Annotated in this window: 117 protein-coding genes, 3 pseudogenes and 1 other annotated feature (2 of these 121 running past the window's edge); of the genes and pseudogenes, 25 read left to right on the forward strand and 95 right to left on the reverse strand. The window is 49.5% G+C overall.

What is annotated here, in order from left to right; genetic code table 11:
- The 9 genes from ABEW73_RS26130 to ABEW73_RS26170 form a co-directional block, all read right to left on the reverse strand.
- On the reverse strand, positions 1-694 hold the 5' portion of the coding sequence (locus ABEW73_RS26130) for an ABC transporter permease (protein ID WP_098748753.1). Its footprint begins 269 nt before the window's first position; 694 of the gene's 963 nt are visible here — the first part of the coding sequence; the start codon lies at positions 692-694; its stop codon lies off the left edge, out of view.
- Between the two features lie 709 nt (positions 695-1,403).
- Positions 1,404-3,032, reverse strand: a complete 1,629-nt coding sequence (gene groL / locus ABEW73_RS26135) for a chaperonin GroEL (protein WP_430163257.1) — start codon at positions 3,030-3,032, stop codon at positions 1,404-1,406.
- 62 nt (positions 3,033-3,094) lie between these two features.
- Positions 3,095-3,376, reverse strand: coding sequence for a co-chaperone GroES (groES, locus tag ABEW73_RS26140; RefSeq protein WP_430163259.1), 282 nt, complete (start codon positions 3,374-3,376; stop codon positions 3,095-3,097).
- 277 nt (positions 3,377-3,653) lie between these two features.
- On the reverse strand, positions 3,654-4,472 hold the full coding sequence (locus ABEW73_RS26145) for a nucleotidyltransferase domain-containing protein (RefSeq protein WP_430163730.1): 819 nt from the start codon (positions 4,470-4,472) through the stop codon (positions 3,654-3,656).
- A 236-nt stretch (positions 4,473-4,708) separates the two neighbouring features.
- On the reverse strand, positions 4,709-5,482 hold the full coding sequence (tatC, locus tag ABEW73_RS26150; protein WP_430163262.1) for a twin-arginine translocase subunit TatC: 774 nt from the start codon (positions 5,480-5,482) through the stop codon (positions 4,709-4,711).
- A 72-nt stretch (positions 5,483-5,554) separates the two neighbouring features.
- On the reverse strand, positions 5,555-5,791 hold the full coding sequence (locus ABEW73_RS26155) for a twin-arginine translocase TatA/TatE family subunit (protein ID WP_076324711.1): 237 nt from the start codon (positions 5,789-5,791) through the stop codon (positions 5,555-5,557).
- Between the two features lie 217 nt (positions 5,792-6,008).
- The gene (locus tag ABEW73_RS26160; protein WP_076324712.1) at positions 6,009-6,500 is read right to left on the reverse strand and encodes a MogA/MoaB family molybdenum cofactor biosynthesis protein; all 492 of its coding nucleotides are present in this window, start codon (positions 6,498-6,500) and stop codon (positions 6,009-6,011) included.
- Between the two features lie 49 nt (positions 6,501-6,549).
- A complete protein-coding gene (gene moaC, locus ABEW73_RS26165) occupies positions 6,550-7,026 on the reverse strand; it encodes a cyclic pyranopterin monophosphate synthase MoaC (protein ID WP_071222520.1) in 477 nt (158 codons plus the stop codon).
- Between the two features lie 3 nt (positions 7,027-7,029).
- On the reverse strand, positions 7,030-7,680 hold the full coding sequence (locus ABEW73_RS26170; protein ID WP_430163265.1) for a 5-formyltetrahydrofolate cyclo-ligase: 651 nt from the start codon (positions 7,678-7,680) through the stop codon (positions 7,030-7,032).
- A gap of 284 nt (positions 7,681-7,964) precedes the next feature.
- Between ABEW73_RS26170 and ABEW73_RS26175 the strand changes: the two genes are divergently transcribed.
- Complete coding sequence (locus ABEW73_RS26175) at positions 7,965-9,917, forward strand: ABC-F family ATP-binding cassette domain-containing protein (RefSeq protein WP_430163267.1); 1,953 nt, start codon at positions 7,965-7,967, stop codon at positions 9,915-9,917.
- Positions 9,918-10,394: 477 nt separating this feature from the next.
- On the opposite strand, the gene ABEW73_RS26180 is transcribed toward ABEW73_RS26175, so the two are convergent.
- The 7 genes from ABEW73_RS26180 to ABEW73_RS26210 form a co-directional block, all read right to left on the reverse strand.
- A complete protein-coding gene (locus tag ABEW73_RS26180; RefSeq protein WP_430163269.1) occupies positions 10,395-11,918 on the reverse strand; it encodes a 2-isopropylmalate synthase in 1,524 nt (507 codons plus the stop codon).
- Positions 11,919-12,072: 154 nt separating this feature from the next.
- Positions 12,073-12,409 (reverse strand) — a binding site (T-box leader).
- 519 nt (positions 12,410-12,928) lie between these two features.
- Positions 12,929-13,978, reverse strand: coding sequence for a tRNA (adenosine(37)-N6)-threonylcarbamoyltransferase complex transferase subunit TsaD (tsaD, locus tag ABEW73_RS26185; RefSeq protein ID WP_430163272.1), 1,050 nt, complete (start codon positions 13,976-13,978; stop codon positions 12,929-12,931).
- Positions 13,975-14,499 (reverse strand): ribosomal protein S18-alanine N-acetyltransferase, encoded by a 525-nt coding sequence (gene rimI / locus ABEW73_RS26190; RefSeq protein WP_430163275.1) that lies wholly within the window; start codon positions 14,497-14,499, stop codon positions 13,975-13,977. Before rimI ends, tsaD begins: the two co-directional genes overlap by 4 nt.
- A 19-nt stretch (positions 14,500-14,518) precedes the next feature.
- Positions 14,519-15,310: a tRNA (adenosine(37)-N6)-threonylcarbamoyltransferase complex dimerization subunit type 1 TsaB gene (gene tsaB, locus ABEW73_RS26195; RefSeq protein WP_430163277.1), complete on the reverse strand. Its 792-nt coding sequence runs from the start codon at positions 15,308-15,310 to the stop codon at positions 14,519-14,521.
- On the reverse strand, positions 15,297-15,767 hold the full coding sequence (gene tsaE / locus ABEW73_RS26200) for a tRNA (adenosine(37)-N6)-threonylcarbamoyltransferase complex ATPase subunit type 1 TsaE (protein WP_430163280.1): 471 nt from the start codon (positions 15,765-15,767) through the stop codon (positions 15,297-15,299). Before tsaE ends, tsaB begins: the two co-directional genes overlap by 14 nt.
- Before the next feature lie 640 nt (positions 15,768-16,407).
- Positions 16,408-16,590, reverse strand: a complete 183-nt coding sequence (locus ABEW73_RS26205; RefSeq protein WP_430163283.1) for an H-type small acid-soluble spore protein — start codon at positions 16,588-16,590, stop codon at positions 16,408-16,410.
- A 4-nt stretch (positions 16,591-16,594) separates the two neighbouring features.
- On the reverse strand, positions 16,595-16,882 hold the full coding sequence (locus ABEW73_RS26210; RefSeq protein WP_430163285.1) for a hypothetical protein: 288 nt from the start codon (positions 16,880-16,882) through the stop codon (positions 16,595-16,597).
- Positions 16,883-17,088: 206 nt separating this feature from the next.
- Between ABEW73_RS26210 and ABEW73_RS26215 the strand changes: the two genes are divergently transcribed.
- The 3 genes from ABEW73_RS26215 to ligD are packed head-to-tail and all read left to right on the forward strand — an operon-like array spanning position 17,089 to position 19,852.
- On the forward strand, positions 17,089-18,018 hold the full coding sequence (locus tag ABEW73_RS26215) for a Ku protein (RefSeq protein WP_215157767.1): 930 nt from the start codon (positions 17,089-17,091) through the stop codon (positions 18,016-18,018).
- 5 nt (positions 18,019-18,023) lie between these two features.
- Complete coding sequence (locus ABEW73_RS26220) at positions 18,024-18,929, forward strand: DNA ligase (protein ID WP_430163287.1); 906 nt, start codon at positions 18,024-18,026, stop codon at positions 18,927-18,929.
- Between the two features lie 5 nt (positions 18,930-18,934).
- Positions 18,935-19,852 carry a non-homologous end-joining DNA ligase gene (ligD, locus tag ABEW73_RS26225; RefSeq protein ID WP_076324724.1) on the forward strand — a complete coding sequence of 306 codons (918 nt, stop codon included), beginning with the start codon at positions 18,935-18,937 and terminating at the stop codon, positions 19,850-19,852.
- Here the strand turns inward: ligD and ABEW73_RS26230 are convergent.
- On the reverse strand, positions 19,835-20,926 hold the full coding sequence (locus ABEW73_RS26230) for an SPL family radical SAM protein (RefSeq protein WP_430163289.1): 1,092 nt from the start codon (positions 20,924-20,926) through the stop codon (positions 19,835-19,837). The genes ligD and ABEW73_RS26230 overlap by 18 nt on opposite strands.
- Before the next feature lie 229 nt (positions 20,927-21,155).
- On the opposite strand from ABEW73_RS26230, the gene ABEW73_RS26235 reads away from it, so the two are divergent.
- Together ABEW73_RS26235 and ABEW73_RS26240 are read left to right on the forward strand one after the other, a co-directional pair.
- Positions 21,156-21,731: a TetR/AcrR family transcriptional regulator gene (locus tag ABEW73_RS26235; protein WP_430163292.1), complete on the forward strand. Its 576-nt coding sequence runs from the start codon at positions 21,156-21,158 to the stop codon at positions 21,729-21,731.
- A 49-nt stretch (positions 21,732-21,780) separates the two neighbouring features.
- Positions 21,781-22,851, forward strand: coding sequence for a serine hydrolase domain-containing protein (locus ABEW73_RS26240; RefSeq protein ID WP_430163294.1), 1,071 nt, complete (start codon positions 21,781-21,783; stop codon positions 22,849-22,851).
- Positions 22,852-22,912: 61 nt separating this feature from the next.
- Here ABEW73_RS26240 and ABEW73_RS26245 read toward each other — a convergent pair whose 3' ends face one another.
- Both ABEW73_RS26245 and cls read right to left on the reverse strand, forming a co-directional pair.
- On the reverse strand, positions 22,913-23,830 hold the full coding sequence (locus ABEW73_RS26245) for a YitT family protein (RefSeq protein ID WP_430163297.1): 918 nt from the start codon (positions 23,828-23,830) through the stop codon (positions 22,913-22,915).
- A 166-nt stretch (positions 23,831-23,996) separates the two neighbouring features.
- The gene (cls, locus tag ABEW73_RS26250; RefSeq protein WP_430163299.1) at positions 23,997-25,427 is read right to left on the reverse strand and encodes a cardiolipin synthase; all 1,431 of its coding nucleotides are present in this window, start codon (positions 25,425-25,427) and stop codon (positions 23,997-23,999) included.
- A 238-nt stretch (positions 25,428-25,665) separates the two neighbouring features.
- Here cls and ABEW73_RS26255 point away from each other — a divergent pair, with 238 nt between their 5' ends.
- Positions 25,666-26,637, forward strand: coding sequence for a M23 family metallopeptidase (locus ABEW73_RS26255; RefSeq protein WP_430163302.1), 972 nt, complete (start codon positions 25,666-25,668; stop codon positions 26,635-26,637).
- 33 nt (positions 26,638-26,670) lie between these two features.
- A complete protein-coding gene (locus ABEW73_RS26260; protein WP_430163304.1) occupies positions 26,671-27,090 on the forward strand; it encodes a bactofilin family protein in 420 nt (139 codons plus the stop codon).
- Positions 27,091-27,225: 135 nt separating this feature from the next.
- Here the strand turns inward: ABEW73_RS26260 and ABEW73_RS26265 are convergent, their stop codons facing one another.
- Both ABEW73_RS26265 and ABEW73_RS26270 read right to left on the reverse strand, forming a co-directional pair.
- On the reverse strand, positions 27,226-28,002 hold the full coding sequence (locus ABEW73_RS26265) for an ABC transporter permease (RefSeq protein WP_430163307.1): 777 nt from the start codon (positions 28,000-28,002) through the stop codon (positions 27,226-27,228).
- Positions 27,992-28,909, reverse strand: coding sequence for an ABC transporter ATP-binding protein (locus ABEW73_RS26270; protein ID WP_430163310.1), 918 nt, complete (start codon positions 28,907-28,909; stop codon positions 27,992-27,994). Before ABEW73_RS26270 ends, ABEW73_RS26265 begins: the two co-directional genes overlap by 11 nt.
- A 589-nt stretch (positions 28,910-29,498) precedes the next feature.
- Between ABEW73_RS26270 and ABEW73_RS26275 the strand changes: the two are divergent.
- A pseudogene (locus ABEW73_RS26275) lies at positions 29,499-29,690 on the forward strand (helix-turn-helix domain-containing protein); the annotation flags it as partial.
- A gap of 112 nt (positions 29,691-29,802) precedes the next feature.
- Here the strand turns inward: ABEW73_RS26275 and ABEW73_RS26280 are convergent.
- On the reverse strand, positions 29,803-30,540 hold the full coding sequence (locus ABEW73_RS26280; protein WP_430163313.1) for an LCP family protein: 738 nt from the start codon (positions 30,538-30,540) through the stop codon (positions 29,803-29,805).
- Between the two features lie 584 nt (positions 30,541-31,124).
- On the reverse strand, positions 31,125-31,442 hold the full coding sequence (locus tag ABEW73_RS26285; RefSeq protein ID WP_215157799.1) for a hypothetical protein: 318 nt from the start codon (positions 31,440-31,442) through the stop codon (positions 31,125-31,127).
- Between the two features lie 303 nt (positions 31,443-31,745).
- Here ABEW73_RS26285 and ABEW73_RS26290 point away from each other — a divergent pair, with 303 nt between their 5' ends.
- Entirely contained in the window at positions 31,746-32,114 is a 369-nt protein-coding gene (locus ABEW73_RS26290) for a helix-turn-helix domain-containing protein (RefSeq protein WP_076324736.1), read from the forward strand.
- A 91-nt stretch (positions 32,115-32,205) separates the two neighbouring features.
- Here the strand turns inward: ABEW73_RS26290 and ABEW73_RS26295 are convergent, their stop codons facing one another.
- From ABEW73_RS26295 to ABEW73_RS26310, 4 genes are all read right to left on the reverse strand, one after another.
- Entirely contained in the window at positions 32,206-32,352 is a 147-nt protein-coding gene (locus ABEW73_RS26295) for a hypothetical protein (protein WP_179090689.1), read from the reverse strand.
- Positions 32,353-32,672: 320 nt separating this feature from the next.
- Positions 32,673-37,268, reverse strand: a complete 4,596-nt coding sequence (gene gltB, locus ABEW73_RS26300) for a glutamate synthase large subunit (RefSeq protein WP_430163315.1) — start codon at positions 37,266-37,268, stop codon at positions 32,673-32,675.
- A gap of 805 nt (positions 37,269-38,073) precedes the next feature.
- Positions 38,074-40,341, reverse strand: a complete 2,268-nt coding sequence (locus tag ABEW73_RS26305; protein WP_430163317.1) for a YhgE/Pip family protein — start codon at positions 40,339-40,341, stop codon at positions 38,074-38,076.
- Positions 40,342-40,539: 198 nt separating this feature from the next.
- Positions 40,540-41,121 carry a TetR/AcrR family transcriptional regulator gene (locus ABEW73_RS26310; RefSeq protein WP_430163320.1) on the reverse strand — a complete coding sequence of 194 codons (582 nt, stop codon included), beginning with the start codon at positions 41,119-41,121 and terminating at the stop codon, positions 40,540-40,542.
- 330 nt (positions 41,122-41,451) lie between these two features.
- Between ABEW73_RS26310 and ABEW73_RS26315 the strand changes: the two genes are divergently transcribed.
- Positions 41,452-42,627, forward strand: coding sequence for an MGDG synthase family glycosyltransferase (locus ABEW73_RS26315; RefSeq protein WP_430163323.1), 1,176 nt, complete (start codon positions 41,452-41,454; stop codon positions 42,625-42,627).
- 101 nt (positions 42,628-42,728) lie between these two features.
- Here ABEW73_RS26315 and ABEW73_RS26320 read toward each other — a convergent pair whose 3' ends face one another.
- The 3 genes from ABEW73_RS26320 to thpR form a co-directional block, all read right to left on the reverse strand.
- Positions 42,729-43,412: a metal-dependent hydrolase gene (locus ABEW73_RS26320; RefSeq protein ID WP_430163326.1), complete on the reverse strand. Its 684-nt coding sequence runs from the start codon at positions 43,410-43,412 to the stop codon at positions 42,729-42,731.
- A 42-nt stretch (positions 43,413-43,454) separates the two neighbouring features.
- Complete coding sequence (locus tag ABEW73_RS26325) at positions 43,455-44,354, reverse strand: cell wall hydrolase (protein WP_430163329.1); 900 nt, start codon at positions 44,352-44,354, stop codon at positions 43,455-43,457.
- Positions 44,355-44,451: 97 nt separating this feature from the next.
- Positions 44,452-45,033, reverse strand: a complete 582-nt coding sequence (gene thpR / locus ABEW73_RS26330; RefSeq protein ID WP_430163332.1) for an RNA 2',3'-cyclic phosphodiesterase — start codon at positions 45,031-45,033, stop codon at positions 44,452-44,454.
- A 301-nt stretch (positions 45,034-45,334) separates the two neighbouring features.
- Here thpR and ABEW73_RS26335 point away from each other — a divergent pair, with 301 nt between their 5' ends.
- Positions 45,335-46,288, forward strand: coding sequence for a D-2-hydroxyacid dehydrogenase (locus tag ABEW73_RS26335; protein ID WP_430163335.1), 954 nt, complete (start codon positions 45,335-45,337; stop codon positions 46,286-46,288).
- 172 nt (positions 46,289-46,460) lie between these two features.
- A complete protein-coding gene (locus tag ABEW73_RS26340) occupies positions 46,461-46,772 on the forward strand; it encodes an MGMT family protein (RefSeq protein WP_430163338.1) in 312 nt (103 codons plus the stop codon).
- Positions 46,773-46,785: 13 nt separating this feature from the next.
- Here the strand turns inward: ABEW73_RS26340 and ABEW73_RS26345 are convergent, their stop codons facing one another.
- The 35 genes from ABEW73_RS26345 to ABEW73_RS26515 all read right to left on the reverse strand — a co-directional run bounded on the left by ABEW73_RS26345 (position 46,786) and on the right by ABEW73_RS26515 (position 76,745).
- Positions 46,786-47,766: a TRM11 family SAM-dependent methyltransferase gene (locus tag ABEW73_RS26345; protein ID WP_430163341.1), complete on the reverse strand. Its 981-nt coding sequence runs from the start codon at positions 47,764-47,766 to the stop codon at positions 46,786-46,788.
- 40 nt (positions 47,767-47,806) lie between these two features.
- On the reverse strand, positions 47,807-48,748 hold the full coding sequence (locus tag ABEW73_RS26350; RefSeq protein WP_430163344.1) for an LLM class flavin-dependent oxidoreductase: 942 nt from the start codon (positions 48,746-48,748) through the stop codon (positions 47,807-47,809).
- Between the two features lie 106 nt (positions 48,749-48,854).
- On the reverse strand, positions 48,855-50,270 hold the full coding sequence (locus ABEW73_RS26355; protein ID WP_430163347.1) for a deoxyguanosinetriphosphate triphosphohydrolase family protein: 1,416 nt from the start codon (positions 50,268-50,270) through the stop codon (positions 48,855-48,857).
- 599 nt (positions 50,271-50,869) lie between these two features.
- Positions 50,870-51,655 carry a glucosaminidase domain-containing protein gene (locus tag ABEW73_RS26360; protein ID WP_430163350.1) on the reverse strand — a complete coding sequence of 262 codons (786 nt, stop codon included), beginning with the start codon at positions 51,653-51,655 and terminating at the stop codon, positions 50,870-50,872.
- Positions 51,642-52,094 carry a phage holin family protein gene (locus ABEW73_RS26365; RefSeq protein WP_430163353.1) on the reverse strand — a complete coding sequence of 151 codons (453 nt, stop codon included), beginning with the start codon at positions 52,092-52,094 and terminating at the stop codon, positions 51,642-51,644. Before ABEW73_RS26365 ends, ABEW73_RS26360 begins: the two co-directional genes overlap by 14 nt.
- Before the next feature lie 284 nt (positions 52,095-52,378).
- Complete coding sequence (locus ABEW73_RS26370; RefSeq protein ID WP_430163356.1) at positions 52,379-52,516, reverse strand: XkdX family protein; 138 nt, start codon at positions 52,514-52,516, stop codon at positions 52,379-52,381.
- 19 nt (positions 52,517-52,535) lie between these two features.
- Positions 52,536-53,117 carry a hypothetical protein gene (locus ABEW73_RS26375; RefSeq protein ID WP_430163359.1) on the reverse strand — a complete coding sequence of 194 codons (582 nt, stop codon included), beginning with the start codon at positions 53,115-53,117 and terminating at the stop codon, positions 52,536-52,538.
- A gap of 11 nt (positions 53,118-53,128) precedes the next feature.
- Positions 53,129-55,714: a hypothetical protein gene (locus ABEW73_RS26380; protein ID WP_430163361.1), complete on the reverse strand. Its 2,586-nt coding sequence runs from the start codon at positions 55,712-55,714 to the stop codon at positions 53,129-53,131.
- Entirely contained in the window at positions 55,715-56,260 is a 546-nt protein-coding gene (locus ABEW73_RS26385; RefSeq protein WP_430163364.1) for a YmfQ family protein, read from the reverse strand.
- Positions 56,257-57,315, reverse strand: coding sequence for a baseplate J/gp47 family protein (locus ABEW73_RS26390; RefSeq protein ID WP_430163367.1), 1,059 nt, complete (start codon positions 57,313-57,315; stop codon positions 56,257-56,259). The genes ABEW73_RS26385 and ABEW73_RS26390 overlap by 4 nt, the downstream gene beginning before the upstream one ends.
- Positions 57,308-57,721, reverse strand: coding sequence for a DUF2634 domain-containing protein (locus tag ABEW73_RS26395; RefSeq protein ID WP_098748795.1), 414 nt, complete (start codon positions 57,719-57,721; stop codon positions 57,308-57,310). The genes ABEW73_RS26390 and ABEW73_RS26395 overlap by 8 nt, the downstream gene beginning before the upstream one ends.
- Positions 57,718-58,014 (reverse strand): DUF2577 domain-containing protein, encoded by a 297-nt coding sequence (locus tag ABEW73_RS26400; protein ID WP_430163733.1) that lies wholly within the window; start codon positions 58,012-58,014, stop codon positions 57,718-57,720. The genes ABEW73_RS26395 and ABEW73_RS26400 overlap by 4 nt, the downstream gene beginning before the upstream one ends.
- Before the next feature lie 6 nt (positions 58,015-58,020).
- Positions 58,021-58,986, reverse strand: a complete 966-nt coding sequence (locus tag ABEW73_RS26405; RefSeq protein WP_430163370.1) for an XkdQ/YqbQ family protein — start codon at positions 58,984-58,986, stop codon at positions 58,021-58,023.
- A gap of 12 nt (positions 58,987-58,998) precedes the next feature.
- Entirely contained in the window at positions 58,999-59,718 is a 720-nt protein-coding gene (locus ABEW73_RS26410) for a LysM peptidoglycan-binding domain-containing protein (protein ID WP_430163373.1), read from the reverse strand.
- A gap of 1 nt (position 59,719) precedes the next feature.
- Positions 59,720-61,603 (reverse strand): hypothetical protein, encoded by a 1,884-nt coding sequence (locus ABEW73_RS26415; RefSeq protein WP_430163376.1) that lies wholly within the window; start codon positions 61,601-61,603, stop codon positions 59,720-59,722.
- A 193-nt stretch (positions 61,604-61,796) separates the two neighbouring features.
- Positions 61,797-62,219 carry a phage tail assembly chaperone gene (locus tag ABEW73_RS26420; protein WP_430163380.1) on the reverse strand — a complete coding sequence of 141 codons (423 nt, stop codon included), beginning with the start codon at positions 62,217-62,219 and terminating at the stop codon, positions 61,797-61,799.
- Between the two features lie 28 nt (positions 62,220-62,247).
- Positions 62,248-62,706 (reverse strand): phage tail tube protein, encoded by a 459-nt coding sequence (locus ABEW73_RS26425; RefSeq protein WP_006212529.1) that lies wholly within the window; start codon positions 62,704-62,706, stop codon positions 62,248-62,250.
- Position 62,707: 1 nt separating this feature from the next.
- Positions 62,708-64,027, reverse strand: coding sequence for a phage tail sheath family protein (locus ABEW73_RS26430; RefSeq protein ID WP_430163383.1), 1,320 nt, complete (start codon positions 64,025-64,027; stop codon positions 62,708-62,710).
- A complete protein-coding gene (locus ABEW73_RS26435) occupies positions 64,028-64,201 on the reverse strand; it encodes a hypothetical protein (RefSeq protein WP_339267872.1) in 174 nt (57 codons plus the stop codon).
- A complete protein-coding gene (locus ABEW73_RS26440) occupies positions 64,198-64,635 on the reverse strand; it encodes a phage tail terminator family protein (RefSeq protein WP_430163386.1) in 438 nt (145 codons plus the stop codon). Before ABEW73_RS26440 ends, ABEW73_RS26435 begins: the two co-directional genes overlap by 4 nt.
- Positions 64,636-64,970: 335 nt before the next feature.
- Positions 64,971-66,014 (reverse strand): phage tail protein, encoded by a 1,044-nt coding sequence (locus tag ABEW73_RS26445; RefSeq protein WP_430163389.1) that lies wholly within the window; start codon positions 66,012-66,014, stop codon positions 64,971-64,973.
- A 1-nt stretch (position 66,015) separates the two neighbouring features.
- Positions 66,016-66,567, reverse strand: coding sequence for a YmfQ family protein (locus ABEW73_RS26450; protein WP_430163736.1), 552 nt, complete (start codon positions 66,565-66,567; stop codon positions 66,016-66,018).
- Positions 66,568-66,574: 7 nt separating this feature from the next.
- A complete protein-coding gene (locus ABEW73_RS26455) occupies positions 66,575-67,729 on the reverse strand; it encodes a baseplate J/gp47 family protein (RefSeq protein ID WP_430163392.1) in 1,155 nt (384 codons plus the stop codon).
- Positions 67,729-68,187, reverse strand: coding sequence for a DUF2634 domain-containing protein (locus tag ABEW73_RS26460; protein WP_430163395.1), 459 nt, complete (start codon positions 68,185-68,187; stop codon positions 67,729-67,731). The genes ABEW73_RS26455 and ABEW73_RS26460 overlap by 1 nt, the downstream gene beginning before the upstream one ends.
- Positions 68,180-68,569 carry a hypothetical protein gene (locus tag ABEW73_RS26465; RefSeq protein ID WP_430163398.1) on the reverse strand — a complete coding sequence of 130 codons (390 nt, stop codon included), beginning with the start codon at positions 68,567-68,569 and terminating at the stop codon, positions 68,180-68,182. Before ABEW73_RS26465 ends, ABEW73_RS26460 begins: the two co-directional genes overlap by 8 nt.
- The gene (locus ABEW73_RS26470) at positions 68,562-69,539 is read right to left on the reverse strand and encodes an XkdQ/YqbQ family protein (protein ID WP_430163401.1); all 978 of its coding nucleotides are present in this window, start codon (positions 69,537-69,539) and stop codon (positions 68,562-68,564) included. Before ABEW73_RS26470 ends, ABEW73_RS26465 begins: the two co-directional genes overlap by 8 nt.
- Complete coding sequence (locus ABEW73_RS26475; RefSeq protein ID WP_430163404.1) at positions 69,536-70,180, reverse strand: LysM peptidoglycan-binding domain-containing protein; 645 nt, start codon at positions 70,178-70,180, stop codon at positions 69,536-69,538. The genes ABEW73_RS26470 and ABEW73_RS26475 overlap by 4 nt, the downstream gene beginning before the upstream one ends.
- Before the next feature lie 66 nt (positions 70,181-70,246).
- Positions 70,247-72,019 carry a hypothetical protein gene (locus tag ABEW73_RS26480; RefSeq protein WP_430163407.1) on the reverse strand — a complete coding sequence of 591 codons (1,773 nt, stop codon included), beginning with the start codon at positions 72,017-72,019 and terminating at the stop codon, positions 70,247-70,249.
- Between the two features lie 17 nt (positions 72,020-72,036).
- A complete protein-coding gene (locus tag ABEW73_RS26485) occupies positions 72,037-72,171 on the reverse strand; it encodes a hypothetical protein (protein WP_015737373.1) in 135 nt (44 codons plus the stop codon).
- 23 nt (positions 72,172-72,194) lie between these two features.
- Positions 72,195-72,629, reverse strand: coding sequence for a phage tail assembly chaperone (locus tag ABEW73_RS26490; RefSeq protein WP_430163410.1), 435 nt, complete (start codon positions 72,627-72,629; stop codon positions 72,195-72,197).
- Positions 72,630-72,774: 145 nt separating this feature from the next.
- Positions 72,775-73,182: a phage tail tube protein gene (locus ABEW73_RS26495; protein WP_215157868.1), complete on the reverse strand. Its 408-nt coding sequence runs from the start codon at positions 73,180-73,182 to the stop codon at positions 72,775-72,777.
- A gap of 92 nt (positions 73,183-73,274) precedes the next feature.
- Positions 73,275-74,741: a phage tail sheath family protein gene (locus ABEW73_RS26500; protein WP_430163413.1), complete on the reverse strand. Its 1,467-nt coding sequence runs from the start codon at positions 74,739-74,741 to the stop codon at positions 73,275-73,277.
- Between the two features lie 2 nt (positions 74,742-74,743).
- On the reverse strand, positions 74,744-74,953 hold the full coding sequence (locus ABEW73_RS26505) for a hypothetical protein (protein ID WP_430163416.1): 210 nt from the start codon (positions 74,951-74,953) through the stop codon (positions 74,744-74,746).
- A 10-nt stretch (positions 74,954-74,963) separates the two neighbouring features.
- On the reverse strand, positions 74,964-75,803 hold the full coding sequence (locus ABEW73_RS26510; protein ID WP_430163418.1) for a hypothetical protein: 840 nt from the start codon (positions 75,801-75,803) through the stop codon (positions 74,964-74,966).
- Positions 75,804-76,268: 465 nt separating this feature from the next.
- Positions 76,269-76,745, reverse strand: a complete 477-nt coding sequence (locus ABEW73_RS26515) for an ArpU family phage packaging/lysis transcriptional regulator (protein WP_430163421.1) — start codon at positions 76,743-76,745, stop codon at positions 76,269-76,271.
- A 298-nt stretch (positions 76,746-77,043) separates the two neighbouring features.
- Between ABEW73_RS26515 and ABEW73_RS26520 the strand changes: the two genes are divergently transcribed.
- Positions 77,044-77,463, forward strand: a complete 420-nt coding sequence (locus tag ABEW73_RS26520) for a helix-turn-helix domain-containing protein (RefSeq protein ID WP_430163424.1) — start codon at positions 77,044-77,046, stop codon at positions 77,461-77,463.
- 70 nt (positions 77,464-77,533) lie between these two features.
- Entirely contained in the window at positions 77,534-77,959 is a 426-nt protein-coding gene (locus tag ABEW73_RS26525) for an ImmA/IrrE family metallo-endopeptidase (RefSeq protein WP_430163427.1), read from the forward strand.
- 141 nt (positions 77,960-78,100) lie between these two features.
- Here ABEW73_RS26525 and ABEW73_RS26530 read toward each other — a convergent pair whose 3' ends face one another.
- The 3 genes from ABEW73_RS26530 to ABEW73_RS26540 all read right to left on the reverse strand — a co-directional run bounded on the left by ABEW73_RS26530 (position 78,101) and on the right by ABEW73_RS26540 (position 80,380).
- Positions 78,101-78,883, reverse strand: a complete 783-nt coding sequence (locus tag ABEW73_RS26530; protein WP_430163429.1) for a hypothetical protein — start codon at positions 78,881-78,883, stop codon at positions 78,101-78,103.
- Between the two features lie 160 nt (positions 78,884-79,043).
- Positions 79,044-79,793 carry a polysaccharide deacetylase family protein gene (locus ABEW73_RS26535; protein WP_430163432.1) on the reverse strand — a complete coding sequence of 250 codons (750 nt, stop codon included), beginning with the start codon at positions 79,791-79,793 and terminating at the stop codon, positions 79,044-79,046.
- Positions 79,790-80,380, reverse strand: coding sequence for a YkoP family protein (locus ABEW73_RS26540; protein ID WP_430163435.1), 591 nt, complete (start codon positions 80,378-80,380; stop codon positions 79,790-79,792). The genes ABEW73_RS26535 and ABEW73_RS26540 overlap by 4 nt, the downstream gene beginning before the upstream one ends.
- Before the next feature lie 358 nt (positions 80,381-80,738).
- Between ABEW73_RS26540 and ABEW73_RS26545 the strand changes: the two genes are divergently transcribed.
- Positions 80,739-81,023, forward strand: coding sequence for a hypothetical protein (locus tag ABEW73_RS26545; RefSeq protein ID WP_430163438.1), 285 nt, complete (start codon positions 80,739-80,741; stop codon positions 81,021-81,023).
- Between the two features lie 17 nt (positions 81,024-81,040).
- Here the strand turns inward: ABEW73_RS26545 and ABEW73_RS26550 are convergent, their stop codons facing one another.
- The 5 genes from ABEW73_RS26550 to ABEW73_RS26570 all read right to left on the reverse strand — a co-directional run bounded on the left by ABEW73_RS26550 (position 81,041) and on the right by ABEW73_RS26570 (position 86,391).
- A complete protein-coding gene (locus tag ABEW73_RS26550; RefSeq protein WP_430163441.1) occupies positions 81,041-81,781 on the reverse strand; it encodes an ABC transporter permease in 741 nt (246 codons plus the stop codon).
- Positions 81,774-82,697, reverse strand: a complete 924-nt coding sequence (locus ABEW73_RS26555) for an ABC transporter ATP-binding protein (RefSeq protein ID WP_430163444.1) — start codon at positions 82,695-82,697, stop codon at positions 81,774-81,776. The genes ABEW73_RS26550 and ABEW73_RS26555 overlap by 8 nt, the downstream gene beginning before the upstream one ends.
- Positions 82,698-82,905: 208 nt before the next feature.
- Positions 82,906-83,724, reverse strand: coding sequence for a DUF4097 family beta strand repeat-containing protein (locus tag ABEW73_RS26560; protein WP_430163447.1), 819 nt, complete (start codon positions 83,722-83,724; stop codon positions 82,906-82,908).
- Positions 83,725-83,783: 59 nt separating this feature from the next.
- Positions 83,784-86,132 carry a prolyl oligopeptidase family serine peptidase gene (locus tag ABEW73_RS26565; RefSeq protein WP_430163450.1) on the reverse strand — a complete coding sequence of 783 codons (2,349 nt, stop codon included), beginning with the start codon at positions 86,130-86,132 and terminating at the stop codon, positions 83,784-83,786.
- Between the two features lie 103 nt (positions 86,133-86,235).
- Positions 86,236-86,391: a hypothetical protein gene (locus tag ABEW73_RS26570; protein ID WP_430163453.1), complete on the reverse strand. Its 156-nt coding sequence runs from the start codon at positions 86,389-86,391 to the stop codon at positions 86,236-86,238.
- Between the two features lie 221 nt (positions 86,392-86,612).
- On the opposite strand from ABEW73_RS26570, the pseudogene ABEW73_RS26575 reads away from it, so the two are divergent.
- Positions 86,613-86,699: pseudogene (locus tag ABEW73_RS26575) on the forward strand (AraC family transcriptional regulator); the annotation flags it as partial.
- Between the two features lie 192 nt (positions 86,700-86,891).
- Here the strand turns inward: ABEW73_RS26575 and ABEW73_RS26580 are convergent.
- Together ABEW73_RS26580 and ABEW73_RS26585 are read right to left on the reverse strand one after the other, a co-directional pair.
- Positions 86,892-87,824 (reverse strand): sensor histidine kinase, encoded by a 933-nt coding sequence (locus tag ABEW73_RS26580; protein ID WP_430163456.1) that lies wholly within the window; start codon positions 87,822-87,824, stop codon positions 86,892-86,894.
- Positions 87,824-88,522 (reverse strand): response regulator transcription factor, encoded by a 699-nt coding sequence (locus ABEW73_RS26585; RefSeq protein ID WP_430163459.1) that lies wholly within the window; start codon positions 88,520-88,522, stop codon positions 87,824-87,826. Before ABEW73_RS26585 ends, ABEW73_RS26580 begins: the two co-directional genes overlap by 1 nt.
- Positions 88,523-88,593: 71 nt before the next feature.
- On the opposite strand from ABEW73_RS26585, the gene ABEW73_RS26590 reads away from it, so the two are divergent.
- On the forward strand, positions 88,594-88,917 hold the full coding sequence (locus ABEW73_RS26590; protein WP_430163463.1) for a transposase: 324 nt from the start codon (positions 88,594-88,596) through the stop codon (positions 88,915-88,917).
- 157 nt (positions 88,918-89,074) lie between these two features.
- The gene (locus ABEW73_RS26595) at positions 89,075-89,143 is read left to right on the forward strand and encodes a putative holin-like toxin (protein WP_430163738.1); all 69 of its coding nucleotides are present in this window, start codon (positions 89,075-89,077) and stop codon (positions 89,141-89,143) included.
- Between the two features lie 206 nt (positions 89,144-89,349).
- Here ABEW73_RS26595 and ABEW73_RS26600 read toward each other — a convergent pair whose 3' ends face one another.
- From ABEW73_RS26600 to ABEW73_RS26650, 11 genes are all read right to left on the reverse strand, one after another.
- The gene (locus tag ABEW73_RS26600; RefSeq protein ID WP_430163466.1) at positions 89,350-90,129 is read right to left on the reverse strand and encodes a helix-turn-helix domain-containing protein; all 780 of its coding nucleotides are present in this window, start codon (positions 90,127-90,129) and stop codon (positions 89,350-89,352) included.
- Positions 90,130-90,135: 6 nt separating this feature from the next.
- Positions 90,136-90,732 carry a LysE family translocator gene (locus ABEW73_RS26605; RefSeq protein ID WP_430163469.1) on the reverse strand — a complete coding sequence of 199 codons (597 nt, stop codon included), beginning with the start codon at positions 90,730-90,732 and terminating at the stop codon, positions 90,136-90,138.
- A gap of 134 nt (positions 90,733-90,866) precedes the next feature.
- The gene (locus ABEW73_RS26610; protein ID WP_430163472.1) at positions 90,867-91,226 is read right to left on the reverse strand and encodes a DMT family transporter; all 360 of its coding nucleotides are present in this window, start codon (positions 91,224-91,226) and stop codon (positions 90,867-90,869) included.
- A gap of 4 nt (positions 91,227-91,230) precedes the next feature.
- Positions 91,231-91,800 (reverse strand): TetR/AcrR family transcriptional regulator, encoded by a 570-nt coding sequence (locus ABEW73_RS26615; RefSeq protein ID WP_430163475.1) that lies wholly within the window; start codon positions 91,798-91,800, stop codon positions 91,231-91,233.
- A 166-nt stretch (positions 91,801-91,966) separates the two neighbouring features.
- Positions 91,967-92,473: a PadR family transcriptional regulator gene (locus ABEW73_RS26620; protein WP_430163478.1), complete on the reverse strand. Its 507-nt coding sequence runs from the start codon at positions 92,471-92,473 to the stop codon at positions 91,967-91,969.
- Positions 92,474-92,478: 5 nt separating this feature from the next.
- Positions 92,479-94,944, reverse strand: a complete 2,466-nt coding sequence (locus ABEW73_RS26625; protein ID WP_430163481.1) for an FtsX-like permease family protein — start codon at positions 94,942-94,944, stop codon at positions 92,479-92,481.
- Complete coding sequence (locus ABEW73_RS26630) at positions 94,913-95,632, reverse strand: ABC transporter ATP-binding protein (RefSeq protein ID WP_430163484.1); 720 nt, start codon at positions 95,630-95,632, stop codon at positions 94,913-94,915. Before ABEW73_RS26630 ends, ABEW73_RS26625 begins: the two co-directional genes overlap by 32 nt.
- Before the next feature lie 229 nt (positions 95,633-95,861).
- Complete coding sequence (locus ABEW73_RS26635) at positions 95,862-96,296, reverse strand: transposase (protein ID WP_430163487.1); 435 nt, start codon at positions 96,294-96,296, stop codon at positions 95,862-95,864.
- Positions 96,297-96,518: 222 nt separating this feature from the next.
- On the reverse strand, positions 96,519-97,325 hold the full coding sequence (locus tag ABEW73_RS26640; protein WP_430163490.1) for an energy-coupling factor transporter transmembrane component T family protein: 807 nt from the start codon (positions 97,323-97,325) through the stop codon (positions 96,519-96,521).
- Positions 97,322-98,998: an ABC transporter ATP-binding protein gene (locus tag ABEW73_RS26645; protein ID WP_430163493.1), complete on the reverse strand. Its 1,677-nt coding sequence runs from the start codon at positions 98,996-98,998 to the stop codon at positions 97,322-97,324. The genes ABEW73_RS26640 and ABEW73_RS26645 overlap by 4 nt, the downstream gene beginning before the upstream one ends.
- Positions 98,991-99,620 (reverse strand): ECF transporter S component, encoded by a 630-nt coding sequence (locus tag ABEW73_RS26650; protein ID WP_430163497.1) that lies wholly within the window; start codon positions 99,618-99,620, stop codon positions 98,991-98,993. Before ABEW73_RS26650 ends, ABEW73_RS26645 begins: the two co-directional genes overlap by 8 nt.
- Positions 99,621-99,987: 367 nt before the next feature.
- On the opposite strand from ABEW73_RS26650, the gene asd reads away from it, so the two are divergent.
- Positions 99,988-100,791 carry an archaetidylserine decarboxylase gene (gene asd / locus ABEW73_RS26655; RefSeq protein WP_430163500.1) on the forward strand — a complete coding sequence of 268 codons (804 nt, stop codon included), beginning with the start codon at positions 99,988-99,990 and terminating at the stop codon, positions 100,789-100,791.
- A 65-nt stretch (positions 100,792-100,856) separates the two neighbouring features.
- Here the strand turns inward: asd and ABEW73_RS26660 are convergent, their stop codons facing one another.
- The 3 genes from ABEW73_RS26660 to ABEW73_RS26670 form a co-directional block, all read right to left on the reverse strand.
- Complete coding sequence (locus ABEW73_RS26660; protein ID WP_430163503.1) at positions 100,857-101,711, reverse strand: SDR family oxidoreductase; 855 nt, start codon at positions 101,709-101,711, stop codon at positions 100,857-100,859.
- Positions 101,712-102,336: 625 nt separating this feature from the next.
- Positions 102,337-103,122: a helix-turn-helix domain-containing protein gene (locus ABEW73_RS26665; RefSeq protein ID WP_430163506.1), complete on the reverse strand. Its 786-nt coding sequence runs from the start codon at positions 103,120-103,122 to the stop codon at positions 102,337-102,339.
- 59 nt (positions 103,123-103,181) lie between these two features.
- On the reverse strand, positions 103,182-104,645 hold the full coding sequence (locus ABEW73_RS26670) for a PLP-dependent aminotransferase family protein (protein WP_430163509.1): 1,464 nt from the start codon (positions 104,643-104,645) through the stop codon (positions 103,182-103,184).
- 123 nt (positions 104,646-104,768) lie between these two features.
- On the opposite strand from ABEW73_RS26670, the gene ABEW73_RS26675 reads away from it, so the two are divergent.
- Both ABEW73_RS26675 and ABEW73_RS26680 read left to right on the forward strand, forming a co-directional pair.
- Positions 104,769-105,383 (forward strand): pyridoxamine 5'-phosphate oxidase family protein, encoded by a 615-nt coding sequence (locus ABEW73_RS26675; RefSeq protein ID WP_430163512.1) that lies wholly within the window; start codon positions 104,769-104,771, stop codon positions 105,381-105,383.
- Positions 105,384-105,507: 124 nt separating this feature from the next.
- On the forward strand, positions 105,508-106,806 hold the full coding sequence (locus ABEW73_RS26680; protein WP_430163515.1) for an aminotransferase class I/II-fold pyridoxal phosphate-dependent enzyme: 1,299 nt from the start codon (positions 105,508-105,510) through the stop codon (positions 106,804-106,806).
- A gap of 116 nt (positions 106,807-106,922) precedes the next feature.
- On the opposite strand, the gene ABEW73_RS26685 is transcribed toward ABEW73_RS26680, so the two are convergent.
- Complete coding sequence (locus tag ABEW73_RS26685; RefSeq protein WP_430163518.1) at positions 106,923-107,678, reverse strand: hypothetical protein; 756 nt, start codon at positions 107,676-107,678, stop codon at positions 106,923-106,925.
- A gap of 143 nt (positions 107,679-107,821) precedes the next feature.
- Between ABEW73_RS26685 and ABEW73_RS26690 the strand changes: the two are divergent.
- Positions 107,822-108,191 (forward strand): annotated as a pseudogene (locus ABEW73_RS26690) (transposase); the annotation flags it as partial.
- An 87-nt stretch (positions 108,192-108,278) separates the two neighbouring features.
- Positions 108,279-108,401 carry a hypothetical protein gene (locus ABEW73_RS26695; protein ID WP_009592125.1) on the forward strand — a complete coding sequence of 41 codons (123 nt, stop codon included), beginning with the start codon at positions 108,279-108,281 and terminating at the stop codon, positions 108,399-108,401.
- 131 nt (positions 108,402-108,532) lie between these two features.
- On the opposite strand, the gene ABEW73_RS26700 is transcribed toward ABEW73_RS26695, so the two are convergent.
- The 4 genes from ABEW73_RS26700 to ABEW73_RS26715 form a co-directional block, all read right to left on the reverse strand.
- Positions 108,533-109,753, reverse strand: coding sequence for an ABC transporter permease (locus ABEW73_RS26700; protein ID WP_430163521.1), 1,221 nt, complete (start codon positions 109,751-109,753; stop codon positions 108,533-108,535).
- Positions 109,750-110,502 (reverse strand): ABC transporter ATP-binding protein, encoded by a 753-nt coding sequence (locus tag ABEW73_RS26705; RefSeq protein WP_213643262.1) that lies wholly within the window; start codon positions 110,500-110,502, stop codon positions 109,750-109,752. Before ABEW73_RS26705 ends, ABEW73_RS26700 begins: the two co-directional genes overlap by 4 nt.
- Positions 110,503-110,612: 110 nt before the next feature.
- Complete coding sequence (locus ABEW73_RS26710; RefSeq protein WP_430163524.1) at positions 110,613-111,959, reverse strand: DEAD/DEAH box helicase; 1,347 nt, start codon at positions 111,957-111,959, stop codon at positions 110,613-110,615.
- 258 nt (positions 111,960-112,217) lie between these two features.
- Positions 112,218-113,102 carry a LysR family transcriptional regulator gene (locus ABEW73_RS26715; protein ID WP_430163740.1) on the reverse strand — a complete coding sequence of 295 codons (885 nt, stop codon included), beginning with the start codon at positions 113,100-113,102 and terminating at the stop codon, positions 112,218-112,220.
- Between the two features lie 211 nt (positions 113,103-113,313).
- Between ABEW73_RS26715 and ABEW73_RS26720 the strand changes: the two genes are divergently transcribed.
- The gene (locus ABEW73_RS26720) at positions 113,314-114,594 is read left to right on the forward strand and encodes an adenylosuccinate synthase (protein WP_430163527.1); all 1,281 of its coding nucleotides are present in this window, start codon (positions 113,314-113,316) and stop codon (positions 114,592-114,594) included.
- Here ABEW73_RS26720 and ABEW73_RS26725 read toward each other — a convergent pair.
- On the reverse strand, positions 114,581-114,794 hold the final stretch of the coding sequence (locus tag ABEW73_RS26725; protein ID WP_430163530.1) for an alpha/beta fold hydrolase. The gene runs 539 nt beyond the window's last position; the window shows 214 of its 753 coding nt (coding positions 540-753); its start codon lies beyond the right edge, outside the window — the gene reads right to left on this strand; its stop codon occupies positions 114,581-114,583. The genes ABEW73_RS26720 and ABEW73_RS26725 overlap by 14 nt on opposite strands.

Raw genomic sequence — 114,794 nt, forward strand, 5'->3', positions numbered from 1 at the left:
GGAATGTAATGTAACGGAGCTGGCTCCACCGGCCCGCCCCATCGATCTTGGCTGCTTCATAGAGATCGGGACTAATGCCCGAAAGAGCGGCGATATAAATAATGGCGGAAAATCCAGCTCCCTGCCAAATTCCCAACAGCACATAAATCGTTCTGAAGTAATCCGGATCTTGAAAGAAGAAAATACTCTCAATTCCAAATTTATTTAAAAGAATATTGACGATACCCGTACTCGGCGAAAGGAAGGTAAGAGCCATCCCGCATACAACAACCGTAGAAATAAAATACGGTAAATAGCTTATCGTCTGTGCAATTTTTTTGAACAGGAGATTCCTTATTTCATTGAAGCAAAGAGCTAAAATAATCGGCACAGGGAACCCGAAAATCAAGCTGTAAATATTAAGGAGCAGCGTGTTTTTGATCAATCTAAAAAAATGGGGGTCATCCAAAAATTGTTGAAAATATTTAAATCCGACCCAGCTGCTTCCGGATATCCCTTTGACCACGTTGTACTTCTGAAATGCCATCAACAAGCCATGCATCGGCCAATAGGCAAATATGAAATACCATATAAAAACAGGTAGAAACATAATGTAAAGCCATTTGTTGTATACAAGCTCCTTGGCCATTAACTGAAGTTTGGAGCCCTTCTTCTTTTTCATATCGATCTGAATTATCGGTTCTAAACCAGCCATGTATAAACTCCTTTCAACGCACTCATTCTTTGCTGCCAAACGCCCCTTTGTTGGATCCATCCATGTACTCCAAGTCCATGAATCGCCTATTAAACAACCCCTTCCACGAGTTTCATATCACTTCTTGATTTGGAAACGCATCCATTAAGCGCTTTCAATTTCATTGTTTACATGATATTTCAACTCCATTTTCCAGCCGTTTTTAGCAAGCTTTTTATCACATTATAACTGATTCAATTAATTTGTACAGTGTCTTTATTAATTATTTATATTAAAAAATAATTCGTGGGAAAGCTACTCCTTAATAGCTTTGGGCTGCTCCGCTACCTTTCTATGAGAATGCCGCCTTACTCATATCATACCGAACCATATTTGACTATAAAAGCAAGTTCCTTATACCAGCTGCCCGGTCAGCACCTCAATCTTACGCTGTGTAATCTTTCCTTTACGATCTACGTAATGATTTCGATAACATTTCCCATGCAGCTCCTCATCACTACTCGCCCTCATTCGAAGGCCACTTTGCAAGTGTATACCCATGTCACTGAAAGATACGAGAAAAACCGATGAGCAAGATGAACATTCAATTTTCAGACATCCTGGCTAGCCTCTCCTTGCAATGAATGTGACCTTTTTGTGACCTTATACAAGAAAAGAGACCCCGAGAGGTCTCTTTTTCATTGATATGACAGGCTTTTGGGGCCTATTATTACATCATGCCGCCCATTCCACCCATGCCGCCCATGTCAGGCATAGCTGGTTTTTCTGGTTCTGGCTTGTCAGCGATAACCGCTTCAGTTGTCAGGAACATAGCCGCAACGGAAGCTGCGTTTTGAAGAGCGGAACGCGTTACTTTCGCAGGGTCAACGATACCTGCTTCGAACATGTTCACCCAAGTATCTGTAGCGGCGTTGTAGCCGATACCGATATCTTCTTTTTTCAGACGCTCAACGATAACGGAACCTTCTTTGCCAGCGTTTGCTGCAATCGTGCGGATTGGCTCTTCCAGAGCGCGCAGAACGATGTTCACGCCTGTTTTCTCGTCGCCTTCTACTTGAACAGCAGCAACAGCGTTGTATACGTTAACGAGCGCTGTACCACCACCGGATACCATACCTTCTTCAACCGCAGCGCGGGTTGCGTTCAGGGCATCTTCGATGCGCAGTTTGCGTTCTTTCAGTTCCGTTTCAGTAGCCGCGCCGACTTTGACTACAGCTACGCCACCAGCCAATTTAGCCAGACGCTCTTGCAGTTTTTCTTTGTCGAAATCGGAAGTGGTTTCTTCCAATTGGTTGCGGATTTGCTTCACGCGAGCCTCGATGTCTTCTTTGTTGCCAGCGCCATCCACGATAATGGTGTTCTCTTTGGTTACGCGCACTTGACGAGCGGTACCCAATTGATCGATGGAAGCTGTTTTCAGGTCGAGACCGAGCTCTTCCGTAATCACTTGGCCGCCAGTCAATGCAGCGATATCTTGCAGCATGGCTTTACGACGGTCACCGAAGCCAGGAGCTTTAACAGCAACAGCATTAAACGTTCCACGCAGTTTGTTCAAGATCAGCATCGCTTGCGCTTCGCCTTCGATATCTTCAGCGATCAGAACGAGTGGTTTGCCTTGCTGTACGATTTTTTCAAGGATCGGCAGGATCTCTTGCGTGTTGGTAACTTTTTTATCCGTGATCAGGATGTATGGATTCTCAAGAACAGCTTCCATTTTATCCGTATCGGTAATCATGTATGGAGAGATGTAGCCGCGGTCAAATTGCATACCTTCTACAACTTCCAGCTCTGTCAAGAAGCCGCGGGATTCTTCAACGGTGATGACGCCGTCTTTGCCCACTTTATCCATAGCTTCTGCAATCAGTTGACCTACTTCTTCGTCAGCTGCGGATACGGAAGCGACTTGAGCGATTTCCTGGTGGTTCTTAACTTCTTTCGCGATGACTTGAAGCTCAGCCACAGCTGCTCTAACCGCTTTGTCGATACCCTTACGGATGATCATTGGGTTTGCGCCAGCTGTTACGTTCTTCAGACCTTCACGGATCATAGCTTGTGCCAGAACCGTTGCCGTTGTTGTACCGTCACCGGCAACATCGTTGGTTTTGGTAGCTACTTCTTTAACAAGCTGAGCACCCATGTTCTCGAATGCATCTTCCAGCTCGATTTCTTTAGCGATGGTTACACCGTCATTCGTGATGAGCGGGCTTCCGAATTTCTTCTCAAGAACCACGTTACGGCCTTTCGGTCCGAGTGTTACTTTAACTGCATTTGCCAAAGCGTCTACACCGCGAAGCATTGCGCGACGGGCGTCTTCACTGAACTTAATGTCTTTTGCCATGGTATTACATACCTCCCTAGTGGATTATGAAATAGTAAATCAAGGATATATTCAGGCGTTCATTAGCCTAAGATCGCGTGGATGTCGCTTTCTTTCATAATCAAATATTCTTTACCTTCGTATTTGATTTCTGTTCCAGCGTATTTGGAGAAAATGACGCGGTCGCCTTCTTTAACTTCCAAAGGTACACGTGCGCCGTCTTTCAGTGAGCCGCTGCCTACAGCAATAATTTTACCTTCTTGCGGCTTTTCTTTAGCAGAGTCAGGAAGTACAATCCCGAATGTCGTAGTTTCTTCTTGTTCGATCGGTTCTACCAATACGCGTTCACCTAAAGGTCTGATCATGAAAAAATAGCCTCCTTTAAATATGTTGTGATGCTTTTTTCAAAGCTTTATGTATTAGCACTCGACAACCCTCAGTGCTAACAACCAATTTTATGATACTCAAGTTGTGTTAAAATTTCAAGTCCTTTGCATGATTTTTTGATCATTTTTTTGCAATTGAGACTCTATTCGGGGTTGTCCCTAAACTCCCTTCTCCATTGTATCCATGACCAGCCAAAATATGCCTGAGTCTTAAGGAACACTGTACGGCTAAATACCAAATGACGCTCCCCGTTCGTCAAACCGTGAATGACTGCGGTCTGCCGGTTCCCCATCCTTCAACCAGCGCGCTCCGAAACAAAGCATCCAGTCTTTGATCCAGATCCGCGTCTTGGTGCTTCTTATCCTTGACCAGCTGATCATATTCGTTCAATTTCTCTTCGATGAATACGTTAATGATGGGAAGTTTAGGTTCATAATCCATCTCTTCACCCGAACGTTTACGAAGAAGCAATTGATCGATCTCCTGTTTCAGTGCACTTCCCTGATCTAATAGGCCATCCGTAAGCAGCTCGAATTCCATGGGAGGCATCTCGTTGTAGGATTGAATCCAGTCGCATGCCAGGATCGGACGCAGTACATAGAAATACTTTTTGATCTTAACGTCCCCTCCTTGCAAATACATCCGATAATTTCCTTTGGCCATGTTCAGGTAGTGATGCATGCAAGATTTAGGCGAGAACGCGAGCGGAGATATGCTGCGGATTTGCTGGGCGATGCCAAGCGTCTCCTTATACTTGATGGGGGACTCCAACCACTCGAGCAGGGGCGGATTCGACTTGCGAAAAAGCCCCAGCGCTTTTTTCAAATCCCAACCGCTCATATCCAGCCTGTCGCTGATCGGCCGCTCAATCACATCTCGCTTGTCGAATATGGATAAATACCATTCTACAGGTCTGATATAGATAAACCTTACGTCATAATCGCTGTCTGTCGACGGGAAGCCCCAGGCCCTGCTGCCTGATTCGCATGCATACAGGATAAGAACCCCTTCCTCCCGCTCAATCCGCTCCAGTTCTTGCTGAATCGTCGATTTCATTTCCTGCGTTATCTTCATATCCGGAATCTCTCCTTCTGTAGTGGCCGTTTGATTTCCGATATGCTTATTGTCTTCCAAGCGTTCATATTTCAACAGGGTGAAAGTATGGGGATAACCAATAGATGTTACAGTATCCTTCATTTAATTCGATCCTTTAACAAAAACAACCCGCAAACCATACTCCCGTGGAGTGAGTTTAGCGGGTTGTTCTCATTCTCATTCGATCCTATGTTGCAAAACAATTGTCATCACGATTAATCCTCTTCATCTACCTGTAAGTACCGCTTGTCCCGTTCCATGTCTGCCTCTAATTGCTTGCGATAGACCACGGAGGACAGAAACATGCTGAACTCGTACAGAAGCAGAAGTGGAATCATGACCAGGATATCCGATATGAAGTCCGGCGGCGTAATGACAGCTGCAATGAATGCAAGCACGAAATAAGCCACTTTGCGCATTTTTCTGAGCCGAAGCGGATTCAGAATGCGGATTTTCGTTAAGAACATCACCACAAGCGGCAGCTCAAACAGCAAGGCCAGTGGCAATACGAGATTGAACATGAAATTTAAGTAATTGGTAATGCCGTAGGTTTCCTCGAGCCCCATGCTCTGTGTAATCGTTGTCGTGAACGACAGCGTCATCGGAAACACGATGTAATATCCGAACGTTATCCCTACAATGAACAGAAGAAACGCATACGGTACGTAACGAATGGCCGCTTTCTGCTCTTCTTTGCGAAGTCCCGGTTTGACGAACGCCCACAGCTGATAGAAGATCAGCGGAACGGAAATGACGAGCGAGAATACGGCAGCGATTTTCATGTAGATCCCGATACCATCCCAGAAGGAGAAGGCGTGCAGTTCAAAGTTCTTGGCTTCTTCGGCTGCCGTCAAATAATGATAGATCGGCTCCGCAACAAAAAGCCCTCCGATCAGCCCCGCTACGAATACCACGAGCACGACTATAATTCGTTTGCGAAGCTCGCCCAAATGCTCTACAAGCGCCATATCTTTCACTTGCTCCGACATGTTAACCACCACCCTATATGTGACCCTGACAAAACAAAATCCCTCCCGAAGGAAGGGACTTCAAACCTTACATTATTCCGGAAGACGCTTATCCTCAACCTTGGTTGGCTCAGCGGCAACGGCTTGCTGGGGAGCCTCTTCTTTCTTCTTCGCCGGTGCGTCGTCAGCAATAATCTCGCGCGCACCATCCTTAAACTCACGGAATGTTCTTCCGACCGCACGTCCCAGTTCAGGAAGCTTGTTCGGTCCGAACAAGAGTAGCGCCAAAATGACGAGCAAAATAATACCCGGCACTCCAATTGTACTCATATCTTTTCTCCTCCTTGTCCTGCTTAATGCCTTTAAAGGACCTCAGGATGGTCTATATCCGTCACGCCTTGCACTACAACAGGTGTTAACTAAAGACCATAATCCGACTACAGCAGTTGAAACAAGCTCATATACCGCCATCATACCATAATGTAAATCACATATACAGTATAGAATCGTGACAGATTGTTTACATAATTATCTAATGGAGTGCCCTTTAGAGCTGCTCCCGATACTGGCCCGTTACCATCAGCAGTGCCTCCGGAAGCTGATCCATGACCGCCGCCAGATTCTCGTGTACGCCTTTAGGCGAGCCCGGCAGATTGACAATCAAGGTACGGCCGCGGACGCCGCATACACCCCGAAACAGCATCGCGCTCCGATTCTTCTGCATGACGGTAGCACGCATCGCTTCTACGATGCCGGGCACTTCGCGTTCGATGACCCGCTTGGTTGCCTCCGGGGTAACATCTCGGACCGCCAGCTCCGTTCCGCCTGTCGTGAGTACGAGATCCACTTGATAATAATCCGTCAGTTCGATCAATGCCGCGATAATTTCATCCGGCTCGTCCGGTACGATCCGGTATTCAATAATTTCTCCGCTCAGCTCTTCCTCCACCAATTCCCGGATCACTTGAGCGCTCGTATCCTCGCGTTCCCCCCGCGAACCTTTATCGCTCGCCGTTAGGATCGCCGTTTTCCACACCATCTGCCCTCTCTCCTTCCCACTCGTTCGAATCTCCTGTCTCTATGCAATGCTATGTTGTTTCTTGTATGTAATCCCCGCTCTTCCCACCGGTTTTGCTTACCAGGTAGGTCGGGCCGATGACCATGTCCTTTTGCAAGGCTTTGCACATGTCATAGACCGTTAGCGCAGCTGCTGAAGCTGCTGTCAAAGCTTCCATTTCAACGCCGGTTTTGCCTGTGGTCTTCACAGTCGTTTCTATATATAACTCATCTCTAGCATTATCGCTGAACTCCACATTCACGCCGGTCAACGGCAGCGGATGACACATCGGAATCCAGTTTGACGTGTTCTTGGCCGCCATGATAGCCGCAACCTGTGCTACGGCAAGCACATCCCCTTTGCCGATCTTCCCCTCCTGGATGCGAATCAGCGTATCCGGGTGCATACGAACCGTAGTCTTTGCTACCGCAGTCCGGGCCGTTACATCCTTATCACTGACATCCACCATGCGTGCTCTGCCTTGGCCATTAAAATGACTCAATTCCATCTCTTATCCCTCCGCTGCAGGTCTGGCCTTCACAGTATGTCCCCGTTCCGTAACCAAACCGTCCAATACCCTATCATGCTCTTCCATGGGAACATGCTCCAAGACCTGAACCTCGTAACCGATTCCCACCCACAAAGGCTCACCGATCTGACAAGAATTGTCTTTTGCTTCCAGACTAAGCCTGTCCGACAGCCGGTCATAATAACCGCCTCCGTATCCAAGTCTTCCGCCCTTCCTGTCAAACGCAAGCCCAGGTACCCAGATGATATCAGGCCCATGATTCATCCATTTCTGCGATCGCTGCGGATCAGGTTCCAGAATACCGTAAGCTCCGGGAATCAGCTCACTCCATGCGTGAAGCTTATACAATTCCAGCGAACGGTCTTGGGGCAAACTCCGGGGAACGATAACCTGAATCCCCTGCTTCCACGCCCATTCAACAAGCGGCCGGGAATCCAGTTCGGAGCGAAAGGGGACATAAATCATCATGCTCTGAAGTTGAAGCCGATTCATGACCTCCGAAGCATACTCGCAGGCTTGCTGCGATCGCTTCGCCCGCTCTTCCTCGGATAACTCATCCCTGCGTGATAGCATCATTTTGCGCAGGGCATCTTTTGCGGATACCCGCTTCAATTCTTCCTCAGGGTTCAACACGTGATCTTTCCTCTCACGCTTATAATTAAGTTTAGTTTACCATTGTTCTTTCCTTTAGCCAAGAATGCAGGAAGTCGCCAATCATAGTCGATTGTTCGGTCATTTTCATGTACACTTACTTTAAGATATCAGAACGCATAAACTTCAATGCATGAACATCCTGATATCAAAAGAAAAACAACTTCTAAACGGTCTCTCTTCTGAGAGTGTACGTCGGTAGAGGTTTTTCTTATAATGAAGAATTAATCGAACAAACATATAGAATGATGGAGGTTTCACATAATATGCTGCTGCAAGCCAATGGCATTACGAAATTATACGGAGTTACGCCCGTGCTGGACGGGATCAGTCTACAGGTACTTGAACGCGAAAGAATCGGCCTTGTCGGAGTCAATGGGGCCGGGAAATCGACCCTGCTCAAAATTTTGGCAGGCGAGATGTCTTATGATGGCGGACAAATCTTCAAGGCTAAGGAAACCACCGTCGGTTATCTTGCCCAGAACAGCGGGCTTCAGTCGGATTCGTCGATATGGAACGAGATGCTGGATGTCTTCACTCCCCTTCTGGAGATGGAGCGCGAGCTGCGTCAGATGGAGGAACAAATTGCCGACCCGAAGTCGAGTGAGGATCCGAAGAAATACCAGGAGCTTCTGGATCGTTATGCGATCCGTTCGGACTGGTTCAAGGATCAGGGCGGTTATGAGATCGAAACACGTATCCGAAGCGTCCTTCACGGCATGGGATTTGGCAGTTTTTCGCCGGATACCTCCATTGCCACTTTAAGCGGCGGGCAGAAGACAAGGCTGGCCCTTGCAAAAATATTGCTGCAGGCACCCGACCTGCTCATGCTGGATGAACCGACGAACCATCTGGATATCGCGACCCTCACCTGGCTGGAGGATTATCTGCGCGGCTATTCCGGTTCATTGCTTGTCGTTTCCCACGACCGCTATTTCCTGGATCGTCTCGTGACGACCATCGTTGAAATCGAACGCCGTCACTCCAAAAAATACACGGGCAACTACAGCCGGTATATTGAACTGAAGGCAGCGGAATACGAATCCCAGCTGAAGCAATACGAGAAGCAGCAGGATGAGATCTCCCGCATGGAGACCTTCATTCAGCGAAATCTAGTCCGGGCCTCTACGACCAAGCGCGCGCAGAGCCGTCGTAAAGCGCTGGATAAAATGGAACGGATGGATAAACCGCTGGGGGATCTGAAGAAAGCACACTTTTCTTTTGAAGCCGAGTATATGTCAGGCAAGGATGTGCTTCATGTGCGGGATCTGGCACTTGCGTTCGAGCAGGACAAGCCATTGTTTAGGCAGGTTTCCTTTGATCTCAGCCGCGGGGAAACCGTAGCATTGATCGGTCCCAACGGCGTTGGCAAATCGACGCTCCTTAAATGCCTGATCGGTACATTGAAGCCAACGGCCGGATCGCTTCAATGGGGGACAAAAGTGAAGATCGGCTACTACGATCAAGAGCAGTCCGAGCTGAATCCAAGCAATACCGTTCTGGAAGAGCTATGGGGCACCTATCCGCATATGGAGGAAGCCCGCATCCGCACCGTTCTGGGCAACTTCCTCTTCAGCGGCGAAGATGTGCTCAAGAAGATCAGTTCCTTAAGCGGCGGGGAAAAGGCACGCGTCTCGCTTGCCAAGCTGATGCTCCTGGAAGCCAACATGCTCATCTTGGACGAACCGACGAACCATCTCGACTTATTTGCAAAAGAAGTTCTGGAATCGGCACTAATGGATTACGAAGGCACTTTATTGTTCATATCCCATGACCGTTACTTCCTCAACAAAATGGCCGAACGCATCATCGAGCTTCATCCGGACGGCATTCAACATTTCCTGGGTAATTATGACGACTATACGGAGAAAAAGCAGGAAATTCTCGATATGAATGACGAACCTTCCGAGCCGTTTGCTCGTCACACGCTGAAGCAGGAAGGGAAAGTCGAAGCTACCGTCGAGAAACAGGGAGCCGTTTCTTTTGAAGCCGAGAAGCAAGCAAAGCGGGAGGAACGAAACCGTCAGCGCAAACTCACAAGTCTGGAAGAACAAATCCATGCTTTGGAATCGGACATCTCCGAGCTTGAGACCGAGATGACGCTGCCGGAGATCTACCAGGATTATATGGCACTCCAAGAACGCCAGCAGTCGTTAGAAGATAAAAAGAGTCAGCTTGAGCAAATTTTTGCCGAATGGGAGTCATTACTGGAAACTTAAAAAAATTCACAAAAGTGTTTCAAATGGAGTTTTGCATTTATACACAAACTTATCCCCAATAACGGTGCATAAGTTTACCATGGAAATGGCCGAAATGGCCATTTTTTTGTTGTTATTCGCGCATCTTCGGTCCTATATCCAACTTTATCCACTAAGTTATTCACATTATCCACAGTTTCCACCGAAGAAATTGAAAATCCTGTCCCCTCTTTTCATCGTCTTGCAAAAGACCGATTTATCGACATTTTTCTCGCTTATGCACATTTTCCGGCGAATATGTGGATAACGTTGTTCACAACTTGACAGAATTATATGTCTTATATAATAGGCTTCTATATAGGCTTACCTCTTGTTATTTGCCAGTTATATTGAACTAGATTTTGAAAAAAGCGACCTTCCTCAGCGCAGTTCGGAAGGTCGCTTGTGCCAACAATTATCGAAGTGGAGACGCTAAGGTTCCCTGTTCAGCTTCCTCGCCTAGACCGACATCAACGCCGAGTTGCATGCAGCAACGTATGCCAGGCCTGCGGCCATCACGATATCCTGGTGCACGGCCGTGCCGCGGAAGTTCTTGCCGGCCTTCTCAACCGTGACCGCTGCTTCGGCATGCGCATCTTCGCCGCTGCTTAAGGAATGAAGTTCCAGATCGCCAAAGCGGATGTCGCTGCTAATTCCTTGGCTGATCGCCGAAATAACGGCTTGCACCGGACCGTCCGCCACGCTGGAGTAGGTGGCTTCCGTTTGCTCGCTCAGATGTCGCAGCGTGACGGCCGCAACCCGACTGCTGCCCGTTCCCGAAATGACCTGCGCCTCGGTAAGCTCATATACTTGGGCCGGTTTGCCTAGTGTGCTGCTCACCATCTGCAGCAACTGATCATCGCTGACCACCTTCTGACGGTCAGCCGTCTCCTTGAAGGTATCGTACAGGGACTCCATCTCGGCTCCATCGAGCTGGACACCGTACCTGGCAAGGCGATCCTTCAGCGCATGACGACCGGAATGCTTGCCCAGCACGATCATGCTCCGCGGAATCCCCAGCTTTTCCGGGTCCATAATTTCGTAGGTGCTTCGATCCTTCAGCAGACCGTCCTGGTGGATGCCCGATTCATGCTGGAAGGCGTTCCGTCCGACCACAGGCTTATTGAAGGCCATTGGAAAATGCATCGCACCGCTAACGAGACGGGATACTTCATACAGCTTCTCGGCCGTAATGCCCGTCTCCGCCCGCAGCATGTCACCCCGGGTAGATAGAGCCATGACCAGCTCCTCCAGTGCGCAGTTGCCTGTACGTTCGCCCACCCCATTCACGGTAACCTCGATCTGGTTGACGCCGTTCTCGATCGCGGCCAGGCTGTTGGCTACAGCCAGACCGAGATCATTGTGGCAGTGGGCGCTGTAGGCGACCGTCTTTCCGCCACGGGCGCCTTCCCGCACGCGTCGGAACATCCGACCATATTCATTCGGAAGCGCATATCCAACCGTATCGGGCAGATTGATAACCGTTGCGCCCTCTTCGATGACGGCCTCCACCATCTCAATCAGGTCGTCAATGCTGGTACGCGAGGCATCCATCGCCGTAAATTCCACCACGTCGCTGAACTGCTTCGCATATGCTGTCATCTCACGTGCCCTTGCGACCACATCCGGACGGCTCATGCGCAACTGGTGGCGAAGATGGATATCGGAAGACGAAATAAACAGATGAATTCGCCTTCTGGCCGCGTCGTGGGTGGCCTTGACGGCAGCATCAATATCCCCTTTCACAGCACGCGCGAATCCGCATATCTCCACCTGCTGCAGCTGTCTCGAGATGGCCTGCACGGCGGCAAACTCCCCGGGGCTGGACACCGGAAACCCAGGCTCCATGACGTCAACGCCCAGCTCCGCCAGCTTCCCGGCCAGCACAATCTTCTGCTCAGGCTGCAGGCTTGCTCCCGGTGCCTGTTCCCCGTCCCGCAATGTGGTATCGAATATTTGGATGGTTCTCATGGATTCATTCATTTTTGTATACTCCTCCTTGGTTATGGTATGATCCGATTTCCTACGGGCTTGTTATCCCATCTGCTCGATATGTTCGCTTTACGTCCGCACGTCGACCTGCGTCCGCATCCCACCCTGCTGCTGCCGACAGCAAAAAAGCCCGCCATCTCTTCCTATAAGAGACGACGGGCTAACACCCTCCGTGGTACCACTCTAATTGACGCGCCTCGTTCGCAGCTGTTCTGCCGCGACATATACACGTCCACTCACGTCCATGATCTCCTCATACCGGCCGGACATGAAGAGAATGGACATCCCGATCACGGAGGAAACTCCGTAAGAGAGTACGGCTGCATTCATCGTCATTGGTCTGTCTTGCTCCATCAACCGATGCGTGCTGTTCCCCTCTTCCGCTCCCGGGTGAGATTCAAAGCTTGCTGCCGCTGCGTTACACCAAATCCGCAGCTCTCTGTAGACAGCCCTCTTTTACTGCTCCCGTTCATCGCGTTTATACGATATGCTGTTATGCCGAATCTCATGATATCCGGCACTTCACCGAGTATCTCGCCTCTTTTGTACTGTTTCGTTGTCATATGCCTACTTCTGCTTGATCAAAGCATTAGCTGCCTAATAAGAATGCAAAAAAGCCTGCCATCTCTTATTCAAGAGACGACAGGCTATCCTATCGCGGTACCACTCTTGTTGACTCTAAGCTCCCGGGTACATGCTGTTCCCGGACCTTAAAGCCCCCTTCATCGCCAAATCACAAATGATTTGTGCGCAGCCGCTCTCACGGAGGCCATCCCGTAGCAAGGTCAAACTCCGCAATCCAATCCATGCCTGATCGGCATTTCATTGCGCAAGGTTCCCCCGCTCCGCTCCCAGGTGAGTTCAGGTTCCTCTCGTCTGCGTTGCACCGTCCCGCAGCTCTCTTCATCCAAGGTTCACCTTACTGGTCCTGTTCTTCGCGTTTCAACATTCTGAAATTTGATCAAGATTATACGTCCTATATAAAGACGTGTCAAGACGTTTTAGCTTAATGGCTCCGCCCAAAGTTCCAGCGACATTTGCGGGTCGGCCTTCATATCGAGCGCCGTAAAACTCCCCTGCTTCCATTTCAAATGTGCCGCGGCAGCAATCATCGCTCCGTTATCGGTACAATACTGAAATGGCGGGATCGTCAGCAAAATCCCTTCCTGCTTGCAACGTTCAGCCAAAACTTTACGGAGCCCGCGATTAGCGGCAACGCCTCCACACAGCAGCAGCTGTTTGGCATCATATGCTCTGACTGCCCGAACCGCCTTTTCCACGAGCACTTCGACCACCGATTCCTGGAAACCCCGGGCTATCGCTTCCGTCCGGACTTCCTCTCCACGCATTTTGCTCTGATTGACGACATTTAATACAGCCGATTTCAGACCGCTGAAGCTAAAGTCGTAGGAATCCGGCTCCAGCCATACACGGGGAAGCTCCACAACCTCTTCGGCCTCCAATGCCATACGGTCGACATGCGGGCCCCCGGGATACGGGAAGCCAAGCGCCCTGGCCACTTTGTCGTACGCTTCGCCAACCGCATCATCCCGCGTCCTGCCGATCAACTCAAAGCTGCCTTCATCTTTCATGTAGACCAGCTCGGTGTGGCCGCCGGAAACAACCAGCGCCATACAAGGGTAAGCGATATCGCCCACAAAGCGATTAGCGTAAATATGACCCGCAATATGATGCGTGCCGATTAGCGGCTTGCCAAGCGCAAACGCCAGGCTTTTAGCAGCCATGACGCCAACGAGAAGCGCTCCAACCAGACCAGGACCCTGCGTTACGGCGATCGCCGACAAATCCTTCATTTCAATGCCGGCCTCAGCTACGGCTTGTTCAATAATTAGCGTGATGCTCTCCACATGCTTGCGGGAAGCCACCTCGGGGACCACCCCGCCAAAAGCTTTATGCGTTTCAATCTGGCTGGCAATGACGCTGGACAAAACCTCGTAGCCATCCTTTACAACGGCAACCGAGGTTTCATCGCAGCTCGTTTCTATCGCCAATATGCAGCTGTGCTGTCGGTCTACTCTTTCTTCATTCATGATAGCCTTTGACTTCCTTCCTCGCCATCGTCCTCCCGATAAAGGGGCAGATCTGCCCACATGATGAGTGCGTCTTCCTGGTTATCGGAATAATACCCCTTCCGGACACCGGCTGGTTTAAACCCTTTTTTGGCATATAAGTGCTGGGCAACGTGATTGGATACCCGAACTTCCAGCGTCATTTTCTCCATTCCCATATAGGCAGCGGTCTTCATCAGTTCTGTAAGCAGTCGATCGCCCCACTTGCGTCCCCGGTACTGCTCCAGCAGCGCAATATTCGTAACGTGTGCTTCATCAACGATCGTCCACATGCCCGCATATCCAACCGTCTTGCCTTCGTACTCCATAATCATATAACGTGCAAAATGATTCAGTTTCAGCTCATTGTGAAAAGCTTCCTCGGTCCAAGGCACGGTGAACGCTTCGCGCTCCACCACGAGGACCTCCGGAATATCCTCCAAGGTCATCAACCGAAAGGACAAACCGTCTTCACCATCTACCGGCTTCTTCTGCTGATCCATGACGAATCCTACGCTCCCTTCACCGCTTACGCAGCAGGTTCGCTTCCGCTTCGGAAAGCTGTGTATAATTGGGTACCAGTGTATGCACATCATCCGCTTCCCCGGCGAGCAACCTGGCTGCTCCCAAGTACCCCATCCAGCGGCCTTCAAGCGAATACGGATGAATATGCAGCCCGTCTCCAAACCCAGGCTCAAGCCCGCGGGCGGTTTCGGCATGAAGCTCCACTTCCCCAGTAAACCAAAGGCAAACCGGGCGCTCCTCTTCAGGCAGCTTACTGATGCGTTCCTGTATGGCTTCCACCCAGGATTGCATCAGGCGAATACCGTCTTCTTCCATACGTATCGGCGCATCCTCTTGACTCTCTGAATCGGCAGCGAATAATGCCGTGTACACTTGTCCCCGTCTTGCATCCAGCAGCGGAATGACCCAGTGGACGCCCTTCTTCGGCTCGGCTTGATGCCATCCGGACTTCAAGCTCCCCCATGCCAAGGCATGCAGGCTGGATACTCCTACAACCGGGATGTGATTAGCCCATGCCAATGTTTTGGCAGCCGTTACCGCAATCCGGATCCCCGTATAAGAACCCGGCCCTACTCCTACGGCAATGCCGTCCATCTGGTCCATGCCGAGGCCTGCTTCCGCAAGCGCCTGTGCCATCACCGGGTGCAGATGCACCGAGTGGTTGCGGTCCGCATTCGTGTTAACTTCCGCCAGCAGCTTGTCCTGCTCCATCACGGATACCGCCAGCGATGCCGTAGACGTATCCAGCGCCAAAAACCGCTGCTGCGGCTTCGTGTCATTGTTGTTCATTCCAGCTACCCCATTTTTCATTCAAATCCCGGCACCACTCGCCATAGGGCTCGCCCTGGCTTGAAAGTGTGATGATCCGGTGAGTTTCGCCTGTCGTTTCAAGCTGGATATGCAGATAACGCTCCGGTAAAAGCTCGGTGATCAGGCTGCTCCACTCCACGAGACAAACCCCTTCGCCAAAAAAATACTCATCCAGCCCGAGCTCATCCGCTTCATCGATCGACAAACGGTACACATCCATATGGTAGAGCGGCAGACGCCCCTCATATTCTTTAATAATCGTAAATGTCGGGCTATTCACAACCCCGTTCACACCAAGGTGCTGTGCAAATTGTTGGGAAAATGCCGTTTTTCCTGCTCCAAGATCTCCGTCCAGGCCGATGACAGTCCCTGGCTCCGCCCTAGCGGCCAGCCATGCAGCAAGCTGCTCCGTCTCCTCCAGACTGCTTGAATTCATTCGAAACCGGCCCTCCGTACGGCCATTGTTCACTGATAATCCACCCTTTACTAGTTTGCCCATATCTTAAAATACTTGATCTTCATTATATCGGTCCTCCCAAGCCGCTGCAAGAACATGAGTTTCGCTTTTAAGACTGGGATGAGAAAAGAAACTCAACCCAGGTTTCAAACACTGACACGATGCAGTCAAAGATCAAGCCTTAGCCGGCAGATCTCCCTGAGGATGCGGTTGATCTCGATCTCCTTCTTACAAATGTCTCGATCTATTGGCTCACGGCTACAGCAGGCTCCTCTGCAAGAATCTGTAAAGAAAGCTCCAGTAATTGGAGCGCCAGCACCATATTCCTCGGTGCCCACGGGCGTGGCGGTCTTCCCCTAGGACCTTTCCATTCGGAGCATGGCTCAGCGCCAGTACAACATACTGCATTGGTCAGAATTCGACCGAGGCGGCCATTTCGCCGCATTGGAAGCTCCTGGTTTTGCTGGCTGATGATATCCGATTGTTTTTCAGAAGGTCGTTAACGACGTAGTCAACACAAACACACCTTATCCGGTTTCCGACGACATGGGACCCGTACAAGGTGTGTTTTTCGTGTTTATTAATGGATTAGACGGAGCTAAAGAGCCCCAACAGTAAGCTATTCGCCTTCTTTCAGCCGGTCTACGTTCACAGTCAACGTATTAGTCGGGCGGGAGCCAACCTGAACGGTGGCCATCCCGTTCTGCTGATCCACATGCTCGATCCACACGGACTCCCCTCCCAGGTTGACCTTGAAAGTATCCTTAGAGTTAAAAATCTCCACGGCTCTCTGTATCTCCATACGTTTAGTCCTCCTTCTCCATATTTCTTGGCGATTCGTCCACGACGTCCATCGTATCGGTTGTGGAAGGGCCGATCAGCCCGTTATCTAGGGTGACATTGCCTCCGCCAAGGCCTTCGTTGATCATCCGGTCAATATCGAACATCGTAGATTCCCGAGAGATCTCGCTCTCCTTCGAGGTTAGGCTGTTCCAATCCACCATCTCCCCGTTCACCGATTCTGCAGCGGAATGATCCGAGGCTCTGTCCTTCTGTATCTCTTCCGACGTTTCGATTTCTCTAGGCTCATTCATGACGAAAATTACCTCCTTATACAGGCAGAGTTCATCGTCAATATGCCACAAACAGGTTCTAATTATGCAATCCCGAGCTATAACTCATACTAGAGTCTTTTTTTGGGCACACTGATAGAGGTAGTTCAAAAATTTATATCGTCGTTTATAGCGTTTACTACACGGTCATACCCAACATATTAGAATTTGATAGGAGGTTTCATAGAATGCATACGGTATGGAAGGGCGCGATCAGCTTTGGTCTGGTGCACGTGCCCGTCAAGATGTTCTCGGCTACGGAAGATAAGGATATTTCGATGCGCTACATTCACAAGGAGTGCGGCAGCCCGCTCTCATACATCCGCAAATGTCCGGTATGTGAAGAGGAAGTGGCCTGGGAGGAAATTACGAAGGGGTACGAATATGAGAAGGGGAAATTCGTGCTGTTCGAAAAAGAGGAGCTGGAGCAGCTCGCGGAACAGAACAGCAAAAACATTACCATTCTGGACTTTGTGGATCTGACCGAAATTGACCCGATTTATTTTCAAAAGACGTACTATCTCTCGCCGGATCAAGCAGGTGCAAACGCATATCGGCTCCTGCTGGAAGCGATGAAGCAGTCCGGCAAAATCGGCATCGCCAAAATCGCCATTCGCTCGAAGAGCAGTCTGGCCGCGATCCGGGTGCTCGATGAATGCTTGTCGATCGAGACGATTTTCTACCCGGATGAAATCCGGCCGATCTCCCAGGTCCCGAATTTGCCTGAAAGAACCGAGGTCAACTCCAAGGAGCTCGATATGGCCAAACTGCTGATTGACCAGCTATCGACTCCCTTTGACCCTGAGAAATATACGGATGATTATCGCGAACGTCTGTTGGATCTGATCAACAGCAAAGTGTCCGGCGAAGAGATCAAGATTGCCCCTGCACGTCAGGAGACCAACGTTGTCGATCTGATGGCTGCCCTCCAGGCAAGCATCGAAGCGGTAAAGCCAATCGGAACGGATCCTGGCACCAAACCAAAGCCGCGTAAACCGACCCGGAAGACGGCTGCCAAAGAACCGGCTGCCAAGGTGAGCGGCGGGGAAGGCGAGCTTGACACACCGAAGCCGAAGCGCCGGACAACCAAATCCAAGAAATCCGACTCGACATCCTGAACCGTATGGGACAATTGCAGAATCTGCTGCCCAAAGAGCCGATGGCACCGATCTCGACGGATCAGATCACGACGGGTGAGGATTGGGGATATCAGCTAAAATGGGACGGCGTGCGCATTCTGGCCGGACTTGACCAGAACCGTGTATCGCTATACTCCCGCAAGCTGCTCGATAAAACATCTCTATATCCCGAAGTCGTTCAGGCATTATCCGGCCTTCAGGATCGGCGTCTTCTTTTGGATGGCGAGGTTGTCTATTTTCATCCGGAGCTTGGTCGCCCCGTATTTCAGAAGGTTCTTCAGCGGGAGCGTTCACGTGCGGTCAGCACGAACGCTCCTCTGTTTACTTATGTTCTCTTCGACATTCTGGTGGACGGCGACCAAGACATGCGTAAGCTGCCCTATCTTGAACGTCACCACCGCCTGAAGGAGATCGTTTCCGACACTCCGGGCTTGCTGACCGCGGATCTGTTTCTGGAGGGCGAGCATTTATGGAATTGGGCCGAAGAACGGGGATGGGAGGGCATTGTGATGAAGCGACTCTCCTCTCCTTATCGTGAAGGCAAGAAACATCGGGATTGGTACAAGAAAAAGATTGCCGTGAACATGACAGCCACCGCCGTCGCCATGATCATCAGGGAAGGCCGAGTGGCCAGCCTCGTCATTGCTGATGATGACAGCAACTACATTGGCCGGGCTTCCCTAGGGCTAAATGAGCAGACGAAAAAGAAGCTGCTGCAATATGCCGAAAGCCATCGTGCTGATGCGAGATGGGGTACGCTCCATACCGACTTGAAGAAAGAACAGCTGGCCTGGCTAAGCCAGCCGCTTTCCGTTCAGGTCACATTTCTCGAGTGGAGTCAGGATGGCATGATGCGCCATCCCAAACTCGTATCGATTGAGGGGGTGTAAACCATATGGCTCGTACCGTCAAAGGGACCCTGATGATCGAGGGACAGGAGATTCAAATTACGAATCCCGACAAACCGCTATGGCCGGAAGTCGGCATTACTAAAGCGATGTATCTGCAAAAGCTTGCGGCCATCTCCCCGTTCCTGCTCCGGTATTGCCGGGGCAGGCTGCTCACGACCATCCGGTACCCACACGGGGCCGAAGGCGAATCCTTCTATCAGAAAAATGCGCCGGAGCCGCTGCCGCCTTTTGTGCAGACCTATGTGCACGAAAATATTAACTACGTGCTGTTGAACGGACTGCCGGAGCTGCTCTGGCTGGGAAACCTGGCTGCGCTTGAGTTTCATCCTTCACTGCACCTCGCAGGCAGCAATCTGCCCTGCGAATGGATGATTGATCTGGATCCAACGCTGCCGGAAGAGCCGAGGATCATGGAAGCGACGGCCATTGTAGGGGACGTGCTGAGCTCCTTGGGCCTGTCTTCTGTCCCGAAAACCTCAGGCGCTACCGGGGTTCAGATCATCGTTCCGATTCCGGAAGGCATTACGTTCGATGAACTTCGCACGGTTGGCCAATTCGTGGGGCAATATGTGACGGAGAAGTTCCCTAAGCTGTTCACCATCGAACGGCTTAAAAAGAATCGCGGCGATAAAATCTACTTCGATTATCTTCAGCACTACAGCGGAAGGACGCTCGCCGCTCCTTATACCCCGCGGGCCCGGCGGCTGGGGACCGTCTCCACGCCGCTCACTTGGGACGAGGTCCGTCAGGATGTTTCTCCCACGGATTTTCATCTGCTGAACATTGAAGAACGGCTAAGAGAGAAGGGCGACCTGCTTCAGACCTTGCCTCCGCAACCGATAGAGAACGTCATCCGACATCTGAAGCCCCAAGGAAAGGGAGCCTCAAAAAGGAAAGGATAGCTGTTCAATATCCGGCATAAGCTCCTCCCCCGAGACCGGCGCTGCCGGTTGCGGCAGCTTCCTTGGCTGTGCAGGAGCAACCAAGTCCCGCGCTGAAAGAAGATGATCGCAAGCGCCTTCAACCTGCGTCCCGTTCTGTTGAGAAGTCCCGCTTGCGATCGTCCCGGACTTGCTCACGGCAGCAGCAGATGCTCCCGTGGTCAGTCCGTTCAGATTATATTCGTTCAGCAGCCTGGCTGCCATCGACTTGAAGGAACGCACGTAATGCTCTTCGGCATATGCGCCCTGTCCATATAATTCGCGGTACGGTTGAACCACTTCAGGAAACTGGTGTTTAAGTGTTTCGATATACCATTTCTTCACGTCGCGCGAGAGTCTCAATAACGAGATCATGGCAAAAGAAACGCCCCTTACCTTCGCCTGCGCCAAGAGGTCCTTCAGCTCTGACTCCTTATCCGTCAGAAAGGGCAGCACAGGCGCCACAAACAAGCCTGTTCTTATGCCTGCAGCCGATAATCGGTGGATCGTATCGAGCCTGCCCTCCGGATGAGGCGATGCCGGCTCCAGCTTCCGGATGATGTCCCCATTCAGCGTGTTGAGACTTATGTTGACGGACACATTCTCCATTCGGGTCAATATGTCCATATCTCTAAGCACGAGCGGAGAACGCGTTGTTACGCTTGTGGAGATGCGGTATTTAGCCAGCAGCTTCAAACACTCCCGCGTAATGCCCTCCTTGCTCTCGATCGGCTGGTACGGATCGGTTGCCGTACCGATCGTAACCTGTCCAATAGATCTCCGCATCGCTTCAATATCATGATCAAACTTCCTTGCCGCACTCGATAACTGCTTCTCAAGCGCTTCGGCTGCATTCGACTTCATAAAGATATGGTGCTGAAACTCATCTTCCGCCTCCATGCCGATAAAGGATTGGAAAGCGCGGGCATAACAAAAGCTGCAGCCATGCCCGCATCCGCGGTACGGATTGATGGACCAATCGAAGGGCATCCTCTCTTCCTTCACTCTGTTTAAAGTCTGTTTGGTCGTTATCCGTTCATATTTCGTACGAGCCACTCCTCTTCCTCCCCTCTGATCCTGTATTGCTGTATCTTGAACTATTTCATATTTTAACAAACATATGTTCTTATTATAAGTGGGTTTTACTGGATTTACAAATAACCCTCCAGCAACCCCTCATAAGAAAAGATTGAACCCGGTCCAATCAATCTTTATAATCCATATATATCATGTGATATGTATCAATGGTTCCACATATAAATAATCTAAGGAGCTGCAGACAGCAATGGCACCAAAAACGAAGTTCACCAAACAAGATATCGTGCTAGCCGCATTTGACATTGCTAAGACGGATGGAATCGAGTCCATTACGATTCGAAAAGTAGCCGAACGTCTGGGAAGCTCCATCGCGCCAATCTATGTCAATTTCAACGATGCTGAAGAATTGGTTCAACAGGTCGTCGAAAAGGCCTTTCAGGTGGCCAGAGGATTGATTGCAGAGCAGCAATCCGGTCAGCCGTTCCGGGATATCGGCATGGCAAGTCTGCGATTCGCGAAGGAATACCCTGTGCTCTACCGGGATTTGACCATGAAGAACAATCCCCATATGAAGAATACCCCGGAACAAATTCGTGAGGTGATCGGGTTAATGAAGTTGGACCCGGAGCTTGCGGGATTTTCTGATCAGGAGCTGCAATCGATTTTATTGAAAATGCAAACCTTCCAGACAGGTCTCTGTGTCATGCTAGCCAATGATTTGTTCACGGAGAGCGTGGATGACGACAGGATGATCCATATGATGGACGAAGCCGCTGAGGATTTCATACGTGGTGCTCGTTTGCGGAAACAGCAAGAGACATGAATCTGCATAAGGTGTCGATAAATTAGGATCCATGGGAGGTATATGGAGAATGGGAAGAGCCCTGGAGCAGTCGCTTCTGGATGAATGGTTGGCTCAGGTCGCCAATAAAAGAAATGTGTTTAGCATGGTTTTGTGCGTCGAGGACCAGAAGCAATCACTCTCCCTTGTCAGCAGCGGCGGGGAGATGCAATCTGAGGACCGCTATTTCATTGCCAGCGTGACTAAATTGTATGTGACAGCCGTAATCTTGAAGTTACGAGCGGAGCAGCGGCTTGGGCTTGATGATCCCATCAGCGAGTACCTTTCAAAAGAGATCATCGCGGGACTCCATATGATGGAGAACAGGGATTACACCGAAGAAATCACCGTCAAACAGTTAATGTCCAATACGTCAGGCATCCCGGACTATTTTTCCGGAAACGTCTTCTCGGAACTCATCGCCGGGCATGATCAGGCTTGGAGTCTGGACAAAACATTGAATGCAGCGAGACGGGGAAAGCCTAAATTCAAACCGGGACAAGCGAAAAAAGCCCAATATTCCGACACCAACTATCGGCTGCTTGGGCAGATCATCGAGAATATCAAGGGTGACTCCATTCAGAACGTATTCAAGGAATGCATCTTCGACAACCTGAATCTGACACAAACGTATGTCTATCATAATCCGGAGGATACGACTCCCGTTCCATTCTATTATAAGATGAAGCGTTTGGACCTTCCTCAGTATATGGCGTCAATCGGAGCGGAAGGCGGCATCGTCTCAACGGCAAGGGAAACGATGATTTTCCTGCGGGCCTTTTTTAACGGGGAGTTGTTCCCGATAGGTGATTTGGAGGAACTCCAAAGGGAATGGAACTTTCTCTGGGCACCTGGCCCCTTTTTCTATGGCATCGGCATTTCAAGACAGCCGCTTTCTCCATTTGGCTTGAGACGAGGACTCATCGGTCACTGGGGTCAATCCGGCGCATTTGCCTTCCATCACCCTGAATCAGGACTTTATTTCACCGGAACCGTTAACCAGGCTGTTGGTCAATCCGCGGCTGTGCAGGCGATGACGAGAATTATCCGTCAATATGGGCGGGAGAAGAAGGCACTACGCTTGCACGCAGATGTCCCTTAAACAAAAAATGTTCCACCCGCGTTAACTCTCAACATGGGTGGAACTTAGGAATATTGGTGTATTAATGAATGGCCTTCTTCTTAAAGCGGCCGCCCTTCACATCATGGATATTCCCGATGGCAACAAAAGCCTGGGAATCCCAATCTTCTACGATGGATTTGAGCTTCGCTTCTTCCAGACGGGTAATGACAACAAAGATAACTTTCTTGCTGTCGCCGGAATAAGCGCCCTCTCCCTCCAGATAGGTTACACCGCGCCCAAGACGTTGGGTCAGCGCATCACCGATCTCCTTATGCTTATCACTGATAATCCAAACCGATTTGGATTGATCAATGCCTTCAATTGTAATGTCAATCAGTTTAAACGCCAGGTAATAAGCAATCAGCGAGTACATGGCATGATCCCAGCCGAAAATAAATCCTGCGCTGCCCAGAATAAATACGTTAATGAACATCACGATTTCACCGACAGAGAACGGCGTCTTTTTGTTGATCAGAATAGCCACGATTTCCGTTCCGTCCAAGGAGCCGCCGGACCGGATAACAAGACCAACCCCGATTCCGAGTAGAACGCCGCCGAACACGGCCGCAAGCAGCGGGTCAATGGTGATCGGATCAACGGGATGTAGAAAATAAGTTCCCACGGACATGATCACTACGGCGAACAACGTGGATAATGCAAAGGTTTTCCCGATTTGTTTATATCCCATAAATAAAAATGGAAGGTTGAACAAGGTCAGGAATACACCTAGCGGAACATTGGTGATATGGGAAACCATAATGGATACACCGGTAATGCCCCCGTCAATAATTCTGTTAGGTACCAGAAAGATCTCCAGCCCTACGGCCATCAATATCGCACCGAAAGTTAAGAACACCAGACGACGGAGAAGCTTCAAGGTGGTTGAGCCTGCCTTGGGATTCTCCGGCTTCTGCTGCTCCGCTTTCACTTGCGCAAGAATCTTCACATCACTTGACATAAATCTCCCCCGTTCAACTTATGAAAAATAAGCTAATTTATATTTATAAGTGAAACCCTTATACATATTCTATCATACAATAAATGCTGGACATAGAACTTTCAGGTTTCTTCCTGAATTCCACTTGCTTTTCCGACATTCTGACATCTGATGTAAGATATTACACTTATAGTAAGGGTGATAGCATCCTGCATAAAATTTCGGCTGCTTTCTGCCATCTTCCGCGCTGACGAAACCTCTCCTCATCAATCCGCCTGCTCTGTTTGAGATCCTCCTTAAAATCCGCAACCAACTGCTCTATCGGCAGTTGGTCAAACAGTACGGCTGTCAGCTCAAAATTACAGAAGAAACTCCGCATATCCATATTCGCCGTACCGACTGAACCGAGAAGTTCGTCCACGATGAGCACCTTGGCGTGGATGAATCCTTTTTCATACTCGTAGAAGGTAACGCCAGCTGCCAGCAGCTCTTCCACGTAGGACAAGCTTGCCATTTTCACAAAACGGGAATCGGCACGATCCGGAATAATGATCCGTACATCCACTCCGCTCACCGCTGCCGTCTTCAGCGCCTCATATATCCCTTCATCGGGAATGAAATACGGCGTTGTGATCCATATCCGTTCTTTGGCTACGGAAATCGCCCCGAAGCACATCTCCTGAATGGCATTCCAGTTCAGATCCGGTCCGCTGCTCAATATTTGCACCTGCTCATTCCCGGTGCAATGATGCTCCGGGAACAGCCCGAAATCCGCAATTCGCTCTCCGGAAGCAAGCTTCCAGTCATGCAGAAACACATTTTGCAGGAAATAGACCGCATCTCCCTTAACTTCCAGATGTGTGTCGCGCCAGTAGCCCATTTTCGGATATTCGCCCAGATAGTCGTCCCCGACGTTAATCCCGCCAAGAAAACCGATCGTGCCATCCACCACGACGATTTTACGGTGATTCCGGTAATTGATTCTGCGGCTGAACATCGAAACCATGGCGGGCAGGAAGAAATAGAACTCCACTCCCGATTCCTTAAACCGCTGAATGAACGTTTTCTTGAGTTTATAGCTGCCAAGCCCGTCACAAACCAGACGTACCTTGACGCCTTCCTGCGCCTTTCGAATCATGACCTCCTGAAACTTCGTGCCGATCCGGTCATGACGAAAGATATAGAACTCCACATGGATGTGGTCTGTGGCCTGTTCCATCGCGCTCAGCATAGCAGCGTAAGTCTCTTCCCCATCCGTCAACACGCGGCTCTGATTACAACCTGTAATCGGACTCTCCGACAAATGATTAAGCAGATTGAACAAACGATCATTGTGATGGAATCCGGCGTTGTTCATACCTTCCTTGCGCCTGATAACGGCGGCCTGATCCCACAGGTGCCCCCTGATTTCCTGAAACAGTCTGGAGCCCCGTTTGCGAATCTTCAACCGCTTCTGATAGTCCCTCGCCACAAAGAAATAGAGTACAAACCCGATCAATGGGAGGCAAAATAAAATAAACAGCCAGGCCACGGCCTTGGACGGATTCCGAAACTCCAGCAACAGCACTGCAACCATCTGCAAAATAAAAGTAATAAGTGCGACCAGAAGCCATACCATATCGACAGCCTCCTCAGCATGAATAATAGTCGTATTTTGAACCGAATAACTACACTACATCATTGACCAATTCCATATGTATTTATTCAATTACCCAATGACGCACCATACTGAATAAGTTCTCTTATCTAATAATTTTTGACATGTTCTTCGAGAGAATAGAATACATACTAGATAAGGAGCTGGCCGAGTCTAGCGGGTACCCTGATTCATAAATGATGTATGGAAGGGAGATGCCATGAAAACCACACACCGTAAACAACGCTTAACCCTGCTGGTGCTGCGGGATGCCCAGCATTCAGTCAGACAGATCCATCTGTCCAAACCTCTAATGATAGCGGTACCCGCGGCCGCTATTTTGTCCATCGCCGGACTGATCGTTTCCCTGCAGATCCAGTCGGCCCAAACGATCTCGGGGCTCGAACAGCAGCTGATGCTCAGAAACCTGGAAGCCTTAAAGATGGAAGTGACGGTCACCGACAAGGAGGAAGCGATAGAACGACTAAACAAAGCTATCATTCAGCTGTCGGGTGAAGCAGAGCAAACGAAGGTCCAGATGGAGCGCGTTCAGCAGCTGGAGCAGGAGCTTCAACAGTTTATTCAGAAGCACGGCAGCTTATCAGGACAGACCTCCTCCATCACAGCTGAGGATAAGCAGCATGTCGGAGGGGAATTCATTGCCGTTCATGAGAATGAAATGTTAAGCCTCGCCAGGGAGACCCATGATGATTTCGAGGAGATTCAGCAGTTGATTTCACGTATGGAGCGCCATATTCCGCGTACGCTGGATCAAGCCCAGGAGACCCAAGAGAAACGTGAAGGCACACCCTCACTGTGGCCAACCACTTCTAAACGGCTGACTTCGAATTTTGGTTATCGGAGTGATCCTTTTACCGGGCGTTCGGCCTATCATGCCGGCATCGATATTGCCGGTAAAACCGGCGATCCGATCTATGCCGCAGGCGCTGGTGAGGTGACGGCAGCGGAACGCGGCGGAGCCCGGGGGCTTTATATCGTAGTCAAACATCCGAATGGTCTAGAGACCTGGTACATGCATCTGGACAGTCTGGCCGTGTCGGTAGGCGATCATGTCGAGCAAGGTGAATCCATTGGCAAGCTGGGATCCTCCGGGCGAAGCACAGGTCCTCATCTTCATTTCCAGGTCGTCAAAAACAACCAGACGATTGACCCATTGCCTTATCTGCAGTAAGCACCATCCATTCATGATGAGGAGGAATGTAATATGAAAAAGAAAAACAAGAACAAGCGGGCTTCCCAGCGAACAGATACGCTGATTGGACCAGGAAGTGAAGTTGAGGGCGTGCTGCAATGCGAGGATAATCTGCGGATTGACGGGCGCTTTAACGGCTCCATCGAAAGCCAAGGCTGTGTGACCATCGGCGAAGAAGCGATTGCCCGCTCCAATATCTCCGCTCGGGAAGTTATCGTGGCCGGCAAGGTGTATGGCGATGTGACGGCGGAAAACAAACTGACCATCACACCTACGGGACAGATGTACGGGGATGTTTACGCCGCTTCCCTGATCGTAATGGAAGGCGGACTTCTAAATGGAGCAAGCCGAATGGAGCATCAAACCTCGACTCAGGAAGCTGCGAAGTCAACGAACAGCGCACTGCCGCTTCAGCGCTCGGAAGCAGGTTAACCTGGCGTATGGACGACCACCCGAACCCGGCAGTTTTAGATCGATCGGCCCGTTCTTTCAGCCGACATCATCAAAGAGCCCCTTCCCATCCATGTGATTCACACGGGTAGAAGGAGCTCTTTTCTTATCCATAAATTAAGCTGCAACGTCTCTCTTCGTAAAGGCCAACCAAGAGATGAGCATAAACAACAAGCAATAAACAACCAGAATCGTGATGGAGAAACCCAGCCCCACTCCTCCCGGTCCGACAGCCGACTGAATATAGCCGCTTAGGTCGATGTGGAGAAAGAGTAAATACTTCGCCCATTCAAACCGCTCCGGATTAAAGATAAACCCGAAAATATCTTTGGTGAACAGGAGCATCAGCGACAATCCAATCGCCAGACCGCCAGAACGAAACACCGTAGAGAGCATAAACGCAATTAGCGAGATGACCAGCGCTTGGATCGTATCGGTCAGCAGGAGAAGCAGCGAGTTGTTCATCGATGATCCCGCCAATGCGTCTGATAATCCGGTATTGCCGGAAAACAACAGCAGCGAGATAGTGATCCCTGCCACGGCCGTAATCCCCGCACAGAGCAGACCGAATAGAACCAGGGAGGTGAATTTGGACAACAGAATCTTCCCTCGGCTCCACGGCCGGATCAGCAGCAATTTGATGGTGCCTCCGGCAAACTCCCCGGCCACGATATCCGCAGCGATAATTACCGTAAATATCGTACTTAGGTAGATGGTGAAACTCTCCGTCCATGTAAATACGGTCCAGACATCCATCGGCGCATTCGTATAGTACAGCATGATAGGCATGGCCGCATTAAACAAGAGGAGAATCGCCAGCATGACCCATGTCCGTACACGATAGTAAATTTTCATATTCTCATTGGCAACAAGACGGGTAAAGTTATTCAACAACGGATCCCCCTCCCGTCATTTCCAAAAATTGATCCTCTAGCGAACGGGTCACCGGCTGTATGGCATATACGCGTATGCCTGCCCCAACCAATGCCGCGTTGATATCCGCAATCATATTCTCGTCGCCGCGAACAATGATTAGGTGATCGCGGGCTGACGCTTGATATTCCTGGAGCAGCGCTACCGCTGCATCCGCATCATTGACGGTAAATGCGGTCTCTTCAAACACCCGCTCTCCCTCAGCCGTCCGTAGCTGACGGATATCAATCAGCTTGCCGTGACGTATGATGCCAACGGTGTCACACATCAGCTCCATCTCAGACAGCAAATGACTGGAGACGAATACGGTCGTCCCTTCCTCCTGCGTCAATCTGCGCAAATAATCACGCAGCTCCCGAATGCCCTGCGGGTCCAAGCCATTCGTAGGCTCGTCCAGGATCAGAAGCTTCGGCCGGTGCAGCAGCGCCTGTGCCACGCCAAGCCGTTGGCGCATCCCCAGCGAATAGGTCTGCACTTTCTCATGAATCCGATTCCCGAGCCCGACAAGTTCCACTACCTCATCGATACGTTCTTTGGTAATGCCCTGCATCATGCGCGCAAAATGCTTCAGATTGTTATAACCAGACAAAAATTTATACATCTCAGGGTTCTCAACGATCGCCCCAATCTGAGCGGCTGCCTGTTCATAATTCTTCCGTATGCTGTAACCCCCGATGGTAATATCCCCTTGGGTAATGGACATCAGCCCAACCATCATGCGAATGGTCGTTGTCTTACCTGCTCCGTTCGGCCCAAGAAACCCGAAAATTTGTCCAGGTGGGATATCTAAAGTCACATGATCTACCAAAACCTTGGACGAGATTTTCTTCGTAACCCCTAGCAGTCTTACCAGCGGTTCCTGCTTCATGTAATCTATTCTCCTTTGCCCTTGTATCATGTCAATCTCCACAATTATACAATACTAGAGCAAAGGACAAAATTGTTGAAATGCATGACCCCTACACTGCATCGTAATGGAGCCGTCTACTTGCGATGCACCAACAAAGCCGATTGACACTCCTTGCAGACTCCCGCCGGAACATTATGCTTATAGAAGCCGGTTTTATACAAGCTGTGGCTTTGGGTAATGGGAAGCATCCGACAGCAACTGACGCAATACATCATCACTTCTTTCATCCCGTCATCTCCTCTTTCGGGATTGATGCATCTATTCTATGTACAGCATGATACAAAATGTATCCACTACAAAAATTCTATATAAATTGTTACTCCTTGTCAAACGTAAATAAATCAAATCATGTTAAGACTACAGGACCTAAAATGTCCATTATATCAGAAGGTTAAAGATACATTTTTTTCTAAATTTTAAATAATTGCTACAATATGTATTGACGATAGGCGGAAATTAAGATACATTTTGTATCATATTAGATGTTTTTATATGATGTATGTTTATTTATTCTAAATTAATGGAACTTGTAGAGAGGTGAGTATGAATGTCATATGGATCTCGCATTGCAAAATTGCGGGAGCAAAAAGGTTGGACCCAGGAAGAGCTATCCGAACGTATTGGAATCAGTCGGGCTTCTTTATCACATTATGAAAAGGATCGCCGAGAACCAAATCTGGAAACGCTAACAAGATTAGCGGACGTATTTAAAACCACGATTGATCAAATCATTGGAAGATAGTCTGTTCAATCCCCCCACTCCATAAATAATCAAAATGACCTAAACCTTCGTTATTCAACTTCACACACAAAAACCCCCTCTACTCAAAAAGGGGGTTTTGTGTTCCGAGTCATTCCATATACGCTTGTAAAGTAGACGTTATCTTTTCTCTTTCTTGATCACCGACGATATAATACCAAACTCCATTCATTTTTTGTCCATGGCCAGCAATTTCAACCTGCTCAACCTTTTTCAGTTTTTGACGGTACTCTGTTACAAACACCTTCATCTCTTCAAACGAAATATCCGTTTTGACATTGTTTCCAATGTCATCTAGAAGCGATTCCAATTTAAAAACAGTCGAAATCCTGATTAACTTATTTAAGATCCCTTTCAGAATCTCACGTTGCCTTGCATTTCTGCCTAAGTCTCCCTTAGGATCTTCAAACCTCATACGCGAGAATGCCAGTGCTTCCTCACCGTTTAAGTTTAACTTCCCCTGATCAAAGTTATAGCCTGCATAATCGAACCGCATATTGTTATTTACGGCGACTCCGCCCAATGAATCTATAATGCTGGAGAAGCCCTCCATGTCCACTTTAATGTAGTAATCGATAGGGAATTGCAAAAAATGCTCGACGCTGCTGACCGACATCTCAACGCCCCCAAAGGCATAGGCATGGTTAATTTTATCCACCGTACCATGTCCGACAATATCAGTCCTGGTATCACGAGGAATATTAAAAATCAATACTGACCCCTTTGCAGGGTTTACTGCCATTAATATCATGACGTCGGATCGCCCACGATCATAGGGCCTTTGGTCTACGCCCAAAACCAGAACAGTAAATGGATCAGCGTCCTTCATATTTTTTTCTCCGACCTGAATTGTCGTCCGATCCTGTACGAAGGTTGGGACTACAGGCGAAGGCTCCCGTTCTTCGTAAATCCGATTTGCTGTCGATTTAATGGATTGATACGTGTACAGAAGATACGCAGAAGGCAGCAGTATAAGAATAGCTAGAAGCCACAGGACCCATTTCCTTCTCATTTTCATCCAGTGATGCCCTCCATTGCATTGACCTTATCCTGTTCCGTTAAAGGTCGATGTTGAATCATTAAATACATTGAATTATTGAATTCATAGTGAACAAGGGTCAGGAGAATAAGAACTCGCAGAAATATGTATCGAGGAGGCTTCATGATTACAATGAACTAAATATACAACTCCAATTCAAGATTAAATATAAATCTACATATGAAATCATATAATCAAGTTCATTTATAGTAGGAGAAAAACAACGATATTCTAAACCCGTCCCGCATCATGCACAAGGATTTAAGGTAAAAGAACTAATGACCAAGCAACATAAATATAGTAGAATATCAATAAACCATGATAATGATTCATCGTGAATACCTGTTCGCTGCAGGCTATCCATGAATTACGTTTCAGTTATAGAGACTCATTTTATTCGACTCGCTGTGACCGAACATCATTCGGTTCAACATACCCACGATACGGGTCTTTTTATCGCCGTCTGTATAGAATTCCGTATGATACAATTGGCGTCCATAAAAGAGTCCCCTTGATTCAATGTGGCCTGAAAGCAGAATATGATCCACATTATCATCAATTTCGTAACCCAATATAACATTAGAATGAATCGGTATTTCCCAAGGACATAGGAATACAAGACCACTTGGCAGCAACTCTAGCGGTGTAACGGAATGACTTTTCCCATGAATGGTTAATTCCCCGATCTGCATGACTCTAATCCTTACTGTAATTTGGTGTTGCCGTTCTCGTAACATTGGAGGTAACTCATCCGCTCCTTATTATAATTTTTTGGTATGGGACATTTCCGCACTGGATAAAATGATACTAACTGTACCCAAACCTTTACATTGCAGATACAATATGTATCTTATTAATGTTTATAATACGATACATATTGTATCTAGTCAATAAAAAGTAGTCTTTTTATGTATATAATAAATCGGCAATTTCAACTTATAGATCTATTCAATTAACTTCTATAGATACAAGCCATTCGAAAGGGGGATCAATGCGTGAACTACGGAGAACGAATATCTGAATTACGTGAACAGCATGGGTGGACTCAGGAAGAGCTCGCTACCTCTGTCGGTATTACACGTGCTGCACTATCCCATTATGAAAAAAATCGGCGCAAGCCCGATTTCGAAACATTGACCCGCCTGGCAGATCTGTTTGACGTATCCATAGATTATCTGATCGGGAGAACGACACAGGAAAAAACGGTGCTTGATGCGGAGGTTCGATCGTTTGTGGACGGACTTGAACTATCCGATGAGGATTTATTGGAACGCTTTAACCTTACGGTGGACGGCCGCAAGCTCACTGAAGATGAAGCCAAGCGGTTCATTGCATTTGTTCGCATGGAACGGGCCATGAAATAACGCCTTTACGCCCAATAACTACAAATCCCCGACGTGTAGGATACTACGATCACAACATGTCGGGGATTTTCTTGTCACCATGAGACCCTATCTAATCTTTTCGTAATTCCTCCATTTGCAGCCATTTATCAGGATGGATTCCCAATTGAGTCATGAGCTTATTGATGTCGATGTTCGTTTTCTGTTGGTCAAGCCGCTGCTCGGTGCTTCCGGAGCCTCTCTCCTTGTCCACACTCATTTCCACAACTACCTCGCTTATCTATAATTTCCTCTCCATCCCAGCTGCTCATACTTGTTGAAATTACATGTATACAGCAACAACCTATTAAACAACTTACTTACCAATATTATAACCAACGAATCCACATGATGCTGTCGTCTTGTGGAGCCTTTGTCCTATGCTTCCGGTTCTAATTTTGTCGAATTTTCTTTTGAAATATTTTGTTGAAAATACAAATTTCTTAATTAGACTCATCGTAACTTATTTATATATGAAAAAAAACCACATTGCATTCATTAAAGAACACAATGTGGTTTCCGATAACATAACATCAGATGTTAGTTCCCTGTACGAGCCAATTCTTTCATATTCGCCTCAAATGCGGCGAGAAGTGCAGCTTCACCCGCCAGGCCTTGATCTTGAGCCTTCTCGATATGCAGCAGCATGCGCTTGTAATCCTTCGGAATGATACGGACAAAGTGGCTGAGCGCCTGATCCCAATCTCCTAGAATTTGCTGTGCCGGCACACTGCCGGTGTACTGCTCATGCTGCTGGACAAGATGATGGAGTGCTTCCGCTTCTGTTGTATCCTCCACCCGCTCAAGGAGCACCATCTCCAGATTGCAGCGATCCACAAAAGTTCCTTCAGGATCATAGACGTACGCTACACCGCCGGACATCCCGGCCGCGAAGTTACGTCCGGTTTCTCCGAGCACGACTACCCGCCCGCCGGTCATGTATTCACAGCCATGATCGCCAACGCCTTCAACCACAATGCTCGCACCCGAGTTACGAACGGCAAAGCGCTCGCCGGCAATGCCTCTTACGTAGGCTTCACCGCCTGTAGCACCATAGAACGCGGTATTACCGGCAATAATGTTCTCCTCGGCTTTGAAGGTTGCTTTCGGTGAAGGCTTCACGATCAGCTTGCCGCCGGAAAGGCCTTTACCGATATAGTCATTCGCATCCCCTTCAACCATCAGTGTCATCCCTTTCGGCACAAAGGCACCAAAGCTCTGTCCTGCGGAACCCACGAAGTTAAATTGAATCGTGTCTTCAGGTAGTCCAGCCGCGCCGTATTTGCGCGTGACTTCACTGCCCAGAATGGTACCTACTGCACGATCCACGTTCGTGATCGGGAAGGTCCCTTCCACCGCTGCTCCCGATTCCAATGCAGGTGCAGCGCTGCCGAGCAGTGAACGCATATCCAGCGTTTCTTCCAGGCCATGATTCTGTCTTTGCGTACGGTAGCGAGTGCTGCCTTCCGGAAGCTCCGGCGTATACAGCAACGCGGAGATATCCACGCCTTTCTTCTTCCAGTGATGATCCGCTTTGACGGCATCCAGGCAATCGGTACGTCCAATCATCTCATTAATAGTGCGGAAACCAAGCTCTGCCATCAGCTCGCGCATGTCTTGAGCGACAAAACGCATAAAATTGGCCACATGCTCCGGATCTCCTGTAAAGTTCTTACGCAGCTCCGGATTCTGCGTGGCTACGCCAACCGGACAGGTGTCCATTTGGCAGACACGCATCATGATACATCCGACGGCAACCAATGGTGCCGTAGAGAAGCCATACTCTTCGGCTCCAAGCAGAGCCGCTACCACCAAGTCGCGACCGTTCAGCATTTTGCCATCTGTTTCGAGCACCACGCGGTCACGCAGATTGTTCATGATGAGTGTCTGATGGGTCTCGGCAAGGCCAAGCTCCCAAGGCATACCCGCATGACGGATCGAGCCTTGCGGCGAAGCACCCGTACCGCCATCGTAACCACTGACCAGAATGATGTCCGCGCGGCCCTTCGCAACACCTGCAGCGATCGTACCCACACCCACCTCGGATACAAGCTTCACGTTAATATCCGCACGCGGGTTGGAGTTCTTCAGGTCGTAAATAAGCTCCGCCAAATCCTCAATGGAGTAAATATCATGATGCGGCGGCGGCGAAATCAGACCAACACCTGGCGTCGAACCACGAACCTCGGCTACCCAAGGATATACTTTACGGCCCGGCAGCTGTCCGCCTTCGCCCGGCTTCGCCCCCTGCGCCATCTTGATCTGGATTTCGTCCGCGTTCACCAGGTAGTTGGAGGTTACGCCGAAACGTCCCGAAGCCACCTGTTTGATGGCGCTGCGGCGGGAATCGCCGTTGGCATCAGGGATGAAACGGGCCGGATCCTCTCCGCCTTCACCCGTATTGCTCTTGCCTCCGATGCGGTTCATCCCGATCGCAAGGCTCTCATGCGCTTCCTTGCTGATCGAGCCGAATGACATCGCGCCCGTTTTGAATCGGCGCATAATGGATTCTACGGATTCAACCTCATCCAGTGGTACCGGTTCGCCGGCCGGCTTGATTTCGAGCAGTGAGCGCAGCGTAAGATGCTGCTCATTCTCACCTTTCACAAGCTCTGCATATTTTTTATAAGTTGCATAGTCATTGGTTCGGACAGCCTGCTGCAGCAAATGGATGGTTCTTGGGTTGAACAAATGCTCTTCCCCGTCAGCTCTCCATTGATATTCGCCGGCTGAATCCAGCGCTTTATCGTTCCCATCCTTATCGGTAAAGGCGCGCTCGTGATGGGCCAGCGTTTCCTTAGCCACTTCTTCCAAACCGATGCCCCCGATACGGGATGGCGTCCGAGTGAAATAGCTTTCCACGAAATCTTCTTTGAGGCCGACAGCCTCAAAAATTTGGGCCCCGCGATAAGATTGGATCGTGGAGATCCCCATTTTCGACAACACTTTGACAACGCTCTTACTTGCCGCCTTAATGTAATTCTTCACGGCTTTCTCATGCGAGATCCCGCGAAGCATGCCTTCCGAAATCATGTCATCCAGTGTTTCGAACGCCAGGTACGGGTTGACCGCACTCACGCCGTAACCGAGCAGCAGGGCATAATGATGGACTTCGCGAGGCTCGCCGGATTCAAGCAGGATCGCCACCTTGGTCCGGGTTTCCTGACGGATCAGGTGATGATGGAGCGATGAAACGGCAAGCAGCGATGGAATCGCAGCATTGTCTTTATCCACGCCGCGGTCCGACAAGATCAAGATGTTGTGTCCCTTGGCAATAACCCGGTCCGCTGCCTCGCAGAGGGTATTGATCGCCTGGCGAAGTCCTTCTGCACCTTCCGCTGCCGGAAAGAAGATCGGAATGGTCATGGACTTGAAGCCGGGACGGCGAACGTGGCGCAGCTTCGCAAAGTCTTCATTCGAGAGCACCGGCGAATCCAGACGGATGTGACGGCAGCTTTCGGGCTCCGGCTTCAGCAGATTACGCTCCGGACCGATTGTTGTTGCCGTTGAAGTGACCAGTTCTTCACGAATCGCATCAATCGGAGGATTCGTCACCTGAGCGAACATCTGCTTGAAGTAGTTGAACAGCCTCTGCGGACGATCGGACAACACCGCAAGCGGTGCATCATATCCCATGGATGCAACAGCTTCCGCACCCGTGATCGCCATCGGCTCCAGCACTTTGCGCAGCTCCTCGTACGTGTAGCCGAACGCCTGTTGCAGCTGACGTACATTTTCATGCTTCGGATCCGGCAGTTCCGGCGCGTCAGGAAGATCATGAAGCTCTACCAGATGTTCATCCAGCCATTCAGAGTACGGAAGTTCGGCGGCGATGCTTGCTTTGACTTCTTCGTCGGAGATAATCCGTCCTTCCTTCGTGTCGACCAGCAGCATCCGGCCAGGACGCAAGCGGTCCTTATACAGCACATTTTCCGGCGGGATATCTAATACGCCCGCTTCGGAGGACAGAATGATCAGATCATCCTTCGTGACATAATAACGGGATGGACGCAGTCCATTCCGGTCCAGGGTAGCCCCGATCTGGACACCATCCGTGAACGCCATCGCAGCCGGGCCGTCCCACGGCTCCATCAGTGTGCTGTGGTATTCGTAGAATGCTTTTTTGGTCTTATCCATGCTCTCATGGTTGCTCCACGGCTCAGGGACCATCATCATGGCCACATGCGGCAGGGAACGACCGCTGAGATACAGGAATTCAAATGTATTATCGAACATCCCGGTATCGGATCCGTCCGGGTTGATGACAGGTTTTACCTTCTCCAGATCGCTTCCGAACAGTTCATGCTCAAACAGCGATTGACGGGCGTGCATCCAGTTGACATTCCCGCGCAGCGTGTTGATCTCGCCGTTGTGAATCATGAAGCGGTACGGATGCGCGCGTTCCCAGCTTGGGAACGTGTTCGTACTGAAACGGGAGTGAATCAGTGCGATAGCGGATTCCAATCCCTCTTCCTGCAGGTCCAGGTAAAATTCCCCCACCTGCTCTGTCGTTAACATGCCTTTGTATACGATTTTCCGGCAGGAAAGGCTGGATACATAGAAGCTGTCGCCTTCGGGCTTGCCGCTGTAACGGATAGCCAGCTCGGCGCGACGGCGGATGACATACAGCTTGCGCTCGAACGAGAGATCATCCAGAATGTCGGCGCTTCGTCCAATGAACACTTGGCGGACATACGGCTTTGCCGCTTTTGCTGATTTACCCAGCATTTCATCATGGGTTGGTACATCACGGAAACCAAGCAGGGTCTGACCTTCTTCTGCAATAATCGAAGCCAACTGGTCCTCATGGGCCAAACGGACAGCAGGATCATGGGATAGGAACAGCATGCCGGCACCATAATGCCCGGCTTCCGGAAGCTCAAAGCCCAGCTTCGCTGCTTCGGAGGAGAAGAAGGAGTGAGGAATTTGCAACATAATCCCAGCACCGTCACCGGAGTTCGGCTCGCTGCCCTGACCGCCTCGATGCTCCATATTGGCAAGCATGGTCAGCGCGCTGCTGACGATTTCATGGGATGGCTTACCCTTGATATGGGCAACAAAACCCATACCGCAAGCATCTTTTTCAAACTGCGGATCATAGAGGCCCTGCTTCTGGGGAAAATCAGTATGTTTCATAAGATGCAACCTTTCTTTGTATAGAATAAAATGCTGCTGATCAATAACAGGAAACATAAAATGCGTGTTCAAAAAGGTCGGTTTTCAGCACCGAGAAGATTGGATGAAGCTAGGGACTGAGGAGTGGAGCGTACGTTTTTGGTACGTGAGCACCGGAAGGCCCGGCTGAATTCAAGATTCGATGCCGAGTCGCTTCCTGATTCACTTCGTGTTAGATATAGGATTTATAAGTTATCAACGGAGTTGATGAAATCCTATATCGCAAGAAAACCTACTTCTGAATCGCGGTCGCTCAGCCTTGAATTTGCCTCGATTGGTTCTCTTATCAAAAGCGGACTTTTTGAACCACCTCTTAAAGGTTGGACATCAATCCTCTCCTGCAGTGAACACACTGTCATGAGGCGATGCAGTATTGTGCAAAAGCGGCAAGGGGTAACATTTACCTAACACGTAAGATTTATTAGTTCTATATATTTTAGCACCGTCATACAGTGCAGGCAATTCAAAGTTTTTATGAATTTGATAAGAATTGTTTTTATGAGAGTTATCACAAGACATTGTTAAAACTTATGTAGAATAGTGCAAAAAAACATGCAAATAAAACATTCCGAACAGGCCGTTTTGTTCACCTTCTCTCCTTTCCACAACCATCCGCTCAGATTTTACCCTTCACCTTCTTGTTCGAAAGGGGGCTTTTTTTCTTTTAACCCCCCTCCCGCTCCCAACATCTCTTCAAAAAAAGACTTCCCCGAGATCTGTTCGATCTTCGGGGAAGTCCTCTTCCTTCATATAATAGCTATTTTACTTATGCAGTCAACGCTGTATCGGTGTCTGCTGCTTTCTTGCTTTTTCCGGTAGCCAGGAAGTACACGGCGGTCAATGCCAGGAATACCAGACCGAATCCGGCCAGTACACCCACATTGGCCCACATGCCGTCGAAGCTTCCTGTGGAAATGACGTCCTTGTAGCCTTTTACGCTGTAAGTCATCGGCAGAAGCGGATTCAATGCCTTCATCCAGTTCGGAATCAGCTCTACCGGGAACGTGCCTGCGCTTGTTGTCAATTGGAGGATCAGGATAACGATGACGACGAAGCGTCCAGGCTGATCCAGCCATGTGACGAACATTTGCACCAAGAACATGAACGACAAGCTCGTAATGATGGAGAAAAGATAGAAGAGCGGAACGCTCTGTACCTCAAGCTTCAATCCGTACAGCATGACGACTGTTGCCAGCAGCGCTTGAATCAATCCCATACCGGCAAAGGACAGCGTACGGCTGACAAACCGGTTCCAGCCCGATGCATTCGGTACCGATGCACTGCGGATTGGCATGATAATTGTACAGAGCAGAGCTCCGACAAACAAACCGAGCGACAGGAAGTATGGTGCGAATCCCGTACCGTAGTTCGGCACTTCGTTCACTTTGTGCTCTTCAACCTGTACCGGTCCGGCAAACATGGTAACCGTTTCATCGGTTGTTTTGATATCGCCTGTCTTGTCGGCAGCCTCGTTCAGCTTGTCTGCAAGCTCTCCGCTGCCTTCCTTCAATTCACTCATCCCGTTTACCAGCTCACCAGCTCCGGAATCCAGCTTTTTCGAGCCGTCGGCAAGCGTTGTAACGCCACTTCCCAACTTGCCCGCTCCTCCTGCAAGCTGTTCCGTCCCTTTCGAAAGGGTGGCTGCTCCGCTTGCGAGCTGTTTGCCGCCAGCTGCCGCTTCGCTCAACTTCGTGCCGAACAGCTTCATGCCGTCAGCCAGTTGGCTTTGGCCAGCGCTCAGCTGTTTCGCACCAGCCAGCAGCTCTTGACCGCCAGCTGCGAGCTGTTTGCCGCCTTCAGCCAGCTGATTCGCTCCTGCGCTCAGCTTGCCGGCGCCTTCCTGCAGCTGCAGCGTGCCTTGGTTCAACTCGGCTGCGCCTTGTGCCAGCTGTTTCTGGCCGGCATTCAGCCCGCTTGTGCCGTTGGCAACGGATTGGCTCACAGCCAGCAGCTGCTGAACCTCCGGACTTTGCGCCAGCTCCGGATTGCTTTCAGCCAGCTTCTTCAATCCGTCTGCAACGGCTTTGGCGCCTTGCTCCAAGGAAGCCGTAGCCTCCAGCGATTGATTCAGTCCGGCTTTCAGACTGCTGCTGCCTTCATGAGCGCTTTTCGCGCCTGCCGCAAGCTGGGAAGCCCCTGCCTGGTTGGCTTGCAAACCGTTATTCAGAGTGGTACTGCCGGCTGCGGCAGATTCAATCCCCGCTTGCAGCTTGGCACCACCCTTGCTCGCCTCTTCAGCTCCCGCTTGCAGCTTGCTGTGACCCGCTTTAAGCTGATCCAAGCCGGAAGCGAGGGTGCCCGCTCCTGTGTTCAACTCGCCTGCACCGTTATTCAGTTCCTGCACGCCTTGGGTCAAAGGCGCGATTCCATCCTGAAGCTCCTGTGTGCCGCTGACGAGTTTAGCCAGGTTTTCCTTCAGCTTCACGGCGCCATCATCCAGCTTCACGGCACCTTCGGATATCTTGGTCGCGCCGTCTCCCGCTTCGCTCAAACCATCGGATACTTTAGCTACTTGATCGAACAGGGTTTCCGTATAAGCTTCCGTCACTTTCGCGGACACCTTGGCCTGAATCTGCTTCACCGCAGATCCACCGATCTGGGCCGCCAGGAAGTTATAGCCTTCATTCGGCTCAAATACGATTTGCGCAGGCTGCGGATGTTCATCCATTAAAGTTGTCGCCTGCTGTGAGAAATTCTCAGGAATGCTGATGGTCATGTAGTATTTGTTATCCTTCATGCCTTGCTCAGCTTCTTGCCGATCAACGAATTGCCAATTAAAATCTTTTCCCTTCTTCAGCTCGGCAACCAAATCCTCGCCAGCGTGAAGCGTCTTTTCTTCAAAAACAGCGCCCTGGTCGTTATTGACGACCGCAACGGGCAAATCCTCCATCTTTCCGTACGGGTCCCAAAAGGCCCCGAGAAACATACCGCTATACATGACCGGTATGAACAGCACCGCGATGATCGGAATCAATATTTTTTTATTCCGAACGGCAGCGCCAAGATCTTTTGCAAATACAGATAATGACTTCATCCAGTCTCTCTCCTTTTTTTCTCTAGATAACCAGCCGACATGAATCTGCATCGTGGCAGATCATAGTCCAGTACATAATGACCAATATCCTCATTCAGTCAGTTCAAGCCAAAAAAAAATGATCTCTGGCAAGGAAGACGAGCCCTCATGCCTAGAGAGTCCGCCTTCCTCATCACGAAGGAGGTTCCTATCTCCTTCTTACGAAGTGGCCTTCAACCCGTCAGCCAAGAACACCATCATATATTCCTTGATCTGTTCCTTGCTCAGCGACTTGTGAAGCTGATTGAAGTCCGTCGTGAGTGCAACATACAGCTTCAGCATCACGAAGGATACCACTTGAGCATCCAGCGGCTTAAGCTCACCGATCGAAATGGCCTGCTCCACAATTCCCTTGAGATATCCGACGATTCCGTTCTCCACCTTCGTCAACCCTTCATGCGCCTTCGGCGTGCCGATATCCCGCACTTCTTGCGATAGCTTAATGAACAGCTCATGCTCGCTTCGGAATTCAAGCAGTGCATCCAGCACCCGATACAGATTGTCGAAGAAATCTCTGTCCTTCTGTATCTCGCGCTCGGCAATACGTTTCATCTCCATAATGGCCGACAGCAAAATCTCGTCAAACAGTTCATCCTTATTCGTGAAAAACGTGTAAATCGTACCTTTCCCTACATTCGCAATCTTCGCCACCTGTTCCATCGTCGTCGCTTTATATCCGAACAAAGCAAACGACTTGGAGGCAGCATCTAGCACCTGCTTCCGACGGTCCACAGCTGACATGCTTACCCCTCCTTCTTGATCTTTTAAAATTGGCCTTCGTTTCAAAACTGACCAAAATACTTTTTCGGTCATTCGGTCAAAAATCACTTTACCAGATAATCGGATGCATTGCAATATCTTTTCGTTAAATTTTTTAATATTTTATATGCAGGGTTCAAATCTGATCATGACGTCTAATGTAAGGGTACACTCTGACTCCCTGACGTAAAATAATTGAAATGCTTTTCCCTTTCGCGCGTATACTTATGATGCATACTCTTTTTTTCGCGCCGCTCTTCAAAAAATGATTCCTGTTTTGTAAGATAGAGGGAGAAAGAAGTAGGTGAAACCATGCGATATACAAGAGTGCTCCTCTTTTCCGAGGGTTTCGGCACAGGACATACGCAAGCAGCGTATGCGCTGGCTGAAGGTATACAACGGATGAATCCCGGCATCCACTGCCGTGTCATTGAGCTCGGCAATTTTTTAAATCCAACCGTGGGGCCGTTAATTTTATCCGCTTATCGAAAAACCGTCAGCACCCGCCCGCGCCTTGTCGGCATGCTGTACCGTTCGCAATATAAGAAATCGTTAAACCGTCTGACGCGGCTCGCGCTGCACCGCATATTCTATGCGCAGGCCCAGCAGGTCATCGAGCAGTTGAAACCGGATCTCATCATATGTACCCACCCCTTTCCTAACGCTGTGGTCTCCCGCCTGAAGCGTCAGGGGCTTGAGGTTCCGCTTTATACGCTGATTACCGACTATGATGCCCATGGCACCTGGGTCAATCCGGAAGTGGATGAATATCTCGTATCAACCCCCCATGTGAAACAGCTCCTGCTGCTGCGGGACATTCAACCCGAATACATTCATGTGACCGGCATTCCGGTGCATCCCAAGTTCTGGGAAAGGGGCAATCGAGAGGCGCTTCAAGCCGAGCTTCAATTAAAGAATATGCCAACCGTGCTGATTATGGGGGGTGGATGGGGTCTCGTATTCAACAAGGAGCTGCTCAGCAAGCTGGCCAGCAGGGCCGATGATATCCAGCTGGTCTTCTGTATGGGACAGAACGAGAAGCTGGTTGCCAGCATGCGCGAAAACCCGATCTTTCAGCATCCCAACATTCATGTTCTCGGGTATCGTGACGATATACATAAACTTATGGAAGTGTCCGATTTGCTCATTACCAAGCCAGGCGGGATGACGTGTACAGAGGGAGCTGCCAAGGGAATCCCTATGCTGTTCTATGAGCCTATTCCGGGACAGGAAGAAGTGAATTCCCATTTCTTTGTCAGCGAAGGCTATGCGGAAATTTTAGACTCTCCTGCCGTGATCGACAAATGGCTGAATCTGCTGTCCGATCATTATGATCAGATAAGTAAGAAACGTAACGGAGCAGGCCGGCGACGCATACCGCATCTAGAGCCCGACCACTGTGCCAGCCAGGTGATGGGACTGCTGACCGAAGGACACATGCCCGGTAATCATGAAGATCCCGTCAAACTGTTCGCGGACCAGCCCTAATATCTATAGCATTTTCTTATAATTTCCCGCTTTTGAACTTTTACCCAAAAAAAAGCTTCCCCGTCTTCGTGACAGGGAAGCTTTTTCCATTGAACAACCATCTATATTTCCAGCGTTTCTCCAGCCTTCAATGGATGACCCTGAATGCCTGTTTTGGCGAGTTCGCCGCAGAAGGCCCCAGCATCCTGTTTAATGCCCGGGAACGTGTCATAATGAACTGGGATGACATGCTTCGCACGAATCCACTGTGCGGCCAGCAGGGCGTCCTGTGGCCCCATCGTCAATAAATCTCCAATTGGCAGCGCAGCTGCATCAATTTGGTTCATCTCTCCGATTAAGCGCATATCGCCAAACAAACTCGTATCGCCTGCATGATAGAACGTTTTGCTGCCCATCGTCAAAATGACGCCGCCAGGCTGCCCCGCATAAATCCAGGTGTCCCCTACCGAAATCGATGAAGAATGAAAGGCTGGGGTAAACTTCACCTTAAAGCCCTCGAATTGCGCGCTTCCGCCGATGTTCATCCCATGGGATTTGGCACCCAGGCTGCCGCAATACACAGCGAGTTCATAGACCGCGATAATCGGGCAATCATTCTGTTTCGCAATCTCGATGCAATCACCAAAATGATCGGAGTGCCCATGCGTCAGCACAACCGCATCCACCTTTACGTCTTTGGGCTCGATGCCGGAGCCTGGATTCCCTGATAGCAGCGGGTCGATGATCACACGAACTCCGCCTTCTTCCACCAAAATGCTAGAATGGCCGTAATACGTAATATTCATGCTTAAACACACCTCCTACATACTAGTTTACCCATACGGGCACTACTTGTAAAAAGAGTGATTTCCTATTTTTTTAACGAACGTTCTTGAATGATGTACTGTCAGGTCCTGAGCCAGCTTCAAAGACAGGAAGAAGTACGTATCGTCCTTTACCTCTTTTTGACCATGAAGTGCCGCATTCACGGATTTAATCGTCTCTTTGTTCGGCTTGACACGTTTAAGACGCCCGTTCGCTACAGGACTAAATTGGTGTTTTTGATAGATGACATCGGTAATCGTATCGGGAAAATTAGCTGACCGCAGCCGGTTTAAGACAACGTTAGCAACTGCTACTTTGCCTTCGTACGGTTCGCCTTCCGCCTCTGCCATGACAATCTTCTGGAGCAGAAGCAGTTCTTCAGCTGACAAATCATAGGTCCAGGTCGCTTTGGCTTTCTGATCCTGGGTTAACGTATTTGTTCTTGTGAAGAATAAAGTTGTGGGGGGTGATAAGCTCTCAGTCTGAGATTTGACGACATGCGTCCCCTTTTGTTTTGCCGGTTTCCCGCCCGCAGTCTGAGATTTCGATGGTTTCTTTTTCTCATCTGCAGTCTTCAATGCTTGTTGCGAGTTCCAATATCCGTTTTTAGCCAAATCTATGCCTTTTGCGTTTGAAAAAGCATGACTCTTGCTCCCCGGCTTATTCCACTCTTGGAAAACAATTGAAGGCAAAATATTGACAGGTTCCCTATCCTGCTTGGTACTCGCGTTTTTTACGAATAGATCAGGTTCATTTACAGGAGCCGGGGCAGCCGTCACGAACTTCGGCATATCCTGCAGCTGTTCTTCCCCTTCCGTTGTCTTTGTCTGCATTCCAAGCAAACTTATAAGAGACAAACTCACAAAGAGCGCTCCGATGAGCAGCGCAACCCAGCGATTTTGCCGTAGCACTTTCATAACCATATTTTTCCTCCTATGATGTCGGCACATTCCTACACTATGTAACCACATTTTTAGGCGTTGAAAACATGGTAATTTTATGAACATTCTATTCTCAATTTCAGAAAAATGTCGAAAGCCGCGCCACACCTACTGTTTCGTACATCGGACTTGCATGCAAATTGGTTCGAAAAAGAACGAGCTGCAGCACTTCCCACTGGATAGGTTTGGGTCCTGTTCCGATAACATCCAATGGAAATTTTTGATTTCCATGAAATTTCCGGCCAACCGTAATGTGCGGACGAAACGGTCGCTCTTCCGGCACAAATCCGAAAGCCTCCATCCTCGATACCACCGATTGCTGAAGCTGAGCCAGAGCGTTCAAATCCCCGCCGACTCCCGCCCATAAAATTCTTGGCGAGGCGCTTGCCCCGAACACGCCGGCATCATAAAGGCCAAGCTTGAAGGGCTTATGCTCCTTGGCGACTTCCTGCAGCGCCGCTGTAAGCTCCGCTATGCGATTTGACGGCGTATCGCCTAGAAACTGTAAGGTAATGTGGTAATCCTGCGGATGAACCCATTTTTTGAAATTCACTTGCTCCCTCAATGTTTCCGTCCAATCCTGAATCCGGGAAGACACCTCGGAAGGCAGATGTACGGCAACAAATAAACGATCCATAGCTTCCTCAGCCGAATGGCTCAACTAAGACACTTCCTTCCAATCCTCTTTTATCCTAAGCAGCCACCGGCTGCTATAAGCACCATGTTTTCACGGTTCGTTTATAGTTTGAGCAATATGATCTGAAAATAGTATGAGGGTACATCAAATTCGCCTAAAAATATGATGAAGCTTCAATTTACCATAAAACGGACAATAATTCATGTACAAATTTACCGATCTCGATAGTTCGTCCATGCGCAAAGTTATGATTTCTGATAATATGTTCCCAAAGAGCGTTACGCTTTTATTCTGGTTTATATCACATTCCTTAGGAGGTAGCACCATGCCGAAAATCGTTGCCATACACGACTTAACCACCGAACAACAGCAAAAAATCAAGGATATCGCCCCCGACTACGAGCTGCTGGTCACGAAAGCAAAAGAGCTTACGCCAAGCATCGTTCAGGATGCCGAAATCATGATCGGCTGGTCACGCTCCATACAGGAAGATATATTGTCTGCGGACAGCAAACTGAAATGGATTCAAGCATGGTCAGCCGGTGTCGATAAAATGCCGCTCAAAGAACTCGAAGAAAAGGGCATCCAGCTTACCAATGCCAGCGGCGTACATAGCGTTCCGATCACGGAGCATATTTTTGCGATGATTCTGGCCTTCACGCGCAACCTTCATCTCGCAATTCGACAGCAATCGAACAACAAATGGGATACGTCCGGCACGTTCACGGAATTGGCAGGAAAAACCATCGTCATCGTTGGCGTCGGCCAGATCGGCAGTCATACGGCGCGCGTAGCCCAGGCGTTCGGTATGCGGACCGTCGGTGTCCGTCATTCTGGCAAGTCCGATCCTTATGTGGAAGCGATGTATAAGGTCGATCAGCTCGATGAAGCGCTGGCTGAAGGTGATTATATCGTGAACATCCTCCCGCTCACCGATGATACCCGTGGACTATTCAATAAGGCAAGATTCTCGGCGATGAAGGACTCCGCCTTCTTCGTTAACGTAGGCCGGGGTCAGACCGTGGTAACGGATGACATGATTCAGGCACTTCAATCCGGGGCCTTGGCAGGTGCGGGACTGGATGTCTTCGAGGAAGAGCCCCTTCCGTCGGACCATCCACTGTGGAACTTGGACAACGTCATCATGACCCCTCACATGGCGGGCGATACGGATCGCTACGGCGAGCGTGCCGTGGATATTTTCCTGGAGAATTTACAGAACTATGTAAGCGGTAAGCCGCTCTCGCGAAATGTAATTGACTATAGCAAGTCGTACTAAGACCAGGTAACAAGTCCTTAGATCAGCTTTTATCATGCTCTCAAAGGAGCCAGGGATCTTGCAACAAAGACCACAGATCATACAACAAAAAGGAACGTCCCGAGGTTATCTACCTTCCGGGGCGCCCCTTTTTATTTTTTACTACTTTTATACGCAATGGGAGAGAGAATCGATGCAGCCGTATACGGAACGTGTAATTGAAGTGATCCGGAGCATTCCGGAAGGATATGTCATGACGTATGGACAAGTGGCCAGACTCGCTGGTAGCCCAAGGGGCGCTCGTCAGGTCGTCAGAATACTTCACACCCTCAGTCACATTCATAAGCTGCCGTGGCACCGGGTCGTCAACGCAAAAGGAGAAATCGCCATCAAGGACGATGAGTCCAGGCTCATGCAGGAGTTGTACCTACAGGACGAAGGTGTTGCCGTCAATCACAAAGGTATCATCGATTTAGAGAAATATCGTTATGATCCTGGGGAATAGATCATATGCCCCATTATTCGCACAACCAAATATCCCTCACAAAACTCCCCTTGCTGGTCGTGCAATGACGCAGGATTTTCCAGCCCGTACTCATCAGCTGCTCGCGTAATGGCTCTGTGCTGACAATGACAGCCCGATCTGACAACCGACGTAAGCTATGCAGCATCTGCAACTTCTCTTCCTCCGGGAAAACGGAACACAGATTATACGGCAGATCCAGGATTGCGGCATCATAATGCCCTTGCAATGTATTCATATCCTGAATGGCAACTTTATTATCATCATAACCGTAGTGTCTCAGATTCACCCTCGCTCCCCGAATGGCAAGCGGATTGATGTCACGACCCTCGGCCGCGATGCCCATCGAGAACGCCTCGATCAATACATTCCCCATGCCGCAGCAGGGATCCAGGAGCGTCACTTCGCTTAACCGAGGAACTGCCACGTTGACTAGTGCCCTAGCGATCCGCGAGCTGAGGCCTGTAGAGTAATTTTGCGGCTTCTGTTTATGATTCAGCCATGCACGTTCAGGTTCATGAAGGATTCCCAATCTCCAGATACCGCCTGTGGACACCATACCGAGCGTAACATCCGGAGCTTTCATCTGTGCGGTTCCTGTTATTTGGCAGCCTACTATCCGTTCATACCCGCGTGATTGTTCATAACTGAATCGATCCCCCGCCTTGAGTGAGACGATTTTGAAGGTCGCGTTATTAAGGTGAATGTTACCTGCTTGCTCGGCGATTCGTTCGATGGATTCTCCAGTCATCCTGACATCGATGCAGGCCGATAAGAACGGGCTCCGATCCGGATCAACCCATAACTCGCTTTCCAGCCAATCCTCACCGTCAGGCTCATGACCGAACAGCTCCGTCAGCTCCATCAAGCACAGCTCCCGCTCCGTTTCATGACAGGCATAAGTGTAAAAAAACGATGGCTCACCGCTTGTGGAAGACGGACCAAAGGTAATGTCATACTCGTTCGTATTTATCATGTATTTCGTCTCTCTTCTATTATATATGTGCAGCAGTTGACTACTGCTCCATTAACAGCCGATAGGATTCCAGCCGTGCATTGTAATCACTTACCGGCGTGACGATCAGGAATTCGTCACACCGGTACTGCTCTGCCATATGCTGCAGTCTGTTTCGCACATTTGCAGGCGTGCCGATAATAAGTCGCTGGGATAAGCCGGAAGAACCGGAATCAGGCGAGTCCGTGGGCATGGTGCGCTGCCCTGGTCGGGGAATTTGTGTTGCAAGCTTCTTTGCCTGCTCCTCCGTCTCCGCGCATACCACGCTTACCGCAACCATAGCGCGCGGTTCTTGCAGATGAGCGCTTGGCTGATATGCTTCCCTATAAGATTGGAGAACTTTCGCCCCGTCCGTATCGCTCATAAACTGTCCGAATACATAGCCCGTCCCGAATTCGGCCGCATAACCCGCACTTTTCGTATTCGTGCCGAGCAGCCACATCACGGGCGGAATTACAGGCACCGGTTTCGCTGCTACCGGCACGTCTTCATAGCGATACCGATCCTCCAGCAGTTCGGTCAAAGCCCGAATCCGCTGCGGCAAATCCGCCACATGCCCCAGGAAATTTCCGCTAAGCGCCATGCTCGTATGCGCTGAACCTCCCGGCGCCCGCCCGATCCCGAGATCGATGCGTCCAGGATACAGCGCTGCCAGCATGCGGAAATTCTCCGCCACCTTCAGCGGGCTGTAGTGGGGCAGCAGCACGGCTCCGGAGCCAAGCCGGATGCGCGTTGTCCTGGCGCCGATATGAGATAGCAAAATCTCGGGCGACGCACAGGACAGATGCTCCAGATCGTGGTGCTCCGCCGCCCAGTAGCGCTTATATCCCCATGCCTCCACTTTTTGGGCCAGTGTCACTGCCTGCTGCAAGGCCTCTTCGAACGAGCTCTCTCCTAAACGTGGAACCAGATCAAGCACGCTCAGTTTCAATTGGCTATTCATGCCATCCCCCTTTCTCCCGCATGCATATTCCGATGGATGAAATATCAGGTTTATTAATGGCATTAGTACCGGACTTCAACACTATAACCGCACTTATCCGCCGCTGCTAATCCAAATCGTAGATTGAGCCCACCTTTAGGCCATACAACTCGTTGTATATTTTCTCGGCAAAAGCGTCCGTCATCCCTGCGATATAATCAATCACCATATGCTCCCACGTCCAGATTGGGTAGGCCCGCTTCTGATCCGCCTCATAACGCTGTAGCCAGTCGGACGGAATGATCGCCGTTGAGGCGACAGGATCCAGAAAAGCATCCCACAAGCGCTTGATGATCCATTCGCTGCGTTTTTGCAGGCGCTGCACCCTCAGATCGCGAATCATGGTCACCCAGGCAAAACTTTTCAGGACGCTGACCGTGCGCAGCATATCCTCATCTTCCACGCCGTCTTTAACAAACGTCACCTTTTTCCAATCCCCGTTCGCGATCACGCCCAGACTGCCCACAAACAGGCTGACCCAATAGGCTTTTACCTCGCGGCGGGTACGGGAGAAGTCATTTTCACAGGTCGGCATTTTCTCATTCCAGATTTTCAGGAACTCATCCAGCACCAAATCCACCTTCGGTTGGATCTGCTCCTTGGTCCAGCCCTTCCACACCTCGTCTTCCAGCGTCATGATCTTCTCCACGATCAGTTTGTTAAGATGACTGTCCCGCAGAAAATGCTCATGTACCTCAATCTTTCCTGCCTTAATCCCGTCCTCCAGATCATGAGCGGAATACGCGATGTCATCGCAAAGATCCATCAGCTGCGCTTCGAGCGTTCGGTGCGTACCGGGAATTTGCCACTCCTTCCGAATATGGGAGATGTATTCCCATTCATGCCGGTACATCCCCTTGGGATTGGCCAACCCGGAGAACGGATATTTGTTGATGCCAAGCAGCACCGCATCGGACAGATTGAGTCCGTTGACGTTCTCTCTTTTCTCCAAAAACATGATCAGCCGAAAATTGTGCGCATTCCCCTCAAAATGCTCATATTTACGGCGCATCGCCTGCTGTACCTCGGCAGCCTGCTCAGGCGTCGGCGTACCCGGCTGACGCGTCAGCTCCTGCTCGGTCCTGCGGTCAATTAGCTTCTCCAAAATTCCCTGCAGCACCTCTTCGCCCTTATGGCCGAATGGAGGATGCCCAAAATCATGGGCGATCGCCGCGCATTCCACCACCTCGGGATCAATCATCAGTCCGGCGTTTTCCGCCTGATCCGGCATCACTTCGGGATAATGGCGGCTCAGACTTCGTGCCGCTTCGCGCGCAATCTGCGCGACCTCAAGCGAGTGCGTTAAGCGCGTCCGGTAGTAATCGCCGGTGCCGGCACCGAATACCTGTGATTTTCCTTGCAGCCGGCGGAATGTCGGCGAATGGATCAGCCGCGAATAATCCCGCTCGTATACCGCGCGTGAAGCATCGGACTTCGTTTGCTCCGGATATTGGCGATGCTCTCTAAGCTCCTTCAGTGTCATTTGTCCCACTCCTATTTTTATCTGTTTAGGGTCGATTCGGAATCGTTCGTTCTTTAGATTATATGCCATCCGGCAGCTGAAAGAAAAATATGATTCCCAAGTATCCCCGTTCCTCCTTGTATACCCGAATTGTGTCATCCGCTATCCGTTAAGCATGATCTTCCCGGCAGGGTTATGGGTGGAGCAAATCATAAAACATAGAAAGGAGTGAAATGATTTTTCGAGGAGACAAGCACATATAATATACAAATGAAAGAAATCAGTTTTGTATTGATGATATTCTCCATTCTTCATTCTCTTTGACCATATAATAAATTTTATCGATGGTATTCAGGTTCTTGTGGGGATCAGCCACAGTAATGTTTGACTGTATAATAAATACCTCTGCACTTTTTTTCGACGCAATTAGTAAATTAAAGCATAATAAATAGACTGGATCATTAAATGAAAGAAGCTGACACTCGTTGAGCACCGATGCCAGCTAACCGAGGATCATTAATTTCGATATCTATGAGGTTCTAACCACTTATTAATTGCAGTTCAGTCAGCTTGGCTTTTATATACGTACACTGAACTTAAATTTGCTATAAGTCCGTTATTCACTTGTTCGGTTTATCGAAGATCCCCAAACGATGCAGTACGGTCATGATTCGGTAAAAATCAAAACTGCCCTTAGGATCATGCAATACTTCTGCCTGCTGCGCAGCTTGTACTGCCGGTTCCGCCCAAACTGGGAGTTTAGCCGGTTTCTCCGTCTCAACTGCCTTAAGCCTTACGTTCATCTGCTGAATGGTATTGCTTTGCTCCGTTAGCAGTTTCATCGCAGAAGCATATTGCTTGCTAAGCTGCTGCATCTGCTCTTGTGTTTTTTGCAGCTCGGCCGTTAATTGTTCGATTTTCATACGTTCCTCCTCCTCTGGACTAGACACATCATATTGATAGAGCAAATTCTGCTCAATAATAGAAATTAGCTTTTTCGGATAATTGGGATCTGTGGCATAGCCCCCTCTCCAAATCTCGGTCGCAGCCGTTTTATAATCCGCCCACAATACGCCATGGTAACGCTGCGGCTTGTCGCGTGTGCCATTCAGGATCAGCCGGGTATGATCGGCAACCGATTCACTCCAGCTGTTATACTTACGAAACTGAGCTTGGGTCGTGTAGGGCGTCTGCCCCCGGTATTCGGTTGTCTGCATGGTGACGCTTCCCGCCGGACCGGTTCCTTTAATGCCAAACAGATTGTTCGCTTTTTGCGTTAGACCGCTCAATCCCCAATTGGATTCCAGGATCGCCTGAGCGAGCGTAAGCGAAGCAGGCACCCCGTACTGACGCATGTCCTGATTGGCTATAGGTGCCAGCTTGGATATAAATTCAGAGGGTTTCATCCTTTTTCTCCTCCTTTCGTGCAGTTGGCTTATCCCCTTCTTCGGATTTGATCTGGAATACCTGTACCACATTACGCAGGGATTGGGGGATCGGTACCCCCATTCTCCCAACATTCTCAATAATAGACAGCAGCTCATTCGCGAGATAGAAGAAGATCACCGTATTCTGAAAATAATTCATCTCCCCCAGCACCCGGTCCACCAGATGCATCAGGGCGATGATGAGAAAAATGGTGATTTTGCGTGCAATCCCAGTATAACCAATACGGCTGCGCAGCTCGCCGTTCATCCAGGCCGCGCCCCATCCGGTCAACCAATCGATCACCACGAACCACAACAACAGATGCAGCGGCAGCGACCATCCGCCCCAGACGTAACCTGTCACGGCCCCCGTCCCCGCCACCAGCATCTTAAACAGCTGACCGATGTGCTCATACATGATGGTTCCTCCTTTTTATATGGTTTTGAAGGTGTGAAAAAGCCCTCGGTGGAGCCGAGGGCTTTTGTTGTTGATTTACTTGGTCGTTCTGTGCATGATATCTCATAGCTAAACATCACTCCGCATGCGGACCATTCTTCCGATCGCTGTTGCCCCCAGATTTTCTTGTAACTTTATAGATAAGGTTAAAATCCGGGGACAAAGGCGAACGCTCCGCTTCTCCAGAATGATTCCGCCTTCTCCGTTGAAGCCTCATTTGTTGTAGTGTAATACAAGTAGAGAGTTTAATATGATTCTCCAGTAATGACTTCATATTCTTCCGAGGTAATCACGCCAAACGCAGCATACTGTCTCAATTGAGACTTCTGCGCCCACTTCTTTTCATAGTAGTACTTCAATCGTTCAAAATCGTTCTCGAACATCGTCTTCCGCTCCTTTCGATCAGCTATTTTCAAGTGACAGCAACCGTAATTCAAGCCCCACAATTTGAGCGCCCTGCGCCTCGTTCTGCTGACGTAGCTCCAAGGCCTCGAGCTCCCGTGCAACCAACTCGGTACCTAAGCGATCCACTTCATTGGGTTCCTGGGGTTGAGGTCTAGTTAGCTCCTCAATTTCTTCCGGGGTTAGACCTTCGATCCAAAGAGTGGGTTGAGGCGGTGACTCCAGAACTGGCATGTCGCCGCGTTGCTCTTCTGGGAGTGCGTGCCACTCCGACAGTGCTTCGTGATATGAATTCTGAGCTGCACTTACGGTAGACTCGTATGCATTCCAGGCTGCGAGATCAAACCGTGGGCGGAACAAGCCGGGAGGCACCGTGATGCCGATGATGTAGCCAGAGATATTGGATTCAGGTTCGTTGGGTGCTTCACCATTTGGTTTCTCAACGTCTTCTGTTGTGGTTAGAACATTTGGGATTCCTTGTTCCATGTAGGAATAAAAAGGGACGACACCAGTAAAGGTATCGTCCATTAATGTGTCCTCTAAATAGAGGCCGTCTGTATTTACTTTGGGTACGGCTTTCATGTGATACCTCCTTATTGTTCAGCTTGAAATGGCGGCAAAAAAAGAGATAAGAACTCGTTAGCCTCCGCACGAAATATCCATACATCTCCATCCGGCGAGATATTAACCAGAGCTGAATAGACATTATTCCCATCGGAACATGCTGTGTCAAACGTTACACGTGTCTTCGGTCTATAGCCTGCTGGTAATTTAAATAAAAGTGCTCCCGGCGAAAATGCGCCACCTTTAATCATACCACGCATCGAGACCATATCACAGCTATCTTTAGAAAAACTAAAAGTCGGATAATCATTAAGACTGTAATCAAACCAACCATTCACCAGTGTAGGTTTAATCCATTCTGGCGGATTCTTATTAGCCTTCTTATTAAACAGCATGGATACAGCTGTCGAATTCTGCTTCACAGAATCAGTCAGCTTTTGAAACATGGCCTTTTCGTTGACTGCGTATGTTCCACTGAATGAGACAATAGGTGAATTGCCCAGCATCAGGTATGTGACGGAATAAGCTGCTGATTGATCGAACTGTCCCCACGGTAATGCCATATATTCATTACCGTAGGATGTAACTTTGCTACGAGTTGCAAAGTACCCCGGGTCCCTCATACCATTTTTATAGACCGCCATAAACCTATCTACTTTGTTCATTACCAGCGCATGAGAGCCGTCGTAGGTGTAGTTTATTACGTAAAAGTCCCCATACCTTACGGGTTCCACACTCTCCCGCAACACTATTCCTGTTCCAATCTCGATCTGATTATCTCCCTCGTTAAACGTCAACATACCTTCGGAAACGATAGGCTCGATAGTTTCTTTAGCTAGACGGTACAAGAGTTGGTAAGGCGTCCAATTAGGAGCTTGAGTTGTAGGATGTTTATCTGTCCAGCCTAACCACGATCTAGTCACACCGTCCGCCCGATAAGCCCACGCTTTTACCCCTATTCCGTTGTAAAAGTTATTAACCGGATTATCAGGCGTTGCGTTACTCCCTGATCCGTCGTACATCGTCCAGCCCATAAAATACGCCTTAATCTCGTCGGCTGTCGGCGTATAGTTGTCGCCCCAGCCGCTGTCTGTATTGGCTATTGAAATATAACAACGCTTTGCGTTTCCAGAATCAATTGCACTAATGTCGGGGTTATTGGTGATCTGATTCGATTGGAGTTTTTTGCCGTCATATTTTACGACTATTTCAGAATACGGTCCAGATGTGTTACTAAGTAAATCAAAGAAAGTCTGTTTCCATCCGGCTCCCTTCCCACCAATACCAACATAGTTAAATTTGTCGGTTAAATTAGCTTTCCCCCACTTCGCTAACCTGAAATACTGTCCGTCTTTTTCGAACACTTCGTCAGCATTCGCACCTGTCAGCGGATCGGCGTATAAGTCCGTTTGCAGCGCGAGTATGGCGTCTTCGCGCGGTTTGAACGGCTTAGGCGTGGAACGGAGAGTAAGCATTGGGTTATTTACCTGTCCAACAATACCTCCACTAATATATACACTAACAGTAGTATTATCTCCACTGTTAAAGGTTCCTCCTATATCTGTTAAATCTAAGAGGACTGACAAAGGCGTTTTATTATCAACAACCCTTAGTTTAGAGCCTCCAATATTTTCAAATGAAATTACGTAGTTTGTAAATGGCATGACCGGGATAGACACATGGGACCATGCCCCATCATCATATTCAGATTGAAGATATGAATAGTGTGAAAGTATTTTTCCCTTGTTATTAATCTGGCTCCACTCGTAAAATGGCGGCAGCAGATTCTCCCCGTATCGGATCACATATGGGTTTCGTACAGGCGTTACACTATCGACATAGGGGTACTTTTCAGATAATTGTTTCTCAGAAATATTACGCAAATTACAATATTCAGACTGCGAGATCTCATGAAGCGCTACATTTCTTACATCAAAATTAGCTGTAGCAAAAACCCCTTCAGCATAACAAGTTCCGACAAGAATATTAAAAATACTATCAGAAGTTAATGAAAATCTATGGCAAACTCTCTGCCATACTCCAATCTTAGTTTTATCGGCATTATATGCACCAATGGCTGGAGCGCCTGATCCGCCTACTTTAATAAGCCCATTTCCGGAAATGCTGTTTATTTTTACATCTGCTAATATTACGTAGTACTTCCCGGCAAGAGCAATAAAATCGTATCCTCCTACTTGTCTATATACGATGTATCCTTCCCCGGTATTATTAATATCCACATTTACAGTTTGAGTATTACTTCCAGTACTACCTAATCCAACGTCTATAGTTGTTGATGAAGTGCTATTTACGCTTCTATTAGTTTGCCTTCCAGCTAAATTCACCAACGTCCGCCCTTTAATCCCGCTTAACTTAAAAGGCGCGCTCCGCTCCGCGTTCACGATCTGAAGCCCCGGCTGCAGCACGACTTCCCTGCGCTCTTCCGTATCCAGGCGCTTTTCCAATGCCCCGATTGCATCACTGCTTTCACCCGCGAACCGATCTACGGCATCCGCGTTCTGATCAATATACTTCTCCAGATCGAAATACGTCGTGGACGGCGAGGTTCGATCAATTTTGTTCAACCCGATATTCGGTGTAACCGGATTCGTCATTTAGGCTCCTCCTCCCAACAATCTGTCTTGTGTCGTTGCTGATATTTCCTCAAAGGTCATGCCCTCCACTTCAGCTATGGTGAGATAACGCAGTGCGTAATCGACCGCAATATGCGCTGGTTTGATCTCCTCAATGGCCGATTTTAAATCACTTAAATTCGGCGGAATACCCAGCGTATCTCTAAAATGAATCGTCACTTTATAGTCCGCTGGCTGGACGGATACCTCGATGCTGCCCCGCTCATAGGCTTGCGCCACATTTTTGAGCATGCTGGCAGACACCTTGCCGCTCCCCCGCATCTTCGAAATGATGACCGAACGACGTTGCTCGATCGGCTTGGAGAGATTCACCGGAATGTTCAAGTCCTGCTCGAACCGGGATAGCGCCCACGTAGCGGTTTCGGGATAATACTGGTCCACCTGATCCTCCAGTTCCTGCGCCAGCTTGTCCAGCTCGGCCCCTTCGGCTCCGGCAATGGCTTTCATTTCTCGAACATCGTGATAAAAGGACGGCAAGTAACCCAGCCAGGCTTCGGCTTTACTCATCGGACTGTCACCGTCCCCAGGACAGCTACCGCTTCCGGTTTGATCAGAAGGCTGTCCGTACCTCCGTTTACGGTCAATACCTCGTAATCGATGACTGCCGGAATATCCAAGATCACATTGGCAATTCGGTTATATCGGACCAACGGATCGGACATTGCCAGGTCTTTGAGATACTGACGAACCCCCTGCTCAATGGCTTCCTGCACGCCATCCATGCCGGCTCCATCCAGCAGCGTAACCTGTACTTCAATATTGACTGGCACTTCAGCTGCCCCAACAACGGTGACAACCGAACCGACAGGAGCTGCGCCTTCCCCCATGCCATCCATGGTCGGATCGATATACTGCTGCACTGATTTCACTACGGAAGGCGTAGGCGATCGCATCTCGTTATCCAGCAGCACCACCTTGACGGTGCCCGGACCATCCCATAACGGAAAAACCTTGGCCTTGCCAACCCCGGCTTTCTCCCTCGCCCACAGTTCATACTGATTCCGGTTTGCACTGGTCACGGGACGGGAGATTTTTTCGCGGTATCGGTCATACAACGCTTCATCCGATTCGGTATCTTCGCCAGGTACCCAGAGCTCCATCAGCTCCGCCTTCACCAAGCCTTCGACGTATTCCAGCGGAAGCAGCGAGCCGAATCGGCGGTTGCCTTCCTTCCCGCTTGTCTCGCATTCCAGCACATATTGCCCTGCATCCAGACGGGTGATGACTTTGTAATTCAGCGGATCCAATGAAAAACGACTCCCTAGAGGCACATCTACCGCGGTACCGTTATTGCCTGAGAAGTGTCCCAGAAGCTGTGCTTTTGTAGCCTGCTTCCGGGTCAGACCCGACCATGCAATACTCCGATCCAAAAATTCGCCCGAGGCCGTAGCGGCAAATTTCAAATTCATGGAGTACCCCAATTCCACATACATCTGGGCAAGCTCAGCTGCAGAAGGTGCCAACGCATCGTAGATGATGCTGCCTTCCCTTTTATCCATTCCATCCGGAATACGGTCCATCATCCGCTCCAGAATGGCTTCGTACGTCTGTTCCTCAACCATCCTCTCTCACCTCCTTGGTCATATTGAAAGCCCCATACACGCTTCGGACCGTAAATTCCGCCACGGCCTGATCGCCCACAAAGGTAATATTCATATCATCCACCGACAAAATGCGGTCATCCTGCAGCAGCGCTTCCTTGATATGCCGCTCGATTTCAGCATAGGCCCACAGCGGGTCACGGCCAATGACGGAGTCCAGCTCCTGCCCATAGTTGCTGCTGTAGATCAGATGTTCAAAACGCCGCGTCTGAAGGATTTTTACGACAGCCTGTTTAACGGCCTCAAGACCGTCAATGTGACCGGATATCGTACCTTCCTCCAGGTTCAAGTTATAGGTTAGGCTGGGCTGCTCCAGTGTTTCCACGATCTCGCTACCCGGTTGAAGCGTTCCTCCCTGCGGAATCATGATGGCTTCACCAACCGATCCAGCACGAGATACGTTTGCCCGCCCTGGTAACGAATGAGCAGCACCGTATCACCAATCTCCAGCCCTTTTCGAATTACATACTCCACGCCGCCAATGTTCAACTTGTACTCGGTCATCGATTCTCCGATAACTAAAAAATCCTCCGTCAGGCTGAAACGCTGATCCACGTTCACCTCGAGAGGATGTGTTGATGTGACTGTGCCATACAGCACCGCCATCGGGTTTGTGCTTCCCACGGCGCTGAGACTGGCTTTTTTGATAATATCCAGCATCACTGCTTACACCACCTTCATATTCAGCGACATCGTGTGCTTACCATCCGAGAATTTATGCGTACACTCATCGATGAGATACGGCTTCAAGCCTTCTTCTGGAAGATTTACGTAGATCGTGTTTCCCGCACGCACTCGCAAGTCTCCAATAGCCTCGATCGACAACGTCTGCTGCTCCCTGTTCTTCAGCTCCAGCAAGTTCTGCGCTAACTGCTTCAATTGAGCGGGGTTCATATTCTCGTCAGCAACCTCATACAGCTGGAGCAGCCCCCACTGGGCGATGTTCTGCCCATGCTGGTAAACATACACGTCCCTCTTCCCCGTTTCCTTGTTGTCCCGCACGACTTTGACGCGGTTGTACGTCTCGTTGTCGATGCTTTTTTTATATGAAAAATCCGTCATCAGGCTGTCTTCTCCCACCGCGAGCATGAGCAGCATATCGTTGATATTGGTCAACGTCAGTTCACCATACTGGTCGTAAAACATATAGTACTGCTTGGTGGCAATCAACGTGGACTCCAGGGCCTTGCTGATTATATCGATCAGTTTTTTGTCCGCTTCCAGCATCGCAGGAATCGTATGCACGGTATCGGCAAGCGTGCCTGTCTTCAGATTGAAATCCTTGGCAATCTTCCGGATGATATCCTCCACCTTGGCATTCGTGAACCGGTAGGTGTCGTTGCTGGACAGGTAACGCAACTGGTCATACGCCATCACCTTGACCTCAGCATCCATACCCCACTCCTTGGAAAAAACATAGCCATAAAACAGATCCTTATTATCCTTCCGAAAGCGCACAATGTCGCCGTTTTCCACTTCGAATTCCTTGCTCTGCGCAAGACCATCGTTCACATAGTTGATATCCAGACTCGCCGGCTTCGCCTGACGGCTTGTTTTCCACGTGATGTCGGTTACGATCTGCCCCAGATCCCACACGCTTCCGTTCTTACGGTCAATCATCAATTCAATCATGGCGCCACCTCTTTAGGGAATCTTGAGAACCCGGCCGATAGCCAGCTTCCGGACCTCATGGTCCTTAATTCCGTTCAGTTTTTGGATGTCGGTATGACGGGAACCGCTGCCGAGCAGCTTTTGAGCAATGCTCCACAGCGTGTCGCCTTTGGCGACCGTATAAGAGGTTGGTTTTTTGCGGTCATCCGGCCTGTCTTTCTTCTTCACGGCTGCCGTTTTTTTGTCTTTTACCGGTACCACCTTCCGAGCCCCATAAAACACATATCGTTTGAGCGTAATCGAGAACTCGATATCTTCCGGCGATCCGGACATCGTATTCCAGTTGAAACTTTCGATGGATGCCGCCATGTTGATGCCAAAAGACTTCATGGCCCGCACCACATTCTTACCGTCCGTACCGCTCAGCGGATCGGGAACGAGCCCCGTCATAACAAAACGCACAGGTCTCCGGCTCTCCATCCAGCCCTTAATGGTATTTACGTAATCGATCGGCAGCTTCAGTTCCTGGTCAGACCCTAGATGGACAAAGGGATACATCCTACCCGGAAAAAAACTTTCAAACGAGATCTCCGTCAGCTTCGGATGCAGAATCGCATTCACTTCGCCAAGCCCCGCTACCGTATAGGATTTGCCTTCTCCGCTATCCTTCACGTCAATCCGCTCGGGGTTCACAGGAAACCGAAAAACCTCCTCCTGGTTATTGAAGCTCAGAAAAAAACCATAATCGCTCATGCTACAGATACACCCCCTCGGCACTGGACACAAACTGCTCCTCCAGCGTTCGGTTAATTCTCGACATGATGGTATCCAGATCATCCCCGGAGTTAATATCTCCTGTTGTCATCTGCACGGTAGGCGTCAGGGTAATCATATTGCTGATCGCATTCACTTCTGCTAAGTCGCGCATGATTTTCAGATCCTCGCTCGCCACGTCCACCGAGTTATCCACTTTACCAATGGAATCGATGCTGCCGCCCGCAGGGGCTACCGGGATTGGAGCCGTTGGCATGGCGGGCATGGACGGAGTTGGGGCTGTTTTTGGAACGGGAACATCGTATCCGGTTTTTCCGTTGTTAAACTGCTCAAGTAGATCTTCGTTTGCGCTTTTGTCGATATCAGGCATGAACTGTTTCTTCAGATCATCCATTGAAAAGTTTTCGATCTTGTCTTGCCCGAACTTCTTAAACCCCGAATAGTCGGCTTGGTACTCTATTAATGCAAATTGCTTTGCCTCAACTCCTAGGAGATTTGCAAAGAATCCACTGACTCTGTTGATTCCACTCAATATGCCGTTAATGATTTTTATGACCGTATTGACCGTATCCTGCGCCACGTCCACGATAAATCCAAACGCATTGCTAAACGCTTGTTTCACTCCTTGACTGGCCGACATTAAGGTTAAAATGACGGTAACGATCACAATAATCAAAGAAATGATCCTCATAAACGGATTCGCATTCATCACAGCCCATAATCCTTTAAACGCTGAGGACAGGAACTGAACTCCGGCAGAAAATAGCATCGAGATTACTTTCCCTATAGCAAAAATGCTAAGCAACAGCAAAATGCCCCCGATTAACGGATACAGCACAAATCCTACGGACGAGATCGCATTTTTTACAAATTCCCAAGCTGGAGGCACAATCTGTGCAATCCATAAAAATAATTGGGCTACAACAGATAATCCCATGGAGATAATCTGAATAAACAGATCAAAGCTTCCTGATTCAAAAGCAGAATTAAGCATATCCAGAATGGGCGTAAGTGAAGCGAGTGCTCCGCTTCCCATCTGGGCAAAAGAGTCATCAACATGTCCAATGAGCTCCTGCCATTTGTTTACCGGAGTATCTAACATCGTGTTTAACCCTTCTTGAGTCATTCCTGATTTCTGAAGAAGCTGATCCATGGACCCCAAGAACGAAACAAAGTTGCCTTGGGATGCCTGGATTTCACTATTAAACGCATCCATATGAATTTCAGGAATATTGAAATCCTCTGCCAGGCTGTCCGTGTCACCCCGCATGGCACTCATTATGGCCGCTGTTGCGTCAGAGGTACTTTTTCCGCCCGGTGATAATTTGCTTAGACGTGCCGCAAAGTTGTTAAGCTCGGTGATCTGATCCGAATTTTTGGTCATTGACATGAAGGTTAAAGCATTCTCCATCGTTTCTTTAACTTCCATGCCCGCGTTAAGCGCGTCTTGTTTAAACTTCTCAAACATGGCCGTCCCCACCTCAGGGTTGCCGACTCTGACTTTCATTAAATCTTTGAGCGATTCTTCTTCAGCGGCTGGAACGATTGCCATCTCGGCAACAAATTTCAAAGCACTTTGTATTTTATTTAGGCCGGCAAATACGTTGCTTAAATGATTGGCCTCCTGAGTGCCCTCTTGAATGGCTTCATTCAAATTTTGCTGCTCAGCAGCAGCATTTTCAATCTCAATAATCGCGTCATTAAAATGATTCTGCATCATCTCAACCTGCTGGTTGACCTGAGCAAAATTGCTCAGAATACTTGTAAACCCTGCTAAGGCGGGTGCTAAGTTCGGTTCAAATATTACAGGTTGAACTAGATTTTGAGACGGGACTAGTGCTGCTGCATTTCTGGCTGCTAACATTCCTTCACCCCCTTTTCTACAACCTATCTCCGCTTCCGGACTCGCTCACGCTTCTCCTTCTCCACCCGCATCGAGATCATGGCATAGATGGCGGCCCGTTCCCGGACCGTCATCGCCATGAGCTGGTGAGGAAGGATGTGCAGTTCATGGAGGGCGTAGTACGCATAGTTCGCATCACCGTCGCCCTCTTTGATTAGTTTTTTACGTCATCCACCAGATCGTTCATATCCCGGTCAAAACCGTTCAGGGCTTGTACCCGCTCGCCAAGCGCGGCGAACTCGCCGGGCAGCAGCATTTTGCGGAGCAGGGATTCTGCACCAAGAACGCTGTAGGATTTTTGCAGCTCGCTGTTTTTCAGATCCGGGTAGATGACACTCGATACCATCAGCTTCGCCATATAGTCATTCGGGTCGACTTCCGGCGTGAAGACGCCGTTCTTGCCCTTGACCTTACGGGTAGCCGCTTTGCGGCATTCCTGGTTCTCTTCCTCCGTAATGCTGCGCAGCTTCCAAGGCACAGGGCTCCCTTCAGCATTCTTAAAACGAACAGAGACTACGAATTCCTCCGTGATCTCCGCAGACGACTGTCCAGCAAAAAACATACTAAAATCGCTCATATTCCTTCCTCCTCATTATTGTTAAGTATTAGGCCAATGGGTTAAACGGCGTCTCAATCCGCACATTCTCAAACGTGAAAGCCACTTCTTCCTCCAGCGCCTCCGCTTCGGTGTCGAGAGATGCCATAATCACGCTGTCGAGATTGACCCCTTCCAAAATCACCGTCTGACGTCCCGTCGACGAACCCGGATCCTCATTGCGCACTTCGATCATGAAGTAGGCGTCTTTCCCTGTCTGGATGTATTCCATCATCAGCTCGCGGAACAGTGAGGTCACATAATAAATGGTCATCGTACCGCTGCCCTTCCAGCCAATGGCTTTGTGCTGCACGGCGCGTTGGCCCATCGTTTTCAGCTCGGCTTTTTCCTTCTCCACCGTAGCTTCCAGTGTTTTAATGTAGAACATTTCCTCCATACGCTCGCCAATCTTGACAAATGCCTTGCCCTCTTGCCCGGAAATCGTGTCGTTTGCCCGCAAAAATGCCATCTTAGACCACCTTCACTTTCATGTATACTTTTTCAATTGCATCGACTGGCTGTACCTTGATGTCCACAAACAGAACGTCGCCTTCTGTGCCCGGCGTGACCACAATATCCTCATTCGCATCGAAATTCTGGATAGCCCCGATATTCTGCAAAGATGCAAAATACGCCGCACATTCCGCCCAGAACAAGGTCCGACCATCTACATTGTTATCTACCTTACCGATATAGGACTTCTCAAATATCAGCTTTAGATCGTTTGCAATTCCATCCAGCACGCGGACCACCCGGTTTTTAGAAAAATGCCGCGCCTTGGCCGGCTCAATCGATGTAAAACTATTAATATCCTGCTCGACCACGGCCTTGCCGCCGCTGTAGTTGAACAGAAACTCGCCTTTTGTCAGTGAAGCTTCAATCTCCGTATGGCTCAGGCGAACATCGGTATCCACCGCTTCATCGTAAGCTGCATACGTGAGGGATTCGTTAACGGCTGCTGCAGCCGTAGCGCCGGTAACCCAAGCAACTGCTTTCACTTTATCCACGACGGTGCCGTCGGTGAGAATAACGCCGTTTTTCACGGAGATGACTCCTTCATAATCCGCAGCCGAATAATCAGACAGCACAGCTTGAACCTTCTTGCCTTCCTGCTCACGAAGACGTTTGACAAATGCGGTATACAGAGACTTAAGCGTTGGATCACCCGACAACAGACCCAAAGTCTGGAAATCTTGGACCTCAAGCGCGGCAAGAAAATCCACATGCTCTTGGTTCGTTACGGTGCCATTCGCACCCCCTGTGAGAGCAAACCCAGCCGTTGCAGTTAGATCACCGGTATCCGGTTCGAAGGCTACGTACAAGTTCGGTTCCAATTCCGCCGCACTGGCTACTAGCTGTTTATCTACGACTTTGCCGCTCAGCAGGGTGCTGACCACGAACTTGCCGGGATCATCCACGGCGTTCTCAATGACGATCTGAATGTCATTTCCGCGTTCGCCGCCATAAAGTGCGGTTACTTTGAGACCGGCAACCGAAGCTGCAGCCTGAGTGCCGTTGTTCAAACGGTAAAGCAAAAGCGTGCCTGCGCGCTTAAGTACTTCTTTTACCGAGAGCAACTGTGGAGATGTGATATCATAACCCAGCACCTCCACCAGATTGGTGCCTGGTTTGATCGTCAGGATTTTTTGCGGCTCTCCCCATGGAAGCGACAAGCCCAACGCCGCAATCCCCCTTTCACCTACGCGCCCGATCGGCTGCTCCTGCGATGAGATTTGGGTGTATACGCCTGGTCTTACTTTGTTTGGTGTTGTCCATGTTCCTCCGGCCATTTAGATGACCTCCTTTTTCAAAAATGTGGTTAATTGGTCTTTCGCTTGCTGAATGGTGTACGTCTTGCCCTCTTCGAGAATGGCGCTCAGCACATCCTTCTCCCGATTACTGAATTGATTGGATTGTGCCAACTGTTGCTTGTTGAACGCTGGTGCTGTTTCTTTTTTACTCATTTCAATCCGCCTCCCTGTTTCAATGTTTGCATCTTCATATCGTTCTCTTCCTGATCCGTTGTCATCTGAATGACATACTCTGCGCGAAAATATCCTTCTCCCGCTACCCCATCATTCCCCGTTGGTCGCTCCCACGCCACTGATGAAGCTCGACATGGCCGGCCGCCAACACCTAGTAATGTCAAGCTCTCCAGCATTTCGTCCATGATCGTTGCCACTGGCTTCCCTTCCATTGGCACGTAAGAGATGTGGAAACGAAAACGAGCCGCATATCGACTTGTCGATATCAGCTCGAACTCGGCTAGGGTTAATTCAGTTTGGAAGTATGGAGCTGGTGGTAGTGGTGCGTTGTCCTCTTTGGAGATAAAGGAGATGTCTATAAATTTCGTTTTCAAGACGCTTTTCAGAGAAGTTTGCATTTCATGAACAATCATATCTATTGTTCCTCTCTTAAATGAATGTTTACTATCTCAAGAAGACCCGGCGATTGCACACTTAAGCCATTTTTGATTGTCTTTAATTTTGTCTAGCCTTTAATGTTCTGATTTTGATTTAACTAAAGCTTCGCTTGCTGTTTGATTTGCATGGATCGCTCAATTCAGATTCAAGTCCATGTTATCAACTTTGGTCTCAACGCAGGTGATCCGCTGAAGCATCTCCGACTGAACCCAGGCCATACTCATCCCTTTCTTTTTTGCAGTACCTCCAACCAATCCCTTTAATGAAGCCCCACTAGGTACGGAGGTGGGCTCTTAATGTTACTGTGGTATTATTCGTAGGCCCTCCAATATACTGGAGAGCTGGTTATAGCAAAATACGGTATAGGCAACTGAAACCCACCATTTGTAATATAAGCTCTGTTAACGCTTGCGGCTTCTAATCTGAACTGCCCCCATATAGTTGAGCCGTTTTCATATCTGAGTCCATTGTAGGTCGGATAACCTGAAACGATCATATTGGAATTGTACCCTAGTATAAAATCACCATCAGTTGAATAGGAAATAATGATAAGCGACGGCAGAAAGCCGAGACCGCTAACATTTATATAACCGCAAGTAAACGAAGTACCATCGGTATGAAGAAAGCTTTTATTCCCTAAATTAGATGCGATACCAGCATTTTTCCTGTTACCAGTAAATGTCCCCTGTACGTTGACAACATTAGCACCGGCCCGCAAGTTCTCTGGCTTTAGACCCGGCACTGCTGTCGTCACCCATGTCCCCCCGTCATAGTATCCGGCAGGTGGTCGTATGAAAAAACGATCCCCAACCCAAACAGTCGATTCAAGTCCAGGCATGTGATTATTTTCGGCGCTTCGGTTTGGCATTTTACCCAAAATATTATTACCACTTGCATTGCTAAACCTCTTTCCGATCAATACGTCTGCTGCTGTTGCGTCGCCCAAAGACCGGATGATAGCCGCTATCTTAGGAATGAGCTGCGCCCATGTTTCGCTTGTGGATGCCGTTACGCCTATGGAGTTGAGCGCGGCAACCACATTGTTTTTTTGCTCAACTCCAAGTTGCTTTCCCTCAAGAGCTTCATCATACGCCGCCTTCACCGCTTTCTCCGTAGCCGCCACATTCTCCCTCGCACCATTCGTTGCATTAGACAACTGCACGATCCCCTTTTGAGTCAAAGATGCATCCGGAAGTTCCACATCAATATTCCCCAGGTCCTCCAGGACCTGCCCCACAGCCTCATCAACCTTATCCCAGTTCTCATTCAGCATCGTCTCGATGTTAAAGGTCTCATTGCCATCCACCATCGGGTCTTTCTTCAATAGTCCTAAATTCGGTGTGTTACTGGCCAATTCAAACACCTCCTGCAAATTTATTTAATGGCGTTAGGCCCATATCAAACAGGGTCATCACGTCATGAATATCGCGTATGAGCAAGTAGTTGAACGCATACGACACTACCAGATGCGCCGGCTTGATCTCCTCGATCGCAGACTTCAAATCCTCCAGATTCGGCGGGATGCCGAGCGTATCCACGAATTTAACCGTGAAGCCCCATTCCTCGGGCTGGAAGGATACCTCGACCGTGCCCCCATCGTAAGCTTCAGCCACGTTTTTCACGAGAGCACCGGAGAAGGTTCCCGCTCCGCGCAGCTTGGACTCCAGCACCGCCCGCCGCTGTTCGATCGGTTTATTCCGATCTGTCGGAATGCCGAGCTCCATCTCCCAGCGTTCCAAACCCCAAGTCGCTGTGCGGACAAAAAACTGGTCTGCAGCTGAGTTCAGTGCCTCATAAAGCGCGTCCAGCTCGCTGCCCTTGGCATCCATATCGGATTGCATGACGCGGGAGGTCTCGTAATAAGCTGGAAGATAAGAAAACAGCTCGCGACCGCGCAAGCTGTTCATTCGGGCATTATTCACTTACGCTCACCGTCCCCAGCACCGCTACCTGACCGGAGCCAATTTCGATATTTTGCTGCTCGGTGTGACCGTTAATCGTCAAATCCGAGTAGTCGATAATAATTGGAATATCCAGCAATACGGCGGCTATCCGCGTATATCTCACCAAAGGATCCTTCCGGTTAAAAGCGATCTGCTGTAAATACGTTCGAACACCATCCTCGATCAACTTCCGGATTTCGTCCATCGTCGAAGGCTGCTCCTGCGTACGCTGCACTTTGACGGAGATATCAATCGGAACTTCCGCCGCTGGCATCACGGTAATAACCGGACCCGCTGGGGCAACGCCTTCGCCTTGTCCATCCTGGGACGGGTCAATGTGCTGCTGAACGGCATTCACGATATCCTGGCTTGCCGCACGCTTGTCCGTATCTATGAGATACAGCCCGACGGTACCGGGTCCTTTCCACAACGGCGCTACTTCCACGCCACCAACACCGGCAATCTCATTGGCCCACTGCATGTACTGCGCTTTGTTGCCGCTCGTTCCCTGACTTCGGACTTTGGCGTAAAAACGCTCCAGGAGCGACTGATCGCTTTCGGTATCCGTCCCGCTACGCGTGGGTTCCGGGTTCGTAACCGATGTCACACCGCTGACTGACGTCATCATGAGCTGGATGACGCCTGCGGGAACATTGCCATTACTGCCCGGCGTGACAGCTCGGATCGGCGCCGCGCCTGTACCCAAGTCACTCAGGGTAACGCCTGATGTGGTCACATACTCCACGGAGGATTCGCCGGAGCCCTCATCGGCTGGCGTAGCGACATAGGTTCCGGCAGGCACGGTCGTCCCTGGCTTCCCCGTAAATACAACGCTGCCGGACGAAGCGACCGCTTCCCGCCTAGTAATCCCATGCTCTGCCGTCCTCAGATCGAGTTCGGCAGACCGGATATCCGGATGATCGCTTGCCACCGTGCTTGCAAAGCCTCGACGCAGCAGCTCCTGTGCCCACAAGGCTGCCTCAGACAGCATAAATGCCACCGGCGCCTGCGCATCCCAAATAAAAGAGCCTTCCGACTTGTCGATGTCCGAAGGCACTTTGTTCAACATGCGGTTCATAATGTTCTCTTCCGTCTGATCCAACAAATACAACGGTAAATCTGCCATCAGATCACCACGCTTTCTATAATTTCCGTCTCATCCCGAACGCTCGTAATGCGACAGCTGAAACGGCAAGCTTCTCCTTCCCAGGCAAAAAGGAACTGATCCACGCTCTCCGTCCGCGCGTCCGTAAGCAGTGTCTCGGTTACCATGCGCTGAATCTCGCTCTCTTGCAGAGATCGGTCATAGCCTTTGCCGACCAGTTCCTCCAGCTCGCTGCCGTAATCGCGCGTATAGATCAAATGACGGTAACGCGGCGTGCGAATCGCTTTTTCGCACCAGATGACCCAGGCTTCCTTCTCGTCCGCAACCGGAATTTTCCGGGTCGGGGACATCACGAACTCGCCGGCTTCAAAATCATACCGCCAGCTCCGTCCAAAAACAGCTCCGTCTCCTTCCAGCACCTCCGGATCGGTTGCATCCGTCCAGATCATGTCATCGCCTTCCGGGAATAAATTAGCCACCACTGCTCACCACCTTACACACGACCACCACGTCGTTACCGCTGTTGACTCTAACGGCGAGCACGCGGTCTCCCGGTTTCAGACCTTTTCCCAATTCAAAAAGGGTATCTTCAACTTCGTTCTCTTCGACATCAAACGTCATATCCTGCTGCTGGCCCCCGAAAGTGACGGTGCCCTTTGCCGTATAACGGGGCAAGGACAGCATTCCCGGCAGCTCCGCTACCATATAGTCCTGCAGCTCATGCTTGAAATCATCCAGCTTGAGCCCCGTCGAGGTTATCGTACCGAGCACGGCCCCTACACCGCCCATGGCTTGACGGGTTTGCTTATTCATTGAGGCATATAAGGAGGACGCCAATTGTCCATAGGGGTCTTTATTCAAGGTAAAACCTCCTTTTTACATCGTCATAACTCCCCAGCTCCAGCATCATGCTTCCGGGAGTGCCCAGTTCCCGGCTGACGGAAATCACGAGCAGCTTCATCGCGCCTAGCATGACCGCATCTCCGGCGCGGATCGTATTGACGTCGGGTGCATTCAAGGAAATGGTCTCCCGAATCCCCCTCAGTTTGCTCCGGGCCAGCTGGCGGGCAGCCGCAGGCGACTTCACTTCATCATCCTGAATGATAGCCTGGAGTTGGCCGTATTTTGCGATATCCTTCTCCTCAATGGCCATCACCTTGGAAGGAACCTCTTGTCCGGTCTCGCTTGCGGCTGTCGCCAGCACTTTGACCTTGGTCGCCGCACCCTCCAACGTCCGCGATTGCGTAGTATCCGTGATGGCCTCCAGGATGTAGACGTCTTTGTTCGTTCCTAACTCATACAGCTCAAGCCCTGAAGAGATCATCCGCGGATGATACAGCTTGCCGCCGGCTTTGGCCGTCTCCCGCAAATCAGCGAACATGCTCGCATAAATCGACTGTGTCCGGTAAACGGAACGCCCCAGCTGCTTCTCGGTATCCGGCAGTACCGCAATTTTCAGGTTCCAGTCCGCCGCGTACTTTTTGAATCGCTGGGTAGCCGTCTGCTTTGCCGGGAACAGATATTCATCCTCCGATTTGTCCAGATATACCGTCCGATCGTACAGCGTGAGGGTCATCCGCTTCACCCCGTTGTTGGAGGTTTCCACTTCCCACACGACAGCCGGATGCAGCAGGGGGACATAATCTTTTTTACCATACGGAATTCCGCTGATCCGGATCGCCATTCCCGGCGAGATCGGCGGCATATCCGGCGTTACGACCAGATTGACAGTTCCCTGATAAGCGACTTGTTCAAGCGAATCCCGTAGACTGATAGCTTCCACCAAAGGGGATAAATCGTATTGATCCTGCAAAATCACCTTATAACTCATGACAGCACCAGCTTCTGGCCAGGCTTGATGGCGTTCGGATCTTTACCGATCATCTTCTGATTCAGCTTGTAGATCTGGTTCCATTTCGAGCTGTCCCCGAGCTCCAGCTTGGCGATTTTGGAAAGTGAGTCCCCTGGCTTCACGGTGTACGTCTTGTTCTGTTCCTTCATGTCGGCCCGGGGCTTTTTATTCGTTCCAGATGTCCCGCTGCTGCTAGCCGTTTTGGCCACCTTCATTTCGCTCCATGTCCGGAGCGTGATGTCAAAATACACATCCCCGACCTCCCCACCACGGAACGTGGACTGATGGGAAGCGACATACACCGGCACATTCACCGCCGTCTTGGTAATGACGAATTGCAACGGCGTTTTGTATGCCAGAAACTCGTTAAGTTTATTCATCGCGGTTTGCGGTTTAATATGATCCTTCTTCTGTCCTTTGCAATAAGCTGCATCATACTCTTGTGGAAAAAATGAAGAGAACGATATCTCCTTAATCCGATTGCCTTGCGGAAAATCAAACTCCCCATAGTTGAGAATCGTAGCCGTTTCCAGTCCCTTTTGGCGTGAGATGGTCACCTCTTCGGGATTGACCGGGAATAGGAACGTCATGCCTTTTCCGTTCTTCAAAAGAAACTCCACCTTGGGCCCCTCCTTTCTGTATGGATGCCTTCGGACCGACTTCATGCCTGCTGTTAACCATTATTTTCAATAGGCCATCGGAGTCGGCTTCCGGTTCTGCGCCGCTTTGCTGAATTCGGCTCTCAGCCGCTGCCCGATCTGAAGGATCAATCCTTCCACATCAACCGGGTGCTCCTCATGCACCGTAACCTGCACCGCTCCTGGAGGTAGATTGTAATTCACGGTTGTCTCCGTTTTAAAGTCCGTCAGCAAGCCGGATATCGAACTCATCTGCTCCGGACTGATCTGAACGATCTGAGGCGACATCGTCTTCCCTGTAAAAGCTTGGTTTTGTGCAGCGCTCGCAGGGGGACCAAATGTACTCATGCTTGTATAGCTAGGTGGCACATACGAACCATACATAGATGGATTCGGCAGCAGCGGCTTGCTGAAATCAGACGGCGCTGGTTTCGGAATGATGGGAGCCGGAAGAGCAACCGCACTGGAAGGTGGTGTCTTCGGAACATCCTTCGGTTGAGCGGCTTCCTTGTCTTTTTTCCCAAAAGAAAACGTGTTAGAGAACCATTTCGACACATTCTCCTTGGTCTCTGTGAATTTCTCACCAATACCAGTTATCGCACCGCCCACCTTCTCACCAATAAAGCTGCCTACGGTGCCGCCGATCGTTGATCCAACCAATGTCCCTGCAACAGGCACAACAGAGCCAAGGAATCCACCTATCGCCGCTCCTACGCCTCCACCAACGGCAGAGCCTATCGCTTGATTACGCTCTTTCCCGGGTTCGGCAGAGGCGATTGCGGTCGCATCGGCTATATATCCCAATGGTCCAAGGGCACGTTTGCCAAGCCTCTTCATCAAGCCGGAGCCTAGGCCCTTTTTGCCTGCATTTTTTACTGCACTTGCTCCAGGGCTACCGTCAGCTGCCTGTTTTATTGCATCTGAACCTGCAGCGGTCTTGGCAGCGCTTGCCGCACCTCCGGAAACGATGCCGCTAGAAGCGCCGCCGCCAAATATACTCTTGGTAATATCCAAAACACCCTTGATTGATTTCACTGCTCCAGATCCCGTATTGCCAGCGGTTTCTATAACGTCTCCCAATGTTTCTGCCTTCTTAAAACGCTTAGCCCATTTGGTTAGTGGCTTTTCCCCTTGGCTATTCGGGGTCGTGGCAGCCTGGTTTTGATTGGAATTGGATCCACGGCCGCCCCCCCTTCTGACCCCATTGGGCCTAGGTGCCGCCCTAGGTGCAGGTGTAGGAGCTGGTTTATCTTTACTCCATGCTTCGCGCATCTTACTTCCTTTACCATATAGTTGGCCCCCATTTTTCATAGTGAAACCAATCGAGGTTACGATCCCAATAACATTCAGAGCAGTATCCCATCCAGATTTTTCTCCACCACCGCCACCTCCAAATTCAAGCGATCCAAGCGTATTCGTAAGTTGATTCAACGCCCCGGTATTCGTCTCCAGCGCCTGTATCAACGGAGAAAAATCAAGCCCTGACGCCCGCAAATCCACCTGTACGCTCGCCTCGATCTGCTTCTGCACGCTTAGATTCAGATTCGTATCAACCTGCTTCTGCACATTCAGCTTCACATTCGCCGAGGCTTGAATGACTTGCGATTTCACTCGCTGCATTTTAGCAAGCAGGTTGTCCAGCCCTTTCGAGGCACTGTCCTTCAGTACGATTTCAGGTGCCATGCGGGTTCGTCCGATTCGCAGGACGCGTCCCTGGATCCGCTCAAAATAACGCTCCATCGCCCGCAGCTCGCGGTTGGCTTTAATCACGTTTTTCGGATCGATGACCAGATTCATGCGGTAGTTCATGGCTTCAGCCATTTCATTTCACCTCCTGTTCACTTCAAACTCTGACCGGCCATGCCCTCGATCTCCTCCTGGGAGAAAGCGAGCAGCAGCAGGCGCTCGCCTCGCGGGAGCCGCCAAAAATCTCCGGGACGAAGGTGATGCCGGACCCACAGATGATACAGCATCGTCGTCATTCCCCCGGAGCCGATCAGTTTTTTAGGTCAGCAATCTCGACTCCGAAGCCGGACAGTTCCAGCACTTTATCGCCTACGGCATCCAACTCTCCGGCCAGCAGCATGCGGCGAACCGCCTGCTCTCCGCCCGACAGCTTCAAGCGGCTTGTAATCCGCGGATCGCCCCAGCCGCTAAGCGTCAACCCCTTCACCGACAGACTGCTTGTGGCCTCGGAAATTAGCAATGCATTAAACGTCTCTGTATCCACCTTCTCATCCACCGCACCCTTTACCGTACGGCGAACGGTGCAGCGCTCGCGGATGCTGTCCACCTTGCTCGAAGTCAAACCCTGAAGCACCATCTTCATATCCAAGCGCTTAATGCGTACCGTTTCCTCTGGCAGCCTCTCGGCTGCCTCAAACAGACTGTCCAAAATTTGCTCTTCGCTCATGTTCTCGTGCAAGCTCATGCGTATATCTCCTCTGCTCATTAAATAATAGATTCCATTTCCTATTGCAGCGGGCGATGCTCGCCCGTATGAGGTACACCATCCCGGGCGAACCCCCGCTTTTTGACGTACTCAAGCACCGCTTAAGCAGAAACCTCTAAACCTCTTAATCCCCCCGAATAGGATCCAACAGCTCGTACCCCTCAAAGGTAAATGAAGTTTCCTCCTGTACTTCTTCACCCGCTGTCCAGTTAGCCAGCTGGATTTTGTCCGGCATGCAGCGAATCAGACGAACGCGCTCATGGCCGTAGGATTCGGGATCATCCAGCTTGGAGATGATATCGAATTTCGTGAAGCCACGGGCGATCATATCGGAAGTGACCTTGTAACCGCTCATCGTGCCGGTTCCTTTTTTGCTGCCGTTTTTGTGCACCGTCCAGTCGTTGCCGACCAGCTTCAACTCGCGCTTCTCCAATTCCACGCTGGCTTCCAGTTTGTTGATGTGCGTCTGCCAAACCCCGTCAATATATGCCTGGCCGTATGTCCCCATAATGACTCTTGAAGCATCCAACATATTTAGTTCCTCCTCGATTTCTTTAAGTTTTAACGAAAAAAAGCCCTCTTCAGGCAGTCTGTTTCATCTTTAATAGTTGATCGACGTTCTAGTTATTGCACGTAGAATGTACCGAACAGCTGCTCCATCACGTCGGTCAGCTTCACATTCCACTGCAGGAAGACCTGATCCGGCTCCGGCGTGTTCACGGCGGAATCGCCATAGTACGCCGGATCGAGAATGACGTCATAGCCGTCCGGCTCGATGACATTGCTCAGCGACAACGAAGCGAGGTATTCCTTCACGGCGCCGATCAGCGCCAGGCGACCTTCCTCCGTGTTGTTCACCTTGCCGATGTAGGTCTGTTCGGCGGCCAGCTGCAAATCCGCATGGATCGCATCCATCACGCGGATGGAACGGATTTTTTTCCAGGCATTGTTTTGGCCTTCCGCCGGATTCACCAACGTGTTGATGCCGCGCAGCGCCTTCACCTGGCGTCCGTCATAGAAGAGCACGAACACGCCGTTGCGTACAGCCTGCTCTTGCTCGGAGCGCGTCCAGCGGCGAGTCACATCCTCGAATGGCGTTACCGCATATGTAGCGGATTGGTTCAATCGCTGTCCCGCAATAAGCCCGGCCACATAAGCAGCCGTCTGGGCAGAGCTATAGTTCACACCGGACAGACGCACGCCCGTACCTACATTGATAATCCCTTCATGGTTCAATGCAAGCGAGCGGGCTGCCGCCAGTTTGGCTGCATCCTTGGAGGTATCGTCCGCAGCGCTTCCGCCGAATACGGCCATCACGCCGCGTCCTTCTTGACGAAGACGCTTCACCCAGGCCGCAAAGCTCTGCAGCAGAGCCATATCTGCAGCATAATCCAGGGCGAGTACGTTGAATTCCTGGCCTTCGACCGCATCCTGCATCTCGATATAATCTGCATTCGTCAGGCCGCCGTTGCCGCTTTTGCCTCCGGACAGCACAGCTCCGTTCACATCAGCCGGAACGCCGGCCGCCTCCAGTGCAGTAGCCGTTACCCAGAGGTTCTCATCGTCTTCATTGATCTGCGCCGCAATCGACGCTGCTGTCCCGTCCAAGCTTGTATAAGTGCCAAGCAGCTTGGCGCCTTCATAGAGGCGAAGCTCGCGTGCGGCCGGGTCGATCAATGACGGCTGCACGGTTACGGAGAAGCCGTTGCCTCGACTGCCGGGATATTTCGCATGCAGCTTCAACACGTCGGAAGGCGTGGCTTCCGCATTTTGCAGCGTTACACTAGCCGCTGCCGCCGTTTTATCTGCCAGGCGATAAGCCAGCAGCTTCTTCGGACCGCCAAGCAAAGCCAGATAGAGCGTTTCGTAAGCTGTAGCCCCATCCTGGCTATCCGCAGAATACAGCTCGGAAATCGCGAACTCGCTGCCGATCTCCACGAACTCGCGCACCGGTCCCCAATTGGCTTTAACGGGCACGACGACCGTCCCCCGGGATCCGCCCTGAATAGCCGACGCGGCTGCCGCCTTGAAATTCATATACAAACCCGGAAGTACCGGTTTATTTGTGCTTTCCCATGTTCCACCTGCCATGATTAGACCACCTTCGCTTTCATAAATTGTTGGATTCTTTCTTTGACTTCGGTTACCGTGAACAGCTCTCCGTCTGTCCCATACATGGCACCTGCGAGCACTTCCGCCCGAACCTCGAACAGTTCCTTGGCGTGTGTTTCGAGTTCATCTAGCGCATATCGCGGAGCGCTGATACTGCGAGCTTCAGTCTTGAGTGTTTTTTTCACAGCCATTGTGACCACCTCACTTTAAAATTGGATGAACGTTAATGCGCCTGATCAAGGCGGCTTCCTCCGGTGAACGCATCTTCCGCTGCGCTAAGGTCAGCTTCAGCTGCCCGTCCAGAATGGGGTCGGCCTGCATATCAGAGGAAATCTCCGCAACGGATAAATAGCGGCGATCCTGCGAATCCAGCCTCAGCTGGACCTGGATACCCAGCTCCTCCACCAGCCTTGCAGCCGTGAGCTGCTCGTCTGCGGAATCAAGAGCGGCGATATGCCCGGTAAAGGTTTTGCGGACCTCGAACATCGAAGCTCCCGCCATCTTGGTTTCGCAGCCCGTCATCCTCCATAGTACGGCGTGATCTTCCCGTCCCGCCGGCCATGCCGTATGATAGATGCGCCAAGGATCGCCCAGCACATCTCCTGTCCAGGCTGTCAGTGTATGCAGCCACTCGTCAGCCTGTCCGGTGGAACCGTCTCCGGATGCCTGGGGCACATAGACGCCGAATCGCATGATCCGGATCATTTTGCCTGAAACAGCATCGAACTTGTCGGCTTCCGGAACACCCAAATAATGCAGCTTGAATGCTTTCCCATCAGCTCCGATAACCCGCTTGCGATGAAGTCCCGGAATTAGACTTGCAGCCCAGCGATCCAACTGAAGCAATTCGGAACGATCCGCATACAGCTTCAATCGCACCACCTGCCGGTACCCTGCCCATGAGGATTTCCAAACGTCCTCTCCCAGCGTTATAACGCCATAAAAAGGATCGCTAACCCCATCCGGCGAATGTACGTCATATATTTGGCCTTCAAGCTCCGGAACGATATCTAAAACGGCCTGTTTGACCGCCCCTCTCATTCCGCAGATGGCCGGTTGGCTTCCGGTCGGTTATGGGATAGCCAGCTTCTTGCGACGGTCGCATGCTTGCGCAACACGGCCCCCTCCTTTCTATTCATTTATAAAGAATCGAAAATGAAGCAATCGAAGCCTAAAGCCGCAGCAAAAAACCGGTCCTTCTCAAGGCCGGCTCACATCTACACTGTGTGTGTTCGGTATGCTTTGTTTAACTTCATTTCCGATAATACAATCTTACACCCCTAAATCGGATGCGTTGACGTCTTATAGGACGGATAATGCGGAACTTTAAGTGGAGTGTCGGCGGAAAATAGTACGAACTTATGTTCGCATTTTTAGGTTTGTTCCCAGACTTATCTTGTATTTTCTCATAGAACGCTGCCTTTTTTATTAGAAACAAAAAACCGGAGGGACTCTGATATGAGGTCCTCCGGTTTTGCTCGATTTGATGTTCCACGCTCGTGCTTGTCAGCTCATCTTGCTCTTTGCAGCTTTCTCCAGCTCCTGCAGCTTCAACAGCCCCCGGTCTGCTAAAGCCAGTGCCAGTTTATAGAAGGCTCGGGTTCGGATCTTGGTATACGTATCCTTGCTGACCGGCGGTTCGAGGATATGGTTGTACACCTTGTAATCGAATACGTCGTCCTGCTTCATATACCGTTCCTGAATGAGGGTCTGTTCTCGGTCGCCAAGCCGTTCCACGATCGACTCGATGATCTCGCAATACTGTTTCCTTGCTGCTGGCATATCTACATTATATATGGCAACCGATGCCGTTTGATCCGAGGTGACGTTGGTCGGTCCGTGAAATCGTTCCGTGTAGGATGCAGTGACGCTCGTCTCCCTGACTTCAAATGTAATGGTTTTATAGATACGATATTTCTCGAATATCGCTTCAACAGCACTTTGGGTCTTTCTGCGATCCAATTCCGGTAAAAATGGATTCATTCGAAAAACACTCCCCTTTTGATTGTCGTTGTCGAGGTTTGCTTTGCCATTTGGCAGAAGTTTGTCTCACCCCAAATGTTCGCATCTTGTTCGTATTTTTCATTAATATACCACTATTTGGAGACCGGCGTAAACCTTCAAAAGGGCGAACTATTCAGAGGAATATGGATCATACCTTTCATATTCTTGCCTTTTGGCAATATTACTCTCTTTTATTTTACCTGTTGGCAAAGGTGGGGGATGTGTTTATACTATACGTAGATGTTTCAGATGGACTATGGTGAGGAGTGGCCGGAACGTGGATCACATATTTGGATCATACTTGAAAGAGATGAGGGAGAACAAAGGCTGGAGCATCAATCAGCTGGCCCAAGCCGCCGACATCAGCGGATCGCAAATCTCCCGGATCGAGAATGGGCTGCGGGGCATCCCCAAGCCGCAAACGCTTCACAAAATAGCAGAGGCACTCGAGGTTCCCTATGAAGAGCTGATGAATAAAGCAGGTTATCTGCAGCAGGATGCTGCCAAGCATGAAGATATCTCAGCTCCCGCTTGGGCAACCTCCAGGGATAAACGGGATTTCAAGAAAATGCTTGAGGATGACGGTGAGCTCATGTTTGACGGCGTCCCTCTAAACGAGGAGGACAAGCAGCGCATCAAGGATGTCCTGACCGGACTGTTCTGGGAAGCCAAGCAGATGAACAAACACAAGAAATAATTCTACATGATAAGGAGTTACATACCGATTACAACGATTCAACCAAAACCAATATTGCAGGTGAACCGGCATGGATGATCAATTACAACCCTTAATCCGTCAGTTGATCAAAAAACATCATACCAACTGCCCTTTTGAAATCGCGACTTCCTTGGGCATACATATTCGATTCGCAGATTTAGGCCAAACGACCAAAGGGCTGTATTTCCGTAAGCTGAGGCGGAGATTCATCGTCATCCACAATCAGCTGCCACCGCCATGGCAGCGCTTCGTATGCGCGCATGAGCTCGGGCATGACCGTCTCCATAAGGGAATCAGCCGCTTTTTTCTGGAGGAGCATTCCTATTTCAGTCCGGGCAAACTGGAGCGGCAAGCGAACCGCTTTGCCATTGCCCTACTGACGGCGGATCTGGCTCCCGGACCGGGTGAGTCCTTACACGAGTTCTATCTACGAGCTGGCATTCCACAAGAAATGCTATATTTTTTTAGATTTTAAACGAACATACGTTCCCGATTTATAATGAAGGATTCCATATGGCTAGCTCCCTCCTACGAGTAAAAAACAACCCGCTCTTGACATGACGTCAAAGGCGGGTTGCTGTGGAAGCCTCTATTAATGAAGAGTTCATACAAGAGGTTAGCAGCAGGGGGGGACGAATGTTCTATTGTTCGGTCCCTTATCCTCCATTCGAAGAGGTTCAAAGATGGCTACCTGTCGTTTGCCCACCTTCACATGCTGAATCCTTTGAAACCGGTCATGCTTTAATTTTTGCCCTTTGTCGGATATGACGGCAACCACGGAACGAGCAGGATCCAGGATGGGATGAATGCCGTTAAAGAAATCCTCCACCGGCTCATTGCTTCCGCCACCCCAGCTAACCAGGTCACCATAAGGGAGGTCGGTCATGACGATATGGGTTCCCTTGCAGGATGCCAGACACTCCTCCGATTGAGTTATGTCGGCTTGAAAACAAACCGTCTCTTCCACACGGGACGACCTTAGCAGCTCCCTCAATCGGCCAGCGCTTTGCAGTGCATCCTGGTGGGACGGCTTATGATAGAGCGCCAACAGTTCTTTCAGCTGTTCGGTGCGTTGTCCCAGCCCCTCTTCACGGAGCAGCGACAGGTTCTTCCCGGCTATTCCGAGCACCTCCGCATGAATGTCGGAGCCGATCACGCGGTGAATGCGCTGCCCATGCAGCAGCCCAACCACCGTTAACAGATACGCCCCGCCGCAGCAGGGATCGAACAAGGTATACGGCCCCTGTACCCCTTTTTTCTCCAATAGTTGAAAGCACCGCTGGGCAATCTCGCTGGCTAGTCTGACAGGAAACGAAGTCGTTCCCTGCGCATTATACAGAACCCGGCCGCTGGCGAAATCCTCGTAGCTGCGCTGGGCTGATTCATAGATATATTCCATTCGAATGATTCCTTCCATCCGGCTAAAGCCTGAGTATTTTCAAATAATCCAAATACAGATTAACATCCCTGAGCCATATATCAAAATCCGTACGCTATACGAAATAGCCGATGAAGTGAATTGAATTTCTGGAGCCATGATCATTTTAATATTACACGCATCATCCAACCCGGAAGCCTTTTGAAAGGTCGCTGCGCGAATCATGCGGCTTATGCAGCAGTTCATCGGCGCGGACGCATTCATACCCTTGGATATGGACCGTGTCAATCACTTCCTCAAGGCTTGCGATCATTCTGCTTGGGGCATCAGGCTCCGCCCCCCAAGTATCTCCGCTGTCATGCAGCAAAATAATCGAGCCAGGCTCAAGCTGATCCAAGATCCGTTCTTTGAGCGGTTTGTTCTTGCTCCCCTTGCCCCAATCCCACCCCATGATCGACCACAGCACGATCCGGTATTTTCGCAAAGCAAATAAATCGCCTAAATTCAAAATCCCCCATGGAGGACGGTAAAATGCCGGGCGCTCGCCCGTGATTCGTTCGATGATATCGGCAGACCGGTGGACATGCTTGTTCCGGATATGGCGAGGACTCATTAGCCAATTGGGAAGATGGGAATAGTTGTGAATCCCGATTTGATGCCCTTCCATGTGGATGCGTTTCATAAGCTCCGGGTATCGCTCCGCTTTGCTGCCCAGTACAAAAAAGGTCGCCTTGATCCTTTTTTTCTTGAGAAGATCCAGCAGTTTAGGAGTATGCAGCGGGTCCGGGCCATCATCAAAGGTAAAAGCGATCTGCCGGCCACGCCGGCCGCGCAGGGTTACCCCAAATCCCCAGATCCGTGTGATAACATATGGAATGATCATATAGATAAAGACAAACATCAGCAGCAGATTCAGCATCACCATACTCATGCCGTTTCCTTAGAATAACGCAAAAGCAATGATTTTCTGGTCAGCATCAGCATTTTGGGCACAAGCTTGGGAGCATTTTTCTTCGTGCGTTCCCGGCCCGCCGGATGCAGCACCTTGAGTAAAAGTCGCAAATAATAAGTAGAGAACACGCGAAACCCCTTGGATTCCAGCGGATGCAGCTCAAAACCGAGCCCGTGAATAATACCGCGGTGCAGCAGCGTTATTCCAGTCAAAGCTTTGACCTGCGCAAGCTCCGGTTCCGTCTCCATCGCCTCGCTAATTTGCTTGATCGATCTCCGCAGCATTCTTGCGGTCAAAAGCGCGGCCCGGTCAGCCCCCAGCTCTCTGGAAAGCTCCAATACCTGCCGGTTGTCCAAATGGAGTTCACCGACCCAATCCCCCGAATAAATCCACTCTCCGTCCTGGCACTTCAGGTTTTTTCCATGATGCCGGCGGATGACCAGCTTGCAAATCCCGTATCTTTTTATTCCGGCGCTGCGCAGTTTCGTGATTTGATCAAAAACCGCTTCCCAAGCCATCCATACCGACTGAGCGCTTGCCTTCGTAATGGTAGCTAACATGTTCATTATCGGTCACATCTTTCCTTTTCATTTTGAAACGGTCTTCTGCAGTTAGACCTCGCCCTTATTCCCTGCAGGAAAGGCATTTGTTTAGTTAGATGGCGGAAAACCAAAAGCCCATGCCATTATTTTAAAAAATGATTCTATCTTTTCCCTTTCTTGTTTCTTAATGTTTTCTTAAGTCTTAACGAAAGTGCAAGCTTTTTCGACCCTATGAGCTCCAAACAACAAATAAACGAGGAAAGGATGCACAATTGCAATAAATCTTTCCTTTATGTTTAAAGGTGTGCTGCTCAATGACATTTGCCGGATGGCAGGAACCTCGCGCGTCACCTTTTTCAAATTTTCCGGTAAAAAGGAGGATTTGCTTGTCTACTATATGCGGGTCCGGCTGACCTACCGTATCATCGAAATCGGGCGGCAGCGCCTTCGGGGATTCGATGCGATACGCTCAGTGCTCCGAAGACTGGCGGAAAATACGCGCACCAACAAAGGCATCATGCCCAGCCTGATCGCTTTTTTATCCGAGATGGATATGCACTGCAAAATGCCGGAGCTAAGCCGGGCCGAATTCCCCGGAGATGAACACCAAATTCATGTAGGTATCTCCGTAAAAAAGCACCCTTCTTTCAGGCGAAGCTGCCGTTAAGAAGAGTGCTTTTTTAGTTAAGCTACGTCCACCTTATCTACGTTGCGGAACGAGAGATAAGCAATCAGGAGACCGATAACTCCCAAGATCAACGGTATCGTTATATTTGTGCTAAGCGAAAGGCCCTGGCTGTTGTTGCTGACTAAGACCACGATAATGATCGAGGACACGATCGTTGTCGGTACGGATTTTTTTCGCATCCCGAAGAATAAAGGAATGAGGCTGAGGCACGCTGCTGACAATGTTTGGATCAACAATTGGATCCCCGTATGCAGTAGTACGCCAGCCTCCGGTTTTCCCGGAATAAACTGAAAATGGCTGTTCAGAGCCAGAATGGATATACAGGTAATAAAAGTCGAGATGAGCATCGCTCCAAACGTAAGAGCCAGAGCCAGCAGCATTTTCGCACTGATCAGTTTTTTACGCTCGACCGGGTACGTAAACAATAAGCTGATCGTTTTATTTTTGTATTCCTCAATAATAAATCTGCTTAGCAAGACTGAAGCAAACACGATAAATACCGCACGGCAAAGTAGCCCCGCTATCGATAACGCATCGGCGAAACTCGCGAATGCAGGACCTCCGCCCCTCTCCGTGTAGGCTATATCGGCGAAACTCCCGAAATCAGGATCTTCGCCCCCCATCGTGTAGGCTATAAGAAACATGAAACCGGCGCATAGGATCGTTGCAATAACCGCCCCTTTATAAAACCAGGCTAACTTCTGCTTTTTTATCTCCATCCGGATCATCTTAAGCATACTGCTCACCTCCGCTAATCTGATGCATAAAATACTCCTCGAGCGAAGTATGCTTATGGTTTATCGATTCAATCGCCACATCATTCAGTACCAGCGCCTTGGTCAATTCCTGCTGCGTAAATTTGGACTCGTAAATGCGTATGGCTGAATCACCGACGATTTTGAAATTGCTGACTTTCAGCTGATTTTCCAGTACAAATACAGCTTGTTTGCATTGTGGGGTCACAATTTCGATATAATCTGTGTTTTCGCTGCGCATCTCATCCATAGACACTTCGCGGATAAATTTGCCGCCCTGAAGAATGCCGATCGTATCTGCAACTTGTTCGATCTCACCAAGCAAATGGCTGGAGACCAGCAGCGTCATCCGGTACTCCTTGCTCAACATGCGCAGCAAACTTCTAAAATCCTTAATCCCGACCGGATCAAGTCCATTGATTGGTTCATCCAGAATGAGCAGCTCGGGTTTGGTTATAATGGCGCGGGCCATGCCCAGGCGCTGCTTCATGCCAAGCGAAAATTCGGATACCGATTTGCCTTGGATGGAAGTTAGATCAACCATCTCAAGCGCTTCTTTAATTGCATGTTTGTTATAATAACCCATATATTCCGCATGCATCTCCAGATTTTCCATCGCCGTCATTTTATCGTAAAAAATCGGATACTCGATGATGCTGCCAATGCGTTTAAACATTTCAACCGATGAAGGCGTAAGCTTCTCTCCGAATATTTCAATTTCACCGCTGGTTGGTTTGACCAGATTCAGCATCATTTTCATTAGCGTTGTTTTACCGGCTCCGTTTGGACCGAGCAGTCCGTAAATCTGCCCCTGCTTGATATTCATACTGACGTCAGAGACAACATCTTTGCCTTTATAGATTTTGCTGACATGGCGGGTACTGATGACATAACTCATTTATATTTGCCCCTCTCACTGATCTCTTGATCATAGTATAACCGCCAACATTTTCGTATTTCTTGCGCAAATCTTACGAATCTCTTAAGTGTGGAAAGGAGATATTGAATGGCAAGAAGAATAGCACAAGAGTTGCACTATTCTTCATCAACCTCAATCTCGTCTGATTCATCTAGGATTACGGCAAGCCTGGTACGATGATGGCACTTTATTTTTTGAACAGAATTTCGCCCACCCGTGTGGAGATGTTGAGCGTTGCACTTTCGGATTGAGCCTTACCAACATATCCATGGAGTTCTTTGGAAACAACCTTTGTGGTATTTGTTGTTTTTTCAAGAGCAACCTGGTTATAGATAGTTCCTATTTTTGTTGATAGATTTACATATAGAGATGCTGGTTGATCAGGTAGAACGAATTCGACGTTACCAACGTTAGTAGATATGTTACTGCTTTCCATACCAATTACATCCGTTATAGTAATGTCGCCGGCACCGCTGCTCACATTTAAGTGTTGGACCGACAATTCTGACTCAACGGATATGTTGCCATATTTAGTATCTATCTCAAGGGATTTGAATTCTTTATACGGAAGACGAATCGTTAAAGATGGCAATGGCCCCGTATTTATGATCTTTTGTTTATTTTCAAGTATAATCTGTAATGTTCCATCTTGGATCGACGTAGTCACGTTGGTATCCTTTCCTTTTGAATTGCCCTTGCCCTTGGATAGTTCCCATTCTGCTTGCTTGATTTGTTTGTCACCTATGACTGTAACTGCAGCAGCGTTACTCTTGATTTTTAGGGAATGAATGTTATTTACATCTATTTGAGAAATATCCCCTTTTACTGCATTCGAGACATTTCTAATGTCCGATGTTTCTGAATTTACAATTGTGTTTGTCGATATAGAAGAATTTTGCTGGGACGAACTTGGTATACTGGTGACGGAAGATTCTTTCGTACATCCGGCGAGTCCGATACTGGCAGCGGCCAGGAGAATCATAGTTAACTTCATATTGTTGTTCAAGCGTTTATCTTCCTTTCTTCTGTATTAGATAAGTTACCTATTCCCTAGCAACTCTTACCTTATTTGCTCTGCGGCTTCAAATTTTTATCCAAAAACTTAATCATTGTATTGAAGAAATCGTTCAAGTTCTCTTCGTTGGTGAAGCCATGTCCTTCATCATCCTTAACCATATACTCCACTTGCACACCGCGTTTTTTGAGTGCTTCGACAATTTGGTCGGATTCTGCTTTGTTCACCCGCGGATCATTCGCCCCTTGAGCCACGAATAATGGCGTTACGATCTTATCGACGTGGAACACTGGCGAAATTTGCTTCAGCATTTCTTTGTCCTTTTCGGCATCACCGACACGTTCGTTTAAGAGATTTCTCATGGTCTCCCAATACGGTGGGATCGTTCCCAAGAACGAGAACATATTCGATATACCTACATAATCAACAGCAGCAGCATACAATTCCGGCGTTTTCGTAATACCCGTCAAGGTTGAGAATCCGCCAAACGACTGGCCATAAATACCAACTCGTTTCGGATCAGCAATCCCTTGCTGAGTCGCCCACTTCACACCGTCAGTAATATCATCTTGAATTTTCAATCCCCATTGTTTATTTCCTGCATTCATAAAGGACTTCCCATACCCCATTGATGCACGGAAATTCACTTGAAGTACGGCATACCCGCGGTTTGCGAGCAATTGTGCTTCCGGGTTGAATCCCCACGTATCACGTGTCCACGGCCCACCATGCGGATTTACGATCATCGGCAGGTTTTGAGGTTTTTTATTTTTCGGTAATGTTAAGTAACCGTGAATCGTCAATCCGTCTCTGCTCTTGTAAGAGATCGGATGCATATCAGCCATCTGATCTGGTTTAAGCCACGGACTCAGATTACCTAAGGATGTTAACTCACCGGATACGCTATCGTAAAAATAATACATCCCGTTAGTCTTGTCATTCGAAACACTAACGATCAGCCTCGTCATTTCCTCGTTATAATCGTTTAGCCCGATTTCACTTTCACTAACGCCAAGCTTCTGCTGCAGCTTGCGGTACATTGCCTCGAATTTATCATCGAAAAACTCCAAATGCGTTTTATCTGTCACATAGATAGCCGCCAGCATTTTATCTTGATTTTTGTCGTAATATGCTCCAGTCACGTCAACTTCCGGATGCTGATACAGAACTTCTTCCTTACCCTTTAAATTCAGCTTGACGAGCGCCGTCTTGTCCCGATCGTTATTGGAGACCGCATAGATCGATTTACCGTCTGCCGAGAAACCAAGCGGATTTATCGTATCCCCAAAAATTAACGTAGCCAGCGGTTTGAATGCTTCTTCCTCCGTATCGCGGTACAACAATGTACTTACGACACCGTCGCTCTCAGAAGCGAGTCGAATCTTACCTTGGCGATCAGCTACCCATGCCATAATGTTCCCTGGGTTTTTGGCGATCAGCTTCGTTTCCCCTGTCTTTACATTCAATTTATATACATCGAAAATGGCAGCATCTTCTTTATTCATCGAGATCAGAATTTCGTCTCTCACACCAGATAATTCGCTCACGAGTTGAACATTTACCTTATCGTAAGGCGTCAAATCCACTTCCTTATTGCCATTAAAACTGGACGAATATACATGGAAATTCTCGTCTCCGCCCTTATCTTTGCGATATAGAATGTTATCGCCTTTCCAGAAGAAGCCGGCGATATCGCGATCTTTTGAGCTTGTCACGCGAATAGGCTCGCTTTTCTCTCCGATTTTCTCTACAAACACATTGGAACGGTTCTCCCAAGTACCCGCATAAGAAAGATACTTGCCATCTGGAGAAAGCTCATACCCAAAGCTGCCCGGACTCCGAAAGAAGTCTTCCACGGAAATTTGTGACACACCTCTGTCGTCCATCGTTGATAGCATTTTATTGCTGTAATTTTTAAGCACAACAGCTGCTTGAGCTACAGTCACTGACTGCTCTTCGTGTAAACTTCCATCTGCATTCCCTTGAATGAGCCCAAGTGCCTTGGCGCTTGCCGCATATTCAGCCAAGCTCGTTTCTCCCTGTTCCTTGCCGAGTGCCCGCACCATCATGCGTGCCATCTCGCCACGTTTGATCGGAGCGTCAACGGAAGTGAATTCTCCTTCCTTCAACCACCCGTTCTCGGAAGCAACCTTCATCGGATCGATGCCATGTTGATAGGTAAGCGATATTACCGCATAGCGGATAAAGTCTTTTACAGAAATCTCTTGATTTTGTTTTACCCCTTTGTCAACAATCCCCTTCGTTACGAGTGCCTGTACTCCATCTTGATACCATGGTGCTGCTTGTTTCGCTCCATCCTGTGCCATGACTGACACGGGAACGGATACGGCCATAATAGCCGCAATCGCTGCGGAGACTAGTCTTTTTTTTGCATTCATGCTTTAAGTTTCTCCTCTCTACAGGAAGCGTTACCCTGAATTTTTAGGGAATACGCGTAAAAATATCAAATATACTCTACCAAGTTAACGAATATCGATTTGATCAATTTTGCGAATCACCATGTATTCGACCACTATTCCAAGCACGGCTAGCAGAATCGTAGAGTTCGCTTTTCTTCATATTCATATTGGCATTCGAGACGACTTCCTGCCCTTGAAAAGCCTTGGTCAATCGAATTGTTCGTACTATATGCTCCATACTCTTTCCTCCTCTCGCTCTCTCATAACTAAATCTTACAGGACGTCATCTTCTTTTTTCTTTCTTTATTCTTACGAATTTCTTAAGCTGACTCTATGTGCGATGATGCTCATGAAAAACTTTTTCAATTGAACGGTAAACACCGTTTCAAATCACATCCAAAAACCCTAATCTCGAGTTATACGATTTCATCGATCGGACTCCGATAAACCTTCTATGATCAAGCGCATTTTATTAAAGTTTTCAAGAAGTATGCGGGCATGACACCCAAGCAGTACAGATCCGCGTCAATAACGGAAAGTTATTGAAATCCCTTATATCAAACAGAAAACCCTCTGACGCCAGCCATTATAGCGTGACATCAGAGGGTTATTTCACTATTTATTTACAGCTACGATTTACGCTTGGTTCGCAGCTTTAGCGAGCTTCTTCAGATTGATTCCGTCTCCTCCGCTACTTTCGCTTTTTGTCTAGCACTAATATGATGTTAAGAAGCCACGCTACGATAGCTTTTTTAACGAAATCGTAAAAATGGTCCGTTCATACGGCTTGCTCGCCACCCGGATTTCCCCGCCCATCAGCTCGATGAGTCTTTTCGTAATCGTCAGACCCAAACCGCTGCCTTGAAATCTTTTATTCCTTGAATCCTCCAGCGTATACATCCGCTCGAAAATAAGCTCCTGATCCCGTTCATGAATGCCTCTGCCTTTGTCCCAAATATCGATAAGCACCCGGTCCTGCTCTTCCCGCAGCCTCATGCCGATCACCTTGCCTTGTGACCCGTAACGGATCGCATTGCTCAGCACATTGTTTAATGCGCGGTTTAGTCCTTCTTCATTGCCCCATGCATAAAGCGGCGTTTCCGGAATATCGATGTCCGCCTGCAGCCCTTCGGATTCGATCAGATCATAAAACATCAGCATGCTGTTTCTGGAAATTTCATTGATATGTATGCGGGTTAGGGGCATCTCCTTATCCCCCGATTCCAGCTTGGCCAGGTCAAAGAACCGGTTGATCAACTCTACGATCTCCACAGTCTTCGTATGCACCTTATCCAGCAGCCGCTCCTTTTCCTCCAGTGGCATGTCTGCCTTCCGGTTCAATGTTTCGATATATCCGAGCACCACGGTAAGCGGCGTCTTCAAATCATGTGATATGTTTGCCAACATCCGGCGCATCGCGATTTCTGTACGCATAAATCCTGTCTCGGACTGCCTGGTTTGCAAAAGCAAATGATTGATGGCAATCAGCAGTCTACGATATTCAGGATCCTCCGTGAAAAGCAGCAACTGCTCCTGCGAGGACGAATCCACAATCGCATTCAGTTTATCAATGATGTATCCGAGCTGCTTAGCTCTTTTTTTCCGACCCATCCACTGCATCACATTCAGCAACGCCAACATGATCACAACAATCAGCAGAACGGCAACCACTAAAATTCCCCCAAACGGTAGCCGATGCCCCACAGCGTTTTGATGTACTGCGGATCGGAGGGTTGATCTTCAATTTTGTCGCGCAAACGGCTCATATGCACATTAATGACATTTTCATCGCCGAAATAGTCGTCATTCCAGACGGATGTGAAAATGTGCTGCTTGGTGAATACCTTTTTCGGATTCGTCATAAACAGCTTTAAGATTTGCAGTTCTTTGGCCGTCAGCTTGATCTCCTCGCCGTTTTTGGTCACGGTCAAATGATCCAGATCCATTTCCAATTGATGGACGCGGATGATTTTATTCTGCTGGGTTGGGGTTGTCTGGACATATGCCGTCGCGCGACGGATAGCGGCTTTCACTCTCGCCGACAGCTCTATCATGGAAAAAGGTTTCGTAATATAATCATCCGCGCCAAAACCAAGGCCAAGCGCCTTGTCCACTTCCCCATCCTTTGCGGATACGATCAGTACCGGCACATGGCTTTTCTCCCTGATTTTTTTAAGAAAATCCATACCGCTGATCTTGGGCAGCATCATATCCAGCAGTACGAGGTCATAATCTCGTTCGGCAAACCGCTCGAGCGCCTCCTCTCCGTCTTTGGCAAGCACCACCTGAAAACCTTCCATCGTCAAATAGCTCTCTATCATTTCGCCAATCGAGCTGTCATCCTCTACAAGAAGTATGTTCGAAGCCACGTCATTCACGCCTTTCTTTTTACGTCCATAACTCTAATATACTGGAAACAACGGCCCCGAGGTATATTCAGATGGAAATGGAATTACTGAAAACCATTCCAGGGATTGATGAAATGGCAGCCTCCCACATTTTAGCGGAAATGGGACCGGACATGTCCCAATTTCCTTCCGATGCTCATGCCAGCTCTTGGGCGGGGGGATGTCCAGGCAACCATGAGAGTGCTGGCAAAAAGAAAAGCTCTCGCATTCCTAAGGGCAAACGCATGCTCAAAGCGGTTTTATGCCAATGCGCATGGTCGGCCTCCATGACCAAAAACTCTAGAATGCGGGCATTTTTTGACCGGATCGTCAAACGACAAGGGAAGACGGATTGTAGTATGAAGTGCGACACCTAAAACAAAATGGCCCATGCTGGTTTCGTGTAATATATTCCATTCGACTGATTCCTTCCATCCGGCTAAAGCCTAATTAGTTTCTAATGACTCCAAATACAGATTAACATCCCCGTGCCTTGTATCAAAAACCGCATGCTGAATACGGCGAGTACCGAAAATGTACCAAACATTGACGCTAATGATTTCATTCGCGACGCTGGTTGTGTTAATACTTTCGTTCCATTAAAAGAAATAGACCGCCCTTGGTCAGGATCACGGTCTATTTCTGATCGAATTCCTATAGTAAGGCCGCTCTTATGGCGGTACGTTGTACTCGGGGATCGTGTTCGCGCACGGCCCCTCTTCCATTCTATACACAATTATAACGGAGTTTATTCACAAATGCCAAGCATGGCTTGAAACATCGCATGTTACCTCCGCTCCTGCCCGCTTTTACTTATCCAGATGGGACATATAATCAAACGCCGTCGTGCCGTACACGTTCTTGAAATGTCGATTCAAATGGGCAAGATCCGTGAAGCCGCACTGGGTAACGGCCTGATATACATCCCGGCTGTCCTCGATCAACTGCTTGGCGTGCTCCACTTTGCAATTCAGATAATACTGATACGGAGACAGACCCGTATTCGCTTTAAAGGTACGGATGAACTGATACTTCGACATCCCGAACTCCCCGCTTAATTCGTCCAAACGGAGAACATGCTCCAGATGATCCTGCATCATGTCTTTGGCCTTCCGCATAAACTTGCTGTCCTTCCGGCTATCCGGGTTCAGAATATCCTCATTAAAATGTCCCGCCAGACCCAGAAGCAGCTCGCTGCTTCTAGCCTCCGGCTCACCGGTGAAGATGGACCTCGTCACATCCAGGATGCTCTTCCGAAGCCCGGCATGATAGACAATCGGGGATTGGAACCGCACGATATCTTTTTTCTGAATCAATTCCAGAAATAGCTCCGGATGAATGTAGATCATCACGTAATCGATGCCCGTTCGTTCCTGGGACCAGCCATCATGATTCTGCTCCGGATGGAACAGCATAACCCCGCTTTGGTAGGAAGCCTGCTGACTGCCGTCCAGCGAGTACTTCTGAATGCCGCGCAGCGTGACACCAAGGGCATACTCCTCGTGATAATGCTTTTTATATTTGAAATCCGTCAGGCTCGCGGACAGCGCCGTAATGCCCACCGCTTTTTTATAAATAAACTGCTCCATCTTCCATCACCCCTTTATGAGTTCCGGTATGCCGGATACGACGATTGCCGAGTACAGCAGAAACAAAGCCAGGATCGTGTTGGTCGTTCTCCGATATTTTTGCATAATTCCTTGAAAAAGGCTACCGCACACGGCCCACGTCATATACGCGGACAGCCCGATTAACGATACCGCAACAACAAACGCCGAGATGACAGGGCCTGCCGTATAATACGGCATGACGTAGCTGGGAATGACCGTCAGCGTGAACAATACCACCTTCGGATTGAGAAACTGCATCAGAAAGCCGGACGTGAAGGACGCCGTTTGATTAGCGCCGGACCGGGATACGTCCATGGTATATACCTGATACGTGAGATACAGCATGAACAGGCAGCCGACGATCCGCAAGATTGGCAGAATGACCGGCATGCCGCTAGACAGCAGCTGGCCTAATACCACGGAAGCGGCGATTAATAAGAAAAAAGCGATAGAGGCTCCGGCAATGTAGCGCAAGGTCTTCTTCATGCCGGAGTTTTGAACCGAGGACAAAATGACGATATTGGATGGCCCCGGCGAGAAAGCCACGATAAAACAGTAAATAAAAAACGAAGATAGGTTCATGATGATAGCTCCTAACAAAGGAATTTCCTTTGTCATTATAGAGCCGGATGCGAAGTGGGGCATAGTACATTATTGCAGCAGAAAAAGAGCCGCACAAGTACGGCTCTTCCGCAGATTCCGGTTCATTCTAACCCTTAGTGACCGGACTGGTGCGTCTTCGGTTGTTCCTGCGCATGTGCGCTGCCGGATAGATTCAGCAGAACGACCCCCGCGATGATCAGCAGGATCGAGAATATTTTCAGACCATTAATCTGCTCCGCAAAGAACATATAACCGATGACGGTAATGATCAAGATGCCAAGTCCCGACCAGATCGCGTAAGCTACGGATATTTCAATCTGCTTCAAGCTCAGCGTCAGGAAGCTCAAGCTGCAAATATAGAACACCACCAGCAGCACGCTGGGCAGCGGTTTGCTGAACCCCTCCGACAGCTTCATGTTCAGCGTCCCCGCCACTTCAAACAGAATAGCCAAACTTAAATATAACCAATGCATAATCTCACGACTCCTTCCGTTCCCCTGCCGCTATGCCGAACAATAAGATGTCCATGACGGACTGCAGCAGCTCCCCTAGCGGCAATTGATGCTTCACCGTCGCCCTTGAATCGTAAATTTGATGGAGCGAGCCGAGATACAGATCAATGAACAGCGGCATATGAATTCGTTTGATGCTTCCCTCGGCCATGCCCTGCTCCATCAGCTCCGTGACAATGCCCCATTCCTCTCTGAAAAAAGTGTCCAGCTTCTCCCATTGCGCATAATGCGAGCGCTTCAGATCCGGCAGCATTCCCAAATCCATCTTCTCCATCTCCTGTGGCAGACAGATTAGAATCTGATGAATCTTCTCCAGAACAGTAAGCTCCTCATCCCCCGCAATTTCACGTTCGCGCTGCTGGATGTGCCGGATCATTCCGTCGATGATATGTTCGACAATCTCTTCCTTGGAGGAAAAGTGCTCATAAATCGTCCGTTTACTAATCGCAAGGCCGCGGGCCAAATCACTGACTGTAAACGTAAATCCCTGCCGCTGAATTAAGCGGATCGTTTCATTCAATATTCGCTCGCGCAAGTGAACAAACTCCCCTTCTGGTACTGCAAATACGTTTTCGGTACCAATAGTATTATAACGCCCCAATTGGCATTAAATCCAGACATCATTAAAAAAATTCTTACTAAAAACCCCTTTGGCTACTAAAACCAAAGGGGTAAATCATTATGGTCAAGCTAGCATAAAATTACGATCGATTTCGATTTTCAACTTGATGAATCCAGTTTAAATCTGCTTCTAAATGCAAAAGTGTACCCGAGATTAATAAATACTTATTCTCATCACCTTGAAGAAGGAATTCCGTTTTTAACTTAGTCAATTCCATAACATCCTTCATGATCATTGCTTTTTGTTGATCAAGCATGACCTTTTCCTGATCAAAGCAAATCTTACGGGCACAGCTCCATTTAAATTGAAAATCTCCTTTAGAGGCATGATAGGGTACTGGCTCCAGTAACCAATGCTCCAACTCCTTTTTACCTTCTGCATTAATTTGATAAAGCTTTCTATCTTGGTCATCGATTCTAACAAATGAAACATGTTGATCACGGATTAGACGATCGAGAGTCGTATAGATTTGGCCAGGATTAATTTTTCCTTTACTTCCTAGGAGAGCTTCTATCTCTACTTTTAGTTCATATCCATGATTTGTTTGATGAAATAGTAATGTTAATAATCCGTACCTAACTGACATATGACTCAACCTACTTTGAGTGAGGATACAATATCAATTTTACTAGCCGTAGCACTTGAAATCCATGAGGCAAAAAGACTTAGTGAAACACCAGTAATCAACGCCAGTATACTATTTCCTAGAGGTATTTGAAAAGATATAAATCCTTCTAAAAGCTTGGATTGACTAGTGACATAAAGTAAAATCACACCTGATGCGATACCTCCAATAACTCCTGAAAGCCCTATAAGTAGACCTTCTCCAACAATCATTTTTCTAACCTGCTGTTTAGTGAAGCCAAGCGCTCGCATCGTCCCGATTTCAGATGTACGCTCCAACGTGTTCATCAATAGAGTATTAGCAGTACCAATACTAGCTAGCCCCACGATCAAAACTAGCAGGGTAATGATTAACTCGTTCATTCCGGTTAAGGCTGAGGTCGTTGATTGAATTTCATCTTCAACCATTTTAACCTTAGAGAGGTGGCTGCTAAAATCTAGCCACAGTTGATCCCGTAACGCTTCCCCAGTATACCCTTCATTTAAAGTTACTAGCATGTCAAAGCTATTAACCCAACCAAAATCATCATTTAAATGCTTTTCATCCATAAATGCCAAATAGCCTGAGTAATGTGATGTATTGACGACATCAATGACTTTATATTGTTGTATTCCTGAAGGAGCATTGATATAAATAGATTCCCCTACATTCCCTCCCCATTCATCAAAAGCACGTTTTCCTAGAAAAATAGAAGGTTCCTTTGCTAACTCTGCATGTACGCTCTCTTTTTCAGATCCCTCAAAAAGGATAGGACCCTCTTTCTCTACAGCAATGATGGAAAATTGTCTCTTCTCTCCATCACGTGTTTCCCATGTGATAGGTGTAGCTTCCGTTAAAGGCTCAACATTTGCAACAGATTCATAGGATTGTAGAGTTAGCCTATCCTCATTAGACCAAGGCGCTTCTGATGTAACCCTTAAATCCCCTCCATACGTACTTCTGATCTCATTTTCATAGCCTTCAGGAGCCGATTCTATCACAGCGCTAAGTAAGACTATGACGGCTATCCCGACAGCCAGAATAGCTGAGGTATTGGCATTTCGATTTAACTGTTGGGTCAGACTTTGGGCTGCCAGAGTTCCGGCGTAGCCGAAGACTATCTTCAGAATGGGCTTAAGTATTGTGCTTAGACCTAGTAAAAGGAATGGAAACAACAGAATGACACTTACTAAAATAGCTAAATAAGAGACAGGATGATTAATAAATACAAAAGTAAGTAAACCAAGCCCTACTACAGCTCTAAGGATAGATGACCTTTTCGATGAAGATGTTTGATTGGCCATTTTTAAGGTCAATAACACTGATGTTTTTCCAGCATTATAAATAGGAAATAAGGAAAAGACAACAGGAAATAGAATACCGATAGCTACAGCAATCAACGTAGACATTTGCCAATTTAACGTGTAAACTACGTCAAAATCGAACAGTCCAAGTATAGCTTGCATAAACAGATCTCCAAGCCATATCCCTAGGGGGACCCCAATAGCTGTACTTATGAACGACAAGAGTAGTACTTCAATAAGAATAAGTCTAGAAACCGAGCTTTGTAGATAACCAAAACTCTTCATGATGGCAAATTCCTTTTTCCGCTCCATCACACTCGTATAAATCATATTAAAAATAATGAATCCACTAATGAACATAGATAACCCAGCAACGATGTAAAAAAATTCGTAAAGTCCCCCAATGTCATTGCTTTGTCGATCATCGGCTACAACAGGTTGGACATATACATTTGAATGATGAAATTCTTGTTGAAGAGCTTGAAAGAGTTCCTGTCCTCCTTCATTCGTTTGAAATCTTACATAGGAAAGCTCGTCATCCATACCTGTCCACTCTCTTAACAAATGAAGTGGAGCCATGACGCGAAAGCTAGTCGATTCAGCACTTTCCCATTTACTAGGGCTTGCTAGTAGCTGAGTATACTCAACAACGGCGGAAACCTTCGCTTCTCCCAAATTGGCAAACCGAATGGTATCTCCTACCCTTTTATTTAATAGATTGGCAACAGCTTTGGGTATGACCAACCCTTCATTATCTAGCTGTCCTTCAATGACAGGAAGTGTGAGTAAAGAACTATTTTGATCATTCACACCTGTAATTCTTACAGACCTTTGATTCAGGGATTGTTTCCCCTCAAGCTCAAAGAAAGCTTGTTTATCAAGAGCAAGCAGTGTTTCCGTGACTGCTGGACTATTCTTGATTGACGAAATCGTCTCTTCTGAGTATGTATGCGTATCACTCAGAACCCAGTAATCTGCATTTCCTACATACATCTGTTCATAATAATCGAAAACATCATTCGTTGTTCGATCTGCTATTAGCATAGCTGTTATAAAAGATATACCAAAGATCATGCCAAACAGTGAAAGGAAAAACCTCTTTTTATTTTGAGTGATGCTACGCCATGAAATTCGCCACATATTGAGCATAATCATCATCCTTTCTAGCTATCACTTGATCAATAACCCCATCTTTAAAAAGAATGATTCGATCAGCAAATCCAGCGGCGAACATATCATGCGTAACCATGATCGTTGTTTGTTTGTTTTCTCTGTTAAATTTGGACATGAGGACGAGAATTTCTTCCGCTTTATATCGATCTAAATTCCCTGTTGGTTCATCAGCTAACAGAACAGCAGGATTGTTAACTAGCGCCCTAGCAATAGCTACCCGTTGTTGTTGACCACCACTGAGCAAATTAGCTCGCTTTCGACCAAGTCCTATTAATCCAACCGAATCAAGTAATTCTAAAATCATTTGATTCTTTTCTTTAGTCAAGCTCCCATCTGCATGTAAAGGAAAAGCTACATTTTCCTCTACAGTTAAAGTAGGTAGGAGTTGATAGTTTTGGAAAATAAACCCTATGTATTTTCTACGGAATATTGTTCTTTCCTTTTCCTTCATCTGAGCTAGCTGTTGCTGATTGATTACTATATTTCCTTCTGTAGGTACGTCAAGACCACCTAGAAGCTGGAGTAATGTACTTTTTCCAGACCCACTCGGCCCCATAATCGCCACGAATTCTCCTTCTTCGATGGTCAAATCAACACCTTTTAACACTTCGGTTCTTTCTTGTCCTTGTATAAAATCTTTTCTTAGATTACTGACTTTAATCATTTTATCTGTTCCTCCTATTTCTTACGTCGACCATTATATACTAAGTATATAATGAATTAAAGTCAAGTTATCTAATTTATTCGTAATATTTAAATAAAAAGAAATATAAAACCTCTGAATCATATATACTTAGTAAGTATATATTTCAGAGTTTTATAAGTTTTTTTCAGTTACACCACTTTTTTAAATCCACTACTTTGGATTTTTTGACCTAAAAAAACCTGAGAGACTATCGAAAGGAATGGCTTCCTCCCATGCCTTTAACCGTTCCTTCGCTTCCTCGCTGAGTTCTTCGATCAGCTTGAATCAGATGGAAGGCATCAATCACAACGTACACGTGAAGTAGGGTGGATTCGATCGCCAATTTGTAAGGTTCCCACATATCGATGGCGATGCCAATGGTGCGTTCGGGCGAAGAAAATGGCTGCAGCAAGGAAACGACTTCGTCCTTCTTTCGAGACGTATGCATGCGAATCAAACTGCGGACGCCAAGGCACGGTGAGATCATAGACAACCAGCCTATAGCTTCCTTTTGCCAAGCTAATCTCGTCGGTCCCGAGAAAAGCGGGGGTGGGCTGCGCCTGACGGTTATCGTTCCCTGTCTCGTCGTAGTTTCGCCGGACATGAACCTTGACATTTTGCCCGCTGCGTCCGAAGTCTTCACCCACGGCTTACCTCAACTTGATGTAAAATGGCAAAGGGCTCTGTTTTCGTTCGATTTGTCGATTTATGCTCCCCGGACTTTGTTACTGAGCCAAAAAAATTACGAGTTGGCTGCCCCTACATCCCTGTGCAACGTAGAAAACCAAAAAAAAGAGGATATCCCAAGAGGTCCATCAGACCTCCGGGAAATCCCCTTCGTTGTTATTGCAAATTTCGCTTATTCCTAATCAAACCGTACGTCGCCAATGCCGAACCAAGGAAAATATCCGGCTGCCGCATAAGCGCAGCAGGCGGCAGCTGCGAGTAATCCGATGACGAGAAGGTCATAGCGCGAGTAATGCGACGGATAATAATACGTTCTGGACTTCGCCTGATCGCCGTCAAATTGCTTGGCCTCCATCGCGGCGGCTACCCGATGGGCCCGGCGGATGCTCTGCGCCAGCAGCGGCACCACATACAGTCCTGCGCGGTTCACCATGCCGCGAACTCCGCGAATCGGGCGGACTCCTCGTACCTTCAAGGCTTGGCGGCGGATCACATATTCCTCCCACACCATGGGCAGCAGCCGGATCGAAGCCATGAAGCTGTAAGCATACTTGGGTGCAAGCCTCAGCTTCTGCATCAGGCTGTAGAATAAATCCACCGAGGATGTTGTCGTAACGAGCAGCAGCCCCTCCGAGGCAAAGGCAATTCCCTTAAAGCCCAGATGCAACCCCCGGTAGAAGCTTTCTTCCGATACCCGGAATAGCCCCCACTCCCACCAGATCGTCTCCCCCTTACCGAACAGCATCATGGAAGAGGCGGACGATATGAAGGCAAGCAGAAACGGAATGAAGAACAACAGCATTTTCCACGGCCTCACCCCGCTGAGTACCACAAGACAGACCATAAAGATAAACGCTTGATACAAAACAAAATCAAGATCATGGGTTAACACCGTCATGAAAAACAACGCACAGATCAGACCCAGCTTCACCACCGGATTCGCCCGGTGCAGCCAAGTGATCCGCACGGGATTCCATATATTCATGCGTTCACCCCCGTGTGAAGATGATTAGCCACGGCGAAGGTATCGCGAGCGTTGGCAGCGCCATTCACTCCCTTAGCCGCCTGCTCGGATGCAATCCCGCTAGACCAACGCGGGGAAGGCAGGCATGAGGTTAGCTGTCCCTCCCTGATTTCCCATATATGCGTGGCGACCCGCTGCGCAATCTCCATTTCATGCGTCACCATGAGAATGGCGGTTCCCGCGCGGCGCAGCTGCTCGCACATCTCCAGAATAGCGAACGTATTCCGCGCATCCTGTCCGAAGGTCGGTTCATCCAAGAGCAGGACGGACGGCTGTCTTGCCATGGCAGTAGCCACGCTCAAGCGGCGCTTTTGACCTGTCGACAGCTGGTACGGATGCCTGCCCTCCATGCCTTTCAGTCCAAAGCGTTCCAGACAGCGGTCGGCCTGCGCCTTCGCTTCCTCCGGCGGCATATGATCCACCAGCAGGGAGTAAACCACCTCATCCCCGATGCGTTCCGTCAGGAATTGAAGCTCCGGATTCTGAAACACAAATCCGATTTGGCGCAGCTGCTGTTCTCTCTTCTTCCGCACCTTCCTGCGCTTGCCCTGAATGACCTCTTCCCCGCAGAGCACATAGGTCCCTTCGGCGCGAAGCAGCCCCATCAAACTGAGCAGCAGCGAGCTTTTGCCTGCTCCGTTCGGCCCTACCACCGCAATGAATTGTCCCGGAAACACCTCTGCCGATGGGAGGGTGATGACAGGTTTATCCCATCTCATTCCCCTGAAATCCGCCAGTTGAATGACAGGCTCCCCACGTTGAGGGTACGGCGGAGCAGCCTCATGCAGGAGATTACCCAGCTCATCGCCAAGCGCGTTGACCGGAGCAAACAACTCTCTGCCCGCCCGGGTCTGCGCGTAATCCTCCCATACGCCGGGATACCAGATTCCATAGGCTTGGAGTTCCCGCTCATATTCAGCGAATATCGCTGCTGGTGGACCTTCGCCCAGAATCACGCCATCCGGGCTGAACAGCACGACACGATCCACGTATTTGGCCATTTCTTCAATCCGGTGCTCCACGATGATCAGCGTACGCCCTTCCGATACGGCCTTCACCGCGGACCAGATTTGCTCCCTGCCTTCCGGGTCGAGCAGCGCAGACGGCTCGTCAAGGAACAGCACCTCCGGCTCCAGCAGCAGAGCCGATGCCAGCGCCAATCGTTGCTTCATGCCTTGGGACAGATGCCCGATCGGCATATGAAGCTCCTCAAGATCAAGCCCCACCTCGCGCAGGGCCGCCTGCATCCGCTCCTTCATCTCGTCGCGGGGAACACTTAGATTTTCCAGTACGAAAGCCAGCTCTTCATCCACGTACGGCATACAAAACTGGGTATCCGGATCTTGAAATACATAACCCCAAGAGCGCGGAACCAACTGTGCCTCGCATTTCATCGGCACCTCCGTTGCGCGGGGAATCATCCCGCTAAGCACCTGCAGCAGCGTGGATTTGCCACACCCGCTCGGTCCGAGCAGCAGCACCTTCTCCCCGCGGACAGCCGAGAAGGAGAGGTCTTTGAACATCAGTCGCTCCTCGCCCGGATACTTCAGACGCAATCCCTCCACATACACGGCCGGTTCCGGAAGCATCTCAGCAGACTGAGCCGAAACCGGGCTAACCGTGGCATTAGACATGGCTTGGATCATCCAGTGCTTCGTAATCCTTCTTCGACGCGGGACGGAGCAGAGAGGTCACGCCCGTACGATCGAGCGCTTTGGCCAGCAGGAGCATAAGGAGACCTGCAATGACGGCGCCGCTGAGTACCCGCATACCGTATTTGGCCAGAAACATCCACGTCTGCAAGTCATCAGTATAGCTGTAATAGAAGTCCATGATCATCGAGCCGATGGCCGAGCCGGCTCCGGCAACCGCCAGCGTCCACGCCGAGGTGCTCCGATAACGGAACGCCGCGAATACCAATTCAGCCCCCAGTCCTTGAATGAGGCCATACAGCAGCAGGGTCAATCCCCAGCCGCTGCCAAACAGCACTTCCACGTGGGCCGCCGCCACTTCCGCGATAATGGCCACTCCCGGCTTCCGGATCAACAAGTAAGCAAGCGTCGCTGCAGCGAACCACATGCCGTATAACAACTCATCCGCTTCAAAGAACAGCGGTTTTAACAGATTGTAAACCGAACCCCAGAAGTGATAAATGACGCCAAGCACCAGTGATACCAGCACCGTCACCAAAATATCGCTTAACCGCAGTCCTTTTCGGGGCTGAACCCCCAACTTCTCTTGCACAGACGTTCCCATAACAACACATTCCCCTCTCCACCTCTATTTTTGTGTAAACACAACAAAAAACCGTCTGGAAAAACGCGCAGACGGAAAAATAGGCCCTATGTAGGCAGGGGCGGATATTCTCTACGCTGGCATTACCCAGTTCAGATTAACGGTCAACAGCGGATAGCAGCTGCAATCTCAGCCTGATTCACTCAAGCCCCCGTATTCCTATTCGGTTTTATGTTAACTTTAAAATACACATTCACTCCTGAATAAGCAAGAACCTTTTTTCAAAAATGGCTATTTATTGATTTCCATCTCATTCTATGTCAATATCAGAGTGATTGGCTTTTCCACCAACGTTTATTGCTGACACCTATGCAAAAAGGAGAATGACATGGCTAAACAATTGCTGCGTCTGATGACTGAGCTGTCTTCCCGCAAGTGGCTGTCCCGAATCATGGGGCATTGTTCCCACAGCCGGCTGAGCCGTCATCTAATACCTGCATTCATACGAATTTATCAAATTCCGGCGCATGAAGCGGAGAAAGAAATCCACGAATACCGCTCACTGAACGAGTTCTTTTCCCGCCGGTTAAAAATAGGACTCCGCGCCATAGATGACACCGCCGACGCCATGGTAAGCCCAGTCGATGCCACAATTTCGGCAATGGGCGTCGTTAACGCCGGCACCATTCTGAGCGTTAAGGGACAGGATTATACCTTGAGCGAGCTGCTCGCCAAATCACCGAGAATGGAAAACTACATCCACGGCTATGCATTCGTATTGTATTTAAGCCCGACCGACTATCATCGCATTCATTCCCCGGTAACCGGTGTTCAAGCGGAAAGCGAGCATCTGAAGGGACGCGTTTACCCCGTGAACGATTTTGCGATGACCCATATCCGGAATGTGCTCTGCCGCAATGAGCGCCTCATTACCTATATTGCGCATGAGTTCGGCGAAGTTGCCGTCGTGAAGGTCGGAGCCATGAACGTAAGCAGCATCCGTTATGCTGATGAGAACGTGAAGAAATACGAGATCGGTGGCGAACTCGCATACTTTGAATTCGGCTCTACCGTCGTGCTTTTGACGGAGAATGGCACGTTTACTCCGCGTGGTGACCTGGAACCCGGCTCCAAGGTAAAGATGGGAGAACTGCTCGGTTTGCTTCACCCGTCCCCAGCCAGAAAAGGGTAATTCTTTTTACCTTACCAAACATCGCATGACAAGTTACGGCCATGAATCATTCGCTGCATGCATGATTAACGCCGGCCCAGCATCCGATAAATAATCCGCTGAAACAGCCGATCCGGCAGTACGCCCTTGATCCATGCGGTCAGCCGCGTGCCTCGGGGCAGCATATAGCGGAATCTGGGCTTAGCCATGGACGCAATTTTTGCCACAAGCCTGGCTACCTCCTGCGGATCCCCGCTTCCCCTGGCTGTCCGCTCGGAATAGTCCAGCACGCCCTTCAGCAGACCGCTGTAGGGTGATCCTTCCTTTACCGTAAGCTCCCCAAAGCTTTTGTTCCAGATCGGCGTACCATAGGCACCAGGTTGGATCAACACGACATCAATGCCAAAGGGCATCACTTCCATGGACAAGCTTTCGCCAAACCCTTCCAGCGCAAATTTGGAGGATGCATAGGGTCCATAACCCGGAAATCCGACCACGCCGCTAATGCTGCTCATGAGAATGATTTTGGATTTTCCAGTTCGGCGGAGCAGCGGCAGCATATGCTGCGTCACCGATACGGTCCCGAAAAAATTCGTCTCCATTTGCTTTCGCCAGCCGCTGAGCGTCACTTCCTCCACCATGCCGCCTACCGCCTCGCCGGCATTGTTCACCAGCACGTCCAAGCGGCCATACCTCTGCTCTAACTCCAGAACAACGGCCTTGACTTGTTCCTCAATGCAGATATCCAGCTGGAATACGTGTACACGCTCGGCAACATCGGCTTGCTCGGCTCGAGCCAACAGTTCTGCAGCCGCCTCAGGCCTGCGCAGACCCGCTGCCACGTCATAACCTGCTTTTGCCAACTCCAGACTGATGAGCAGTCCGAACCCGCTCGAAGCGCCCGTGATCAGCGCAACCTTCCCTGTTCCCGCCGTTACCATCGGATCACCGCTTGCTCCGCCAATGCCTCACTATCCTTCACTCCCATCACCCTTCCGTTATCCGAAATGCTCACCCGTCTATTTTTCGTCACCCTGCGTTTAGCGCTTTATGCGTATTCCTAATATAACAAAATTAAATTTTGCAACGTAACCAGAGTTCCTATCTGCATATGATCCTTTTACAACGTAACCAGACAGAGTCCCTATCCAAATATGTATCCATTAAATAACCCCACAAAGTGGAGCCTATGCTTCGATGCTTATTCCAAATACTTTGCGGGGACCCCAAAACATATCGAAAAAAAGGGAGCCATTTAGCTCCCTTTTGCGTTCATCCAGAGAAAAGCGTATATGATAACGGGATTCAACGTCACCCGTATGTAGGCCAGGTCTCATTTAAAACCACACATCCTGATGATCCTGAGTCGTTGTCTTCATCCGGCGCAAGCGATTTCTGAAAATAGCGCAGCCACCACGACTGAAGAAACGTCCACGCACCCGTCTTCTTGGGCTCATTCCTCTCTCCCCCCTTCTAAAACTGTATCTCATTTATTACCCTAAATTGCTTGCTATGAAACCATTAACCCCTCCCACCAATCAGGTAAGTTATGGAAGGGCGAGGGAATCACCGAATCTCGGATGGGCTCTTGCCCGTATACTGCTTAAATTGCCGGCTGAAAAAGAAAATATCCCGGTAACCCAGCGCGTCGGCTACCTCCGTTACGTTCATGCCTTGATGCAGCAGCAGATGCTGCGCTCGCTCGATCCGCATCTGAATGATGTAAGATTGCACCGGCGTGCCGATCAGTTCCTTGAACTTGATCGAGAAGTAACGGGGGGACAACCCCGCTCTAGCGGCCAAATCCTCTACCCGATGGGGAACCCCCGGGTGCTGACGGACATAATTCGCGATTTCATGGATAGCCTCTGACAGCTGGTTGCTTGCTTTTTTGACCACCGGCTCAGCAAGATCCGAACGCAGCAGATGAATCATCAGCTGTTTCAGAATAAGCTGCCCCTCCTCCAATGATCCGTAGGGCTTGTCCAGATACAAACGCACGTAGCGCGCGAGCAAATATTCAAAATCCATCGTTTCCGTCAGCTTGCGATAGGATGCAGGGATATGCTGCACCAGGTCGGCCACATCAAAATGGATATATGTCAATACGAGCGGTTTCTGCGGATTGTGCGTCGCACTCGTATGATCTCCTGGTCGGAACAGGAAGCAGCTTCCTTTTCCCACAGCAAAGGGCTCGTCATTGAGCTCGACCGTGCCTTCGCCGCTCCATACATAGAACAAATCATAATTCTGCATGGGTCTTTCGCGTTTTTGCCATTTCCAGCCTGGCTCACATACGATTTTGGCAAGCGCAGACATGATTATAAAAGAAGACGGCGATGCATTTAGCATCACGTCATAACCCCCTCATCTCATTCAAAAATTGACCTCTTTTCCATCATACCCGTTTTTTATGTTTTTTGCATGTCCAGCCATGCCTGCGCAATCCGGGCAACTCCTTCTTCGATGCTGGATATGTCCAGATGTGAGAAGCCGAAGCATGCGGCAGGCAATCCGGGTGTACGATGATATACCGATGCATTCCGAAACATGACGCCGCGTTTGCGGGCAGCTTCCTGGAACAGGGCATACTCTTCCTCGGAGCGCAGCCAGTTCGCATAAACATGCAATCCGGCATCGCCGGGATGAAGACGAAACAGGTCGGAGGCATGGGTAACCATCGCCTGACGAAGCGCCTCATACCGTGCACCATACAGCCGGGTCATTCTTCTAAGATGCCGACCGTAACCCCCTCGCACAATAAAGTGCGCCAGCGCGCGCTGCTCCAATACGGCTGGTGAGATCGGCTCGTACAGAGCCTTAGCCTGCACGACCGCCTCAACCAGGCTTGGGGGCAGCACGGCGTACCCGATGCGGAGCCCGGTGAACATCGTTTTGGAGAACGAACCGACGAAGATGACACGTCCCTCGTTATCCAGCATCCGCAGGGGCTCAATTGGCTTGCCGCCCCAGCGGAACTCACTGTCGTAATCATCCTCGATAATAAAGGCCTGACGGCTTCGCGCCCAATTCAGCAGCGCCCGTCTTCGCTCCAGCGGCAGCACCGCTCCCGTCGGGTATTGACGGCTGGGGCTTACGACAAGCAGACCGGCGTCCCAGTCACGCGGTATCAATCCGGTATCGTCAACTGGGGATGGCAGCGGAATCCCGCCACTCAGGCTGATGCCCCGATAGATTCCTTGATAGCCCGGATCCTCCATGACCACCTGATCACCAGGATCAACCAGCAGCTGAAACAGGAGGACTAGCCCCTGCATGGATCCGCTGAAGATCACGATATGCTCGGGGTCGGCCTGTATTCCCCGCGTAAAACGCAGGTGTCCGGCTATCGCCTGGCGTAGTTCGAGATCTCCCTCCGGCGGTGCTCCGTTCTGCAGCTCGACTCCCCCGCTTCCACCTGCATAGGATAACGCGCTCCTCCACTCCGAATACGGAAAATCCTCCATGGGCATCCATGCATTCGCGAATGAAATTGTACCTGGGGGAGGTTCTCTCAGCAGCATCTGTGCCGAGGTATAATCCCCGCTTTGGCCAACCAGTCGTTGCCCCCATGAGGAGAGCACCGGCGCTCCCTCGACCAGCGGCGGCTGTTCTTCCATAGCTATCCCTTCCGCCACGTAAGTTCCGCTGCCCTGCCTGGACACAACATAACCTTCGGCCATCAGCATGTCATAACTCTGCGCGGCCGATCCTCTGGACACACCATACAGCTTTGCCAGCTCGCGTGTAGCGGGAAGGCGGGTTCCTTCCGGCAGCTTGCCGCTATGAATGGCAGCGCGAATCGCGTGGTATAGAGCCAAATATTTATATCGATATTGTTCCACATACGTCTCGAACGGCAATCCCAGCTCCATCATGACGACTCCTATCATTCTTGATATAAAATTGGACTATATAAATTACTCTAAATTGGTGCTTTTTCCTTGTCAATATTCATCATAAACTGTTATTCAAAATGATAGGGGGAGCGTTTAACCATGAGAAGAGACGAGTTTGCGATGGAGGATCAACAAGAGATCGAGGATTTCCTCAGCGGCATGAGCTTTGGTTTCCTTGGAACAGCCGATGAAGAGGGGATCCCGCGTGTAACGCCCTTGAACTTCGCCTATGTTAACGGAGCGTTCTATTTTCACGGCAGCCGGATGGGTGAAAAAATGGATCATCTGCGCCGGACGCCCGCCGTGTGCTTTACCATAGCTGATGAGTATGCACTGATCCCTTCCTATTTCTCCGATCCGGAGATGGCCTGCCCGGCTACGGCCTACTTCAAAAGCGTAATAGCGATCGGCGAGGTGGTGATCGTGGATGATCTGGAGGAAAAGGCTCTTGCGATGGAGGCACTGATGACAAAACTGCAGCCTGAAGGCGGATACCGCGCCATTGACGCGAATGACCGGGCTTATATCCCCAGACTGAAGGGGGTAGCGGTCATCAAGCTAACTCCACAGCGAATGAGCGCCAAGTTCAAATTCGGCCAGAACCTGAAGCCGGATTCGCTCCAGGCCGTAGTCGAAGGGCTTGAATGCCGCGGCAAAGAGCGGGATAAAGAAACCGCCGGACTGATATGCAAGCATCACCCTGGACCGCGTTAAAGCATTACAATTATCCGTGACGGTTACTGGGCTAAGTGGTATAATGTTAGGCAATGAAAACGTAAAGCAACTTGTCACCTACACTTACCTTAACCAAAAGTATTCGGAAGGAAGGAATCAGTTCATGAACCCATTGGTTGGTCAATTGAATGGAAAAATGCACGCCGGCAACCCGCATGTGTACGACATGCTCTCCACACTCGGCAAAGAAATCTACTTCCCGAAAGAGGGCATCCTGAGCCAATCTGCGGAAGCGACGAGCCATGCGAAAAAATATAACGCTACGATCGGTATTGCAACCGAAGGCGGAGTCCCGATGCATCTGGGCGTCATCCAGGACAAACTTTCGGCTTACCAGCCGAAGGATCTGTACCCGTATGCCCCTCCGGCAGGCAAGCCGGAGCTGCGCTCTGTATGGCGAAACAAGATGCTTCAAGAGAACCCTTCGCTCGAAGGCAAAAGCTTCAGCAATCCCATCGTCACGAATGCGCTGACGCATGGTCTTAGCATCGTAGCCGATTTGTTCGTGGATGAAGGGGACGCCGTGATTTATCCCGATAAAAACTGGGAGAATTACGAGCTGACATTCGGCATTCGCCGCCATGGCATTCATGTAACCTATCCTCTCTTCACGGACGATATGAAATTTAACGCCGAAGGACTTCGACAGGCTCTGCTCAGCCAGAAGGATAAAGGCAAGGCGGTCGTCCTGTTGAACTTCCCGAACAACCCGACAGGTTATACGCCTGGTGCTCAGGAAGGGGCTGCCATCGTGTCCGCGATCCAGGAAGCCGCCGAAGCCGGCATGAATATTGTCGTTGTTACCGATGATGCGTATTTTGGATTGTTCTTTGAAGATTCGCTGAAGGAATCGCTCTTCGGACGTCTGGCAGGCCTTCACCCTCGCGTGCTTCCTGTGAAGGTCGACGGTGCGACCAAGGAAGAATTCGTATGGGGATTCCGTGTCGGCTTTATCACGTATGCGGCAGAAGATAAAGACGTGTTGGAAGCACTGGAGCAGAAGACGCTTGGCATTATCCGGGCAACGATATCCAGCGCCTCCCACCCTTCGCAAACCTTTGTTCTGGAGGCGCTGAAGGCTCCGGAATTCCACGAACAGAAGGAAGAAAAATTCATCATCATGAAAGGCCGCGCGAACAAAGTGAAATCCATTCTCGACAGCGGCAAATACGGCGATGCATGGGAATACTATCCGTTTAATTCCGGTTACTTCATGTGCCTGAAGCTGAACACGGTAAACGCCGAGGAACTCCGTTCCCATCTCATCCATGAGTATGGCGTAGGAACCATCGCCCTTGGCGAGCATGATCTCCGGATCGCCTTCTCTTGTATTGATGAGGAGTATTTGGAGGATCTGTTCGATCTGGTCTATAAAGGGATTCAAGACCTGCAGAAGGCTTGATGATCGGCTGTATATGAAGAAGATATAAGCTCCAGATAACGAGAACATCAAACTCTTCAGCCCTCTCACTTCCCTGTAGGAAGTCGGGAGGGCATTATTTATGTTCTGCGACATTCCTAAAATACACCGTTCATGCCGCCAAATATCCGACCTAAAACATTAAAATAGATCATGATAAAAGACAATATAAGGGCTATAGGTAAAACGACTACAAATTGCATTTTATTTTTAGGAATGATAAGTAATAAAACCAAGATCATCATTAGATATACTCCCATAAGCCATGGGATTAAATAGTAATGAGTGTGAATGGGTAAGTAAGCATGACGTAATTCAAACCCTTCTGACAGCAAAGCTGTGATGGGAAGCGCCGAAACCATATGAGAAAACAATCCATTTCCACGCGCATACCACATAATATAAGCGCAAACAGGAGATATCACCGCGCATATACCCCAAAAAACAATGGCTCTCTCTGGGAAAAAGTGTAGAAAAAGCACGGTGTAAGCATAATAAACGGTAAGCATAGATCCAAAGAAGACGAATACTTTTACAGCTGCTATTTTGGGCGAGTAGCTGAAAACCGATAAAAGCGTTCCAACAAAGACCCATATACCAAGACGTCCACCGATATTGTCAAATACGGGGTTGATACCTGGAGTATCCACAAGTTTTGCTGCTAAACCCAAAATTACTCCGATCATTATTGCATTTACTATGGAAAAGACTTTTTGTTTTGTAGTTGATTTGTTCTCTTCTCTAATCTGATTCAACCTATTATGTATTTTCATCTCATCCCCCCATTTCCCCATGATTATTTTCCATCCTAACATAAATGAAGGCTCCCTTCTTGCTGTTAGAAGACGCTCCATGTACAAATCGTTCCTCCCATCGCTGTTGCCCCCACATTTCTTGGAATGGGTTCTGACCTAGGACGAAATGTGGGGGCAAAGGCGAGCGCTGACGCTTGTCCGGAATCGATTCGTCCTCTCCGCTGCGCCGTGCAGATTTCTTACATCTGGTTCGCATCATCAATGAAGCCATTAACCGTTTGGACCACCGAATCTTTGCGAGTGCCTATCCCGGCGGCGGTCGAGACAGCTACCATCCCAAGATGCTCACTAAAGTCAGTCATCGTCTACGGCTTACACACGACGGAACTACTCTTCTCGTCAGATCGCCAAAGCCGTTCACGAGAATGTCATGTTCATGTGGATTGCCAGAAACAGCGTCCGGATTTCCGAACCATCAATCGCTTTCGTCCCGAGCGTATGAAAGACGTACTGAAGAAGATTTTCACGAGCGTGCTTCTGTTTCTTTCCCAGGAAAATTACGTCAAATTGGAACATTACTTTGTGGACAGCACCTTCATTTTTTCTTCTGCCACAAGTAAACGCTCGCCCATACACATAGACGATTAGCCACATACAATACCGTGTACTACAAATCAACGAACTGAAAGGGGAATGAACATGGGTGCAGTTGAAGAAGTAAGACACGGTGGATACGGCGGATACGGCGGTGGATACGGAGTTGGAGCAATCCTGGTTCTCTTTATCCTGCTCGTTATCATCACTCGTTCTTTCTGGGTGTAATGACAACTAGATAACAGCCGAACAGAAATCGCAGCTCGCCACACCACGCACTGCGATTCCTGCAAACGGAATAACCCATACTATAAATGACAATAGAAGGCCGGGACGCTAACGTCCCGGCCTCTTCCCATTTATTCGTCGTCATCGTCTTCACGCCGGCTCTTCCGAGCAGCAGCGCTTCGGAACAGAAATACAAGCACGATACCTGCAACCAGCGTACCCAATATACGCCCGGGGGCACTAAGAATGCCCGGAATGAGCGGGAGCCACAGCAGGACAGCCCAGAACAGCTGCACCTGGAAGATGAGCTTCCCTTCATTGTCGCGGCGCGTTCCTTCCGGAAGCGGGTAGACATGCAGCCAGAACGATTCCGGATGAAGTTTTCGGAGTGCAGACAGTTGGAGTCCGATAATCATCAGGCTGACCAAATACACAATCGCCGATACCAGACTCTCCCGGGTTGCCCACACAAGAAAGGCACCCAGCAGTCCGACCCGAATCAGTATACCCAGAATATCACTGCGCGTCAGGCTCTTAATGAGAAGAAAGCGATAGGCGCTTTCCTTCTTCCACGCCAATCCCTTGCCCCAACCTGACAGCCATTTCCGCGCATGGACACGCTGCCCGCGCTGAGGCACATTCACGAACCAGCTCAGCACCATCATCACCCGGCTCGCCTGTCTCTCATCGACGGCGATTAATCGCTCCCAAGCGACCAAATGCTTGACGGGGACTGACAAGGCGGCAACATACGTAAGGCCGAGCAGAGCCATAAATAGGAGGGCGCGGCCCGGTGGATGCCATAACCAGGCGGCTAAGCTCAGCGCCGGAACGATCCAGCGGAGTGCCCGGTAGGCTGCTGCCGCGTTCCTTGACACCATGAGCTGCTCCTTCCAGCTCCCATAGCTGGACAGCAGTTTAAACAGCGTCAGAACAACAAACGTAGCGAGCAGCGGTTTTGGCGAAACATCGCTGCGTATGTATAGAGGCCATAGAATTAACATCACCAGTCCTAAACCGATGATTTTATAAATGACGCCGCTGAACCACGCTTTACTGAAGTATTCCTTCATCCGGGATTCCTGCGGAATGAGGAACACCGTGTCCGCCGAACGCAGATACGTGCGGATACTGCTGTTGATCATGAGGGGTACAAGAATAATCATCACGATCCAGCGAATCGGCAGATCTGGCGGAACTTGCTGCAGTAGAGCGGTGTACCAGGCAGCGAATGCAATCAGCACGAACAGAAATACGACGGCTACTCCGCTCTGTATGACATAACCCAGATAGGGGAAAATTTCACCCCAGAACTGCCCGCGTCGTTTGACATACAGCTCACGCAAATTCATTCGCCGTTACCGTCCTGAATCAGCACATTAAACAACTCCTCCAGCGACATGCCGGGTCTTCCGGCTTGATCCTGGATCTCCTTCAGCGTCCCCTGAGCAATGATGCTGCCGCGGTGCAGCACGATGAACCGGTCGCAATAATTCTCAATCGTGGAGAGAATATGGGAGCTCAGCAAGACCGAAGCCCCGGACGCCTTCAGCTCCAGCATGAAGTCAAGCAGCGAACGTATCCCGAGCGGATCAAGCCCCAGGAAGGGCTCGTCAATGATGTACAGCGACGGTCTGGCTACGAACGCGCACATGATCATCACTTTTTGGCGCATACCCTTGGATAAATGCGTGGACAGGCTGTCCATCTTCTCTTCCATACGGAACATCTTGGCCAGCTGCTCCGAACGCGCCTCATAATCTTCATGGGATACGCCATAGGAACGTGCCGTAAATTCCAGATGCTCGCGTACCGTCATCTCCTCATACAGCAGCGGGGATTCAGGAACAAACGCCAAGGCGCCGTGATAAGCTTCCGAATGCTCCGTGCGGCTCTTCCCTTGAACCTGAATACTCCCTTTTTGCGGATTCATCAGCCCGAGAATATGCTTCATCGTGGTACTCTTGCCCGCGCCGTTCAGGCCGATTAATCCTACCATCTCACCCGGCTCAACCTGAAAGGTTACGTCGTGAAGAACCGGTCGATTCATGCTATACCCGCCGCTTAATCCTTGAACAGACAATACCGGCTGTTCACTCATTATCGATCACCTCTTATTCTGAAAAGTCCGGTCCTTATGGATTTTGACCATATCCGCTGAATCGGACCCGAAAACAACCTACCGGTTACAAGCTCCGCGTTTATGGAGTATTAGCTCCGTGGAGGCTTGTTCTTCAACCATTTCGGAGCGCCCTTGTTCTTGCGATCCCGGTCCCTCTCACTCTGACGCTGACCCGATGCCTTTCCGCTTCCCGCCTTTCCATTGGCGCTGGTGGAAGCAGGCTTTCGGGCTGGTTTGTCTTTACGGGCAGGATCCCCGGCTGACCCACGTGGACCGTGTCCTCGATCGGTTGGCGTTGAACGAGGGGTTCTTACCTTGCCGCCATAAAGGGCGCGTTCTTCGATCGATATGCCCAGCTCGCGATTGAACTTGCGCATGATAAACGTCTGCCGGTCCGTTACGAGTGTTATCGCCATGCCGCTCCGCCCCATGCGTCCAGTACGTCCTGCGCGGTGTGTATAATGCTCGGCATCAATAGGAGGATCGTAGTTGATCACCATACCGAGTCCTTCGATATCTAGTCCGCGGGCAGCGACATCGCTAGCGACCAAGAGCTTGGTACGCCCTTCTCTAAACGCATTCAAAACCCGGCTTCTAGTCATCTTGTCGGCATCACCATAGATGGCAGCCGCATTTAAGCCGAGGTAGTTCAACTTCGCTTCAACCTCTGCCAAATTCTCGGTGGCATTGACGAAGACAATCGCACGGTCTGGATTGTAATGCCGGACCACGCGGCGCAGCATGTCCAACTTGTCACGCTCTTCCGTCACAAAATAATAATGCTCCAGCGCGGACGGCGTCCGCTGCTCCGGATCAATCCCGATTTCGACCGGCTGATCCATCTCCTTCTTAACGAGCTCTGCCGTTTCCGGACTTACCGTGGCAGATAAGAACACCAATTGGCGGTCACGTAATGCACTGCGCAGAATACGATCCACATCGCCGGCGCCGCCCAGATTAAACACTTGATCCACCTCGTCCACTACGATCGTAGTCACTTGGTGCATCTTCAGTTTCCGGATTTCGATTAGTTCCCGAACACGTCCCGGTGTCCCTACAATCAGCTGCGGATGCAGCTTAAGCTTTTCAATCTGACGCTTGGCCGCGGCACCGCCGATGAGACCGAGCACACCGATTCCGCGGGCCTCTCCGTAACGCTCACTCTCTCTCACAATCTGTACGGCAAGCTCTTGGGTCGGCGCAAGAATCAATTTCTGAGCTCCCTTGATCTCCGGATCGATGCCCTGAAGCACAGGCAGCAAATAGGCAAGCGTCTTTCCTGTGCCTGTCTGGGAAGTCGCAAGCACGTCCTTGCCTTCGAGTATGGGCGGAATCGCCTCAGCCTGAACGGGAGATGGCGTGACAATGCCAAACTCCGTTAACCTGGAGGACAAATCCTCGGCTATTCCTAATGTATGAAATGTAGTTGCAGTCATATGTTAGTCCATCCTTTTTTTAGATATCAGAAGTCTATCATTCCAAAGCGCGTCTGCCTGATATCGCTAGAAAAACCTTCCGATACATGTGGTTTATTTACTTTCATAGTGGTGGTAGCAGGCGTGTTTCCTAATAAGTGTTATTCGCTCTTTTTCATTATATGCCAAAACAGGAGTCCTCACCAAATCAAACATCCTAAACGGCTGTGAACAGCACTTCATACATGGCCATTCGAATAGGCTCGGTCCCCCACCTGTTTAAGGCAAAAGAGAAAGAAACGACTTGGCGGCAGCAGATAGCGGAATACCCCGAAGCGTTGCAATTCCTATGCTGCGCTCGGGAATTGGCGGATGGAGCGGCACCTCGATCAGCTGACCTGCTTGCAATTCCTCGTTAGCATAGTCGCGAATGACAAAAGCCAAGCCAAAGCCGCTCCGGGCAAACTGTACCAGCAGCTCAATGCTGCCAAGCTCAAACTCGGGTTTCAGCGTGACACCCTGCAGCTCAGCGTACTGATCGACATACATTCTTGTGCTCCCGCCCCTCTCCAGCATAAGCAGTGGGTAGCTCCCGATATCGCGAAGGGACAATGGGTGTTGTAACTTGGCCCGCTCCGCAAATGACTTACCGGCAACTAAACAATCATGAATCGGGGAACTCGCGCGAAAGTCGATTTGTTTATCGGAGGCCGGTAAATGAACGATGCCAAAATCAATCTTCCCTTCCTTGAGTAGGGACAACGTTTCCGGGGTTGTACGGTTAGTAATGCGGATGCGAATATCCGGATAGGCGGCGTGGAAATACTCCAAATGCGGCAGCAGGTAATACTTGCACAGCGTATCGCTTGCTCCGATATTGATTTCACCACTGTGCAAATTATGCATGTCCGCAATCGCCTTCTCGCCGATCTCGATAAAGCTGAAGGCCTGCTCGATATAGCGAAACAGCACATCACCCTCCGACGTGAGTTTAACCCCCCTGGTTGTCCGGAAGAACAGCGGCCCTCCGATCGTTCCCTCTAAATGTTTAATGGTATGGCTGACGGCCGGCTGGGTGATATGCAGATGCTCCGCTGCCTTCGATAAACTGCCGAGCCGGGCAGTCCAATAAAAGACACGATACCACTCCATATTGATTTCCATCATGATAACCTCGATTTTATCAAATGATAACGGGAACCTGTATTGAAAGATATAGCTAAAAAATTCATCCGTTACCCGTATTCTTCTCTACAGAATCGTATAACATAAATTAATCTAATGTCTACTATTACTAATATCAATTTTATTTATAATGTTGTAACTCATATAATGAGCCCTGTAAAAGAAAAAGACCGTAGGAGGCGAACACGTTTTGACAGTCACAGCCATTGTAGGAGCCAATTGGGGAGATGAAGGCAAAGGAAAAATGACGGATGTTCTTGCGGCGCAATCGTCGTATGTCGTTCGATTTCAGGGAGGGAGCAATGCAGGGCACACCATTATTAACGATTATGGGAAGTTTTCGCTGCATATGCTGCCATCGGGTGTATTCTATCCCAACGTAACGAATATCATCGGTCCGGGAACGGCTTTGGATATTGAGGTATTGATCAAAGAGCTGCAGGAGCTGGAAGCAAGGAACGTTCCCGCCCCCAAGCTGTTTATATCGGAGCGCGCCCAAGTCGTGCTTCCTATTCATCGGCTGTTGGATGAACTGGAAGAAGAGCGGCTAGGTGCCCGGGGATTCGGTTCTACGAAACGCGGGATCGCGCCATTCTATGCGGATAAATATGCCAAGCTGGGCATCCAGGTCGCTGATCTGTTCCACCCCGAGCGACTTCGTGAACGGCTCGAGCAGATGCTCGCCATTAAGAACGTGCAGCTGCAGCATCTGTACGGGAGAGATCCGCTAAGCGTTGATGAGATGGTCACGCAACTGCTGGAGTCCTTCCAGTTCCTGTCTGCGTATATCGAGGACACGACCACGCTGCTGCAGCAGGCCTATATAAAAGGCGACCCCATCTTGGTTGAGGGCCAATTAGGAGCACTGCGCGACCCGGATCACGGGATCTACCCGTTCTCGACGTCATCCTCCACGCTGGCAGGCTATGCACCGGTCGGGGCAGGACTGCCGCCGTACGCCATCAGCCAAGTCATTGCTGTTGTTAAGGCTTATTCAAGCTGTGTCGGCGCTGGCCCCTTCGTGACCGAACTGCATGGGGATGAAGCGGATGAGCTTCGCCGCCGCGGCGGGGACGCAGGAGAATACGGTGCAACGACCGGCCGGCCAAGACGAATGGGATGGTTCGATACGGTAGCTACACGTTACGGCTGCATGGTGCAGGGTGCTACCGAAGCCGTTCTCACCAACCTTGATGTCCTGGGGTATCTGGATGACATCCCCGTATGCGTTGGCTACGAATTAGAGGATGGAAGCATCATTGACCATTTTCCGGTAACGGCCGATTTACAATCAGCGAAGCCTGTTCTGAGAACGCTGAAGGGCTGGAAATGCGACCTGTCGCATATCCGATCCTTTAAAGAGCTCCCAGAAGCCGCGCGGCAATATGTGCAATTCATTGAATCATCCATTGGCGTCCCCATCAAGACGATCTCCGTCGGCCCGAGACGGGATCAGATTATGATGAGATAACCGGGTGATGGCTTGCTTTCACTTGATTTACGAAGCCTTCCAGAATCCTCCGGACTCCACGGGGATCGCTCAGCATTGGCAAATGGCCGGTGCTGAGGCTTTCCACCCCATCCGCAGACAGATTGGCTATCATGCTTTCCTGCATGGATAATCCGAACTCTTTGTCTTGGATGAGCTTCACATAAAGCTTTGGCACATCG

The organism is Paenibacillus lautus (genome assembly GCF_050482385.1).
GTDB classification, from domain to species: domain Bacteria; phylum Bacillota; class Bacilli; order Paenibacillales; family Paenibacillaceae; genus Paenibacillus_AQ; species Paenibacillus_AQ lautus_B.

Bases quoted from the DNA above. Each gene is read 5' to 3' on its own strand.
- groL (WP_430163257.1), bottom strand. From the start codon at position 3,032: ATGGCAAAAGACATTAAGTTCAGTGAAGACGCCCGTCGCGCAATGCTT.
- groES (WP_430163259.1), bottom strand. From the start codon at position 3,376: ATGATCAGACCTTTAGGTGAACGCGTATTGGTAGAACCGATCGAACAA.
- ABEW73_RS26145 (WP_430163730.1), bottom strand. From the start codon at position 4,472: ATGAAGATAACGCAGGAAATGAAATCGACGATTCAGCAAGAACTGGAG.
- tatC (WP_430163262.1), bottom strand. From the start codon at position 5,482: ATGTCGGAGCAAGTGAAAGATATGGCGCTTGTAGAGCATTTGGGCGAG.
- ABEW73_RS26155 (WP_076324711.1), bottom strand. From the start codon at position 5,791: ATGAGTACAATTGGAGTGCCGGGTATTATTTTGCTCGTCATTTTGGCG.
- ABEW73_RS26160 (WP_076324712.1), bottom strand. From the start codon at position 6,500: ATGGTGTGGAAAACGGCGATCCTAACGGCGAGCGATAAAGGTTCGCGG.
- moaC (WP_071222520.1), bottom strand. From the start codon at position 7,026: ATGGAATTGAGTCATTTTAATGGCCAAGGCAGAGCACGCATGGTGGAT.
- ABEW73_RS26175 (WP_430163267.1), top strand. From the start codon at position 7,965: ATGCTGCTGCAAGCCAATGGCATTACGAAATTATACGGAGTTACGCCC.
- ABEW73_RS26180 (WP_430163269.1), bottom strand. From the start codon at position 11,918: ATGAATGAATCCATGAGAACCATCCAAATATTCGATACCACATTGCGG.
- tsaD (WP_430163272.1), bottom strand. From the start codon at position 13,978: ATGAATGAAGAAAGAGTAGACCGACAGCACAGCTGCATATTGGCGATA.
- rimI (WP_430163275.1), bottom strand. From the start codon at position 14,499: ATGGATCAGCAGAAGAAGCCGGTAGATGGTGAAGACGGTTTGTCCTTT.
- tsaB (WP_430163277.1), bottom strand. From the start codon at position 15,310: ATGAACAACAATGACACGAAGCCGCAGCAGCGGTTTTTGGCGCTGGAT.
- tsaE (WP_430163280.1), bottom strand. From the start codon at position 15,767: ATGAATTCAAGCAGTCTGGAGGAGACGGAGCAGCTTGCTGCATGGCTG.
- ABEW73_RS26205 (WP_430163283.1), bottom strand. From the start codon at position 16,590: ATGGAGATACAGAGAGCCGTGGAGATTTTTAACTCTAAGGATACTTTC.
- ABEW73_RS26210 (WP_430163285.1), bottom strand. From the start codon at position 16,882: ATGAATGAGCCTAGAGAAATCGAAACGTCGGAAGAGATACAGAAGGAC.
- ABEW73_RS26215 (WP_215157767.1), top strand. From the start codon at position 17,089: ATGCATACGGTATGGAAGGGCGCGATCAGCTTTGGTCTGGTGCACGTG.
- ABEW73_RS26220 (WP_430163287.1), top strand. From the start codon at position 18,024: ATGGGACAATTGCAGAATCTGCTGCCCAAAGAGCCGATGGCACCGATC.
- ligD (WP_076324724.1), top strand. From the start codon at position 18,935: ATGGCTCGTACCGTCAAAGGGACCCTGATGATCGAGGGACAGGAGATT.
- ABEW73_RS26235 (WP_430163292.1), top strand. From the start codon at position 21,156: ATGGCACCAAAAACGAAGTTCACCAAACAAGATATCGTGCTAGCCGCA.
- ABEW73_RS26240 (WP_430163294.1), top strand. From the start codon at position 21,781: ATGGGAAGAGCCCTGGAGCAGTCGCTTCTGGATGAATGGTTGGCTCAG.
- ABEW73_RS26245 (WP_430163297.1), bottom strand. From the start codon at position 23,830: ATGTCAAGTGATGTGAAGATTCTTGCGCAAGTGAAAGCGGAGCAGCAG.
- cls (WP_430163299.1), bottom strand. From the start codon at position 25,427: ATGGTATGGCTTCTGGTCGCACTTATTACTTTTATTTTGCAGATGGTT.
- ABEW73_RS26255 (WP_430163302.1), top strand. From the start codon at position 25,666: ATGAAAACCACACACCGTAAACAACGCTTAACCCTGCTGGTGCTGCGG.
- ABEW73_RS26260 (WP_430163304.1), top strand. From the start codon at position 26,671: ATGAAAAAGAAAAACAAGAACAAGCGGGCTTCCCAGCGAACAGATACG.
- ABEW73_RS26270 (WP_430163310.1), bottom strand. From the start codon at position 28,909: ATGAAGCAGGAACCGCTGGTAAGACTGCTAGGGGTTACGAAGAAAATC.
- ABEW73_RS26280 (WP_430163313.1), bottom strand. From the start codon at position 30,540: ATGAAGGACGCTGATCCATTTACTGTTCTGGTTTTGGGCGTAGACCAA.
- ABEW73_RS26285 (WP_215157799.1), bottom strand. From the start codon at position 31,442: ATGCAGATCGGGGAATTAACCATTCATGGGAAAAGTCATTCCGTTACA.
- ABEW73_RS26295 (WP_179090689.1), bottom strand. From the start codon at position 32,352: ATGAGTGTGGACAAGGAGAGAGGCTCCGGAAGCACCGAGCAGCGGCTT.
- gltB (WP_430163315.1), bottom strand. From the start codon at position 37,268: ATGAAACATACTGATTTTCCCCAGAAGCAGGGCCTCTATGATCCGCAG.
- ABEW73_RS26305 (WP_430163317.1), bottom strand. From the start codon at position 40,341: ATGAAGTCATTATCTGTATTTGCAAAAGATCTTGGCGCTGCCGTTCGG.
- ABEW73_RS26310 (WP_430163320.1), bottom strand. From the start codon at position 41,121: ATGTCAGCTGTGGACCGTCGGAAGCAGGTGCTAGATGCTGCCTCCAAG.
- ABEW73_RS26315 (WP_430163323.1), top strand. From the start codon at position 41,452: ATGCGATATACAAGAGTGCTCCTCTTTTCCGAGGGTTTCGGCACAGGA.
- ABEW73_RS26320 (WP_430163326.1), bottom strand. From the start codon at position 43,412: ATGAATATTACGTATTACGGCCATTCTAGCATTTTGGTGGAAGAAGGC.
- ABEW73_RS26325 (WP_430163329.1), bottom strand. From the start codon at position 44,354: ATGGTTATGAAAGTGCTACGGCAAAATCGCTGGGTTGCGCTGCTCATC.
- ABEW73_RS26335 (WP_430163335.1), top strand. From the start codon at position 45,335: ATGCCGAAAATCGTTGCCATACACGACTTAACCACCGAACAACAGCAA.
- ABEW73_RS26340 (WP_430163338.1), top strand. From the start codon at position 46,461: ATGCAGCCGTATACGGAACGTGTAATTGAAGTGATCCGGAGCATTCCG.
- ABEW73_RS26345 (WP_430163341.1), bottom strand. From the start codon at position 47,766: ATGATAAATACGAACGAGTATGACATTACCTTTGGTCCGTCTTCCACA.
- ABEW73_RS26350 (WP_430163344.1), bottom strand. From the start codon at position 48,748: ATGAATAGCCAATTGAAACTGAGCGTGCTTGATCTGGTTCCACGTTTA.
- ABEW73_RS26355 (WP_430163347.1), bottom strand. From the start codon at position 50,270: ATGACACTGAAGGAGCTTAGAGAGCATCGCCAATATCCGGAGCAAACG.
- ABEW73_RS26360 (WP_430163350.1), bottom strand. From the start codon at position 51,655: ATGAAACCCTCTGAATTTATATCCAAGCTGGCACCTATAGCCAATCAG.
- ABEW73_RS26365 (WP_430163353.1), bottom strand. From the start codon at position 52,094: ATGTATGAGCACATCGGTCAGCTGTTTAAGATGCTGGTGGCGGGGACG.
- ABEW73_RS26370 (WP_430163356.1), bottom strand. From the start codon at position 52,516: ATGTTCGAGAACGATTTTGAACGATTGAAGTACTACTATGAAAAGAAG.
- ABEW73_RS26375 (WP_430163359.1), bottom strand. From the start codon at position 53,117: ATGAAAGCCGTACCCAAAGTAAATACAGACGGCCTCTATTTAGAGGAC.
- ABEW73_RS26380 (WP_430163361.1), bottom strand. From the start codon at position 55,714: ATGACGAATCCGGTTACACCGAATATCGGGTTGAACAAAATTGATCGA.
- ABEW73_RS26385 (WP_430163364.1), bottom strand. From the start codon at position 56,260: ATGAGTAAAGCCGAAGCCTGGCTGGGTTACTTGCCGTCCTTTTATCAC.
- ABEW73_RS26390 (WP_430163367.1), bottom strand. From the start codon at position 57,315: ATGGTTGAGGAACAGACGTACGAAGCCATTCTGGAGCGGATGATGGAC.
- ABEW73_RS26395 (WP_098748795.1), bottom strand. From the start codon at position 57,721: ATGATTCCGCAGGGAGGAACGCTTCAACCGGGTAGCGAGATCGTGGAA.
- ABEW73_RS26400 (WP_430163733.1), bottom strand. From the start codon at position 58,014: ATGCTGGATATTATCAAAAAAGCCAGTCTCAGCGCCGTGGGAAGCACA.
- ABEW73_RS26405 (WP_430163370.1), bottom strand. From the start codon at position 58,986: ATGATTGAATTGATGATTGACCGTAAGAACGGAAGCGTGTGGGATCTG.
- ABEW73_RS26410 (WP_430163373.1), bottom strand. From the start codon at position 59,718: ATGAGCGATTATGGTTTTTTTCTGAGCTTCAATAACCAGGAGGAGGTT.
- ABEW73_RS26415 (WP_430163376.1), bottom strand. From the start codon at position 61,603: ATGTTAGCAGCCAGAAATGCAGCAGCACTAGTCCCGTCTCAAAATCTA.
- ABEW73_RS26420 (WP_430163380.1), bottom strand. From the start codon at position 62,219: ATGAGCGATTTTAGTATGTTTTTTGCTGGACAGTCGTCTGCGGAGATC.
- ABEW73_RS26425 (WP_006212529.1), bottom strand. From the start codon at position 62,706: ATGGCATTTTTGCGGGCAAACGACACGATTTCCGGGCAAGAGGGCAAG.
- ABEW73_RS26430 (WP_430163383.1), bottom strand. From the start codon at position 64,027: ATGGCCGGAGGAACATGGACAACACCAAACAAAGTAAGACCAGGCGTA.
- ABEW73_RS26435 (WP_339267872.1), bottom strand. From the start codon at position 64,201: ATGAGTAAAAAAGAAACAGCACCAGCGTTCAACAAGCAACAGTTGGCA.
- ABEW73_RS26440 (WP_430163386.1), bottom strand. From the start codon at position 64,635: ATGATTGTTCATGAAATGCAAACTTCTCTGAAAAGCGTCTTGAAAACG.
- ABEW73_RS26450 (WP_430163736.1), bottom strand. From the start codon at position 66,567: ATGAACAGCTTGCGCGGTCGCGAGCTGTTTTCTTATCTTCCAGCTTAT.
- ABEW73_RS26455 (WP_430163392.1), bottom strand. From the start codon at position 67,729: ATGGCAGATTTACCGTTGTATTTGTTGGATCAGACGGAAGAGAACATT.
- ABEW73_RS26470 (WP_430163401.1), bottom strand. From the start codon at position 69,539: ATGAGTTATAAGGTGATTTTGCAGGATCAATACGATTTATCCCCTTTG.
- ABEW73_RS26480 (WP_430163407.1), bottom strand. From the start codon at position 72,019: ATGGCTGAAGCCATGAACTACCGCATGAATCTGGTCATCGATCCGAAA.
- ABEW73_RS26485 (WP_015737373.1), bottom strand. From the start codon at position 72,171: ATGCTGTATCATCTGTGGGTCCGGCATCACCTTCGTCCCGGAGATTTT.
- ABEW73_RS26490 (WP_430163410.1), bottom strand. From the start codon at position 72,629: ATGAGCTTGCACGAGAACATGAGCGAAGAGCAAATTTTGGACAGTCTG.
- ABEW73_RS26495 (WP_215157868.1), bottom strand. From the start codon at position 73,182: ATGTTGGATGCTTCAAGAGTCATTATGGGGACATACGGCCAGGCATAT.
- ABEW73_RS26500 (WP_430163413.1), bottom strand. From the start codon at position 74,741: ATGGCAGGTGGAACATGGGAAAGCACAAATAAACCGGTACTTCCGGGT.
- ABEW73_RS26505 (WP_430163416.1), bottom strand. From the start codon at position 74,953: ATGGCTGTGAAAAAAACACTCAAGACTGAAGCTCGCAGTATCAGCGCT.
- ABEW73_RS26510 (WP_430163418.1), bottom strand. From the start codon at position 75,803: ATGAGAGGGGCGGTCAAACAGGCCGTTTTAGATATCGTTCCGGAGCTT.
- ABEW73_RS26515 (WP_430163421.1), bottom strand. From the start codon at position 76,745: ATGAATCCATTTTTACCGGAATTGGATCGCAGAAAGACCCAAAGTGCT.
- ABEW73_RS26525 (WP_430163427.1), top strand. From the start codon at position 77,534: ATGGATGATCAATTACAACCCTTAATCCGTCAGTTGATCAAAAAACAT.
- ABEW73_RS26530 (WP_430163429.1), bottom strand. From the start codon at position 78,883: ATGGAATATATCTATGAATCAGCCCAGCGCAGCTACGAGGATTTCGCC.
- ABEW73_RS26535 (WP_430163432.1), bottom strand. From the start codon at position 79,793: ATGAGTATGGTGATGCTGAATCTGCTGCTGATGTTTGTCTTTATCTAT.
- ABEW73_RS26540 (WP_430163435.1), bottom strand. From the start codon at position 80,380: ATGAACATGTTAGCTACCATTACGAAGGCAAGCGCTCAGTCGGTATGG.
- ABEW73_RS26550 (WP_430163441.1), bottom strand. From the start codon at position 81,781: ATGCTTAAGATGATCCGGATGGAGATAAAAAAGCAGAAGTTAGCCTGG.
- ABEW73_RS26555 (WP_430163444.1), bottom strand. From the start codon at position 82,697: ATGAGTTATGTCATCAGTACCCGCCATGTCAGCAAAATCTATAAAGGC.
- ABEW73_RS26565 (WP_430163450.1), bottom strand. From the start codon at position 86,132: ATGAATGCAAAAAAAAGACTAGTCTCCGCAGCGATTGCGGCTATTATG.
- ABEW73_RS26570 (WP_430163453.1), bottom strand. From the start codon at position 86,391: ATGGAGCATATAGTACGAACAATTCGATTGACCAAGGCTTTTCAAGGG.
- ABEW73_RS26590 (WP_430163463.1), top strand. From the start codon at position 88,594: ATGGAAATGGAATTACTGAAAACCATTCCAGGGATTGATGAAATGGCA.
- ABEW73_RS26600 (WP_430163466.1), bottom strand. From the start codon at position 90,129: ATGGAGCAGTTTATTTATAAAAAAGCGGTGGGCATTACGGCGCTGTCC.
- ABEW73_RS26605 (WP_430163469.1), bottom strand. From the start codon at position 90,732: ATGAACCTATCTTCGTTTTTTATTTACTGTTTTATCGTGGCTTTCTCG.
- ABEW73_RS26610 (WP_430163472.1), bottom strand. From the start codon at position 91,226: ATGCATTGGTTATATTTAAGTTTGGCTATTCTGTTTGAAGTGGCGGGG.
- ABEW73_RS26620 (WP_430163478.1), bottom strand. From the start codon at position 92,473: ATGTCAGTTAGGTACGGATTATTAACATTACTATTTCATCAAACAAAT.
- ABEW73_RS26625 (WP_430163481.1), bottom strand. From the start codon at position 94,944: ATGCTCAATATGTGGCGAATTTCATGGCGTAGCATCACTCAAAATAAA.
- ABEW73_RS26630 (WP_430163484.1), bottom strand. From the start codon at position 95,632: ATGATTAAAGTCAGTAATCTAAGAAAAGATTTTATACAAGGACAAGAA.
- ABEW73_RS26640 (WP_430163490.1), bottom strand. From the start codon at position 97,325: ATGAATATATGGAATCCCGTGCGGATCACTTGGCTGCACCGGGCGAAT.
- ABEW73_RS26645 (WP_430163493.1), bottom strand. From the start codon at position 98,998: ATGTCTAATGCCACGGTTAGCCCGGTTTCGGCTCAGTCTGCTGAGATG.
- ABEW73_RS26650 (WP_430163497.1), bottom strand. From the start codon at position 99,620: ATGGGAACGTCTGTGCAAGAGAAGTTGGGGGTTCAGCCCCGAAAAGGA.
- asd (WP_430163500.1), top strand. From the start codon at position 99,988: ATGGCTAAACAATTGCTGCGTCTGATGACTGAGCTGTCTTCCCGCAAG.
- ABEW73_RS26660 (WP_430163503.1), bottom strand. From the start codon at position 101,711: ATGGTAACGGCGGGAACAGGGAAGGTTGCGCTGATCACGGGCGCTTCG.
- ABEW73_RS26665 (WP_430163506.1), bottom strand. From the start codon at position 103,122: ATGCTAAATGCATCGCCGTCTTCTTTTATAATCATGTCTGCGCTTGCC.
- ABEW73_RS26670 (WP_430163509.1), bottom strand. From the start codon at position 104,645: ATGGAGCTGGGATTGCCGTTCGAGACGTATGTGGAACAATATCGATAT.
- ABEW73_RS26675 (WP_430163512.1), top strand. From the start codon at position 104,769: ATGAGAAGAGACGAGTTTGCGATGGAGGATCAACAAGAGATCGAGGAT.
- ABEW73_RS26680 (WP_430163515.1), top strand. From the start codon at position 105,508: ATGAACCCATTGGTTGGTCAATTGAATGGAAAAATGCACGCCGGCAAC.
- ABEW73_RS26685 (WP_430163518.1), bottom strand. From the start codon at position 107,678: ATGGAGCGTCTTCTAACAGCAAGAAGGGAGCCTTCATTTATGTTAGGA.
- ABEW73_RS26695 (WP_009592125.1), top strand. From the start codon at position 108,279: ATGGGTGCAGTTGAAGAAGTAAGACACGGTGGATACGGCGGATACGGC.
- ABEW73_RS26700 (WP_430163521.1), bottom strand. From the start codon at position 109,753: ATGAATTTGCGTGAGCTGTATGTCAAACGACGCGGGCAGTTCTGGGGT.
- ABEW73_RS26705 (WP_213643262.1), bottom strand. From the start codon at position 110,502: ATGAGTGAACAGCCGGTATTGTCTGTTCAAGGATTAAGCGGCGGGTAT.
- ABEW73_RS26710 (WP_430163524.1), bottom strand. From the start codon at position 111,959: ATGACTGCAACTACATTTCATACATTAGGAATAGCCGAGGATTTGTCC.
- ABEW73_RS26715 (WP_430163740.1), bottom strand. From the start codon at position 113,102: ATGGAAATCAATATGGAGTGGTATCGTGTCTTTTATTGGACTGCCCGG.